This window comes from Dactylosporangium thailandense (assembly GCF_059739745.1).
In genome coordinates this window covers 8,122,803-8,236,265 of the sequence record NZ_AP029195.1, presented here as the reverse complement: position 1 = coordinate 8,236,265, position 113,463 = coordinate 8,122,803, and the positions used below count along the sequence as shown (strand labels likewise).

Annotated in this window: 109 protein-coding genes, 2 tRNA genes and 1 pseudogene (2 of these 112 running past the window's edge); 82 read left to right on the top strand and 30 right to left on the bottom strand. The window is 72.9% G+C overall.

Annotated features, from left to right (window positions below):
- Both AC6JBM_RS36685 and AC6JBM_RS36680 read left to right on the top strand, forming a co-directional pair.
- A protein-coding gene (locus AC6JBM_RS36685) for a 3-isopropylmalate dehydrogenase (RefSeq protein WP_497978503.1) crosses the window boundary here: on the top strand, positions 1-288 show its 3' end. 741 nt of this gene lie to the left of the window's left edge; the window shows 288 of its 1,029 coding nt (coding positions 742-1,029); its start codon lies off the left edge, out of view; its stop codon occupies positions 286-288.
- 285 nt (positions 289-573) lie between these two features.
- Positions 574-1,671: a branched-chain amino acid aminotransferase gene (locus tag AC6JBM_RS36680; protein ID WP_497978502.1), complete on the top strand. Its 1,098-nt coding sequence runs from the start codon at positions 574-576 to the stop codon at positions 1,669-1,671.
- A 222-nt stretch (positions 1,672-1,893) separates the two neighbouring features.
- On the opposite strand, the gene AC6JBM_RS36675 is transcribed toward AC6JBM_RS36680, so the two are convergent.
- Together AC6JBM_RS36675 and ahpD are read right to left on the bottom strand one after the other, a co-directional pair.
- Positions 1,894-2,163 carry a hypothetical protein gene (locus tag AC6JBM_RS36675; RefSeq protein WP_497978501.1) on the bottom strand — a complete coding sequence of 90 codons (270 nt, stop codon included), beginning with the start codon at positions 2,161-2,163 and terminating at the stop codon, positions 1,894-1,896.
- Between the two features lie 187 nt (positions 2,164-2,350).
- Positions 2,351-2,881 carry an alkylhydroperoxidase, AhpD family gene (gene ahpD / locus AC6JBM_RS36670; protein WP_497978500.1) on the bottom strand — a complete coding sequence of 177 codons (531 nt, stop codon included), beginning with the start codon at positions 2,879-2,881 and terminating at the stop codon, positions 2,351-2,353.
- Between the two features lie 332 nt (positions 2,882-3,213).
- Here ahpD and cimA point away from each other — a divergent pair, with 332 nt between their 5' ends.
- Positions 3,214-4,815 carry a citramalate synthase gene (gene cimA / locus AC6JBM_RS36665; RefSeq protein ID WP_497978499.1) on the top strand — a complete coding sequence of 534 codons (1,602 nt, stop codon included), beginning with the start codon at positions 3,214-3,216 and terminating at the stop codon, positions 4,813-4,815.
- A 123-nt stretch (positions 4,816-4,938) separates the two neighbouring features.
- Here cimA and AC6JBM_RS36660 read toward each other — a convergent pair whose 3' ends face one another.
- Both AC6JBM_RS36660 and AC6JBM_RS36655 read right to left on the bottom strand, forming a co-directional pair.
- Positions 4,939-5,427 (bottom strand): hypothetical protein, encoded by a 489-nt coding sequence (locus AC6JBM_RS36660; protein WP_497978498.1) that lies wholly within the window; start codon positions 5,425-5,427, stop codon positions 4,939-4,941.
- A 115-nt stretch (positions 5,428-5,542) separates the two neighbouring features.
- Positions 5,543-6,553 (bottom strand): endonuclease/exonuclease/phosphatase family protein, encoded by a 1,011-nt coding sequence (locus AC6JBM_RS36655; protein WP_497978497.1) that lies wholly within the window; start codon positions 6,551-6,553, stop codon positions 5,543-5,545.
- A gap of 74 nt (positions 6,554-6,627) precedes the next feature.
- On the opposite strand from AC6JBM_RS36655, the gene AC6JBM_RS36650 reads away from it, so the two are divergent.
- Genes AC6JBM_RS36650 through AC6JBM_RS36625 form a run of 6 tightly spaced genes read left to right on the top strand, consistent with a single transcriptional unit; the run spans position 6,628 to position 12,800 of the window.
- Positions 6,628-7,380 carry a prolipoprotein diacylglyceryl transferase gene (locus AC6JBM_RS36650; RefSeq protein ID WP_497978496.1) on the top strand — a complete coding sequence of 251 codons (753 nt, stop codon included), beginning with the start codon at positions 6,628-6,630 and terminating at the stop codon, positions 7,378-7,380.
- Positions 7,377-7,745, top strand: a complete 369-nt coding sequence (locus AC6JBM_RS36645; protein ID WP_497978495.1) for a hypothetical protein — start codon at positions 7,377-7,379, stop codon at positions 7,743-7,745. The genes AC6JBM_RS36650 and AC6JBM_RS36645 overlap by 4 nt, the downstream gene beginning before the upstream one ends.
- The gene (locus tag AC6JBM_RS36640) at positions 7,742-9,304 is read left to right on the top strand and encodes a radical SAM protein (RefSeq protein ID WP_350624225.1); all 1,563 of its coding nucleotides are present in this window, start codon (positions 7,742-7,744) and stop codon (positions 9,302-9,304) included. The genes AC6JBM_RS36645 and AC6JBM_RS36640 overlap by 4 nt, the downstream gene beginning before the upstream one ends.
- A complete protein-coding gene (locus tag AC6JBM_RS36635; RefSeq protein WP_350624223.1) occupies positions 9,301-9,558 on the top strand; it encodes a hypothetical protein in 258 nt (85 codons plus the stop codon). The genes AC6JBM_RS36640 and AC6JBM_RS36635 overlap by 4 nt, the downstream gene beginning before the upstream one ends.
- A gap of 29 nt (positions 9,559-9,587) precedes the next feature.
- Positions 9,588-10,274 carry a hypothetical protein gene (locus AC6JBM_RS36630; RefSeq protein ID WP_497978494.1) on the top strand — a complete coding sequence of 229 codons (687 nt, stop codon included), beginning with the start codon at positions 9,588-9,590 and terminating at the stop codon, positions 10,272-10,274.
- A gap of 3 nt (positions 10,275-10,277) precedes the next feature.
- Complete coding sequence (locus AC6JBM_RS36625) at positions 10,278-12,800, top strand: glycogen debranching N-terminal domain-containing protein (RefSeq protein ID WP_497978493.1); 2,523 nt, start codon at positions 10,278-10,280, stop codon at positions 12,798-12,800.
- Between the two features lie 1,036 nt (positions 12,801-13,836).
- Here the strand turns inward: AC6JBM_RS36625 and AC6JBM_RS36620 are convergent.
- Entirely contained in the window at positions 13,837-15,174 is a 1,338-nt protein-coding gene (locus AC6JBM_RS36620) for a PQQ-dependent sugar dehydrogenase (RefSeq protein ID WP_497978492.1), read from the bottom strand.
- Positions 15,175-15,207: 33 nt separating this feature from the next.
- On the opposite strand from AC6JBM_RS36620, the gene AC6JBM_RS36615 reads away from it, so the two are divergent.
- From AC6JBM_RS36615 to AC6JBM_RS36600, 4 genes are all read left to right on the top strand, one after another.
- Complete coding sequence (locus AC6JBM_RS36615; protein WP_497978491.1) at positions 15,208-16,035, top strand: 3-methyladenine DNA glycosylase; 828 nt, start codon at positions 15,208-15,210, stop codon at positions 16,033-16,035.
- A gap of 83 nt (positions 16,036-16,118) precedes the next feature.
- On the top strand, positions 16,119-16,574 hold the full coding sequence (locus tag AC6JBM_RS36610; protein ID WP_497978490.1) for a hypothetical protein: 456 nt from the start codon (positions 16,119-16,121) through the stop codon (positions 16,572-16,574).
- 173 nt (positions 16,575-16,747) lie between these two features.
- A complete protein-coding gene (locus tag AC6JBM_RS36605; protein WP_497978489.1) occupies positions 16,748-17,668 on the top strand; it encodes an ABC transporter ATP-binding protein in 921 nt (306 codons plus the stop codon).
- Positions 17,665-18,471 (top strand): ABC transporter permease, encoded by an 807-nt coding sequence (locus tag AC6JBM_RS36600; protein ID WP_497978488.1) that lies wholly within the window; start codon positions 17,665-17,667, stop codon positions 18,469-18,471. The genes AC6JBM_RS36605 and AC6JBM_RS36600 overlap by 4 nt, the downstream gene beginning before the upstream one ends.
- Before the next feature lie 170 nt (positions 18,472-18,641).
- Here AC6JBM_RS36600 and AC6JBM_RS36595 read toward each other — a convergent pair whose 3' ends face one another.
- The gene (locus AC6JBM_RS36595) at positions 18,642-19,571 is read right to left on the bottom strand and encodes an FAD-dependent oxidoreductase (RefSeq protein WP_497978487.1); all 930 of its coding nucleotides are present in this window, start codon (positions 19,569-19,571) and stop codon (positions 18,642-18,644) included.
- 108 nt (positions 19,572-19,679) lie between these two features.
- Here AC6JBM_RS36595 and AC6JBM_RS36590 point away from each other — a divergent pair, with 108 nt between their 5' ends.
- Entirely contained in the window at positions 19,680-20,585 is a 906-nt protein-coding gene (locus AC6JBM_RS36590; protein ID WP_497978486.1) for a LysR family transcriptional regulator, read from the top strand.
- On the opposite strand, the gene AC6JBM_RS36585 is transcribed toward AC6JBM_RS36590, so the two are convergent.
- On the bottom strand, positions 20,586-21,407 hold the full coding sequence (locus tag AC6JBM_RS36585) for an alpha/beta fold hydrolase (RefSeq protein WP_497978485.1): 822 nt from the start codon (positions 21,405-21,407) through the stop codon (positions 20,586-20,588).
- A gap of 518 nt (positions 21,408-21,925) precedes the next feature.
- Between AC6JBM_RS36585 and AC6JBM_RS36580 the strand changes: the two genes are divergently transcribed.
- The 6 genes from AC6JBM_RS36580 (at position 21,926) to AC6JBM_RS36555 (ending at position 26,206) form a co-directional block, all read left to right on the top strand.
- On the top strand, positions 21,926-22,696 hold the full coding sequence (locus AC6JBM_RS36580) for a lytic polysaccharide monooxygenase (protein ID WP_497978484.1): 771 nt from the start codon (positions 21,926-21,928) through the stop codon (positions 22,694-22,696).
- Positions 22,697-22,766: 70 nt separating this feature from the next.
- Positions 22,767-23,324, top strand: coding sequence for a DUF305 domain-containing protein (locus AC6JBM_RS36575; protein WP_497978483.1), 558 nt, complete (start codon positions 22,767-22,769; stop codon positions 23,322-23,324).
- Between the two features lie 566 nt (positions 23,325-23,890).
- Positions 23,891-25,129, top strand: coding sequence for an FAD-binding protein (locus AC6JBM_RS36570; protein WP_497978482.1), 1,239 nt, complete (start codon positions 23,891-23,893; stop codon positions 25,127-25,129).
- A gap of 10 nt (positions 25,130-25,139) precedes the next feature.
- A complete protein-coding gene (locus AC6JBM_RS36565; RefSeq protein ID WP_497978481.1) occupies positions 25,140-25,928 on the top strand; it encodes a fumarylacetoacetate hydrolase family protein in 789 nt (262 codons plus the stop codon).
- Positions 25,929-26,002: 74 nt separating this feature from the next.
- Positions 26,003-26,074 (top strand) — tRNA-Gln (locus AC6JBM_RS36560).
- Positions 26,075-26,133: 59 nt separating this feature from the next.
- Positions 26,134-26,206, top strand: a tRNA-Glu gene (locus AC6JBM_RS36555).
- 111 nt (positions 26,207-26,317) lie between these two features.
- Here AC6JBM_RS36555 and AC6JBM_RS36550 read toward each other — a convergent pair.
- The 3 genes from AC6JBM_RS36550 to AC6JBM_RS36540 all read right to left on the bottom strand — a co-directional run bounded on the left by AC6JBM_RS36550 (position 26,318) and on the right by AC6JBM_RS36540 (position 29,658).
- A complete protein-coding gene (locus tag AC6JBM_RS36550) occupies positions 26,318-28,192 on the bottom strand; it encodes a hypothetical protein (protein WP_497978480.1) in 1,875 nt (624 codons plus the stop codon).
- A 119-nt stretch (positions 28,193-28,311) separates the two neighbouring features.
- Positions 28,312-28,578, bottom strand: a complete 267-nt coding sequence (locus AC6JBM_RS36545) for a hypothetical protein (protein ID WP_497978479.1) — start codon at positions 28,576-28,578, stop codon at positions 28,312-28,314.
- Positions 28,579-28,971: 393 nt separating this feature from the next.
- A complete protein-coding gene (locus AC6JBM_RS36540; protein WP_223101757.1) occupies positions 28,972-29,658 on the bottom strand; it encodes an IclR family transcriptional regulator in 687 nt (228 codons plus the stop codon).
- A 49-nt stretch (positions 29,659-29,707) separates the two neighbouring features.
- Here AC6JBM_RS36540 and leuC point away from each other — a divergent pair, with 49 nt between their 5' ends.
- The 3 genes from leuC to AC6JBM_RS36525 all read left to right on the top strand — a co-directional run bounded on the left by leuC (position 29,708) and on the right by AC6JBM_RS36525 (position 32,464).
- Positions 29,708-31,126: a 3-isopropylmalate dehydratase large subunit gene (gene leuC / locus AC6JBM_RS36535; RefSeq protein WP_497978478.1), complete on the top strand. Its 1,419-nt coding sequence runs from the start codon at positions 29,708-29,710 to the stop codon at positions 31,124-31,126.
- 17 nt (positions 31,127-31,143) lie between these two features.
- A complete protein-coding gene (gene leuD / locus AC6JBM_RS36530) occupies positions 31,144-31,731 on the top strand; it encodes a 3-isopropylmalate dehydratase small subunit (RefSeq protein WP_350621129.1) in 588 nt (195 codons plus the stop codon).
- Between the two features lie 136 nt (positions 31,732-31,867).
- Positions 31,868-32,464 (top strand): HU family DNA-binding protein, encoded by a 597-nt coding sequence (locus tag AC6JBM_RS36525; protein ID WP_497986599.1) that lies wholly within the window; start codon positions 31,868-31,870, stop codon positions 32,462-32,464.
- A 147-nt stretch (positions 32,465-32,611) separates the two neighbouring features.
- Here the strand turns inward: AC6JBM_RS36525 and AC6JBM_RS36520 are convergent, their stop codons facing one another.
- The 5 genes and pseudogenes from AC6JBM_RS36520 to AC6JBM_RS36500 form a co-directional block, all read right to left on the bottom strand.
- Complete coding sequence (locus tag AC6JBM_RS36520) at positions 32,612-33,487, bottom strand: NUDIX hydrolase (protein ID WP_497978477.1); 876 nt, start codon at positions 33,485-33,487, stop codon at positions 32,612-32,614.
- The gene (locus AC6JBM_RS36515) at positions 33,475-35,001 is read right to left on the bottom strand and encodes a CYTH and CHAD domain-containing protein (RefSeq protein ID WP_497978476.1); all 1,527 of its coding nucleotides are present in this window, start codon (positions 34,999-35,001) and stop codon (positions 33,475-33,477) included. The genes AC6JBM_RS36520 and AC6JBM_RS36515 overlap by 13 nt, the downstream gene beginning before the upstream one ends.
- 28 nt (positions 35,002-35,029) lie before the next feature.
- Positions 35,030-37,396 carry an RNA degradosome polyphosphate kinase gene (locus AC6JBM_RS36510; protein ID WP_497986598.1) on the bottom strand — a complete coding sequence of 789 codons (2,367 nt, stop codon included), beginning with the start codon at positions 37,394-37,396 and terminating at the stop codon, positions 35,030-35,032.
- A 674-nt stretch (positions 37,397-38,070) separates the two neighbouring features.
- On the bottom strand, positions 38,071-38,268 hold the full coding sequence (locus AC6JBM_RS36505) for a cold-shock protein (protein WP_497986597.1): 198 nt from the start codon (positions 38,266-38,268) through the stop codon (positions 38,071-38,073).
- Between the two features lie 8 nt (positions 38,269-38,276).
- A pseudogene (locus AC6JBM_RS36500) lies at positions 38,277-38,600 on the bottom strand (2-phospho-L-lactate guanylyltransferase); the annotation flags it as partial.
- Between the two features lie 640 nt (positions 38,601-39,240).
- Here AC6JBM_RS36500 and AC6JBM_RS36495 point away from each other — a divergent pair.
- From AC6JBM_RS36495 to AC6JBM_RS36485, 3 genes are all read left to right on the top strand, one after another.
- Positions 39,241-40,023, top strand: a complete 783-nt coding sequence (locus tag AC6JBM_RS36495) for a lysophospholipid acyltransferase family protein (RefSeq protein ID WP_497978475.1) — start codon at positions 39,241-39,243, stop codon at positions 40,021-40,023.
- Positions 40,020-41,051 carry an NAD(P)H-dependent glycerol-3-phosphate dehydrogenase gene (locus tag AC6JBM_RS36490; RefSeq protein WP_497978474.1) on the top strand — a complete coding sequence of 344 codons (1,032 nt, stop codon included), beginning with the start codon at positions 40,020-40,022 and terminating at the stop codon, positions 41,049-41,051. Before AC6JBM_RS36495 ends, AC6JBM_RS36490 begins: the two co-directional genes overlap by 4 nt.
- A 270-nt stretch (positions 41,052-41,321) precedes the next feature.
- Positions 41,322-42,476 (top strand): cystathionine gamma-lyase, encoded by a 1,155-nt coding sequence (locus AC6JBM_RS36485; protein WP_497986596.1) that lies wholly within the window; start codon positions 41,322-41,324, stop codon positions 42,474-42,476.
- A gap of 158 nt (positions 42,477-42,634) precedes the next feature.
- On the opposite strand, the gene AC6JBM_RS36480 is transcribed toward AC6JBM_RS36485, so the two are convergent.
- From AC6JBM_RS36480 to AC6JBM_RS36470, 3 genes are all read right to left on the bottom strand, one after another.
- Positions 42,635-43,099: a CHRD domain-containing protein gene (locus AC6JBM_RS36480; protein WP_497978473.1), complete on the bottom strand. Its 465-nt coding sequence runs from the start codon at positions 43,097-43,099 to the stop codon at positions 42,635-42,637.
- Between the two features lie 88 nt (positions 43,100-43,187).
- Positions 43,188-43,730: a DUF3515 family protein gene (locus tag AC6JBM_RS36475; RefSeq protein WP_497978472.1), complete on the bottom strand. Its 543-nt coding sequence runs from the start codon at positions 43,728-43,730 to the stop codon at positions 43,188-43,190.
- A complete protein-coding gene (locus tag AC6JBM_RS36470; protein ID WP_433057384.1) occupies positions 43,730-43,963 on the bottom strand; it encodes an Lrp/AsnC family transcriptional regulator in 234 nt (77 codons plus the stop codon). Before AC6JBM_RS36470 ends, AC6JBM_RS36475 begins: the two co-directional genes overlap by 1 nt.
- A gap of 142 nt (positions 43,964-44,105) precedes the next feature.
- Here AC6JBM_RS36470 and AC6JBM_RS36465 point away from each other — a divergent pair, with 142 nt between their 5' ends.
- Complete coding sequence (locus AC6JBM_RS36465) at positions 44,106-45,068, top strand: thiamine-phosphate kinase (RefSeq protein WP_497978471.1); 963 nt, start codon at positions 44,106-44,108, stop codon at positions 45,066-45,068.
- A gap of 42 nt (positions 45,069-45,110) precedes the next feature.
- Entirely contained in the window at positions 45,111-45,557 is a 447-nt protein-coding gene (locus AC6JBM_RS36460) for a GNAT family N-acetyltransferase (protein ID WP_497986595.1), read from the top strand.
- A 63-nt stretch (positions 45,558-45,620) separates the two neighbouring features.
- On the opposite strand, the gene rpmB is transcribed toward AC6JBM_RS36460, so the two are convergent.
- Positions 45,621-45,812 carry a 50S ribosomal protein L28 gene (gene rpmB, locus AC6JBM_RS36455; RefSeq protein ID WP_190249618.1) on the bottom strand — a complete coding sequence of 64 codons (192 nt, stop codon included), beginning with the start codon at positions 45,810-45,812 and terminating at the stop codon, positions 45,621-45,623.
- 194 nt (positions 45,813-46,006) lie between these two features.
- Between rpmB and AC6JBM_RS36450 the strand changes: the two genes are divergently transcribed.
- From AC6JBM_RS36450 to mutM, 11 genes are all read left to right on the top strand, one after another.
- A complete protein-coding gene (locus tag AC6JBM_RS36450) occupies positions 46,007-47,620 on the top strand; it encodes a DAK2 domain-containing protein (RefSeq protein WP_497978470.1) in 1,614 nt (537 codons plus the stop codon).
- A 7-nt stretch (positions 47,621-47,627) separates the two neighbouring features.
- Positions 47,628-49,835 (top strand): ATP-dependent DNA helicase RecG, encoded by a 2,208-nt coding sequence (recG, locus tag AC6JBM_RS36445; protein ID WP_497986594.1) that lies wholly within the window; start codon positions 47,628-47,630, stop codon positions 49,833-49,835.
- A gap of 76 nt (positions 49,836-49,911) precedes the next feature.
- Positions 49,912-50,490, top strand: a complete 579-nt coding sequence (gene rsmD, locus AC6JBM_RS36440) for a 16S rRNA (guanine(966)-N(2))-methyltransferase RsmD (protein WP_497978469.1) — start codon at positions 49,912-49,914, stop codon at positions 50,488-50,490.
- A 46-nt stretch (positions 50,491-50,536) separates the two neighbouring features.
- A complete protein-coding gene (gene coaD, locus AC6JBM_RS36435) occupies positions 50,537-51,022 on the top strand; it encodes a pantetheine-phosphate adenylyltransferase (protein ID WP_350621100.1) in 486 nt (161 codons plus the stop codon).
- A 90-nt stretch (positions 51,023-51,112) separates the two neighbouring features.
- On the top strand, positions 51,113-51,613 hold the full coding sequence (locus AC6JBM_RS36430) for an ATP synthase subunit B family protein (protein WP_350621098.1): 501 nt from the start codon (positions 51,113-51,115) through the stop codon (positions 51,611-51,613).
- Between the two features lie 88 nt (positions 51,614-51,701).
- Positions 51,702-52,268: a YceD family protein gene (locus AC6JBM_RS36425; protein ID WP_497978468.1), complete on the top strand. Its 567-nt coding sequence runs from the start codon at positions 51,702-51,704 to the stop codon at positions 52,266-52,268.
- Positions 52,269-52,274: 6 nt separating this feature from the next.
- Positions 52,275-52,448: a 50S ribosomal protein L32 gene (rpmF, locus tag AC6JBM_RS36420; protein WP_259861936.1), complete on the top strand. Its 174-nt coding sequence runs from the start codon at positions 52,275-52,277 to the stop codon at positions 52,446-52,448.
- A 13-nt stretch (positions 52,449-52,461) separates the two neighbouring features.
- Complete coding sequence (locus AC6JBM_RS36415; protein WP_497978467.1) at positions 52,462-53,562, top strand: phosphate acyltransferase PlsX; 1,101 nt, start codon at positions 52,462-52,464, stop codon at positions 53,560-53,562.
- Between the two features lie 50 nt (positions 53,563-53,612).
- On the top strand, positions 53,613-54,401 hold the full coding sequence (gene rnc / locus AC6JBM_RS36410) for a ribonuclease III (RefSeq protein WP_497986593.1): 789 nt from the start codon (positions 53,613-53,615) through the stop codon (positions 54,399-54,401).
- Positions 54,385-55,533, top strand: coding sequence for a mannosyltransferase family protein (locus AC6JBM_RS36405; protein ID WP_497978466.1), 1,149 nt, complete (start codon positions 54,385-54,387; stop codon positions 55,531-55,533). Before rnc ends, AC6JBM_RS36405 begins: the two co-directional genes overlap by 17 nt.
- A gap of 10 nt (positions 55,534-55,543) precedes the next feature.
- Positions 55,544-56,398 carry a bifunctional DNA-formamidopyrimidine glycosylase/DNA-(apurinic or apyrimidinic site) lyase gene (gene mutM, locus AC6JBM_RS36400; RefSeq protein WP_350621088.1) on the top strand — a complete coding sequence of 285 codons (855 nt, stop codon included), beginning with the start codon at positions 55,544-55,546 and terminating at the stop codon, positions 56,396-56,398.
- Here mutM and AC6JBM_RS36395 read toward each other — a convergent pair.
- On the bottom strand, positions 56,334-57,113 hold the full coding sequence (locus AC6JBM_RS36395; protein ID WP_497978465.1) for a spherulation-specific family 4 protein: 780 nt from the start codon (positions 57,111-57,113) through the stop codon (positions 56,334-56,336). The two genes, mutM and AC6JBM_RS36395, sit on opposite strands and share 65 nt — an antisense overlap.
- A 26-nt stretch (positions 57,114-57,139) precedes the next feature.
- Complete coding sequence (locus AC6JBM_RS36390) at positions 57,140-57,781, bottom strand: CAP domain-containing protein (protein WP_497978464.1); 642 nt, start codon at positions 57,779-57,781, stop codon at positions 57,140-57,142.
- A gap of 297 nt (positions 57,782-58,078) precedes the next feature.
- On the opposite strand from AC6JBM_RS36390, the gene AC6JBM_RS36385 reads away from it, so the two are divergent.
- From AC6JBM_RS36385 to AC6JBM_RS36375, 3 genes are all read left to right on the top strand, one after another.
- A complete protein-coding gene (locus AC6JBM_RS36385) occupies positions 58,079-58,273 on the top strand; it encodes a hypothetical protein (protein WP_360369483.1) in 195 nt (64 codons plus the stop codon).
- 240 nt (positions 58,274-58,513) lie between these two features.
- Positions 58,514-62,086 (top strand): chromosome segregation protein SMC, encoded by a 3,573-nt coding sequence (smc, locus tag AC6JBM_RS36380; RefSeq protein WP_497978463.1) that lies wholly within the window; start codon positions 58,514-58,516, stop codon positions 62,084-62,086.
- Entirely contained in the window at positions 62,083-62,700 is a 618-nt protein-coding gene (locus AC6JBM_RS36375) for an HAD family hydrolase (RefSeq protein ID WP_350621078.1), read from the top strand. Before smc ends, AC6JBM_RS36375 begins: the two co-directional genes overlap by 4 nt.
- A 25-nt stretch (positions 62,701-62,725) precedes the next feature.
- Here AC6JBM_RS36375 and AC6JBM_RS36370 read toward each other — a convergent pair whose 3' ends face one another.
- Positions 62,726-63,208: a glutathione peroxidase gene (locus tag AC6JBM_RS36370; protein ID WP_497978462.1), complete on the bottom strand. Its 483-nt coding sequence runs from the start codon at positions 63,206-63,208 to the stop codon at positions 62,726-62,728.
- Positions 63,209-63,251: 43 nt separating this feature from the next.
- Here AC6JBM_RS36370 and AC6JBM_RS36365 point away from each other — a divergent pair, with 43 nt between their 5' ends.
- Positions 63,252-63,686, top strand: a complete 435-nt coding sequence (locus tag AC6JBM_RS36365; protein WP_497978461.1) for an NUDIX hydrolase — start codon at positions 63,252-63,254, stop codon at positions 63,684-63,686.
- Here AC6JBM_RS36365 and AC6JBM_RS36360 read toward each other — a convergent pair.
- Complete coding sequence (locus AC6JBM_RS36360; RefSeq protein WP_497978460.1) at positions 63,673-65,331, bottom strand: alkaline phosphatase D family protein; 1,659 nt, start codon at positions 65,329-65,331, stop codon at positions 63,673-63,675. The two genes, AC6JBM_RS36365 and AC6JBM_RS36360, sit on opposite strands and share 14 nt — an antisense overlap.
- A gap of 118 nt (positions 65,332-65,449) precedes the next feature.
- Here AC6JBM_RS36360 and ftsY point away from each other — a divergent pair, with 118 nt between their 5' ends.
- The 20 genes from ftsY (at position 65,450) to AC6JBM_RS36260 (ending at position 84,820) form a co-directional block, all read left to right on the top strand.
- A complete protein-coding gene (gene ftsY / locus AC6JBM_RS36355; protein ID WP_497978459.1) occupies positions 65,450-66,628 on the top strand; it encodes a signal recognition particle-docking protein FtsY in 1,179 nt (392 codons plus the stop codon).
- Between the two features lie 105 nt (positions 66,629-66,733).
- A complete protein-coding gene (locus AC6JBM_RS36350) occupies positions 66,734-67,522 on the top strand; it encodes a phosphotransferase (RefSeq protein ID WP_350621068.1) in 789 nt (262 codons plus the stop codon).
- A gap of 174 nt (positions 67,523-67,696) precedes the next feature.
- On the top strand, positions 67,697-69,088 hold the full coding sequence (locus tag AC6JBM_RS36345) for an ammonium transporter (protein ID WP_497978458.1): 1,392 nt from the start codon (positions 67,697-67,699) through the stop codon (positions 69,086-69,088).
- A gap of 27 nt (positions 69,089-69,115) precedes the next feature.
- The gene (locus AC6JBM_RS36340) at positions 69,116-69,454 is read left to right on the top strand and encodes a P-II family nitrogen regulator (RefSeq protein WP_190249674.1); all 339 of its coding nucleotides are present in this window, start codon (positions 69,116-69,118) and stop codon (positions 69,452-69,454) included.
- A 27-nt stretch (positions 69,455-69,481) separates the two neighbouring features.
- Positions 69,482-71,737: a [protein-PII] uridylyltransferase gene (locus AC6JBM_RS36335; RefSeq protein ID WP_497978457.1), complete on the top strand. Its 2,256-nt coding sequence runs from the start codon at positions 69,482-69,484 to the stop codon at positions 71,735-71,737.
- A gap of 315 nt (positions 71,738-72,052) precedes the next feature.
- Positions 72,053-73,591 (top strand): signal recognition particle protein, encoded by a 1,539-nt coding sequence (ffh, locus tag AC6JBM_RS36330; protein ID WP_497978456.1) that lies wholly within the window; start codon positions 72,053-72,055, stop codon positions 73,589-73,591.
- Positions 73,592-73,952: 361 nt separating this feature from the next.
- Positions 73,953-75,020, top strand: coding sequence for an amidohydrolase family protein (locus AC6JBM_RS36325; protein ID WP_497986592.1), 1,068 nt, complete (start codon positions 73,953-73,955; stop codon positions 75,018-75,020).
- Between the two features lie 472 nt (positions 75,021-75,492).
- Positions 75,493-76,140, top strand: coding sequence for a ribonuclease FAU-1 family protein (locus AC6JBM_RS36320; protein WP_497978455.1), 648 nt, complete (start codon positions 75,493-75,495; stop codon positions 76,138-76,140).
- A gap of 230 nt (positions 76,141-76,370) precedes the next feature.
- Positions 76,371-76,994 (top strand): ribonuclease FAU-1 family protein, encoded by a 624-nt coding sequence (locus AC6JBM_RS36315; protein ID WP_497986591.1) that lies wholly within the window; start codon positions 76,371-76,373, stop codon positions 76,992-76,994.
- Between the two features lie 769 nt (positions 76,995-77,763).
- Positions 77,764-78,225 (top strand): 30S ribosomal protein S16, encoded by a 462-nt coding sequence (gene rpsP, locus AC6JBM_RS36310; protein WP_433084290.1) that lies wholly within the window; start codon positions 77,764-77,766, stop codon positions 78,223-78,225.
- Complete coding sequence (locus tag AC6JBM_RS36305; RefSeq protein WP_033357826.1) at positions 78,200-78,457, top strand: RNA-binding protein; 258 nt, start codon at positions 78,200-78,202, stop codon at positions 78,455-78,457. Before rpsP ends, AC6JBM_RS36305 begins: the two co-directional genes overlap by 26 nt.
- Before the next feature lie 6 nt (positions 78,458-78,463).
- Positions 78,464-79,012: a ribosome maturation factor RimM gene (rimM, locus tag AC6JBM_RS36300; protein ID WP_497986590.1), complete on the top strand. Its 549-nt coding sequence runs from the start codon at positions 78,464-78,466 to the stop codon at positions 79,010-79,012.
- Positions 79,009-79,725, top strand: a complete 717-nt coding sequence (gene trmD / locus AC6JBM_RS36295) for a tRNA (guanosine(37)-N1)-methyltransferase TrmD (protein WP_497978454.1) — start codon at positions 79,009-79,011, stop codon at positions 79,723-79,725. The genes rimM and trmD overlap by 4 nt, the downstream gene beginning before the upstream one ends.
- 129 nt (positions 79,726-79,854) lie before the next feature.
- A complete protein-coding gene (gene rplS / locus AC6JBM_RS36290) occupies positions 79,855-80,214 on the top strand; it encodes a 50S ribosomal protein L19 (protein ID WP_350621052.1) in 360 nt (119 codons plus the stop codon).
- 826 nt (positions 80,215-81,040) lie between these two features.
- Complete coding sequence (gene lepB / locus AC6JBM_RS36285; protein ID WP_497986589.1) at positions 81,041-81,898, top strand: signal peptidase I; 858 nt, start codon at positions 81,041-81,043, stop codon at positions 81,896-81,898.
- 21 nt (positions 81,899-81,919) lie between these two features.
- Positions 81,920-82,561 (top strand): signal peptidase I, encoded by a 642-nt coding sequence (gene lepB / locus AC6JBM_RS36280; RefSeq protein ID WP_350621050.1) that lies wholly within the window; start codon positions 81,920-81,922, stop codon positions 82,559-82,561.
- A gap of 21 nt (positions 82,562-82,582) precedes the next feature.
- Positions 82,583-83,041 (top strand): NUDIX hydrolase, encoded by a 459-nt coding sequence (locus AC6JBM_RS36275; RefSeq protein WP_497978453.1) that lies wholly within the window; start codon positions 82,583-82,585, stop codon positions 83,039-83,041.
- Position 83,042: 1 nt separating this feature from the next.
- Positions 83,043-83,789, top strand: a complete 747-nt coding sequence (locus AC6JBM_RS36270; RefSeq protein ID WP_350621046.1) for a ribonuclease HII — start codon at positions 83,043-83,045, stop codon at positions 83,787-83,789.
- Positions 83,786-84,106 carry a DUF2469 domain-containing protein gene (locus tag AC6JBM_RS36265; protein ID WP_033357832.1) on the top strand — a complete coding sequence of 107 codons (321 nt, stop codon included), beginning with the start codon at positions 83,786-83,788 and terminating at the stop codon, positions 84,104-84,106. Before AC6JBM_RS36270 ends, AC6JBM_RS36265 begins: the two co-directional genes overlap by 4 nt.
- Positions 84,107-84,235: 129 nt before the next feature.
- A complete protein-coding gene (locus tag AC6JBM_RS36260) occupies positions 84,236-84,820 on the top strand; it encodes a M23 family metallopeptidase (protein WP_497978452.1) in 585 nt (194 codons plus the stop codon).
- Between the two features lie 29 nt (positions 84,821-84,849).
- Here the strand turns inward: AC6JBM_RS36260 and AC6JBM_RS36255 are convergent, their stop codons facing one another.
- The 4 genes from AC6JBM_RS36255 to AC6JBM_RS36240 form a co-directional block, all read right to left on the bottom strand.
- Positions 84,850-86,007, bottom strand: a complete 1,158-nt coding sequence (locus AC6JBM_RS36255; RefSeq protein WP_497978451.1) for an aminotransferase class V-fold PLP-dependent enzyme — start codon at positions 86,005-86,007, stop codon at positions 84,850-84,852.
- Between the two features lie 201 nt (positions 86,008-86,208).
- The gene (locus AC6JBM_RS36250; RefSeq protein WP_497978450.1) at positions 86,209-87,096 is read right to left on the bottom strand and encodes a tyrosine recombinase XerC; all 888 of its coding nucleotides are present in this window, start codon (positions 87,094-87,096) and stop codon (positions 86,209-86,211) included.
- Between the two features lie 479 nt (positions 87,097-87,575).
- Positions 87,576-87,938: a ribbon-helix-helix domain-containing protein gene (locus AC6JBM_RS36245; RefSeq protein WP_497978449.1), complete on the bottom strand. Its 363-nt coding sequence runs from the start codon at positions 87,936-87,938 to the stop codon at positions 87,576-87,578.
- Positions 87,935-88,321 carry an ACT domain-containing protein gene (locus AC6JBM_RS36240; protein ID WP_497978448.1) on the bottom strand — a complete coding sequence of 129 codons (387 nt, stop codon included), beginning with the start codon at positions 88,319-88,321 and terminating at the stop codon, positions 87,935-87,937. Before AC6JBM_RS36240 ends, AC6JBM_RS36245 begins: the two co-directional genes overlap by 4 nt.
- Here AC6JBM_RS36240 and AC6JBM_RS36235 point away from each other — a divergent pair.
- The 4 genes from AC6JBM_RS36235 to dprA all read left to right on the top strand — a co-directional run bounded on the left by AC6JBM_RS36235 (position 88,320) and on the right by dprA (position 92,529).
- A complete protein-coding gene (locus AC6JBM_RS36235; protein WP_497978447.1) occupies positions 88,320-89,243 on the top strand; it encodes a bifunctional helix-turn-helix transcriptional regulator/GNAT family N-acetyltransferase in 924 nt (307 codons plus the stop codon). The two genes, AC6JBM_RS36240 and AC6JBM_RS36235, sit on opposite strands and share 2 nt — an antisense overlap.
- Before the next feature lie 162 nt (positions 89,244-89,405).
- Positions 89,406-89,759: a YraN family protein gene (locus tag AC6JBM_RS36230; protein WP_497978446.1), complete on the top strand. Its 354-nt coding sequence runs from the start codon at positions 89,406-89,408 to the stop codon at positions 89,757-89,759.
- Complete coding sequence (locus AC6JBM_RS36225; protein WP_497978445.1) at positions 89,759-91,273, top strand: YifB family Mg chelatase-like AAA ATPase; 1,515 nt, start codon at positions 89,759-89,761, stop codon at positions 91,271-91,273. The genes AC6JBM_RS36230 and AC6JBM_RS36225 overlap by 1 nt, the downstream gene beginning before the upstream one ends.
- Complete coding sequence (gene dprA, locus AC6JBM_RS36220) at positions 91,270-92,529, top strand: DNA-processing protein DprA (RefSeq protein ID WP_497978444.1); 1,260 nt, start codon at positions 91,270-91,272, stop codon at positions 92,527-92,529. Before AC6JBM_RS36225 ends, dprA begins: the two co-directional genes overlap by 4 nt.
- A 5-nt stretch (positions 92,530-92,534) precedes the next feature.
- Here the strand turns inward: dprA and AC6JBM_RS36215 are convergent, their stop codons facing one another.
- Positions 92,535-93,713 (bottom strand): pyridoxal phosphate-dependent aminotransferase, encoded by a 1,179-nt coding sequence (locus AC6JBM_RS36215; RefSeq protein WP_497978443.1) that lies wholly within the window; start codon positions 93,711-93,713, stop codon positions 92,535-92,537.
- Positions 93,714-94,041: 328 nt separating this feature from the next.
- Between AC6JBM_RS36215 and AC6JBM_RS36210 the strand changes: the two genes are divergently transcribed.
- The 8 genes from AC6JBM_RS36210 (at position 94,042) to AC6JBM_RS36175 (ending at position 102,903) form a co-directional block, all read left to right on the top strand.
- A complete protein-coding gene (locus AC6JBM_RS36210) occupies positions 94,042-95,253 on the top strand; it encodes a hypothetical protein (RefSeq protein ID WP_497978442.1) in 1,212 nt (403 codons plus the stop codon).
- Between the two features lie 729 nt (positions 95,254-95,982).
- On the top strand, positions 95,983-96,864 hold the full coding sequence (rpsB, locus tag AC6JBM_RS36205; protein ID WP_497978441.1) for a 30S ribosomal protein S2: 882 nt from the start codon (positions 95,983-95,985) through the stop codon (positions 96,862-96,864).
- Positions 96,865-96,885: 21 nt separating this feature from the next.
- Positions 96,886-97,713 (top strand): translation elongation factor Ts, encoded by an 828-nt coding sequence (gene tsf / locus AC6JBM_RS36200; RefSeq protein WP_497978440.1) that lies wholly within the window; start codon positions 96,886-96,888, stop codon positions 97,711-97,713.
- Positions 97,714-97,800: 87 nt separating this feature from the next.
- A complete protein-coding gene (gene pyrH, locus AC6JBM_RS36195) occupies positions 97,801-98,592 on the top strand; it encodes a UMP kinase (protein WP_497978439.1) in 792 nt (263 codons plus the stop codon).
- Positions 98,589-99,146 carry a ribosome recycling factor gene (gene frr, locus AC6JBM_RS36190; RefSeq protein WP_497978438.1) on the top strand — a complete coding sequence of 186 codons (558 nt, stop codon included), beginning with the start codon at positions 98,589-98,591 and terminating at the stop codon, positions 99,144-99,146. Before pyrH ends, frr begins: the two co-directional genes overlap by 4 nt.
- A gap of 173 nt (positions 99,147-99,319) precedes the next feature.
- Positions 99,320-100,342 carry a phosphatidate cytidylyltransferase gene (locus AC6JBM_RS36185; protein ID WP_497978437.1) on the top strand — a complete coding sequence of 341 codons (1,023 nt, stop codon included), beginning with the start codon at positions 99,320-99,322 and terminating at the stop codon, positions 100,340-100,342.
- A gap of 111 nt (positions 100,343-100,453) precedes the next feature.
- Positions 100,454-101,644 (top strand): dual-specificity RNA methyltransferase RlmN, encoded by a 1,191-nt coding sequence (gene rlmN / locus AC6JBM_RS36180; protein ID WP_497978436.1) that lies wholly within the window; start codon positions 100,454-100,456, stop codon positions 101,642-101,644.
- Positions 101,641-102,903, top strand: a complete 1,263-nt coding sequence (locus tag AC6JBM_RS36175) for a DivIVA domain-containing protein (protein ID WP_497978435.1) — start codon at positions 101,641-101,643, stop codon at positions 102,901-102,903. The genes rlmN and AC6JBM_RS36175 overlap by 4 nt, the downstream gene beginning before the upstream one ends.
- Positions 102,904-103,217: 314 nt before the next feature.
- Here the strand turns inward: AC6JBM_RS36175 and AC6JBM_RS36170 are convergent, their stop codons facing one another.
- Positions 103,218-103,436, bottom strand: a complete 219-nt coding sequence (locus AC6JBM_RS36170; RefSeq protein WP_497978434.1) for a DUF2631 domain-containing protein — start codon at positions 103,434-103,436, stop codon at positions 103,218-103,220.
- 154 nt (positions 103,437-103,590) lie between these two features.
- On the opposite strand from AC6JBM_RS36170, the gene AC6JBM_RS36165 reads away from it, so the two are divergent.
- Both AC6JBM_RS36165 and AC6JBM_RS36160 read left to right on the top strand, forming a co-directional pair.
- Positions 103,591-105,141: a Rieske 2Fe-2S domain-containing protein gene (locus AC6JBM_RS36165; RefSeq protein ID WP_350621152.1), complete on the top strand. Its 1,551-nt coding sequence runs from the start codon at positions 103,591-103,593 to the stop codon at positions 105,139-105,141.
- Positions 105,142-105,144: 3 nt separating this feature from the next.
- Complete coding sequence (locus AC6JBM_RS36160) at positions 105,145-105,849, top strand: DUF2786 domain-containing protein (RefSeq protein WP_497978433.1); 705 nt, start codon at positions 105,145-105,147, stop codon at positions 105,847-105,849.
- 75 nt (positions 105,850-105,924) lie between these two features.
- Here AC6JBM_RS36160 and AC6JBM_RS36155 read toward each other — a convergent pair whose 3' ends face one another.
- Positions 105,925-106,899 carry a YihY/virulence factor BrkB family protein gene (locus AC6JBM_RS36155; RefSeq protein ID WP_497978432.1) on the bottom strand — a complete coding sequence of 325 codons (975 nt, stop codon included), beginning with the start codon at positions 106,897-106,899 and terminating at the stop codon, positions 105,925-105,927.
- Positions 106,900-107,352: 453 nt separating this feature from the next.
- On the opposite strand from AC6JBM_RS36155, the gene aspS reads away from it, so the two are divergent.
- From aspS to AC6JBM_RS36130, 5 genes are all read left to right on the top strand, one after another.
- Positions 107,353-108,582, top strand: coding sequence for an aspartate--tRNA(Asn) ligase (gene aspS / locus AC6JBM_RS36150; protein WP_497978431.1), 1,230 nt, complete (start codon positions 107,353-107,355; stop codon positions 108,580-108,582).
- A gap of 324 nt (positions 108,583-108,906) precedes the next feature.
- Entirely contained in the window at positions 108,907-110,103 is a 1,197-nt protein-coding gene (gene dxr, locus AC6JBM_RS36145; protein WP_497986588.1) for a 1-deoxy-D-xylulose-5-phosphate reductoisomerase, read from the top strand.
- Positions 110,100-111,401 carry a M50 family metallopeptidase gene (locus tag AC6JBM_RS36140; protein ID WP_497978430.1) on the top strand — a complete coding sequence of 434 codons (1,302 nt, stop codon included), beginning with the start codon at positions 110,100-110,102 and terminating at the stop codon, positions 111,399-111,401. Before dxr ends, AC6JBM_RS36140 begins: the two co-directional genes overlap by 4 nt.
- A 30-nt stretch (positions 111,402-111,431) precedes the next feature.
- Entirely contained in the window at positions 111,432-112,598 is a 1,167-nt protein-coding gene (gene ispG / locus AC6JBM_RS36135; RefSeq protein WP_350621002.1) for a flavodoxin-dependent (E)-4-hydroxy-3-methylbut-2-enyl-diphosphate synthase, read from the top strand.
- Between the two features lie 67 nt (positions 112,599-112,665).
- Positions 112,666-113,463 carry the 5' portion of a GNAT family N-acetyltransferase gene (locus tag AC6JBM_RS36130; protein ID WP_350621000.1) on the top strand. Its footprint extends 42 nt past the window's final position, so only the first 798 of its 840 coding nucleotides appear in the window; it begins with the start codon at positions 112,666-112,668; its stop codon lies off the right edge, out of view.

Below are 113,463 nucleotides of genomic sequence, written 5' to 3'. Positions count from 1 at the left end.
GTCACGGGCGGCATCGGCCTGGCCGCGAGCGGCTCGATCAACCCGGAGCGGGCGTTCCCGTCGATGTTCGAGCCCGTGCACGGGTCGGCTCCCGACATCGCCGGCAAGGGCGTCGCCGACCCGTCGGCCGCGGTGCTCTCGACCGCGCTGCTGCTGGACCACCTCGGCCACCCCGAGGCGGCCGCGCGCGTGACCGAGGCCGTCGGCAACGAGGTCGCGGGCCGCACCCCCGGCTCGGCCCTGTCCACCGACGCGATCGGCGACCGGCTCGCGGCCGCGGTGGCTTGATCCACCGCAAGTGAGCAAGGCCGTCGGCTACGAGGCCGGTGCCGCGATCGGCGACCGGCCAGGCCGTCGGCGACGAGGCGGGCCGGCCTGATGCACCACGGGCCACACCCGTCTTCAGAGCGTCGACCGAGGGAAAGCCCGGGCCGATCGGCCCGGGCTCAACGCCGGAATCCTCCACACCATTGGAACCTCCGCGCGCTGGCTGCGATTGAACGTCCGTTCGGGTAAGTTGGCGGCACGGCACGCGGCGTGAGCGTGCCACCGCGACCTTTTGTGGAGGCATGCATGAACGGCGGTGAAACGCTCGATTTCGAGATCCGTCCGAATCCGCAGCCCGTAGCCGCCGCGGAGCGATCCGCGCTCATGGCCAACCCGGGCTTCGGCCGGATCTTCACCGATCACATGGTCACCGTGCGCTACGCCGAGGGCAAGGGCTGGTACGACGCCCGGGTCGAGCCGCGCGGCCCGATCCCGATGGACCCGGCGAGCGCGGTGCTGCACTACGCGCAGGAGATCTTCGAGGGGCTCAAGGCGTACCGGACGGCCGACGGCGGCGTGACGATGTTCCGCCCCGACGCCAACGCGGCGCGGTTCCGTGACTCGGCCCGGCGCCTGGCGATGGCACCGGTGCCGGAGCAGCTCTTCCTGGACTCCCTCGAGGCGCTGATCCGCGCCGACCGGGACTGGGTGCCGACGGACCCGGAGGGCAGCCTCTACCTGCGGCCCTTCCAGTACGCCAGCGAGGTCTTCCTGGGCGTCAAGCCGTCCTCGGAGTACCTCTTCCTGGTCATCGCCTCGCCGGTCGGCAGCTACTTCAAGGGTGGCGTGCAGCCCGTGAGCGTGTGGGTGTCGCGGGAATACACGCGCGCGGCCCCCGGCGGCACGGGCGCGGCGAAGTGCGGCGGCAACTACGCCGCGAGCCTCGTGGCCCAGGCCGAGGCCATGGAGCACGGCTGTGACCAGGTGGTCTTCCTCGACGCTGTGGAGCAGAAATACGTCGAGGAGCTCGGCGGCATGAACGTGTTCTACGTGTTCGACGACGGCTCGATCAGCACGCCGCCGCTTACCGGCTCGATCCTGCCCGGCATCACCCGCGAGTCGGTCCTGCGCCTGGCCGCGGACCGGGGGCATGCGGTGCGCGAGGAGCTGTACTCGTATGAGCAGTGGCGCGCCGACGCCAACTCGGGCCGGCTGCGCGAGGCGTTCGCGTGCGGGACGGCGGCGGTCATCACGCCGATCGGCACGGTCCGCGACGCCGACGGGGAGTTCACGGTCGGCGAGGGCAAGGCCGGCGACGTGACGATGGGGCTGCGGGAGCAGCTCGTGTCCATCCAGCGCGGGACCGCCCCGGACCCGCACGGCTGGGTCCATCGCGTCTTGTAACGAATCGTTCACACAGCGGCGCCGGGATTCGTTCCCGGCGCCGCTTGTGCTGTTCCGGACTTTTCCGACTCGGGGGGAATCGCACCCGTTTCCGAGGCGCCCGTGGAGTGCGATCAATGCGCCATTGGTGAGCTGCGCATATGTCGCCGGTCGGGGTAAATGTCGGATATGTTGGCCGGTTCGGCCGCGAAGCGGCCGACATATCCGGGGCGAAGAAAGGCCCTACGCCGACCAGCGGCCCAGATTCGAACCGCGGCTCGTCCCCGGCCGAAAGCCCCGCGGCGACGGCCGATCGTAGGCCAGCTGCAGCGCCTCCTCGGACAACTGCGCGTCCGGGCACGGCCAGAACGCCTTGCACTCGCAGAAGTTGTCGGTCCGCGGGCGGTGGGCGTCTCGCAGGGCGCGCGCCACGCGCCACAACATCGGGTCGGCACAGCCGAGGGGCGGCTCGACCGGCGGCTCCACCGGTTCCCGCGGTACGTCGTCGATCATGTTGCGCCCCCAAAGACCCGAGACCGATTGCGCACCCGATGTGCCGATAGCAACGGTAACGGTGAATCCGCGGATGACGCAGACACGCTGTGCGCAACTTGCACGAGCGGGGGACGGGCGAACAAGCCCGGAAAATGCGTACGGGTGCCGGAGCCGCCACTCCGACACCCGTACAAGAGGAAAGCTCCTAGTAGGAAGCCGCCTCTGCATCGAGGGTTACGGCCAGCGCGTGAACAACCGCGGCGACGCGCAACACCTCGTCGACCGCTTCGCGGGACACCCCTGCACCACGAAGCGATCTTTCGTGCGATTCCAGGCACACCCCGCACCCGGTGATCGCGGATACTGCCACTGACCACGCCTCGACGTCGGCGGCGCCGACCCCGGGCGTGGAGGAGACCTGGCGGCGCAGACGCGCGGGCAGGCTCTGGTACGCCTCGTCACCGATGAGGTGCTTGGCGCGGAAGTAGACGTTGTGGATGGCCATCCGCGACGCGACCGCCTTCGCGGCCTCGACCGCCTCCGGCTTGAGCCGGCCGGCCGCCTCGCCGGTGACCTCGCGGATCACCGTCGCGCTGCGGGTCGTCATCGCGCTCGCGAGCACGGCGCCCCACAGCTGCCGCTCGGTCAGCAGCTCCGTGGCGAGGATGGAGTCGAGGTTGAGCCGCAGATCGTGCGCGTAGGGCGGAACCGCCGCCTTCAGCGTCTCGATGGACATGTCACCTCACCCCCTCACCAACGGTGATCGGCGCCCCCGGACGGGGCGTCGTTCCGGACTGGCTCCAACCTTGACCGACGCTCGTTACGAGGACGTGACGAACAGGGTGAATCGTGAAGCAGATCACCCCGGATCTCAAAATTCGGAATCACGTGTCACGGAAGGCCCGTTGGTGGCAAGCTACCGAACGTGACTCGGCTCATTATTGGCCCCTAGCGCGCCCGGCAACCACCCGCCGGACGCGCAGACCTCTCGCATTTGCGGGGGGTCTTTTTGTTGGCCCCGATCCGCCGAGCCCGAAGGCCCCCTCTTCCCGCCAAAGGAGCACAACCATGCAGGTGTACGACACGACGCTGCGCGACGGGGCCCAGCGTGAGGCGATCAGCTACTCGGTCGTGGACAAGCTCGCGGTCGCGCGGCTGCTCGACGAGTTCGGCGTCGGGTTCATCGAGGGCGGGTGGCCGGGGGCGATGCCGAAGGACACCGAGTTCTTCCGCAGGGCGCGCACGGAGCTCGACCTCAAGCACGCGGTGTTCGTCGCGTTCGGCGCCACCCGCAAGGCCGGCGTGCGCGTCCAGGACGACCCGCAGGTCCGGGCGCTGCTGGAGGCCGAGACCCCCGCCGTGACGCTCGTGGCCAAGTCGGACATCCGCCACGTGGAGCGCGCGCTGCGCACGACGCGCGAGGAGAACCTCGCGATGGTCCGCGACACCGTGGAGTACTTCGTCTCCGAGGGCCGCCGGGTCTTCCTCGACTGCGAGCACTTCTTCGACGGGTACCGCTTCGACCCCGACTACACCGCGTCCGTCGCCGCGGCCGCGCTCGCCGCCGGCGCCGAGGCCGCCGTCATGTGCGACACCAACGGCGGCATGCTGCCCTCCCTGATCACCCGCACGATCGCCGAGGTCAAGGACCGGCTCGCGGTCGCGCTCGGGGTCAGCGCGGAGGAGGCCGTGGCCCGGCTCGGCATCCACTGCCAGAACGACACGTCGTGCGCGGTCGCGAACACCGTCGCCGCGGTCGAGGCCGGCGTACCGCACTTCCAGTGCACCGCCAACGGCTACGGCGAGCGCCCCGGCAACGCCGACCTGTTCGCCGTCGTCGGCAACCTGCAGCTCAAGCTCGGCATGCCCGTCCTACCGGAGGGGTGCATCGAGCAGATGGTGCGCGTCTCGCACTCCATCGCAGAGATCGCCAACATCGCACCCGACACCCACCAGGCCTACGTCGGGTCGTCAGCGTTCGCTCACAAGGCGGGCCTGCACGCGAGCGCGATCAAAGTGGATCCCGTGCTCTACAACCACATCGACCCGGTCGTCGTGGGCAATGACATGCGGATCCTGGTCACCGAGATGGCCGGCCGGGCCAGCATCGAGCTCAAGGCGCGCGAGCTCGGCGTTGACCTGGCCGGCAACCCCGAGGCCCTGTCGCGGGTCACGAACCGGGTCAAGGAGCTCGAGGCCCGCGGCTGGTCCTTCGAGGCCGCCGACGCCTCGTTCGAGCTGCTCGCCCGGGCCGAGCTGGCCGAGGGGGCGCTGCCGAAGCCGTTCGCGCTGGAGTCGTACCGGGTGCTGGTCGAGCACCGCGAGGACGGCGCCGTCGTGTCGGAGGCGACCGTGAAGGTCCGCGTCCGCGGCGAGCGGGTCATCGCCACCGCCGAGGGCAACGGCCCCGTCAACGCGCTCGACGAGGCGCTGCGGGTCGCGCTCACGCGGCACTACCCGGAGCTGGGCCGCTTCCAGCTCGCCGACTACAAGGTGCGCATCCTCGAGGGCAGCCACGGCACCGGCGCCGTGACCCGGGTGCTCGTGGAGACCCACGCGACCGGGGACGACTGGACCACCGTCGGCGTGCACGAGAACGTCGTCGAGGCCAGCTGGCAGGCGCTGGTCGACGCGCTGACCTACGGCCTTTCGCACGCGGTCCGCGTCTGACGGCTCTTCGCCCTTGACACCGCGGACACGGCTAGGGCGGTCCCTCCGGCCGAAGGCCCTCGGGACCGCCCTTTTGTCTGGCGGGAGCGACGGTCAGCTACTGACGCGGACCCGAGCCATGATCTATGGGCACTTGCTCTGTTTGTAGGCGGCGAGCGCGGCGGCGTCGGGCTCGAAGCGCCAGAGCCCGTTCTGGTACTTCACCGTGCTCTGCCCCGTCAGCTGGCCGGTCCCGGCGGCGGGGGTGTGCGTCCACTTGATCGTCGCCGTCGAGTCGTCCACCGGCGTCACGCCCGTGACCTGGTACTCGCCCTGCTGCCCGGTGCAGGTGGCGACCAGATCGATGTACGCGTCCTTGCCGATCGCCGACTTGGCGCTGTCGGTCCACAGGTCATAGGCGCCGGCCCAGTCGCCGTCCGACAGGTTGTCGAACACCTGCTCGGCCGTCACCTGCGCCGACTGCGCGTCCTGCGGCTGCGCGGTCACCTCCACCGTCGGCCGGTCCGACGCGGGGTCCGCCTTGTCGTCCTGCTTGTCCGAGCACGCGGCCGCCGCGCCCAGGATCAGCGGGACGGCGATGGCGAGCGCGAGGCCGCGAAACGTACGTGTCACCCATCCGCTCCAACGTGGTCTTCACTCGGGCGGGGGCCCGATCCGTACGTGAAGGTACTCCCGGCCAACGAACCGCGTATAGCCGGAGGTACGCCTTCGGTACGTTCGGCCGGTATCAGCCCTTCGGCAGGACGAGTTCGGCGAAGACCGCTTTGTGATCGCTGTCGGGAATGCGGTGAACCGACACCTTCCGAACCCCCACGCGCTTGTCCGCCACCACGTGGTCCAGCACCACGCCGGGGATGAACCAGCGCTCGTCGAAGGGCCACGACGCCGCGAACCCGGCCCCCGCGACGTCCGCGGCGTCCCGGTAGCCCTTGTCGAGCACCGCCCGGAACTTCTCGTGGTCCAGCGTCGCGTTGAAGTCGCCGATGAGCAGGTTCACCGGGCCCTCCGGCGTCGCGGCCGGCTCCTGCACGATGTCGTGCTCCCAGCACGACGCCCCGTGCGCGTCCGAGGGCGCGCACGGGTGCACCGACTCGACCCGCACGTCCTTCGCGCCCGGCACCGCCACGCCCGCCTGGGCCTGGCCGAAGTCGCTCGGGAAGTGCCGGTAGCCGAGGTCGGTCACCGGGAAGCGGCTGTAGACCGCGGAGCCGGTCACGCCCGGGCGCGGGTACGACACCGCGTTGGGCAGCATCTCGTCCAGCCCCGCGGCGTTCAGCGCGGCCTTGGCCTCCGGCGTGTACTCCTGCAGCGCCACCAGGTCCACGTGCAGGTCGCGCACCAGTGCGACGATCGTGCCCGCGTCCGCGCCGCCCATGAGCATGTTGACGCTCAGCACCCGCAGCCCCGGCCCGTCCTGCGGTCCCGGGTCGCTGTCGGCGATCCAGCGCGGCAGCACGCAGGCCGCGAGCGCGACGGTCGCGACGGCGGTGATGACGGCCGGCCAGACCCGCTTCGTCAGCAGCGCGACGACGAGCGGCACGAGCGACGCGGCCGCGACGTAGGGCGTGAAGGCGATGAGCTGGACGGCCGGGAAGCCGCTGTCGAGCCCGAGGAGGCGCAGCGCCGCCCACGCCAGGAACGGCACCGCCAGCAGCCACACCACGACGCTCCACGACCGGCTGCGCCGCTTGACCGGCTTCTCGGGCAGCAACGGCAGGGTGTCCTGCGTGGTGGCCATTCCACCAGGGTAGGGCAGCGACGCAAGCGCCAGACACGCCCGGATGCGGCCGGATGGCACTAGGCTCGGCAACCGTGCACCCGGTGATCATGCGGATCGGCCCGGTGGCGATCCTGTCCCACGACGTGTTCGTGGGGCTCGGCGTCGGGATCGCCGCCCTCGTGCTGCTCTGGGAGATCCGCCGGCGCCGGGCCGAGGACGAGCGCCTCTGGTACGTGCTGGCCGGCGCCCTCGTCGGCGGGGCGATCCTCGCGCGGCTGGGCACCTGGGCGCAGCACCTCGACCCGCGCGACAACGCCTCGTTGCTGGAGCAGTGGGCGTACGGCAACCGCAGCATCCTCTCCGGGCTCCTCGGCGCCTATCTGGGCGCCCTGCTCGGCAAGCGGATCGGCGGGTACCCGCACAAGACGGGCAACCTGTTCGCCCCCGCCGTCGCCGCGGGCATGGCGGTCGGCCGGATCGGCTGCCTGCTGGCCGAGCCGCCGGGCACCCCGACGCGCCTGCCCTGGGGCATCCGGCTCGACGAGGCGCACGCCGCGGCCATGCACGTGCCCGCCGGCGTGCCGCTGCACCCCTCGTTCGTCTACGAGATCCTGTTCCACCTGGCCGCGTTCGCCGCCATCGTCGCCCTGCGCGAGCGGGTCACCGCGCCCGGGCGGATGTTCACGTACTACCTCGCCGCGTACGCCGCGTTCCGCTTCGGCGTCGAGTTCGTGCGCGGCAACGAGGTCGTGTGGGCGGGCCTGACCCGCTCGCAGCTGTTCCTGCTGGCCCTGCTGCCCCTGGGGCGTTTCGTCTGGTCCCACAAGCGCGTGGAGGCAACATGAGCTTCACCGTCCCGCCTCCGCCGCCCATGCCGGGGCCCGACCGCCCGATCCGGCCCGGGCGCGTGTTCGCCGGCATCGGCATCGTCTTCGGCGCGCAGCTCGTCGCCGTGCTGCTCGGCATCGGCGCGGTCGCGCTGGGCAGCAACAGCTCCGACCCGAACAACGGCCTGCTCGGCGTGTGGTTCGAGATCGCGCTGCAGGTCGCGCTGTTCGCCGCCTGCCTCACGTTCGGCATCATCTGGATCGTGCGCAAGGACCGCGGCATCGGCCTCGGCCTGCTCATCGGATGGGGCGCCAGCGTCCTGCTCTGCCCCGTCGTCGGTATCGGCGTCTGCCTCGCCGTCCTCAACCAAGGACAACTATGACCTCCTCCGGAATGCCACTGCGCGGCGACCGCATCCACCGCTACGTCAACGCGTTCTGCCCCTCCTGCGCGGCCGAGCAGCCGGATCGTCCACTGGAGACCGTCCAGCGCCTCTCGGGCTGGCTCGCGGAGCGCGACGGGCGGATCTGGCTCGAGCGCGGCTGCCCCTCGCACGGGCTGGTGCGCACCCTCTACGACGAGGAGCCGGAGATCCTGCGGTACCTCGAGCGCTGGACCGCCCCCACGAAGACCCACGTGCCCGACCTGGCCGGCAACTTCGCCCCGGTCCCGTCGGCCTACCTCGCCGGGCTGCCGGAGATGCAGACCCAGCACACCTGCATCCTGCTCGCCGACCTCACCGACAGCTGCAACCTGCGCTGCCCGACCTGCTTCACCGACTCCTCGCCGGCCATCGAGGGCGCCGTGCCGCTCGCCGACGTGCTCGCCAGCGTCGACACGAAGCTGTCGCGGGAGAACGGCCGCATCGACGTGCTCATGCTCTCCGGCGGCGAGCCGACCCTCTACCCGTGGCTCGCGGAGCTGCTCGACGAGGTCGGCCGGCGCAACGTCGTGCGGGTCCTCGTCAACTCCAACGGCGTGCGCATCGCCCGCGACGACGCGCTGCTGGACCTGCTCACCAAGCACCGCGAGCGGGTCGAGGTCTACCTGCAGTACGACGGCGTGTCCGAGCGCGCCGCCCGCCACCACCGCGGCGCCGACCTGCGCCGGCTCAAGGACCAGGCCGTGGAGCGCCTCTCCGCGCGCGGCATCTTCACCACGCTCACCATGACCTGCGCGCTCGGCGTGAACGACGACGAGATCGGCGCGGTCGTGAAGCGGGCGCTGGACACCCCGTACGTCGGCGGCGTCTCCCTGCAGCCGCAGTTCGGCTCCGGCCGCTCGGGCCCGATCGACCCGATGGACCGGCTCACCCACACCGGCGTCCTCGCGCGCCTCGGCCCGCAGACCGGCGACCTGGTCACCTGGCGCGACCTCACGGCGCTGCCCTGCTCGCACCCGCACTGCTGCTCGGTCGGGTACATGCTGCGCGACGACGCGGGCCAGTGGCAGTCGATGACCAAGCTCATCGGCCACGACCGGCTGCTGGAGTTCCTGGACCTCGCGCCCGACCTCGTCGCCAACCGCATCGCCGACGTCCAGCTCCCCGCGGCCCTGCGCGGCGCGGTCAAGGACTCGCTGCTCGGGCTGCTCTCGGAGCAGTCGTCGCTGTCCCACCCGGACGTGGGCGACCTGTGGCGCGACATCTGCGAGAACTGCGACCTGGGCATCTCGACGCTCACGACGCTCGTCTCGGCGTCGCTGCCGGGCGGGCGGCAGCGGCTGCGCAAGATGCTGGGGGAGCGGGTCAAGCGCATCACCGTGAAGCCCTTCATGGACATGCACACGATGATCGAGGAGCGGCTGCTGCAGTGCTGCGTGCACGTCGCGACCCGCCGCCCCGGCGAGTCGGGGCCGCAGGACCAGTGCGCGCCGTTCTGCGCCGTGCAGGCCTGGCCCGCGCTGTCCGCCCAGCGCCTGCCGCGCGCGGCCGCGCGATGACGGAGAAGCCCTACGATCCGCTGCGGCTGTGTGTGTACGCCACGATCGCGGCCCTGGCCTGGCTGCTCGGGCCGATCGCGGTGGTGGGGTTCGCGCTGCTCGGGTTCGCCGGGTACGTGCGCGCCCGCCGCCGCGGCCTCACACGGTCCAAGTGCGTGCTGCGCGACACCCGCCTCGTCCTGGCCTACCTCGGCGTCCTGGCGCTGGCCGGCTTCGCGGCGATCGGCTGGCGGGTGTACCACCTCCTCGCCTGACCGTCGACGCAGGTCTACGGTTGGCGTCTGTGAGTGATCTCCCGCCCGCCCAGGTGCCCGGCTGGTTGCGCCGCACGGAGGCGGAACAGCGCTGGCCCGCCGCGCTTGTCATCGCGATCGCCATCGTCATCCATCTCGTGCTGCCCGCCGACCTCGCGCCGCGCCCGCGCTGGCTGCTGCCCGGCCTCGAGGGCGCCGCGCTGCTCGCGATCGTCGTCGTCAACCCGCTGCGCATCAACCGCGAGACCCGCATCCTGCGCCCCCTCGCGCTCGGCCTCGTCGCGCTGCTGACCGTCGTCACCGCCTGGTCGGTGTGGCTGCTCGTCAGGGCGCTGTTCGAGAAGAACCAGAGCGAGCTGCCGCCCGCCCACCTGCTGCTGTGGGGCGCCGCGATCTGGCTCACCAACGTGATCGTGTTCGCCCTGTGGTTCTGGGAGATCGACCGCGGCGGCCCGGCCGCCCGCGCGGACGCGGACACGCCGCACCCCGACCTGCTGTTCACCCCGATGCAGGTGCCGGAGCTGGCGCCCCACGACTGGGAGCCCGGCTTCTTCGACTACCTGTACCTCGCCTTCACCAACGCGACCGCGTTCAGCCCGACGGACACGCTGCCGATGACCGTCCGGGCCAAGCTGCTGATGCTGGCCGAGTCCGTGGTCTCCCTGGTCACGGTCCTGCTGGTGGTGGCCCGGGCCGTGAACGTCATCGGCGGCTGAGGGATGCCGCCGCCGCACGTCCACGAGCACCTCACCTGCGTGGCCGCCCCCGCCACGTGGCTGTCGCCGCCCTCGGGCACCCTGTCCACCGGCGCCGACGGCCTCTACGTGGAGGACCGCCGCGTCCTGTCGCACTGGCGCGTGACGGTCGACGGCGCCGAGCCGGCGACGGCGGACGCGCACCGCACGGGTGCCGCGTCGGCGCGATTCTCCGCGGTACTGCCCGACGCCGCCCTGTCCCTGCGGCGCGACCGCCTGGCGGAGCCGACGGGCGGAACGGAGACCATCACGCTGGCCAACACCGCTTCGGAGCCGCGCACGGTCACGGTCACGGTGCATGCCGCGACCGATTTCGCACCGCTGGGCCTGGTCCGCGCGGGCCGCGCCGCCGCCGATTTCGCACCGCCGGGCCGCGTCCGCGCGGGCCGCGCCGCTGCCGCGGCCGATCTCGCACCGCCTGGCCCGGTCCGCGCCGTTGCCGCGACCGATCTCGTACCGCCGGGCCCGGTCCGCGTCGCTGCCGCGGCCGATCTCGCATCGCCGGGCCGCGTCCGCGCGGGCCGCGCCGCCGAGGCGACCGGGACCGTCTCGCCCGAGCTCGAGTGGCGTTCGGCCGACGGCATGTCGGTCCGGATCGAGGCGACCCCGCCGGCGGCCGTGACGACCGCGGGCGCGGAGGCGACGCTGCAGTGGCGGGCGGTCGTGCCCCCGAGCGCCACCTGGACCGCCGAACTGCGCGTGACCCGCACCGACATCCCGCCGATCGCCCGCCCCAAGCGGTTCAGCACCCTGCGCGTGGCCGCCGAGGACCACCGCCTGGACGCCCTCGTCCGCACCGGCGTGCAGGACCTGGACGCCCTGCGCCGCACCGAGGGCCCGGACGCGTACTACGCCGCCGGCAGCCCCTGGTTCCTGACCCTCTTCGGCCGGGACGCCCTGTGGTCCGCCCGGCTCGCCCTCCCGCTCGGCCACGACGTCGCCGCCGGCACCCTGCGCGCCCTGGCGGACCGCCAGGGCACCGGACACGACCCGGCGACGGAGGAGGAGCCGGGCCGCATCCTGCACGAGCTGCGCCGCGCCGACAGCGCCCCGAGCTTCCCCCCGGCCTACTACGGGACGGCCGACGCGACGCCGCTGTTCGTGAGCACCCTCGCGGAGGCCTACCGCTGGGGCATGCCCGCCGCGGCGGTCCGCGCCCTGCTGCCGAACGTCCGCCGCGCCCTGGCCTGGCTGCGGAGCCACGACGGCTTCATCACCCACACGACCGGCGGCCCCGGCCTGTCCAACCAGGGCTGGAAGGACTCGTCGGAGGCCATCCAGCACGCGGACGGCCGCGAGGCGCGGGGGCCGATCGCCTTGAGCGAGGTCCAGGCCTACGCGTACCGGGCTGCCCTCGACGGGGCCTGGCTCCTGGAGCAGCTCTCGGACGGCGCGCCTTCTCGCCCGGCGCTCTCCGGGCTCTCTGGGCTTTCTGCGCTTTCCGGGCTTTCTGGGCTCTCCGGGTCCGCCGGACGCCCTGGGTTTTCTGGCTTTTCTGGCTTTTCTGGGCTCTCTGGCGCGGGCCCGGCGGAGGCTCGTTCGGGGCTGGCGAGCCTGAACGCGTGGCTCGCGGAGGCGGCCGATGGGGGCTCGGACCCGGCGCGCCCGGCCGCATCGGACGCGGGCGCGGGCCGCTCGGGCGCGGGCCGCTCGGGCGCGGGCCGCTCGGACGCGGGCCGCTCGGACGCGGGTGGCTCGGACGCGGGTGGCTCGGAGTCTGGTGGCTCGGACGGGGACGACTCCGGGGCCGAGTCTGCGGCGGACGAGGCGAAGCGGTGGCGAGCCTGGGCGGACGACCTCGGCACCCGCTTCCGGGCGGCGTTCTGGTGCCCCGGCGGATACCCGGCGATCGCCCTCGACGGCGACGGCCACCCGATCGACCTGGTGGCGTCGAACATGGGCCATCTGCTGGGTACCGGGCTGCTGACGCCGGGGGAGAGCGCCACCGTGGCCGGGCACCTGGCCGGGCTGCGCTCGTCGTTCGGGATTCGCACGGCGTCGCCGGCCTCGGCCGGGTACGACTCCCTCGCCTATCACCTCGGCTCCGTCTGGCCCCACGACAACGCGATCACCCTGCTCGGCCTCGTGCGCGACGGCCATCACGCGGAGGCGTCGGCGGTGATCACGGCCCTGCTGGCGGCGGCGGAGCGGTTCGAGTACCGGCTGCCGGAGCTGTACGGCGGCGACGACCCGCCCACGCCCTACCCGTTCGCCTGCCGCCCCCAGGCCTGGGCCGCCGCCGTCGCACCCGCGATCCTGACCGCCCTGCTGGGCCTGGACGTCGACGTACCCGCGGGCCGCATCACGTTCGCCCCGCTCGCCCCGTCCCCGGTCGGCGCGTACCGCGTCCGAGGCCTGAAAATCGCCGACGGCGAACTGGACGTGAGCGTCACGGCCGCGGGCGAGCTGACGGTCCACAATGGACCACTCGGCGTGACGTTCCACAACGCCGACGGCAGCCCGGCCCGGATCGCCCGCCCGACCTAGCGCCTCCGCGCCTCCGCGCCTCCGCGCCTCCGCGCCTCCGCGCCTCCGCGCCTCCGCGCCTCCGCGCCTCCGCGCCTCCGCGCCTCCGCGCCTCCGCGCCTCCGCGCCTCCGCGCCTCCGCGCCTCCGCGCCTCCGCGCCTCCGCGCCTCCGCGCCTCCGCGCCTCCGCGCCTCCGCGCCTCCGCGCCTCCGCGCCTCCGCGCCTCCGCGCCTCCGCGCCTCCGCGCCTCCGCGCCTCCGCGCCTCCGCGCCTCCGCGCCTCCGCGCCTCCGCGCCTCCGCGCCTCCGCGCCTCCGCGCCTCCGCGCCTCCGCGCCTCCGCGCCTCCGCGCCTCCGCGCCTCCGCGCCTCCGCGCCTCCGCGCCTCCGCGCCTCCGCGCCTCCGCGCCTCCGCGCCTCCGCGCCTCCGCGCCTCCGCGCCTCCGCGCCTCCGCGCCTCCGCGCCTCCGCGCCTCCGCGCCTCCGCGCCTCCGCGCCTCCGCGCCTCCGCGCCTCCGCGCCTCCGCGCCTCCGCGCCTCCGCGCCTCCGCGCCTCCGCGCCTCCGCGCCTCCGCGCCTCCGCGCCTCCGCGCCTCCGCGCCTCCGCGCCTCCGCGCCTCCGCGCCTCCGCGCCTCCGCGCCTCCGCGCCTCCGCGCCTCCGCGCCTCCGCGCCTCCGCGCCTCCGCGCCTCCGCGCCTCCGCGCCTCCGCGCCTCCGCGCCTCCGCGCCTCCGCGCCTCCGCGCCTCCGCGCCTCCGCGCCTCCGCGCCTCCGCGCCTCCGCGCCTCCGCGCCTCCGCGCCTCCGCGCCTCCGCGCCTCCGCGCCTCCGCGCCTCCGCGCCTCCGCGCCTCCGCGCCTCCGCGCCTCCGCGCCTCCGCGCCTCCGCGCCTGGCGTCATCGACGACTCGTGCGGGCGTGCCGGCTTCAGGCGGGTGACTGCGGCCCGCGCGAGCCGCAGCGGACACGAACCCGTCGCGCCGCACGGACGCCGGGCCGCGTCCGCAGCGCCGCACGGACGCGGCCCGGCGGGCGGGCGGCGGCGGCCGCGACCCGAGCGTCAGCCGGCGCGCGGAGGCGTCAGGCGCAGGATGGTACCGCTGCCGTCGTCGCTGATCAGGAGCGTTCCATCGGTGTCGACCGCGGCGTCCACGGGCCGCCCCCACCACTTCCCGTCCGCGCCCACGAACCCGGTCGCCAGGTCGACGGGGTCGCCCGGGCCGTTCGCCGTCCACGGAATGAACAGCACCTTGTAGCCGGCCGGCTTCGTGCGGTTCCACGACCCGTGCAGCGGCACGATCGCCGCGCCGTTGTAGAACGTCAGGCCCAGCGGCGCGCTGTGCGGGGGCAGCCCCAGGTCGATCGGGTCGGCCTTGGCGCAGTCGGCCTTCGAGCCGTCGCGGTTGAGCTCGTAGTCGCGCAGGAAGCCCATGTTGCGCAGGCCGTTGTCGCTGTTCGGGTTGCAGAACGGCCACCCGTAGAAGCCGCCGTCGCGGACCTTGATCATCTCCTCGGGCGGGTAGTCGTCGATGAACTCGGGCATGCGCTTGCCCTTGTCCGACTTGCCGTCGCCGTCGACGTCGCGGTCGTCCGGCACCAGCGTGTTGTCGCGGTTGTTCACGACGATCCAGAGCTCGTCGGAGCCGGGGCGGAAGGCGAGGCCCTCGGCGTTGCGGATGCCGTGGGCGAGCAGGTGCCGCGACGCGTTCGTGCCGCCCGCGGCGTACGTGTAGATCGCGGCCCGCTCCGGGTCGCTCTCGGTGTCGGAAACGCAGGCGTTGCACGTGGAGGCGATCGAGACGTACAGCGTCTGGCCGTGCACGGCGATGTTCTTGAGCATGTGCGCGTAGGTGCCGCGCAGCTCCGGCGTGCTGGTGTCGGGCAGCCCGTCGACGACGACCTCGCCGTGCTCCGCCTTCGTGTCGCCGGTGGTGTACGGGTACCGCACGACGCGGTTCGATTCGGCGATGAACAGGAACATCTGCCCGTTGACCGGCGCGAACACCATGTCGTGGGGCTGGCGCAGGCCCGTCGCGAACTCCGACACCGCGCCCGCGCGCACGAGCTGCACCTTCCCGGCGCCCGGCTGGGAGACCAGCAGGTCCCCGCCCGGCGTCAGGGCCATGAAGCGGGCCTTGTCGACCCGCGCGTAGACGGATGCCTTCCAGCCGGTGGGCAGCTGCAGATACCGGTCCCGGTCGAACGGCGCGGCCCCGAGCCCGGGCGGCACGTCGATCTTGACCCGGGCCGGCGCCCCGAGCGTCGGCGGCGCGGCGGTGCCGTACGCGCCCGCGGTCCCCGGCCGCGCGGGCGCGGGCTCGGCCGATCCGCCGGGCGCGTCCGTGCACGCGGCGAGGGGTAGTGAGCAGGCGAGCAGCAGAGCGGCGAGCTTGCGCATGGCTCCGACGCTACCGCTTCGTAAACTTGTACGGTGCAGCTCACCGTTCTGGACCGGCCGACCTGGGAGGCCCGCCGCGCCGCCCACGAGGCGCGCGTGGACGCGTGGATCGAGCCGCACCTCGCCCGCCGCCGGCTCGGGCGCAAGCACCCGGTAGAGGACTTCCTGTTCACGTACTACTCCTACCGGCCCGCCCAGCTGCGCCGCTGGCATCCGGGCGCGGGCGTGGAGCTCGCCGGCTCGGGCGCGGAGGCGGAGACGGTGCCGGCCCGCCGCGCGGAGGCGATCGCGTGGATCCGCGACCTGCTCGTCGCCACCGCCGCCCGGACGCCGCACCTGGGGTGCTTCGGGCTGCACGAGTGGGCGATGGTGTACCGCCAGACCCAGGACGAGCTGCGGCACAACGCGTGGCCGTTGCGCCTGGGCCCAGCCGGCACCGACGCGGTCGTCGAGGGCAGCCGGATCCGGTGCAGCCACTTCGACGCGTACCGCTTCTACACCGCCCCCGCGCGCCCGCTGAACCTGCTCCAGCCGACCCGCGAGACCCAGACGGCCAACGAGCAGCCGGGCTGCCTGCACGCGAACATGGACCTCTACAAGCACGCGTACAAGATGTCCCCGCTCGTCCCCGCCGAGCTCATCGCCGACTGCTTCGAGCTCGCCCGCGACGTGCGCACGCTCGACATGCGCGCCTCGCCCTACGACCTGGCCGACCTCGGCTACGAGCCGGTGCGCATCGAGACCCCCGACGGCCGCACCCGCTACGTCGAGGCGCAGCGCTCCTTCGCCGAGCGCGCCGCGCCGCTGCGGGGGCGCCTGATCGCCGAGTGCGAGAGGCTCCTGGAGGCCGTCGCCGACTGACCGCCGGGAGGAGTCCGGGCGCGAGCGCCTGGTGTATAAGTCGGGTTCATGTTCTGGCGGGAACTCGGATCCGGGGAGTGGCGATGAGCGAGGTACGGCGGCGTTTGGGGCCCTTGCTGGGCATGTGGGACACCGTCGCCACCGTGAACGGCAAGGTCACCATGCGCGGCTGGGCGAGCTTCGCGTGGGCGGACGACGGGGAGTTCCTCGTGCAGCGCGCGGACGCGGACCCGCCGGGCGACGAGGTGCCCCGCGAGTGGATCGAGAACTCGCCCTTCCCGACGACGTCGCTGATCGGCTACGACGACGGCAGCAAGACCTTCACGATGCTCTACTCCGACGCGCGCGGCGTGCTGCGGGCCTACGGCATGGACGTCGACGGCGGCACGTGGCGCATCTGGCGCGCGGCCGAGGGCTTCAACCAGCGCTTCACCGGCACCATCGCCGCGGACGGCAAGCGCATCGACGCGTCGTGGGAGATGTCCCAGGACGGCCTCACCTGGTCCAAGGACTTCGACCTGACCTACACGCGCGGCTGAGCGGCGTCACAGCCTCTCAAAGCCTCGCCACAGCAGGACCCTTCTACCTTCGCTTCGACGGCGCGCCCGCGCGGGACAGGCCACGTTCGGCCGCCGATCCCGCGCGCGGCGGCGAGCCGAGACGGTGCGTCCGCGCGGGGGCGCACCGGCCACCGCAGCGGAGGGATACCACCATGATCGAGGCTGTCGGCCTCACGAAGCGCTACGGCGACCGTGTCGCCGTCGACCGGCTGTCGTTCACCGTGCGCCCCGGACAGGTCACCGGATTCCTCGGGCCCAACGGGGCGGGCAAGTCGACCACGATGCGCATGATCGTGGGCCTGGACGCGCCGACCGCGGGCACCGTCACCGTCAACGGCCGGCCGTTCGCGGCCCTCGGCAGCCCGCTGCGCGAGGTCGGGGCGCTGCTGGACGCGAAGGCCATCCACGGCGGGCGCAGCGCGTACCACCACCTGCTGTGCCTCGCCCAGAGCAACAACCTGCCGCGCCGTCGCGTCGGCGAGGTGCTCGAGATCGTCGGGCTCACCGGTGTCGCGCGGAAGCGCTCGAAGGGCTTCTCGCTCGGCATGGGCCAACGGCTCGGCATCGCCGCGGCGCTGCTCGGCGATCCGAGGGTGCTCATGTTCGACGAGCCGGTCAACGGCCTGGACCCGGAGGGCATCCTGTGGATCCGCAACCTGATGCGCTCCCTGGCCGCCGAGGGCCGCACCGTGCTCGTCTCCAGCCACCTCATGTCCGAGATGGAGCACACCGCCGACCACCTGCTCGTGATCGGCCGCGGCCGGCTCATCGCGGACTGCACGGTGCGTGAGTTCATCGACCGGAACTCGGCGCTGGCGGTACGCGCGCGGACGCCCGATCCCGCCCGCCTGACCGAGCTCGTCACCGCCGCGGGCGGCGCGGTCGCGCCCGAGCCCGACGGCGCCCTGCTCATCACCGAGCTGCCGCTCCCGCGCGTAGGCGACCTGGCCTACGACGGCGGCGTCCGGCTGCACGAGCTCTCGCCGCTGCAGGCCTCGCTGGAGCAGGCGTTCATGGAACTGACCAAGGACAGCGTGGAGTACCACGCGGCCGTCCCGGGGGAGAAGCGATGACGGATTCGGTACTGCCACGAGCCGCCCTGCCCGGCATGCTCCGCTCGGAGTGGACGAAGCTGCGCACGGTGCGCTCCACCGTGTGGTCGCTGGTGGCCATGGCCGCCATCGCGCTCGGCCTCATGTCGCTCATCGCGTGGGCGGTGATCCGCCAGTGGGACACGGCCGGCCCCTCCGGGCAGGAGTACCTGCGCACGCACCCGCTCGAGCTGATCCTGTCGCGCCCCGTGTTCATCGCGCAGCTCGTCGTCGCCGTGCTCGGGGTGATGGTGATCTCCGCGGAGTACACCACCGGCATGATCCGCTCCACCCTCCAGGCGCAACCGCGCCGCCTGACCGTCCTGTCGGCGAAGGTCCTCGTCTTCGCCGGCCTCATGCTCGCCGTCGGCGAGCTGCTCTCCTTCGGCGCGTACTTCCTGGGCAAGGCCATCATCTCCGCCCACGTCCCGGTCTCCCTGAGCGACCCGGGCGTGGCCCGCGCCGTGATCGGAGCCGGCCTCTTCACGGCGATGCTGGGCCTGTTCTCGCTCGCCCTGGGCGCGATCATCCGGCACACCGCCGGGGCGATCACCACGGTCCTGGGCCTCATCCTCATCGTGTCGCAGCTGACGTCCCTGCTGCCGGGCACGTGGGGCGCGCGGGTGCACGCGTGGATGCCGACCAACGCCGGAGCGCTCATCTTCGAGCCGACGGTGCGGCAAGGCTCCGTGCTGACCCCATGGGAGGGGTTCGCGGTCTTCTCGGGCTGGACGGCGGTCCTGCTGATCATCGCCGCGTACCTCTTCAAATCCCGCGACGCCTGACCTCCAGGGCCTCACGAGGGCACCACGCCGCTCCCGCGCGCCGGCGTGGTGCCCGTTCCCGCGTGCCGGCGTGGTGCCCGCTCCCGCGCGTCATCTCCGCGGCGTGGCGCCGCTCCCGCGCGTCATCTCCGCGGCGTGGCCCTGGTTTGCGCTGCCTCGCGGATCCGGCCTCAGGTCTGCGACACGAGGCCCGCGACCTCGTCCGCGCACCCCCAGGACAGCGTCACGCCCGCGCCCCCGTGGCCGTAGCTGTGCACGACGCGCGTGCCACCCGGCAGCCGCCGCGGGTCCACCTCGAGCCGCGGCCCACCCTCCCGCGCGGGCCGCAGACCAGCCGCCGCCCACAGCGTCCGCACACCGGCGAGCTCGGGCACGAGCTCGGTACACCGCCGCAGAATCGCCGCCGACGTGGCGGGCTCGGGCTCCTCGTTCCAGTCGCCGGGCTGGAACGTCCCGCCGAGCACGACATCCCGCGAGCGCGGATGGATGTACGTCATGCCGTCCGGATGCTCCTCATCGCGCACCGACGTCTCGATCCCCGGATTGGCCACGACCACGATCTGCCCCCGGCCCGGAAACATCGCCGCGTCATCCGCGAGCACCCGCGCGCCCAGCCCGGTCGCGTTGACCACCGTGCCCGCCTGCCCGCCCAGGTCAGCGAGGCGGGCCACGCGCCCGCGCGCAATCGTGCCGCCCAGCGCCCGGACGCGCTCGGCAAGCCACGGCAGGTACGCCTCCATCTCCACCGACGGCACCGTGAACCGCCACTCGCCCGGATGCGCCGCGAAGTCGGGCACCGCCGCAGCCCACCACGGCGTGTCGGCGGGCCGGCGAAGCAGCATCCGCGTCGGCCGCGGCGCAACGCCGGCAATGCCGTCACTCGCCTGCGCCATCAACAAGTCGTACGTCCTGTGCGCCCACACCAGCACCCGCGGATCAGCCGCGGTGTGGGAGGGGTACCACACGGCCGCCGCGAGGCGCGACACCGTTTGCAGCGGCTCGTCGGCCGTGACGACCCGCACCCGCGCCCCGGCTTCGAGCAGCCGCACCGCACACGTCAGGCCAATGACCCCGGCACCGACAACAGTCACGTCATCCATGCATTGCAGGCAACCAGCGTCCGGCCGGCTTTGTCCAGGTCGCGCGTGTTATCGCGCGATAAGCCACGCTTATGGCCCGCGCTTCGCGCCCGCGCCTATGCTCGGCCGATGGAACCGTTGGATCTGCGGCGGCTGCGCTACTTCGTGGTGCTGGCCCAGGAGCTGCACTTCACCCGCGCGGCCAAGGAGCTGTGCATCGCCCAACCGGCGCTGAGTCAGCAGATCCGCACGCTCGAGCGCGAGGTCGGTGCCCGGCTCGTCGAACGCCGCCCGGGCGGGTGCTCGCTCACCGCCGTCGGCAAGGTGGTGGCGGCCGAGGCCACGCTGCTGCTCGCTCAGGCCCGGGCCGCGCGGGAGAACATCGACGCGGCCGCGCGCGGGCAGGACGGGCGGATTCGGCTGGCCTACACGCGATCGGCCCGCGGCGGGCGGGTCGACGCGCTGATCGAACGCTTCCGGGCGCAGAACCCGCACGTCGAGGTGGTGCCGGAGACCGGCTGGCATGCGCCGAACGTCGCGGGACTGCTGGCCGGGCGGTACGACGCGGCATTCGTCCGGCCGCCACTCGACGAGCCCGGCATCCGCTGGCGGCTGGTCGACACCGAGGAACTGCGGCTCGCCCTGCCGTCCGGGCACCGCCTGGCCCGCCTGCGCCGGGTGTCGCGCGAGGAGGTCGCGGGTGAGCCGGCGGTGATGTGGCCGCGCGAGAACGGCCCCGGCATGTTCGACCGCATCGTCGCGCAGGTGTGGCCGTCCGGGATCAACCTGGTCCGCTACGAGCCGGACGACGAGCAACTCCTGCGCGCGGTCGCGGCCGGAGGCGTGGTCGCCGCGGTGCCGGAGGGCCGCGCGAAGGCCCTGCGGGTGCGCGGCGTGGTGCTGCGCCGCCTCACCCCGCCGACGCCCACCGTCGACATCGGCCTCGCCTGGAACGACCGCACGTCGACCCCCGTGGTCCAGCGCCTCCTCGCGACGCTGGACGATCTCGGCGAGCCGCCGTCAGGAGGCTCGTGATCATTCCTGGACGAACGCGAGCAGGTCGGCGTTGAACGCGGCCTCGTAGGTGCCGCTGATGCCGTGGGGCGCGCCCGGGTACACCTTCAGGCTCGCGTTCTTGAGCAACCGCACGGACTTGAGGGCCGCGGCCTGGATCGGCACGATCTGGTCGGCGTCGCCGTGCGCGACGAACACGGGGATGTCGATGCGCTTGAGGTCCTCGGTGAAGTCGGTCTCGGAGAACTCGCGCACGCAGTCGTACGCGGCCTTCAGCCCCGCCTGCATGCTCAGCCGCCAGAACTGCTCGCGCAGGCCGTCGGAGACCTTGCTGCCGGGCCGGTTGGCGCCGTAGAACGGACCGCTCAGGTTCCGGAAGTACTGCGCGCGATCGGCGAGCAGCCCGGCGCGGATCTCGTCGAACATGCCGCGCGGAGTGCCCTCCGGGTTGGCGTCGGTCTTGAGCATCAGCGGCGGTACGGCCCCCGCCAGCACCGCCTTCGACACGCGCGACGTGCCGTGGCGCCCGAGGTACCGGGTGACCTCGCCGCCGCCGGTCGAGTGCCCGACCAGGACGGCGTCGGTGAGTCCGAGCTGGTCTATCAGCTCCGCGAGGTCGTCGGCGTAGGTGTCCATGTCGTTGCCGGACCACGTCTGCGTGGATCGTCCATGGCCGCGCCGATCGTGCGCGACCGCGCGGAAGCCCTGCGACGCGAGCAGCATCATCTGGCCGTCCCAGGCGTCGGCGTTGAGCGGCCAGCCGTGACTGAACACGACGGGGCGGCCGGAACCCCAGTCCTTGTAGAAGATCTGCGCGCCGTCGGACGTGGCGATGTAGGGCATGGCGTCTCCTCGCGAACCGGGTCGGACGGGTCCGTGCTGACCTGTCCGCGTTCCGGCGGGCGAACCTCGCCCGCCGGGATGGGTCGCGCGGCCGCGCGGCCGGCGCTGCGAAGGGAGCCCGGGACGGACAGCCGGCCGCGACGCACTGAGGCGCCCGCGCGGAAGCGCCCGCGACCGGACTCCGAGGCGCACGGCGGCGCCTCACGCACGGCGGCGCCTCACGCACGGCGGCGCCTCACGCACGGCGGCGCCTCACGCACGGCGGCGCCTCACGCACGGCGGCGCCTCACGCACGGCGGCGCCTCACGCACGGCGGCGCCTCACGCACGGCGGCGCCTCACGCACGGCGGCGCCTCACGCACGGCGGCGCCTCACGCACGGCGGCGCCTTAAAGGCTGGTCAACCCTACCTGAAGTGAGAGCGCTCCATCGACCAATATTCATAAAGGTTATTTACTGTTAACAATCCTTCCCTTACATTGGGCGGCATCACCCCCCACCGCTGGAAGGAGCGATTGAATGCGTAAAGCGATCGCTGCGGTACCCCTCACGCTGGCCGCCGTGGCCGCCGCACTCCTCGTGACGGCGTCCCCCGCGTCCGCGCACGGGTACATCTCCTCACCACCCAGCCGCCAGGCGATGTGCGCCCAGGGCCGCGTGGCCAACTGCGGCGAGATCGTCTACGAACCGCAGAGCGTCGAAGGTCCGAAGGGCCTGACGAGCTGCAGTGGCGGCAACAGCCGGTTCGCGGAGCTGGACGACCCGAACAAGGGCTGGCCCGCGACGTCGGTCGGCAACACCGTCACGTTCACGTGGGTGTTCACCGCCCGCCACTCCACGACGAACTTCGAGTACTTCGTGGGCGGCACCCGCATCGCCAACATCGACGGCGGCAACCGTCAGCCCGACGCGACCGTCTCCCACACGGTGAACCTCGGCGGCCGTACCGGCCGCATCCTGGTGCTGGCCCGCTGGAACATCGCCGACACCGGCAACGCGTTCTACTCGTGCGTCGACCTGCAGGTCGGCACCGGCGGCGGGAACCCGACGCCGACGCCCACCCAGCCGTCGCCGTCGCCGACGCGTCCGAGCCCCTCGCCGTCCACCTCACCGTCCACCTCACCGACCTCGCAGCCGCCGACGGGCACGACCACCTGGGCCGCCGGCACCGCGTACAAGGTCGGCGACCGCGTCACGTACAACGGCGTGACGTACCAGTGCCGCCAGGCGCACACCGCCATCCCCGGCTGGGAACCACCCAACGTCCCGGCCCTGTGGCAGCGCGTCTGATCGTCCGGTACCGCTGAAAGAAGGGCGGCGTCCCGGCTCCCCCGGGACGCCCCCGCGCGCAGGGAGACCCATGAAACGCATTGCGCTCCTGCTTGCGACGTTCCTGCTGGCGGGCTGTGCCGCCGCCCCGGCCCAGCCCGCCCCGGCAGGAACCGAGCAACGCGTCTTCAACGACACCGACGTCATGTTCAGCCAGATGATGGCGGCGCACCACAGCCAGGCCCTCGAGATGGTGCGCCTGGCCCGCACGAAGGCCGCACGCGAGGATGTGCGCACCCTCGCGGCCGCGATCGACGCCACCGAGACCGACGAGCTCAAGACGATGCGGGTCTGGCTCGAGTCGTGGGGCCAGCCGCCCAACGCCGACGCGTCCGCGCACGCCGGCCACGGCGGCGCGCACGGCGCAAACCCCGACGACATCAAGGCGCTGCAGGCCGCGACCGGAACGGACTTCGAGACGAAGTTCCTGAACCTGCTCATCGCGCACCAGCACAACGCGATCGAGATCGCGCGCATGGAGACCGGCTCGGGCGTCAACCCCGGGGCGCTGGACCTGGCCAAGCGCATCGACGAGTCGCGCACCGCCGAGATCCAGCAGATGCTCCGGTACCTCAACCAGCCCGCCTGATCCCGCATCCGCACACCGGCGCCGCCCGAAGCCGCCGCGCGTTGCCTGGCGCCCACCGGGCAACGCGCGGCCACGGCAGCCGATCCGTCCGCCGGCCGACCGCCCGCGGACATCGAGGCGCCGCACCGCCCGCACCGCGCCCGCGCGCACTACGGCCCTACCGCGATCGCCGGCACGCACGATCCGCCGGCGAGCGCGAACGCGCGGAAGCGAGCGCTTGGAGGCGAGGCTCCCGAGCGCGTGAACCCGGCCCGAGGCGGGCGCGCGGAGGCGGGGCTTCCGGGCCGGGAGGGCGGACTGGACCGAGGCGGGCGCGGGGGCGGGGGCGGGGCTCCCGGGCCGAGAGCGTGAACGGCACCCGCGGCGGACGCACCGAAGCGGGGCGCCCGAGCGCATGGACCGGCCCGAGGCGAGCGCGTGGACCGGCCCGAATCGAGAGCGTGCAGGCGAGCGGCCTATCGGGGCGTGGAAGCCGGGGCCGAGGACGCGCGCGGAGGCGGAAGGCGTCCGAGGTCGCTACCGTGGCGGGCGGTACCGGGCTTCACATGGGCTGGGAGGCGGCAAAAATGAGCGAGCGGCTGCGGAACTGGGCCGGCAACATCGAGTTCAGCGCCGCGCGGGTGCACCGCCCCGCGAGCGTCGAGCAGGTGCAGGAGATCGTCGCCCGGGCGGAGCGGGTGCGGGTGCTCGGCACCGGCCACTCGTTCAACACGATCGCCGACACCGACGCTGACCTGCTCAGCGTGGCCGGACTGCCCGCCGACATCCGGATCGACGCGGGCGCGGGAACGGTCAGCGTCGCGGGCGGGGTGCGCTACGGCGAGCTGGCGCGCCGCCTGGACGCGGAAGGCTACGCGCTGCACAACCTCGGCTCGCTGCCGCACATCTCGATCGCGGGCGCGGTCGCGACCGGCACGCACGGGTCCGGGGCCGGGCTCGGCAACCTGGCCACCGCGGTCGCCGGCGTCGACATCGTGACCGGCGGCGGCGAGCTGGTGTCGCTGCGGCGCGGGGACGCGGACTTCGACGGCGCCGTGGTCGCGCTCGGCGTGCTCGGGGCCGTCGTGCGGGTCACCCTCGACATCCAGCCGCGGTACGGCGTCAGCCAGCACGTCTACGAGCAGCTCCCGCGCGCCCAGCTCGACGCGCACTGGGACGAGATCGCGTCGGCGGCGTACAGCGTCAGTCTCTTCACCGGCTGGCACGGCGACACCGTCGACCAGGTCTGGCTCAAGCGGCGCGACGAGGACGCGCCCGCGCCCGCGGAGCTGTTCGGCGCCGTCCCGGCCGCGGGCAAGCGGCACCCGATCGCCGTCATGTCGCCCGAGCACTGCACCGAGCAGGGCGGCGCGCCCGGGCCGTGGCACGAGCGGCTCCCGCACTTCAAGCTCGAGTTCACCCCGAGCAGCGGCGAGGAGCTGCAGACCGAGTACTTCGTCGCGCGCGCGGACGCGGTCGCGGCCTTCGCGGCCGTCGAGCGGGTCCGTGACCAGGTCGTGCCGGCGCTGCAGATCTCCGAGATCCGCACGGTCGCGGCGGACTCGATGTGGCTCAGCCCGCACTTCGAGCGCGACAGCGTGGCGCTGCACTTCACGTGGGTACCGAATAATGATCTTGTTCTTGGGGCGGTTGACGCGCTCGAAGAGGCCCTCGCGCCGTTCGCCCCGCGTCCGCACTGGGGCAAGGTGTTCCGGCACGCGCCGGGGTATGCGCGCGGGCGCGACTTCGCCGCCCTCGCCGCGCGGCTGGACCCGGCGGGCACCTTCCGCAACGCGTTCGTGGAGCGTCACGTGCTCGGGGAGTAGATTTCCACCCGTGCGTATCGCTCGTTTCGCCCACAGCAGTGGCATGTCGTTCGGGGTCGTGGAAGGCGAGTCGTCGGCCGGCGCGTCCGGGCTGACCGTCGCCGAGATCGAGGGCCACCCCTTCGGGGAGCTCCGGTTCACCGGCCAGCGCTGGGCCGTCGCCGACGTGCGGCTGCTCTCGCCCATCCTGCCCAGCAAGGTGGTGTGCGTCGGGCGGAACTACGCCGACCACGCGGCCGAGCTCGGCAACGACGTCCCGAAGGAGCCCCTGCTCTTCCTCAAGCCCTCCACGTCCATCATCGGGCCCAACGACGCCATCCGGATTCCCCCGCAGTCGCAGCAGGTCGAGCACGAGGCGGAGCTCGCCGTCGTCATCGGCGTGACCGGCGCGCGGCGGGTCGACCGCGCGGGCGCGGCCGCGGCGATCTTCGGCTACACCTGCGCCAACGACGTGACCGCGCGCGACCTGCAGCGCAAGGACGTCCAGTTCACCCGCGCGAAGGGCTTCGACTCGTTCTGCCCGATCGGGCCGTGGATCGTCACCGGCGTGGACGTCAGCGACGTCGAGGTGCGCTGCGAGGTCAACGAGGAGGTCCGCCAGCTCGGCCGGACCAAGGACATGGTGTTCGACGTGCCCACCCTCGTGTCATATGTGTCACACGTGATGACGCTGCTGCCCGGCGACGTGATCCTGACCGGCACCCCCGCCGGCGTCTCCCCGATGGTCAGCGGCGACGAGGTCGTGGTCTCGATCGAGGGGGTCGGCGCGCTCAGCAACAAGGTCCTGACCTTGGATTAGGCGTGTTGGCGACAACCGATTTGGCGTGGAAGGGGCTCTCCGGTAAAGTTCTCTTCCGGCGCGGTAAGCGCCAATGGGGTATGGGGTAATTGGCAGCCCGACTGATTCTGGCTCAGTTAGTCTAGGTTCGAGTCCTGGTACCCCAGCGCCGCAGCAAGATCGCGGTGCTGTAGTGTTCCACCGCAGCACGTAAGGAAAGTACTGGGGCCCCGTCGTCTAGCGGCCCAGGACGCCGCCCTCTCAAGGCGGTAGCGCCGGTTCGAATCCGGTCGGGGCTACAGCTACGCACGATTCAGCCGCTTCGAGGAGTCAGACCTCGAGGCGGCTGTTGTGTTTTCAGGACCGGCCCCGGGGGCCTGGAGACGTGATCTCCAGGCCCCCGGGCTCGTTCAGGCCACGACCAGCCGGGCCTGCAGCACCGTGTCCGCGCCCGCGCGCCCCGCCGTCACCCCGACCGCCCGGACCGGATCGCCGACCGCCGACCCCGCGAGGTACACCGCCGCCACCGGGCTCGCGACCGCGCCCGCCATCGCGCGCCGGAACAGCGGATCGTCCGCCAGCCGCGACGTCCCGCCCGCATACGCGCCCGAGCGCAGCACCACGTGGTCCTCGTGCTGCTCACACTTCGTCTGGCTGATCTTCGCGAGGTCCGCGAGCTCCTGCTGCGTCCGCGCGGCCGCCGCGGCGTCCGTCATGCGCAGATCGAGCAGCAGCGGAGCCTCCGGCGACTCCTCGCCGGCCTTGCCGGCCACCGTGAACGACACCGTCTGCGCCGCGCCCAGCCCGGACGCGAGCGCCGCCGCGAGCTTGTCCGGCTGCGTCCCGATCCGCAGCCGCTCCACCACCCCGTCGCCGGTGATGATCTTCAGGTCGCCCACCGGCACGTCCGTGAACATCTCCGGGTGCTCCCGCATGTACCGCTTGATCTCCTCGTCGTCGGCCATGATGAACCCCGGCGGCAGTTCGCCCAGGTCGCTCTCGCCGAGCGGGCCCGGGGGCAGCATCGCCATGCCGAACAGGCCCATCGGGAGATACCCGGCGCCCGGCCCCAGCACCTTCGTCAGGTCGCCGAGCGGCCCCGCGAGGACGCCCGCGGCCGAGGCATCGCCGGAGAGGCCGCCCAGAGCGTCCACGACGTCCGTTTTCCCGGCATCGGTACCGAGCGGCAGCCCGTCGACCCCGATGAGCCGCACGGTCGCCTCCAGGGCGTCGTCGGCCGCGCGGAGGCCGAAGACGGCGACCCCGTGCGGGTCGAGGGCCGGCACGTCGGCCGGCCCGGGCGAGGAGCTCGGACCCGCGACCGGGTTCTCGACGAAGCCCACCCCGCCGATCAGGCTCGACACGTACTCCTCGTCCAGCTCCGGGCTGAGGCGGTTCGCCTTCGCCAGATCGGCCCAGCCGATCGCCGGCTGGTCGCCCGGGAGCGTGGCGATCGCGGCGCGGAAGCCGGGGTCCTTCGCCAGCGGTGCCCGCTTCGCCTCCGCGGCCGCGGCCGTCGCGGAGCCCTGGGCGTCCAGGTCGCCGACGGCCAGCAGGACGTAGCCGTCCTCGACCACGAAGCCCACATGGTCCGTCCCGCGCCGGCGCTGCAGCGCCTCCAGCGACCCGCGGGCCTGCTTCTCGTCCCGCGCCGACGCCGCCACGAGGGTCACCGCCCGGTACGGGTGCGCGGGCGCGCCCCACATCGCGACCCCGACGCGATCGTTGAACCAGGGCGCCACGTCCGCGTACGTGACCGGCGCCCGAAGGTCCTCGAACAGCTCGCGCTCCAGCCCGTCGAGATCCGGGGGAGCGCCCTTGCTCTTGCGCAGCAGCTCCTCGAACTTGACCCGCTGGCCCAGCCCCGGCGTCAGGTTGACCCGCGCGAACGCCGCGACCGAGGCCGGGAGCCGCTCCTCCGGCAGCGCGCCGGTCGGCTTGTCCCAGCGCTGCATCACCGCGTACGCCGCGCCCGCCGCCAGCACCGCGACGACCACGGCCGAGGCGCCGAGCGCGAGGGCGAGGCGCCGCCGCGGCCGCCCGGGCGCGTCCGCGCCGCCGGCGCCGGACAGCATGCCGTCGGCGGACATCGCGCCGGTGAGCACGGCGTCGACGGGCGTGAAGGTCCCGGAGGCCGGGCGCTCGGCCTCGACGGGCTGGGTGTCGGAGTGCTCGGCCGCCTCGCCGACGGCCGGCGGCTCTTCGGCGGTGCTCGGCGGCTCTTCGGTGGCGTCGGGCGGATCTTCGGTGGTGCCCGGCTGTGACGGATCGTCCGTCGATGACATGGGTGTGCCTCCCCCGCTGAATGTGACCGAGATGCTAGCGGGGGAGTGCACGGTCATGAATCCGCCGAGTCGGCGGCGCGGGCGCGCGGCCGCGGTCCGGACCGGCGCGCGGACGCGATCTAGAGCTGCGTGGCGATGCCGAGGATCGCCGCGATGAACACGACGAGCGCGATGATCATCGACATGCAGCCGCCGCGGCTGCTGCCGCCGCCGCCGCCCGGCGCGGGCGGGAGCTGCGGATCCGTCGGCGTCGCGGGGGAGTCGGGCGCGTCCGGGCCGCTCGGGCCGTTGCCGGGCGGGTTGGACGGTGTCCCGGACGAGGGTGAGGCGTGCAGGCCGGCCGAGCCGTCCGGCTCCGGGCTGGCGGGGGTCGTCGATTCGGGCACTGGCGTTCCTTCCAGCTGATGCGCTCCGGGACCGCGCCCCGGATCCGCCGATGCAGTACGCGCCCGCGCGCCGGTACACCCGGAACTCCGCACGGCACGTACCGCGCCGATCGTAGGCGCGTCCGCGCGCCGCGCAACCCGCTCGCGCGCCGGGAACGCGAATCCGGCCCGGACGGGGAGGTCCGGGCCGCTCGGCGCTGATCGTCGGCGCGTCCGCGCGCCGCGCAACCCGCTCGCGCGCCGGGAACGCGAATCCGGCCCGGACGGGGAGGTCCGGGCCGCTCGGCGCTGATCGTCGGCGCGTCCGCGCGCCGCGCAACCCGCTCACGCGCCGGGAACGCGAAACCGGCCCGGACGCGGAGGTCCGGGCCGGTCGGCGTCGAAGGGGAGGGCCTACAGGCCGGACAGGCGCTGCCCGGCGCGCACCACGGCCATCGCGTGCCGGTCGCCCGGCCGCCGGCCCAGGCGCTCGATCGGCCCGGACACGCTGATCGCCGCGATGACCCGCCCGGTGCGGTCCCGGATCGGCGCGGACACGCTCGCCACGCCCGGCTCGCGCTCGGCGACGCTCTGCGCCCAGCCCCGCCGCCGCACCTCCGCGAGGGTGCGCCCGGTGAACTTGCACCGGGGCAGCAGCGGCATCACGGCCTCCGGCGGCTCCCACGCGAGGAGGACCTGCGCGGCCGAGCCGGCGGTCATGGGCAGCACGGCGCCGATCGGCACGGTGTCGCGCAGACCGCTGGCCCGCTCGGCCGCGGCCACGCACAGCCGCTCGTCGGCGCGGCGCAGGTACAACTGCGCGCTCTCTCCGGTCGCGTCGCGCAGGGCGGTCAGCATCGGCTCGGCGGCGGTCAGCAGGACGTCGGGCGCGGCGTTGGCGAGCTCACCCAGCCGCGGGCCCGGCCGCCAGCGCCCCTGCGCGTCACGAACCAGTAAGCGGTGGATTTCCAGCGCCTGCGCCAGGCGGTGCGCGGTGGCGCGCGGAAGCTTGGTCCGCTCCACCAATTCCGCCAGGCTGGCGCCGTCGACGCAGGCGGCAAGGATGACCACCGCCTTGTCGAGCACGCCGACACCGCTCATACTGTGTCCCACAGACCGAAACATACCTCCCAAATTTTAGGATGTCCAGATGGTGGGAGAAGCACGACAGCAGCCGCGAACGCTGGCGGAGAAGGTGTGGGACGCGCACGTCGTGCGGTCCGCCGCCGGTGAGCCCGACCTGCTCTACATCGACCTGCACCTGGTGCACGAGGTCACCAGCCCGCAGGCCTTCGACGGCCTGCGCATGACCGGCCGGCCGGTGCGCCGGCCCGACCTGACGATCGCGACCGAAGATCACAACACGCCGACCGACAACCTGCTGACCATCAGCGACCCGGTCTCGCGCACGCAGATCGAGACGCTGCGGCGCAACACCGAGGAGTTCGGCATCCGCGTGCACTCGCTGGGCGACGCCCAGCAGGGCGTGGTCCACGTCATGGGACCGCAGCTGGGCCTCTCCCAGCCGGGCATGACCATCGTGTGCGGCGACTCGCACACCTCCACCCACGGCGCGTTCGGCGCCCTCGCGTTCGGCATCGGCACCTCCGAGGTCGAGCACGTCCTGGCGACCCAGACGCTGTCCCAGGCGCGCCCGCGCACCATGGCGGTCAACGTCGTCGGCGAGCTCGGCCCCGGCGTCACCGCGAAGGACCTGGTGCTGGCGCTTATCAGCCAGGTCGGCACGGGCGGCGGGCGCGGGCACGTGGTGGAGTACCGCGGCCCCGCGATCGAGAAGCTGTCCATGGAGGGTCGGATGACCATCTCCAACATGTCGATCGAGTGGGGCGCCAAGGCCGGCATGATCGCGCCGGACGAGACGACCTTCGCCTACATCGAGGGCCGCGAGTACGCGCCGAAGGGCGAGGCCTGGGACCGCGCGAAGGAGTACTGGGCGAGCCTGAGCACCGACGACGGCGCCAAGTTCGACACCGAGGTGACGCTGGACGTCTCCCAGCTGACCCCGTTCGTCACCTGGGGCACCAACCCCGGCCAGGGCGCGCCGCTGGGCGGCTTCGTGCCCAGCCCGGAGGACTTCACCGAGAACGCGGAGCGGGTCGCGGCGGAGAAGGCGCTGGAGTACATGGCGCTGACCCCCGGCACGGCGCTGCGCGACATCGCGATCGACGTCGTCTTCCTGGGCTCCTGCACCAACGGCCGGCTCGAGGACCTGCGCGCCGCGGCCGACGTGCTGCGCGGGCGCCGCGTCGCCGAGAGCGTCCGCATGCTCGTCGTGCCCGGCTCCGCGTCCGTGCGCGCGGCCGCGGAGGAGGAGGGCCTCGACAAGGTCTTCACCGAGGCCGGTGCCGAGTGGCGCTTCGCGGGCTGCTCCATGTGCCTGGGTATGAATCCCGACACACTGAAGCCCGGCGAGCGCTCCGCCTCGACGTCCAACCGCAACTTCGAGGGCCGCCAGGGCCGCGGTGGCCGCACCCACCTGGTTTCGCCCCCGGTCGCCGCCGCGACCGCTGTCGCCGGTCATCTCGCCGCCCCTGCCGACCTGAACTAAAAGGGACACGGACACTCATGGAGAAGTTCACCGTCCACACCGGCACGGCAGTTCCGCTGCGCCGGTCCAACGTGGACACCGACCAGATCATCCCCGCCGTCTACCTCAAGCGCGTCACCCGCACCGGGTTCGCCGACGGACTGTTCAACGCCTGGCGTTCCGACCCCGAATTCGTGCTCAACAATCCCGCGTACGAGGGCGCCTCGATCCTCGTCACCGGGCCCGAGTTCGGCACCGGATCGTCGCGTGAGCACGCCGTATGGGCTTTGCAGGACTACGGTTTCCGGGCCGTCGTGGCGCCGCGTTTCGGCGACATCTTCCGGGGCAACGCGCTCAAGGGCGGCTTGCTGCCGGTCGAGATCGGCAGCGAAAACATCGAGACCCTGTGGGCTGCGATCGAGGCCGACCCGAAGCTTGAGGTAACGGTCGACCTCGAGAGCCGCCAGTTGCGCGCGGGCGCCCACGAATGGGACTTCCCGCTGGACGATTTCAGTCGTTGGCGGCTGCTGGAGGGCCTCGACGACATCGGCCTCACCCTTCGCCACGAAGGCGCTATCACCGAGTTCGAACAAGGCCGTCCGGAGTGGACACCCGTCGTTCACTAGCCCTCGCAGGGCGTCTCGATGAGCCTTCGGCCGAATCCGTTACTCCACAACGATTTCTTTTCCGTCATATGTTTGTATCCTGTGTGCGTTGGGATACCTTGCCCACAGGGACTTCAATTCTGGTACGGGAGGAAACGTGAACAAGGCCGAGCTCATCGAGGCGCTCAGCGCTCGCCTGGGCGACAAGAAGTCGGCGAACGCGGCGCTGGACGCGGTGCTGGCCGAGATCCAGGCCGCCGTGACCAAGGGCGACAAGGTCGCCATCACCGGTTTCGGTGTCTTCGAGAAGCGCATTCGCGGTGCGAGAACCGCCCGCAACCCGCGCACCGGTGAAGCGGTGAAGGTGAAGAAGACGTCGGTTCCCGCCTTCCGCGCGGGCGCCAGCTTCCGCGAGATGGTCGCCAGCGGTAAGGTGCCGAAGGTCGCCGCCGCCGCGAAGAAGGCCGTCGCGACGAAGACGACCGCCGCGAAGGCGACGACCGCCAAGGCCACCACCGCGAAGGCGACCACCGCCAAGGCGACGACGGCGAAGGCCGCTCCGGCCAAGGCCGCCGCGACCAAGACCGCGCCGGCGAAGGCCGCCACGAAGGCCGCTCCGGCGAAGAAGGCCGCCGCCAAGACGACCCGCGCCGCCGCTTCCACGACGGCTCGCAAGACGACGACGGCCACCGCCGCCGCCAAGACCACGACCGCCGCCAAGAAGGCGCCGGCCAAGAAGGCCGCCGCCAAGTAGGTCAGGCAACAGCAAGGGCGGCCCCGCGATCGCGGGGCCGCCCTTTCGCCATTCGTGGCGCTATCGCAGCGTCAGCGGCGCGAGGCGATCCCGCCCGACCACGCGGCCGCCCGCGAAACACAACACCCAGCCGGCGTCCTCGTGGCGCTATCGCAGCGTCAGCGGCGCGAGGCGATCCCGCCCGACCACGCGGCCGCCCGCGAAACACAACACCCAGCCGGCGCCCTTACGGGTGTGGAAGTTGACGTCGGCCCGGTTCGTGAGCGCGGTGAGCAGTGGCGGCATGAGTTTTCCCTGACTGCAGATCACCGTCGTACCGCCCTGCAGCGCCAGCGCCGAAAGCGCCTCCGCGGCCGGTTCCACCGGGGCCAGCTCGTCGAAGGCCGGGTCGACCGCGACCGGCAGCCCCAGCGGCTCCATCGTCTGCCGGCAGCGCAGGGGGGTGGCCGAGACCACCCGGTCGGGCCGAAGCAGCGTCAGCAGGCCGCTCAGGCCCCTCGCGTCGCGTTCCCCGGCGGCCTCCAGGGGCCGCTCGGCGTCCGGGCCCGTCCACTCCTTGCGTTTGCCGGCCTTGGCGTGGCGTACCAGCGCGACGACCCCGGTCACCGGCGGCACGTCGAGGAAGGCGCGCACGACACCGCGGTCGTGCGCGTAGCTCAGCAGCGTGTGCGCGCCGGTCGCGGGCACCCACCGGGCCTCCTCGATCTCGTGGTCGGCCGCCCGCGGCGCCCACGCGGTCGCGCGCATCGACCAGAAGTCCACGCTCTTCTCGACGCCCGGCTCGCCCGTCAGGTACCGCACCGACGGCAGCCGCACCTGCGGCACCGCCTCGACCGACGTCTCCTCGAAGACCTCGCGCACCGCGGCGGTCAGCTCGTGCTCGCCCGGGTCGAGCTTGCCCTTCGGCAGGGACCAGTCGTTGTACCGCGGCCGGTGCACCAGCACGATCTCCGCGACCCCATCGGCGGACCGCCGCCACACCACGCCGCCCGCCGCGCGGACCACCGAGTTCACTTCAGCCATGCGATGTTTCTATCCTCCACGACCGTCGCCCACACCGCCGGGAAGTCCGCGCGGGCCCGTGTCACCGCGGCGCGCTCGCGCTCGAAGAGCCGCCCGGCCGTCACCGCGAGGTCGTGGTCGCCCGGCTCGGCAGCGGCCGCGGCCAGCCACGCGTCCGCGGCGATCGCCGCGTCCTGGTGCTCGCCGAGCACCCCCTGCGCCCGCGCCACGGACTTGGCCAGCAGCTGCGCCTCCGGGCCGACGACCGCGGCGACCGCGTCCGCGGCGTAGCGGGCGCGCTTGGCCCGCTTGCGCACCTCGTGCCAGTCGTCGTCGGGCAGGTCCGGGGTCAGCTCGCCCGCGCCGACCACGCCGCCACCGCCCTCGACCAGGCGCCGCCACGGCTTGCGCACGATGCCCGGCAGGACATCCTCGGCCCGCTCCCAGGCCGGCGGGGCGAGGCGGGGCTCCTCCACCGCGCCGACGAGGGCGTTGAGCAGCTTCACGTACCGCCGCGAGTGCAGCGCCTCGTCCAGCTCCCGCAGCGCCGCGTCCTGCTGGGCGGCCAGCGCCGCGTCGATGCGCGCCACCGCGCGCGGGTCGGCCGGCACGAGCGGGTCGGCCGCGGCCGTGCGGTGCAGCCGCTCCCGCAGCACCTCCACGTCGCGGGCGCCCCCGAGCGCGCCGGCCAGCCACGCCAGCTCGCCGCGCAGCTTGGCCGTCCAGTGCGGGTCGAGCAGCGCCTGGAACGTCTGCAGGTCGCTGCGCAAGCGCCGGGTGCCGACCCGCATCTGGTGCACCGGGGTGTCGCCGTTGGGCATCGTCTCGCGCAGCCGCGCGAACGGGTCGTGCTTGAAGATCCGCGCGACGTCGCGGCGGATCGCCTCGGTGACCACGTCACCCGCGTACGCGGTGCGCCGCCGCGCGGGCGCGACCAGCACCGGCGCGTCCAGCGGCGCGGCCGCCTCCATCGCGCGCACGTGCTTGGCGACGAACGCGCCGGCCCGCGCGCCCGCGCCCAGCAGCAGCTCCTCGATCTCGTCGAGCAGCCGCCGGTCGCCGCCGGCGCGCTCCACCTCGATCTCGCGGAAGCGCAGCACCACCTCGCGGCCGTCGAGCACGCTCACCGTGTCGTCGGCGACCTCGGCCAGCAGCTGCCCGTCGGCGTCGGTGACCTCGTAGACGGTGCGCACCGTGCGCAGGACCGCCGCCGGGTCGAGCGGGCGCCCGCGCCGGTACGCGGTGACGAGGTCGAGCAGCTGCGGGGGTACCACACCCGAGCCCTGCGACGGGCGCGAGTACTCATGGCGAATTCCCGCCCGCGAGGACGGCAGCTTCACCGTCCACACCTTCGAGGACGCGTCGCCCTTGCGGTACCGCAGCGAAACCCCGTGGCGCGCGAGCAGCCGCTCGGGGGTGTCGTAGTAGGTCGCCCGCAGCGTCACCGGCTCCCGCGCGCTCACCCGGCCGGCGGCGCCCAGGTCCGGCATCGTGAACCCGTCGTCGGCGAGGTACTTGCGCTCTTCCTCCAGCATCCAGTCACCCTAAAGAGGTCAGAGGGGCTCACTCCACCCGGTCGACGATGCGGCGCAGCAGCGCCTCCTGCGGATTTTTGCCCGGCCGGCGGTGCCACTCGCCGTTGCCCGAGAGCTCGAAGGCGCCGGTGTCGTCGCTCATCATCAGGCTCAGCACCCGGTGCAGCTCGTCCGTCGAGGCCGGGTCGGTCACCTGGACCAGCGCCTCCACGCGGCGGTCCAGGTTGCGGTGCATCAGGTCGGCCGAGCCGATCCAGTACTCCGCGCGGGCGCCGTGGCCGAACCGGAACACCCGGGAGTGCTCCAGGAACCGGCCCAGGACCGAGCGGACCCGGATGTTCTCCGAGAGGTCCGGCACGCCCGGGCGCAGCGCGCAGATGCCCCGCACGATCAGGTCCACGCGCGTCCCCGCGCGGCTCGCCCGGTACAGCGAGTCGATGACCTCCTCGTCGACCAGCGAGTTCACCTTGAGCTGGACGAGCCCGTCCGCGCCGTACGCGACCTCGCGCTCGATCCGCTCGATGATGCCCCGGCGCACCCCGTGCGGGGCGACCAGCAGCCGGCGGTACGACGTCTGACGGCTGTAGCCGGTGAGCACGTTGAACAGGTCGGTCAGGTCGGCGCCCACCTCGGGGTCGGCCGTCAGCAGCCCGTAGTCCTCGTAGAGCCGCGCCGTCTTCGGGTGGTAGTTGCCGGTGCCGATGTGGCAGTAGCGGCGGATGTGGTTGCCCTCCTGGCGCACCACGAGGGCCGTCTTCGTGTGCGTCTTGAGGCCCACGAGGCCGTACACCACGTGGCAGCCCGCCCGCTCCAGCGTCCGCGCCCAGCCGATGTTCGCCTTCTCGTCGAAGCGCGCCTTGACCTCGACCAGCACCACGACCTGCTTGCCGGCCTCGGCCGCGTCGACGAGCGCGTCGACGATGGGGGAGTCGCCGCTGGTGCGGTACAGCGTCAGCTTGATCGCCAGCACGTTCGGGTCGGCCGCGGCCTGCTCGATGAAGCGCTGCACGCTCGTGGAGAACGAGTGGTAGGGGTGATGCACCAGGATGTCGTGGTCGCGCAGCCGCGCGAAGACGCTGCGCGGCGTCTCGCCCTCGGCGAAGTGCGGGTGCGTCGCCGGTACGAACGGCGGGTCCTTCAGATCCGGACGATCGACGCCGTTGTAGACCTCCCACAGCGCGGTCAGGTCCAGCCACCCGGGCACGCGCAGCACGTCGTGGGAGTCCATGTCGAGCTCGCGTACGAGCAGCTCGAGCACGTGGTCGGAGATGGACGCCGCGACCTCCAGCCGCACCGGCGGCCCGAAGCGCCTCCGCGCGAGCTCGCGCTCCAGCGCCTGCAGCAGATCCTCGTCACGGTCCTCGTCGAGCTCGACCTCGGCGTTGCGCGTGACACGGAACAGGTGGTGCTCGACCACCTGCATGCCCGAGAACAGCTGGCCGAGGTGCGCCGCGATGAGCTCCTCGACCGGCAGGAAGCGCATCACCCGCGCCCCGTCGCGCGCGGCGTGCAGGGCGAAGAACCGCGGCACGTTGTTGGGCACCTTGATCCGCGCGAACAGCTCGGGGCCGCCGTCCTTCTCGCGCACCACGACGGCGAGGTTCAGCGACAGGCCGGAGATGTACGGGAACGGGTGCGCGGGGTCGACCGCCAGCGGCGTGAGCACCGGGAAGATCTGCTCGCGGAACGAGGCGCGCATCCGCTCGCGCTCGGCCGGGTCCAGCTCCGTCCAGCGCACGATGTGGATGTTCTCCGCCGCCATCGCGGGCGCGATCTCCTCGGCGAAGACCCGCGACTGGCGCGCCATCAGGCCCGTCGTGCGCTCGGCGATCTGCTCGAGCTGCTCCGTCGGCGGCAGGAAGCCCGGGGGACGGCGCACCGGCAGGCCGGTCTGCAGGCGCCGCTTCAGCCCGGCCACGCGCACCATGTAGAACTCGTCGAGGTTGCTGGCGAAGATGGCCAGGAACTTGGCCCGCTCCAGCAGCGGCGTCGCGGGGTCCTCGGCGAGGGTCAGCACCCGGGCGTTGAAGTCCAGCCACGACAGCTCACGGTTGAGATACCGGTCCTCCGGCAGCGGCTTTTCTTCCTCCGGTACCTGCACAGCGCTCCCTTCGGAACCGAACCACTCCGTGACGGCGTCCCCCTCGGTCGCGTCCGCGCCCGTCTCGTTCGTGTCCTGACCGGGCTGAGCCGCTGCGATGTCACCCGTTCCTGCGTCGGGGCGACCCGTGCCCTGTACGGCGCTCTCGACCGGCTTCGCGGGGGCCGCGGGCGGTCCGTCGCTCGCGCCGCTCGTCTTGTCCGCGGCGCTCGTCTGGCCCGCGGTGGTCTTGGCGCCGACGGCGGTCCCGTTCGCGGCGGTGGTCGCGGGCTTGGCGGAAGCGGCTCCGTTCATGGCGGCGGTCGTCGGCTTGGTCGCGGCTGCGCCGGTCGCCGGCTTGGCAGGAGCAGCTCCGTTGGCCGCGCCCGTGGCCTTGGCGGTGGTCGCGGCCCGGGCCGGAGCCGTCGCCTTCGCGGCCGTCGCGGGCCGGGCGGCCGGACGCGCGGTGGCGGCCGGCTTCGTCGCGGCGGACTCAGCCGGGCCCGTCTCGGTCGCGGCGGGTTCGGTCGGAGCGGCCGGGGTGGGAGCGGCGGCCGAGGCGGGTGCCGGCTCGGCCGGCTCGGCGGCCGGCGCCTTGGTCGGGGACTTCTGAGTCGGCACCCGCTCGGACGCCTTCGCCGACTCTGTCGTGGCCTCGTTCACCGTGACCTCGCTCACCGTGGCTTCGTCGGCCGGCGCCGGGAGCGCGGCCTTGGTGGCCCGACGAGCCCGGGCCGGGGCCCCGTCCCCACCGGACCTGGTCGTCTTGGGCGGTGCACTCTCCGGTTCGGGCCGCCGGGCGGCGCTGCGCGGGCGGCTTCGACCGGTTGTGCTCTCGTCCACCGGATCATCATGGCCCGTTTGTGCCGGTCTGAACATGAACTTCCCGCTGCTTGGCCGCGACGGAACGTTGTGCGCGAGATGTTCGTGATCGTGCCCACATCGTCGCGCCCGCCGGCCCGAGCGAGCGTTAGCCGCTACCTGACTCCCTACGGGAGCGTGGGCAGTGTGACCTTCGTGATCGTGCCCACATCGTCGTGGTCGAGCCGTACCCGCTGGCCCAGCCGCAGGTGACGCAGCCCGGAGGCATCGAACGCCGCGGCCGGGAAGGCCACCTCGACCCCGTCGTCGAGCAGCACCGTCCCGGTGCGGCTCGCGTCATCGAACGTCGCGACCGTGCCCTGCATACCGATCACGCTACCGTGCAGAGGACTTGTCCGGTATGTGTGCCGAGTCCCAGCCGCGACGCGGCATCGAGATCGGCCGCGGTGTCGACGTCGCGGCGCAGGCTCGGCCAGGCTCCATCGAGCCGTATCGCGCCCGAGCGCAGATGCGCCACCGCGGACCCGGGCCCGAACTGCGGCGCGAGCGCCTCCCCGGCGGGCGCCGCGAGCAGCACCGTCCCGGTGCCCTCGAGGTCCGGCACGAACGCCCGCCGCCCGGCACGCGCGGCCGCGACCAGCGCCGCCTCAAGATCGTCGGGCCGCATCGCGGGCAGGTCGGCGGTCAGCGCGACGACGCCGAGCCCCCGCCCGCTGACGTCCTCGGCGTCGTCCGAGCCGCCGCCCGAGCGGCCGTCTGAGCCGCCGCCCGAGCGGCCGTCTGAGCCGCCGCCCGAGCGGCCGTCTGAGCCGCCGCCCGAGCGCCCTGCCGCATCGATGCCGGGCTGCCGCGCCTCGGGGAGCCGGTCCCCGCGAGCGCCCGGCTCCGGCCGGCCGGTCTGCGCGTCCGCGCGGACGCGTGCCGGGCCGGGCTGCCCGGCGGCCTGGGCGCCGTAGGCGAGGGCCGCGTTCAGGCCCGCCGCGGGCGCGTCGGGCAGGCAGAACGCGCCGAGCTCGGTCAGCTCCGCGCACACCGCCGGGTCGTCGCAGATGACCACGACGCGGGCGACCGCGCGGCAGGCGAGCGCGGCGGCTACCGTGTCGCGTGCCATGGCCAGGACGAGATCGGGGTGGACGGCCTCGGGCACGGCGCCGCGCAGGCGCGTCTTGGCCGCTCGCAGCGGCTTGACCGGGACCACCGCCACCCAGGCGGCCGCCCGCTCGGGCGCCGTCAGCTGGGTCGTCGACTGGCCGTGGCAATGCATGAGCCATCCTGACACGGCCACCGGGCGCCTGGCAGTGGCATGATTCGCAGCAGAACCGTGAGGGGAGGGTGAGATGGTGCGCCGGAGGCTCGGCTTCTGGCGGCGTTTCGCCGTCATGACCGTCAAGCCCGCGATCCAGGTGATGACACGTCGCACCTGGCGAGGGATGGAGCACATCCCGGGCGACGGTGGGGTGATCATCGTCGTGAACCACATCTCCCACGCCGACCCGCTGGCCGTCGCGCACTACATCTACGACGCCGGGCGGTGGCCGTCGTTCCTTGCCAAGTCGAGCCTGTTCGAGGTGCCGGTGCTGGGCTACCTGCTCAAGGCCGTCCACCAGATCCCGGTGCGCCGCGGCACCACCGACGCCGTCAAGGCGCTCGAGGCCGCCCGGGCGGGCGTCCGCGCGGGCGAGGCCGTGGTCATCTACCCCGAGGGCACCACGACGCGGGAGCCGGACCTGTGGCCCATGCGCGGCAAGACCGGCGCGGCGCGGCTCTGGCTGGACACCGGCGCGCCGATGATCCCGATCGTCATGTGGGGCCCCGAACAGATCTACGACCCGCGGACGAAGAAGCTCAAGCTGCTCCCGCGCGCGAAGGTCACCGTCGTCACCGGCGCGCCGATCGACCTGTCGGCCTGGTCGGGCGCGCAGCCGACGGCCCAGACGCTGAACGAGATCACCGACCACATCATGCTGCACCTGCGCGACATGCTGGTGGAGATCCGCGGCGGCACCCCGCCACCGCTGTGGACGCCGAAGCGCTCCGCCCCGGGTTCTGACGAGCGCCGGTCCGCCCAGCGCCCGGAAGAGCCGCGGCCCGCCCAGCGCCCCGAAGAGCAGACGGCATGAACATCCAGCGCGCGGCCGTCCTCGGGGCGGGCTCCTGGGGCACGGCGTTCGCCAAGGTGCTCGCCGATGCCGGCACGCCCTCCGTCACCGTCTGGGCGCGCCGGCCCGAGCTCGCCGCCGCCATCCGCGACGAGCACCACAACCCCGACTACCTGCCCGGGACGTGGCTCCCGGGCTCGGTCACCGCCACCTCCGACGCGTTCGAGGCGATCGACGGGGCGGATCTGGTCGTGCTGGCGGTACCGTCGCAGACCCTCCGCGCCAATCTCTCCGCGTGGCGCGGCACCATCGGCGCGGACGCGACGCTCGTGAGCCTCATGAAGGGCATCGAGCTCGACACCCTCAAGCGCATGAGCGAGGTGATCGTCGAGGTCGCCGGCGTGGAGCCGGAGCGGGTCGCCGTCGTCACCGGGCCGAACCTGGCCCCGGAGATCGCCGCCGAGCAGATCGCGGGCACCGTGGTGGCCTGCCGGGACATCCGCCGCGCCGAGCTCGTCCAGCGGGCGATCAGCACGCGCTACCTGCGGCCGTACACCAATGACGACGTCGTCGGCTGCGAGCTCGGCGGCGCCGTGAAGAACGCGATCGCCCTCGCCTACGGGATGGCCTCCGCGCTCGGGTTCGGCGACAACACCAAGGCGACCCTGATCACGCGCGGCCTGGCCGAGACCGCCCGCCTCGGCGCGGCGCTCGGCGCCAACCCGATGACGTTCGCGGGCCTGGCCGGCCTGGGCGACCTCATCGCGACGTGCTCGTCGCCGCTGTCGCGCAACCGTACCTTCGGCGAGCGCCTCGGCCGCGGCGAGACCCTGGAGCAGGCGCAGGCCGCGACCCGCCAGACCGCCGAGGGCGTGAAGAGCTGCAAGTCGATCCGCGACCTCGCGCACAGCGTCGGCGTGGAGATGCCCATCACCGAGCAGGTCGAGCAGGTCTGCCACGAGGGCGTCGACCCGCTCAAGGCCCTGGCGGCGCTGATGGCCCGCGAGACGAAGCCGGAGCGCCCGGGCGTCCCGTCGACCGGTCAGTGACGCGCGGCGCGCCCGCACCCAGGCACCGGCGCCGCCCGCACCCGGGCACCGGCGCCGCCCGCACCCGGGCACCGGCGCCGTCCGCGCCCGGGCACCGGCGCCGTCCGCGCCCGGGCACCGGCGCCGTCCGCGCCCGAGCAGCGGCGCCGTCCGCATCCGAGCAGCGGCGCCGCCGCACCGGAGCACCTGCCCGCGCCGGTTGAGGACGCCTCCGCGCGGCGAGGGGCGACGGCGCGCGTGCGCAACGAGCGTGGGGGAGTGAGACGCCTGATGAAGGGGGACAGCAGCGTGGATGCGAGCGAGAACGGTACGCCCGGACGCGGGGACGGGACGCGGGTCGTGCACGCCGGGGTGCCGGCGGCCGTGGCAGGAGAGCCGTTCCTGCCGTCGCCGGTGTTCGTGGCGCCGTATCACCTCGATCCGGTCGCGGGCCCGAAGCCGGGCGTGGACGGATACGGGCGGTCGGACAACCGGACGTACCGAAACCTGGAAAAGGCGATCGGGGACCTCGAGGGCGGCGAGTGCGTCGTCTTCGCCTCCGGCATGGCGGCCATCACCGCGGTCCTGCTCGCCACGCTGCGCGCGGGTGAGACCGTCGTGCTGCCCTCCGACGGGTACTTCCTGACCCGCGCCTTCGCCGGCGAGCACCTGCCCGGGCGCGGGATCGAGGTGCGGACGATGCCGACGGCGGGACCGTACCCGTCGCTGGACGACGTGCGGCTGCTGCTGCTCGAGACGCCCTCGAACCCGGGGCTCGACGTGTGCGACATCGCCGGGCTCGCCGCGCGGGCGCACGCGGGCGGCGGCCTCGTCGCGGTCGACAACACCACGCCGACGCCGCTCGGGCAGCGGCCGCTCGACCTCGGTGCGGACTTCTCGGTCGCCTCGGCCACCAAGGCGCTGACCGGGCACTCCGACATGCTGCTCGGCTACGTCTGCGCCCGCGACCCGCAGCTGGTCGAGTCGATCCGCACGTGGCGCGCGCGGACGGGCGGCATCCCCGGCGCGTTCGAGGCGTGGCTCGCGCACCGCTCGCTCGGGACGCTCGACCTGCGCCTGAGCCGCCAGACGGCGAACGCGGCGGCGGTGACGGAGCTGCTGGCCGGGCACCCGGCGGTCGCATCCGTGCGGTGGCCCGGGCGCCCCGGCGACCCCGCGTTCGAGGCGGCGGCCCGGCAGATGCGCCGCATCCCGGGCGTCGTGACGTTCGTGCTGGCCGACAAGGCGGCCGTCGACCATTTCCTGGAGGCGTCCGAGCTGGTGTTCGCCGCGACGTCGTTCGGCGGCCTGCACTCCTCGGCCGACCGGCGGGCGCAGTGGGGCGACGACGCGCCCGACGGGCTCGTGCGCTTCTCGTGCGGGGTCGAGGACACCGCGGACCTGGTCGCGGACGTGCGCCGGGCGCTGGACGCCACGCTGCGCTGAACGCCACCGCGCGGCGCTGAAGGCGCTGAACGCCACCGCGCGGCGCTGAAGGCGCTGAACGCCACCGCGCGGCGCTGAAGGCGCTGAACGCCACCGCGCGGCGCTCCGACTCGAGTCCGGGACGCCCCGCGGGAGCGTGCTTCGCGGCGGCGGTGCGGTCAGGTGACGCGGAGCTGGCCGCGCAGGGCGCCGTCCGGGTACTTCGACGAGTGGACGTTCACGTAGTACCGCTGCGGGGCGTTCCACAGCCGCTCCGTCTGCCGGCGGCCGAGGTTCGTGCAGGCCGCGGCCGAGCCGTGCCACATCGGCTCGCTGAGGGCGGTCGCCACCGGGCCGTCGTGGCCGGAGAGTCCCCGGTGGATGTGGGCCTGGGTGATGTCGCCGTCGACGTCGCGCACGTGGAGCACGTAGCAGAGGCGGCCGTTGCGGTGCAGGGTCAGCAGGGCCACACCGGTCGCGTCGGGGTCGCCGCTGTTCCTGGGCACCTCCTGCTTGCCGCTGAGCGTCGCGACCAGGTTCACCTGCTGCTGCCGCGGCGGGGCGGGCGCGGCCGCGGCCGGTGCGGCGGGGGTCAGCAGGGCGGCGGACGCGAGCACCGTGAACAGCACGGACTTGGCGGGCATGAGGCAGCCTCCTCGAGATCGGTGCGCCCGGAGGCGCGGAGATCCGAACCGGGGAGGGCTCAGTGGCACAAGGGCGATGCGGCGGAGCTCAGCAGTGCAGGTCACCGGCCGGCGCGGACGGGACGGTGGCCACGATCGCCGGTGAAAGATTCACCAGCCACGAGCCCTCGGCGCCCTTCGGAACCACGACCTGGAGCGGGACCTGGCGGTCGACGGTGTGCCAGACCGTCTGCCCGGACTGCTCGTCCGCCCACCAACATACGTCCGACAGCCCCAGCAGCTGCGGGTTTTGCGGAACCGCCGGGGCGGCGCGGCCGCACGACAGGACGATCGCCGGGTCGCCGAACGCGGCGTTCTGCTCGCCCCCGGCGGTCACCTGGCGACGGTGCAGGCCGCCGAGGTCCTCGGGCAGCCGGGACACCAGCGCGCGGCACACCGCGGCCGGGGTCGGGTCGAGCCGGGGCGCCTCAGCCGATACCGGTGCGGTGCTCGGCGCCGAAGGGAACCCGCCCAGGACCCAGAACGCGACGATGCCCGCGACCAGCGCCAGGGGCAGCGCGGCGAAGGTCGCGAGCTTCGCCGGGCTCGGCGAGGGGCGCGCGGGCGCGTCCGGGCTCGTTACGGTCGGCACTACAAGTGCACCACCGAGCAGGTGACCGTGCGCGTGATGCCCGGCACCAGCTGGACCTTCGAGACGATGAGCTGACCCAGTTCGTCGATGTTGCGGGCCTCGGTGAGGACCACGACGTCGTAAGGCCCGGTGACCGCGTCGACGCGGACCACCCCGTTGAGCCCCTGAATGGCCGTGGCCACATCGCGGGCCTTGCCGACCTCTGTTTGGATCAGGATGTATGCCTGTACCACGACACGACTCCCTCCCTGCCGTCCGCACGCTGATCAGGCGTCAACCTACCGCAAGAATGGAATCGGCAAATCAACCGCCGTGCGTGATCATGCCACGACACGCGGCGGCGGCGACACTATCGAGCATCAGCTTGGAGGACGGGTGACCGTTTCAACCGCCGGAGAGTTCGGGCTCATCTCACGGGTGACGGCCCGGCTCGGGGCGGCGTCGCCCTTCGTACTGCTCGGACCGGGGGACGACGGGGCGATCGTCGCGACCCCGGACGCGCGCGTCGTGGCGAGCACCGACGTGCTCGTGGACGGGCGCCATTTCCGCCGCGACTGGTCCAGCGCGCGTGACGTCGGCCACCGCGCGGCCGCGGCCAACCTCGCCGACATCGCGGCCATGGGCGCCCGGCCCACGGCCCTCCTGGTGGCCCTGTGCGCCCCGGCGAACCTGCAGATCTCGTGGGCCGAGGAGCTCGCCGACGGCCTGGCCGCGGAGGCGGCGAAGACCGGCGCGACGGTCGTGGGCGGGGACACGTCGTCGAGCCCGACGCTGACCATCGCGGTGACCGCGCTCGGGGACCTGGACGGGCAGGCGCCGGTCCTGCGCTCGGGCGCGCACCCGGGCGACGTGGTGGCCGTCGCGGGGCGGATCGGGCACGCCGCGGCGGGGTACACGATCCTCTCCCGCGGCTTCCGCTCCCCGAAGCTGCTCGTCGACGCGCACCGGCGCCCCGACGTGCCGTACCATCTCGGCCCCGTCGCCGCGCGGATGGGCGCGACGTCCATGATCGACATCTCCGACGGGCTGCTGGCCGACCTCGGTCACATCGCCACGGCCAGCGGCGTCGGCATCGACGTGCGCCGCGACGCGTTCACGGTGCCCGAGGCCATGCACGCCGCCGCGACCGCACTGGGCGTCGACCCGTACGGCTGGCTGCTCGCCGGCGGCGACGACCACGCGCTGGCCGCCACCTTCCCGCCCGACGTCGAGCTGGGCGACGAGTGGCTCGTCGTCGGCTCCGTGGTGACCGCCAGCGTGTTCACCGCGGGTGAGGGCGTGACCGTGGACGGTCGCCGCTACACGGGCGGCGCCCCGGGCTGGGATCACTTCAAGTAAGGGCCGGTACGCTCGACGCTCGTGACCGAGATCGACATCCGGATGACCCGCTACGGCGCGCGGGTCGCCTCCGAGCTGACCACCGCCGCGCTCGCCGACCTGAGCGAGCGGTACGGCGGCGAGGGTGACTCCACCCCCGTTGAGCCCGTTGAGTTCGACCCGCCCGAGGGGGCCTTCCTCGTCGCCTACGTGGACCACGTGCCGGCCGGCTGCGTCGGCTTCCGCACGTTCGCCGAGGACGAGACGACGGCCGAGCTCAAACGCATGTACGTCGCGCCGCAGTTCCGCGGCCTCGGGATCGCCAAGGCGCTCCTGCGGGCCGTCGAGGACGCCGCGCGGGAGGCGGGCCGCAAGCGGATGTGGCTGGAGACGGGCACCGCGCAGCCGGAGGCGATCGGGCTGTACGAGCGCAGCGGATACGCGCGGATCGAGGACTTCGGCCACTACAAGGGCTACCCCGAGGTCCGCTCGTTCGGACGGGACCTCTGACGCCTGCCCGGGCACGACGAAAGGCCCCGTGACCGCGTCACGGGGCCTTTGCGGTGCCTGGGGTCAGCCCCGGACGACCTTGCCGGCCTTGAGGCAGGAGGTGCAGACCTGCACCTTCCGCGTGGTGCCGCCACCGGCCGGGGTGCGCACCGTCTGAATGTTGGGGTTCCAACGGCGGTTGGTCCGCCGGTGCGAGTGGGACACGTTGTGGCCGAAGCCCGGTCCCTTGCCGCAGACGTCGCACACGCTAGCCACGGGGATCTCCTGGGTTGATTGCAGTCTTGGGGCGGGAACGGACCCGCGCCGCGGCTCTCGTTCCAGGCGTCACCGGCCGGGTGAACGGCGGGCAACCCGGTAAGGCTACCTGATGCGGCCCCTCGACACCCAATCGGCCCTGTCGGCGCCCGCATCGGTGGGGAATGACCGCCTTCACCGTTAGGCTCTGCCGCGTGCCAGACAGTGTGGACGCCGCCGCCGTCCGCCGGTGGTGTGCCGGTGGCCTGGCCGCGCTGCGGCGCCATCAGGCCGAGATCGACGCGCTCAATGTGTACCCCGTGCCGGACGGCGACACCGGCACCAACCTGGTGCTCACGATGTCCTCGGCCGTCGAGGCGGCGGTGGGCGCGACGGCCGCCGAGACCATGCGCGGCGCCGCCCGGGGCGCGCTGCTCGGCGCGCGCGGGAACTCGGGGATCATCCTGGCCCAGCTCTTCAAGGGGCTCGCGGCCGGCCTGGAGCGCGCGGGCGCGGCCCCGGTGACCGGCGCCGTGCTGGCAGGGGCGCTCGACGACGCGGCCCGCGGGGCCTACGACGCGGTCGCCGCGCCGGTCGAGGGCACCGTGCTGACCGTCGGGGTCGCCGCCGCGAAGGCCGCCATCGCCGCCGGGGCGCACGGGGGCGTGGTCGCCGTGGCCCGGGCGGCCTCGCAGGGCGCGCGGGAGGCGCTCGCGCGGACGCCCGAGCAGCTGCCGGCGCTGGCCCGGGCCGGGGTCGTCGACGCGGGCGGGCGCGGCCTCGTGGTGCTGCTCGACGCGCTGGTGGAGACCCTGACCGGCGACGAGCCGCCCGACGCCCCGGTCACCGCGGCCGTGCCGGCCGGTGGCCGCCCGGGCGCGGCGGTCGAACGGGAGACCGGGTCGGCCGACTTCGCCTATGAGGTGCAGTACCTGCTCGAGGCGCCCGCGGACGCGGTGGAGACGCTGCGCGGCGCCCTCGCCGCGCTCGGCGACTCCCTGGTGATCGTCGGCGACGAGCCGACCTGGCACGTCCACGTGCACGTCAACGACGTCGGAGCGGCGATCGAGGCCGGCATCGCCGCGGGGCACCCGAGCCGGATCACCGTGACCCGCTTCGAGGACCAGATCGCGGCGCGCGCGGACGCCCCCGGCCCGGCGGGCGAGAGCGGCGGGCACCCCGATCGCGCCGTCGTGGTCGTGTGCAACGGGCGCGGGCTCGCGCGGCTGCTCGAGTCCGAGGGGGCGACGGTGCTGACCGGCAACCCGTCCACGCGCCAGCTCCTCGACGCGATCGTGGGCGCGGGGGCGGAGCGCGTCGTCGTGCTGCCCAACGACGCGAACGTGCTGGCCGTCGCCGCGGCCGCCGCGGGCGAGGCGCGCGCCGCCGGCGTCCGCGCGGGCGTGGTGCCCACCCGCTCCCCGGTGCAGGCGCTCGCCGCCATGGCCGTGCGCGACCCGGCGCGGCGCTTCGAGGACGACGTGATCGCCATGGCCGAGGCGGCCGCGCGGTGCCGGTCCGCCGAGGTCACCATCGCCGGGCGGGAGGCGCTGACGGTCGCCGGGCGCTGCCAGCCGGGCGACGTGCTCGCGATCGTCGACGGCGAGGTCAACCTCATCGGCCAGGACCTGCCGCAGACCGCCTGCCGGCTGCTGGACCGGATGCTTGCCGGTGGCGGCGAGCTCGTCACGCTCATCGCCGGCCGCGACGCGCCCGAGGGGCTCGGCGCGGCCCTGCGTGCCCACGTCGAGGGCTCGTGGCCGTTCGTGGAGGTCCAGTGCTACGAAGGGGGCCAGCCGCACTACCCACTCCTGGTGGGCGTCGAGTAGAGGAAACCTGGAGTTGGCCGACATCGACCTGAGCACACCGCTGTCGAAGGTCCTCGGGGGCAACGGCGCGAAGCTGCTCGCCGAGCACCTCGACCTGCACACGGTGGGCGACCTCGTGTACCACTTCCCGCGCCGGTACGAGGAGCGCGGCGAGCACACCGACATCCGCGCGCTGGAGATCGACACCGACGTCACCGTGTTCGGGCAGGTCAAACGCGTCAACTCCCGGTCGTTCGTGCAGCAGCGCGGCAACACCCGGGGCAAGCGGGGCTCGCTGGTCGAGGCGGTCATCGGCGACGACAGCGGCGGCGAGATCAGCGTCACGTTCTTCAACCAGCCGTGGCGGGAGAACCAGCTGCGCCCGGGCCGGTGGGGCCTCTTCTCCGGCAAGGTCGGCCGGTTCAACCAGAAGCTGCAGCTCAACCAGCCCGACTACGTCCTGCTCGACGCGGGCGAGGGCGAGGAGGCGGTCGAGGAGTTCGCCGGGGCGATCATTCCCGTGTACCCGGCGACCGCGCGCGTGCCCACATGGCGCATCGCCGCGGCCGTGCGCACCGTGCTCGACGTGCTGCCGCCGACGCCCGACCCGGTGCCGGCCCCGACGCGCGCGGCGCGGCGGCTGAGCTCGCTGGACAAGGCGCTGCGCGAGATCCACCGGCCCGAGTCCCAGCAGTCGCTCGCGGTCGCGCGGAGGCGACTGAAGTGGGACGAGGCGTTCGCGCTGCAGCTGACCCTGGTCCAGCGCAAGAAGCGCGCCGAGGACTGGCCGGCGGTGCCGCGCCCGCGCCGCGCCGACGGGCTGCTCGCGGCGTTCGACGCCGGGCTGCCCTACGAGCTGACCCGGGGCCAGCGCGACGTCGGCGACGAGATCGCGGCCGACATGGAGCGCGCCCACCCGATGCACCGCCTGCTGCAGGGCGAGGTCGGCTCGGGCAAGACCCTGTGCGCCCTGCGCGCCATGCTCCAGGTCGTCGACGCCGGCGGCCAGGCGGCGATGCTGGCCCCGACCGAGGTGCTGGCCGTCCAGCACCATCGCAACGTCACGGACCTGCTCGGCGCGATGGCCCGGGCCGGCGAGCTGGACGCCGCGCCGGAGGCGACCCGGGTCACCCTGCTGACGGGGTCCCTGGGCGCGGCCGCACGGCGGCAGGTGCTCGAAGACCTGCGCAGCGGCACCGCGGGCATCGTCGTCGGCACCCACGCCCTGCTCTACGAGGGCGTCGACTTCGCCGACCTGGGCCTCGTCGTCGTCGACGAGCAGCACCGCTTCGGCGTCGAGCAGCGCGACGCCCTGCGCACCAAGGCCGACCAGCCGCCGCACGTGCTCGTCATGACGGCGACGCCGATCCCGCGCACGGTCGCGATGACCGTCTTCGGCGACCTGGAGACCTCGGTGCTCAGCCAGCTGCCGCGCGGGCGCTCGCCGATCGCGTCGCACGTCGTGCCCGTCACCGAGAAGCCCGCGTTCCTGGACCGGGGCTGGCGGCGGCTGCGCGAGGAGGTGGCGAAGGGGCACCAGGCCTACATCGTGTGCCCCCGCATCGGCGACGCCGCCAAGTCCGACGGTGAGGACGTGCCGCCCACCAACGACGACGGGCGCCGGCCGCCGGTCGCGGTGCTGGACGTCGCGCCGCAGCTGGAGGAGGGCCCGCTGCACGGCCTGCGCATCGGGGTCCTGCACGGGCGCCTGCCGGCCGAGGAGAAGGACGCGATCATGCGTACCTTCTCCGAGGGCCGCCTCGACGTGCTCGTCGCCACCACGGTCATCGAGGTCGGCGTGGACGTGCCGAACTCGACGATGATGATGATCCTCGACGCCGACCGCTTCGGCGTCTCCCAGCTGCACCAGCTGCGCGGACGCGTCGGCCGGGGCAGCGCGCCGGGCCTGTGCCTGCTCGTCACCGAGTCCGGCGAGGGCACGCCCGCGCGGGCGCGCCTGGACGCGGTCGCCTCGACCACCGACGGGTTCAAGCTGGCCGAGCTCGACCTGGAGCAGCGCCGCGAAGGCGACGTGCTGGGGGCCTCGCAGTCCGGGCACCGTTCGCACCTGCGGCTGCTGTCGCTCCTGCGCGACTCGGAGCTGATCGGGGAGGCGCGCGCGGAGGCGGCGGAGCTGATCGCGGAGGACCGGGAGCTGGAGCGGCACCCGGCGCTGGCCGCGACGATCGCACGGCTGGTGGACGAGGAGCGGGCCGAGTACCTCGAGAAGGGGTGACGCGGATCACATCGATCGCGGCGGGCACCGAGGACGCGGCGCGGAGTGGCGTACGTCACCGCCTACTGTGGATCGTGTGACGCGGATCGTGGCCGGAGCGCTCGGTGGCCGCCGGCTGACCGTGCCGGCCGGGCAGGGCACGCGCCCCACGTCGGACCGGGTGCGCGAGGCGCTGTTCAGCAGCCTCGACAACCTGCTCGACCTCGACGGGGCGCGGTTCGCCGACCTGTACGCGGGCTCGGGCGCGGTCGGGCTCGAGGCGTGCTCGCGCGGGGCCGTGCACGTGCTGCTCGCCGAGGCCGACGCCAAGGCGGCCCGCGTCATCCGGAGCAACATCGCGGCGCTCGGGGTGGCCGGACGCGTACGACTGGTGACGGACAAGGTCGAGCGCCTCCTCGCGGGCGAACCGGACGAGGCCTACGACGCCGTGTTCATCGACCCGCCCTACGCCGTGACCGACGAGCGCGTCCGCGCGGTGCTCGAGGCGCTGGCCGCGCGCTGGCTCGCCCCGGACGCCGTCGTGGTGGTCGAGCGCTCCAGCCGCGGCGCGCCGATGGCCTGGCCGGACGGGCTGGACGCGGTCGCGGAGCGGCGCTACGGGGAGACGGCCCTGTGGTACGCCCGACTTGATCAGGACGGCTCGCGCACGAGTTAAGCGAACCTTTGGTACGGTCCCCGCTCATGAGGCTTGGGCTGGTGCAATGAGGCGCGCGGTCTGTCCGGGTTCGTTCGATCCGGTCACGAACGGGCACCTGGACATCGTGGGTCGGGCATCGCAGATGTTCGATGAGGTCGTCGTTGCGGTGCTGATCAATCAGAGCAAGGCGGGGCTGTTCACGGTCGACGAGCGGCTGGAGATGCTCGCGACGGTGACCGCGCCGTACGCCAATGTCCGGGTCGATGCCTTCCAGGGGCTGCTGGTCGACTTCTGCCACGCCAACGACATCGGCGCCATCGTCAAGGGCGTGCGCGTGGCCGGTGACTTCGACTACGAGCTGCAGATGGCCCAGATGAACTACGGCCTGGGCGGCATCGAGACGCTGTTCATGCCGACCAATCCGAAGTACTCCTTCGTGTCGTCGAGCCTCATCAAAGAGGTCGCCAAGTGGGGCGGCGACGTTTCGCCGCATGTACCCGATCTCGTGGCGAATCGCCTGCGTGAACGATTCGCATCGGTCCGAAACTAACTGCGAAACCCGAGTGGCGATGGAAGCGGCCTGGGGTTCCGGGCCGCATGATGGTTACGTCGTTCGACATTGGAACAGGAGTGACCGCAGGTGGACCCGCTCGAGAGCATCGACCAGATCATCGCGATGGTCGAGAGTGCACGGTCGGCGCCGATGTCGCGGAGCAACTTCGTGTTCGATCGCGCCGACATGATCAACCTGCTCGACCAGCTGCGTGCCGACCTGCCGGGTGAGCTGCGGCGCGCGAGTGCGCTGCTCGACGAGCGGGACAAGATCGTCGACGCCGGGCGGCGCGAGGCGGAGCGCATCATCGCCGAGGCCGAGGCCGAGCACACGCGCCTGGTGTCGATCAACGAGATCGTGGTCTCGGCCGAGCACGAGGCGTCGCGGATGATCAACGAGGCCCGCGCGGAGACGCAGCGGCTGCGCGACGAGGTCGACGACTACGTCGACACGGCGCTGGCCAACTTCGAGCAGTTCCTCACCCGGTCGCTGGCCTCGATCGAGCGCGGGCGCGACAAGATGCACGCGCTGCGGGAGATCGGCTCGTTCACCCCCCACGGTGAGGACGACCGGCCGTTGCCGTTCTGACGGGCGCGGTACCGTTGGGGGCGATTCGACGCGAGATCTGCCGCTCGGGTACCCTAGTCCGTCGGCCCTACCTGGCCGGAGTCTGAAGATGCCACATCAACCACAGCACCCGCACCTGGATCCCCGGTCGCCGCTGGTCCTCGAGACGAGAGACCTCCCACGCCGACCGGGAGCTCTGCATGCGGTGCGGCGGAGCGTGCCGGCGCCCAAGGACCTCGGCCTGGAGCTGATCGGCGTGCCCCATGGCGCCGAACTCGACCTCCAGCTGCGGATGGAGTCGGTGTCCGAAGGCGTGCTCGTCTCCGGCACCGTCACCGGCCCGCTGGCCGGCGAGTGCGGGCGCTGCCTACGCCCGATCAGCGACACGCTGGACGTCCCGATCCAAGAGTTCTATGCCTACGAGCACAGCACGACGGACGAGACGACCGATGAGGACGAGGTCGGACGGCTACAGGGCGACCTGATCGACCTGGAGCCGGCACTGCGGGACACGGTGGTGCTCTCCCTGGCCGCCAATCCCGTGTGCCGCGAAGACTGCCCAGGTCTGTGCCCCGAATGCGGGACACCGATCGACGAACTGCCCGAGGGCCACACCCACGAGCAGATCGACCCGCGCTGGGCCGCCCTGTCCCAGATCAAGACGTCAGAGGAGTAAGGTCCCGTGGCCGTTCCCAAGCGGAAGATGTCGCGCAGCAACACCCGGTCGCGCCGGAGCCAGTGGAAAGCCGTCGCGGTCTCCACTCAGCCGTGCCCGCAGTGCCGCTCGCCCAAGCTGCCTCACGCGGCGTGCTCGGTCTGCGGCACGTACAACGGCCGCCAGGTCATCGAGGTCTGATTACCGGATCCGGGTGACGCGATCCGACCGATCGCCGCACGGCGGGGAAATCCCGTCCGGCGTCGCGCGGATCGCCGTCGACCTCCTCGGCGGGGACGGGGCTCCCGCCGTCGTGGTTGACGGCGCTCTGCGCGCATGCAGCGCCGATCCAGACCTCCATCTCCTCCTCGCCGGCCCACGGGACGTGGCCGACGAGGTCATCGGCGCGCTCCCGGTCGCTGACCGCGAGCGCGTCAGTGTCAGCGTCATCGACGCCGCCATCGGCATGGCCGACTCGCCGCTGCGCAACATCCGCCGCTCCACGTCGGTGCGCGCGGCCGCCGAGGCGGTCTACACCGGCCGCGCGGACGCGATGGTCTCCGCGGGCTCCAGCGGCGCCGCCGTCGCCGCGTCCGCGCACGTGCTCGGGCGCATGCGCGGCGTGCGCCGCCCCGGGCTCGCCGCGCAGCTGCCCACCGCCCATGGGCCCGTGCTCCTGATCGACGTCGGGGTGACCCTCGACGCGACCATGCTCGAGCTCGTCCAGCACGCCGTTCTCGGCACCGCCTACGCGTCCGTGGGCCTGGGCATCGCGCGCCCGCGCGTCGGGCTGCTGTCCATCGGCAGCGAGCCGGGCAAGGGCGACCGGCTGCGCCGCGCGGTGTCGATCGCGCTGTCGGACATTCCGTTGCCCGCGGGCGGACGCTACGTCGGTCTCGTCGAGGGTTTCGACGTACCGCGCGGAGGCCCCGCCGATGTCGTCGTGACCGACGGATTCACCGGAAACGTCCTGCTCAAGGGGCTCGAGGGTGCGATGGCCGTGACTCGCCCGGCGTTCGCGCCGGCGCAGCGCTCGGCCGCGGCCGACGGGTCCCCCGACGGTGCGGCGCACGGCACCCCCGACGCGCCCGCGCGGCACGAGGCCGCGGCCGTACTGCTCGGAGTGGCGGGCGACGTCGTCGTCTGCCACGGCTCGGCCGCCGGCGCGGAGATCGCCGACGGTATCGCCCTCGCCGCACGCCTACACCGCGACCGCATCACCCCCGCGGTCGCGGGACTCGCCGACGATCTGCTGACCGAACTCTCCTCGGCCGGCGGCCTCACCATCCGTGACGCACTGGGAGAGCGCTCGTGAAGAACCAGAACAGCCTCGAGGCCGCCTTCGGCGTCGACTTCGATCCGGACATGCTCAAGCGGGCGCTGACGCACCGCTCGTACGCGTACGAGAACGGGGGTCTGCCCACCAACGAGCGGCTGGAGTTCCTCGGCGACGCGGTGCTCGGGGTGGTCATCACGACCGCCCTGTTCCAGAACCACCCGAAGCTCGCCGAGGGCCAGCTCGCGAAGCTGCGCGCCAGCGTCGTGAACATGCGCGCCCTCGCGGACGTCGCGCGGCGGCTCGGACCCGGTGGCATCGGGCCGTTCCTGCTGCTCGGCCGCGGCGAGGAGGCGACGGGCGGCCGCGACAAGGCCAGCATCCTCGCGGATACGCTGGAGGCGCTGATCGGCGCCATCTACCTGCAGTACGGCCTGGACACCACCGCCCAGGTGATCCACAAGCTCTTCGACGGGCTGATGGCCGAGGCGGCGATGCGCGGGGCCGGTCTCGACTGGAAGACCAGCCTGCAGGAGCTGACCGCCGGGCGCGGGCTCGGGGTGCCCGAGTACCGCATCGACGAGGAGGGCCCCGACCACGCCAAGCGGTTCACCGCCTGGGTGATCGTCGCGGGGAAGCGCTACGGCGGGTCGCAGGGCGGCAGCAAGAAGGAGGCCGAGCAGCGCGCGGCCGAGGCGGCCTGGCGGGAGCTGTCCGGCGTCCAGCCGGAGTCCGCCGCCTACGCCATCGCCGAGGCGCCCGGTGACACGCACAAGGTCAGCAAGGGCAGCAAGACCAAGCACACGAACGCGGACATCACCGAGACCGACACCGCCGAGGAACCGCGCCCCGATGACGACGATGACGCCGGTCAATGAGATCACCCAGCGCGTCCGCACCACGCTCATCGCATTCCCGCTGGGCATCTATGCGCTGAGCCGCCTGGTGCAGCTGGCGCTGCTGTGGTGGATGTCGCCCGACGACAAGATCCGCGACCGCCTCCTCGCCTGGGACGGCGGGCACTTCGTCCGCGTCGCCGAGGAGGGCTACCCGACCGGGTACAGCTACGACGGCGAGGGCCACCTGACCGGCAACGGCCTGGCGTTCTTCCCCGGATACCCGATGACGGTCCGCCTCGTGCACCTCATCACCCGCCTGGACTACGGCACCGCCGCGATCACCGTGTCCTGGATCGCGGGCGGGGTCGCGGCCGTGCTGCTGTGCGCGCTCGGCACGCGGCTCTACGACGAGCGGACCGGCCTGGCCCTCACCGCGCTGTTCTGCGTGCAGCCGATGTCGATGGCGCTGTCGATGGGGTACTCCGAGGCGCTGTTCACCGCGTTCGTCGTGGGCATGCTGCTGTTCGCGCACCGGGGCGCCTGGCTCCTCGCCGGCGTCCTCGGGCTCGCGGCGGGGCTGACCCGGCCCACGGGCGCGGCCGCGGCGATCGCGCTCGCCGTGGCTGCGGTGATCGCGATCGTCAACAAGCGCCGCGCGGGCGCGGGGGAGGGGGTCTGGAAACCGATTCTGGGCGCCGTCGTCGCGCTCGCGGGCGTGCCGGCCTACCTGCTGTGGGTCGGGCTGCGGGTGGGGGACCTGCACGCGTGGTTCGACATCCAGACCGCGGGCTGGGGCACGACGTTCGACTACGGCGACTCGACGCTGACGTTCCTGCGCGACGCGTTCAAGGCCGGCGACGGCTGGATCCAGGTCAGCATCGCGTGGATGCTCATCGGTGTCGTGATCCTGGCCGTCGTCGCGCTGGTCCGGCGGGTGTGGCCGCCGCTGGCCGTCTATGGCCTGATCGTGCTCGTCCTGGTGCTCGGCCAGGCCGGGTACTACCACTCCAAGCCGCGCCTGCTCGTGCCCGCGCTGCTGATCCTGGTGCCGCCCGCGGTGGCGCTCGGACGCGCGCGGCCGCGCACCGCGGCGCTAGTGTTGGCCGCCTGCGGTGCGTTCGGGCTGTGGTACGGCTCGTACCTGATCACCGTCTGGCACTACGCGATCTAGAGGGGCCTCCATGCCTGAGCTGCCCGAGGTCGAGACCGTCCGCCGCGGCCTCGACAAGTGGGTGTCCGGCCGGCGCATCGCCACGGTCGAGGTGCTGCACCCGCGCGCGATCCGCCGCCACGTCCCCGGGCCCGAGCACTTCGCGGGCATCCTCGCGGGCCGGCGCGTGGGCTCGGTGATGCGCCGGGGCAAGTACCTCTGGCTGCCCCTCGATGACGAGGACGCCCTCGTCGGCCACCTCGGCATGTCCGGCCAGCTGCTCATGCAGCCCGTCGAGGCCGCGGCCGAGATCCACCTGCGGGTGCGGCTCACCTTCGACGACGACGGGCCCGAGTTGCGCTTCGTCGACCAGCGCACGTTCGGCGGCCTGAGCGTCTCGCTCGGGGGCGCCGTGCTGCCGGGCGAGCTCGCGCACATCGCGCTCGACCCGGTCGACCCGCTGTTCGCCGACGACGCGTTCGTGGAGCGGCTGCGCAAGCGGCGCACCGAGGTCAAGCGGGCGCTGCTCGACCAGACGCTGATCTCGGGCGTGGGCAACATCTACGCGGACGAGGCGCTGTGGCGGGCCCGGCTGCACGGCGCGCGCGACACGTCGCAGCTTTCCCGGCCCGTCGTACGCCGCCTGCTCGCCCACGTCCGCGACGTGCTCAACGAGGCCATCGGACAGGGCGGGACGAGCTTCGACGCGCTGTACGTGAACGTCAACGGCGAGAGCGGCTACTTCGAGCGCTCCCTGAACGCCTACGGCCGCGAGGGCCTGCCCTGCAACCGGTGCGGCAGCCCGATCCGGCGGGAGGCGTTCATGAACCGGTCCTCGTACTCCTGCCCGCGCTGCCAGCCGCGGCCCCGTCTCGCACCACGCTGAGCGCGCGGTAGGGGCGCGGGCGCCGGGGCGCCGGGGTGGGCCGGTCGCGCTCGGCGCCGAGCTCCGCCAGGCCGGGCACGAGGCCGCACCAGGCGGGCAGGTCCGCGTAGGGGTCGGGTGCGCCGAGGTCGGTGACGAGCCCGAAGCCGGCCCCGCGGCTCACCTGCATCCGCGCGGCCTCGTCGAGCTCCCACGGCGGCACGGCGTGCACCAGGTGCCCGTCGCCCGGGCGCGAGCCCTCGCCGGACCAGCGCCGGTACTCCCGCCAGCTGCCGTCGAACACGCACACCGGCAGGCCGAGGTCGCGGTACGCCTCGTCCGGCGGCTCACCCGGGTTCAGCACCACGTCGGGCAGGTCGGCGCGGGCGGCGGACTGCGCGACGACCGCGACCGGGCCGATCGCGTACGGGCTGACCGGCGTGCGGTCGAGGAAGACGCCGCGCACCGGGTACCCGCTCCAGCGGTACACGTCCGCGCGGATCTGCGCGACCGGGCGCGTGCCGTAGTCGACGTCCACGTAGCCGAGCAGCCGGACGCCCGCCGCGGCCAGGCGGCTCATGGCCGCGGTCCAGACCGGGTCCCGGCCGCTGCCGGGCCCGCTCGCGACGTCGACGACGACGGTGAACGCCGGACCGTGTCCCGCGACGATCTCCCATGCGTGTGGCCGGGCCAGCGGATGCGCCCGCAGTGGCAGGAGCGTCGGAACCCGGTCCACGACCGGACTAACGATGCTGGGCCCCCTCAAGCACGGCCGGTGTCCACGGTCCAGTAGGCCGTGCGGCCGCGCATGGCGGCCCCGACGCCGATCGATGTGATGTCGCAGTCGAGCAGCATGTCCTTCGTGTCGTCGTCGTGCATCCAGCGCTTGACGACGTCGCCGGCGTCGCCGCCCTTGGCGGTCAGCTCGTCGGCGAACCCGCCGCTGAAGCCGGCCGCGCTGATCCGGTCCTGCGGGCTGCTGCCGTCGCTGCCCCTGGTGCCGGTGAAGTCCCGGGCCGCCATGTCCGCCGCGTGCCCCCGCGCGGCGGTGCGCAGCTTGCCGTCGACCTGCAACGCCTCGCACCGGTGCTTGCGCCGCTCGCCGTTGATCTGCTGCACGACGCGGTCCTCGTAGCCGGCATTGAAGTTCGCGGCCACGAGCGTGGTCTGGGCCGTGGTCGGCGTGGGGGTCCCGGTGGTCGGCTCGGGCGCGGGCGCGCTGCTCGTGTCGGCGGCGCTCGGGGGCGCGACGTCGGGCGGGGGACCGGCCGCCTGCGGGGCCGACGCGTCGCCGCCGCCGCCGAGCGACGGGATGATCACGGCGCCGAGGCCGAAGACGATGAGGACGGCGGTGACGATCGCGGCGATTCCGGTCGGGCCGAGTCTCGCCGTGAGACCCGTCATCGCACTCTCCCGGCCCGTTGTCCCCAGAATTCCCGGACATGACGCTACTTTGCAGTGGCGCCGCGGGGCAACCGGTGGCACACTGCCACGATCGGCGCGGCGTGATGATCACGCACCCGGGTGAGTGAGAACACCCTGGCCAGCACGTTTGGCGTGCCTCTGCGCTTGACTAAGTCGCGCCCCGGAAGGAACATAGAGGGGTCGCCAGTCGCGCCCATTCATGCCCTTGTGCTTCGGTCGCGGGTGCTGGGCGCGCGTTTGCCGGAGTCGACCGGCTGCGCTTAACAAGGAGACGATATGGCTAAGGCCCTCTACGGCCACGTAGGCAGCGCGCCCGACCGGCGCCTCGTCGACGAGGTCACCCAACTGCGTGCCAAGGTTCGGGCGCTCGAGTTCGAGGTCGTTCGGCTCCGCGCCGAAAACGACCGGCTCGCCGCGGCGGCATCGGAAGCGGACCACTTGGTCCGTCTCGCCGAGCCGGCGATGGCCTGATTTTTCAGGTCACCGCAGCCTGCGCAGAACTGCACAGTAAACCCGCGCGCCGACATCCTCTGGGTCTCGGCGCGCAGTCATGTAACGATCCGATCGTCCGATTGGTTGCGCACGTGGTTTGAGTGGCCCGAGTGAGCGGTGTGAGCACGACACGCGCATTATGGTGTGCGGTGCTGCAGGGGAGGGTAGTGTCCCGGCGGTAGCCTGCCCGGTAACACACCTCGACCACCGTGGAGATCCGTGCACCTCAAGACCCTGACGGCCAAGGGCTTCAAGTCCTTCGCGTCGACCACCACGCTGAAGCTCGAGCCGGGCATCACCTGTGTCGTCGGGCCGAACGGCTCCGGCAAGTCCAACGTGGTCGACGCCATCGCCTGGGTGCTCGGCGAGCAGGGCGCGAAGGCGCTGCGCGGCGGCAAGATGGAAGACGTCATCTTCGCCGGGACCGCGAGCCGCGCCCCCCTGGGACGCGCCGAGGTCACCCTCACGATCGACAACAACGACGGTGCGCTGCCGATCGACTACACCGAGGTGTCGATCACCCGCCGCATGTTCCGATCGGGTGAGAGCGAGTACGAGATCAACGGCAACTCCTGCCGCCTGCTCGACATCCAGGAGCTGCTCTCCGACTCCGGCATCGGCCGCGAGATGCACGTGATCGTCGGCCAGAACCGCCTCGACGGCGTCCTGCACGCCCGGCCCGAGGACCGCCGCGCCTTCATCGAGGAAGCGGCCGGCGTCCTCAAGCACCGCAAGCGCAAAGAGAAGGCCATCCGCAAGCTCGAGGCGATGGCGGCCAACCTCAACCGCCTCGGTGACCTCACCACCGAGCTGCGCCGCCAGCTCAAGCCGCTCGGGCGCCAGGCCGAGGTCGCCCGGCGTGCCGCGGGCATCCAGGCCGACCTGCGCGACGCCCGGCTGCGACTGCTCGCCGACGACCTGCACACGCTGCGCGAGACCCTCGACCGCGAGATCGCCGACGAGACGGCCCTGCGCGCGCGGCGCGAGGAGGTCGAGGCCGAGGTCGAGGCGATCAGCGAGCGCCTGAGCACCCTCGAGGCCGAGCACGCCGCCGACGCCCCGGCCCTGGCCGCGGCCCAGGACACGTGGTACCAGCTGTCGACGCTGCAGGAGCGGTACCGCTCCCTGCACCAGCTCGCCGCCGAGCGCCACCGCAACCTCGCCGCCGCCCCCGTCGACGAGCGCCCCGGGCGCGACCCCGACCAGCTCACCGCCGAGGCCGACAAGGTCCGCGAGCAGGAGGAGGAGCTGCGCGCCGCGCTGGAGGCGAGCCAGGAGCGCCTCGCCGAGGCCGTCGAGCGCCGCCAGGACCTCGAGCGCCGCCTCGCCTTCGCCGAGAAGGCCATCGTCGCGGCGCACAAGGCCATCGCCGACCGCCGCGAGGGCCTGGCCAAGCTCACCGGCCAGGTCGAGTCCGCCCGCTCCCGCGCGAACGCCGCCGGCGACGAGATCGAGCGGCTCTCCATCCAGCTCGCCGAGGCCGAGGCGCGCTCGGAGGCGGCCCAGGGCCTCTACGACGAGGCGAGCGCGGGCGCGTCGGTCGCCGACAACGCGGGCGCCGACCTGGAGATGCGCCACCAGGAGGCGACCCGCGAGCTCGACGCGATCAACAACGAGGTGCGCCAGCACAACGACGCCGAGCGCGCCGCGGAGAAGGACGCCGCGCAGTGGAAGGCCCGCGAGGAGGCGCTCGCCATGGGCCTGCGCCGCAAGGACGGCGCCGGCACCCTGCTGGCCCGCTCCGACCGCGTGCCCGGCCTGCTCGGCAGCGTCGCCGCCCTGCTGTCGGTCGAGGCGGGCCACGAGGCGGCCCTCGCCGCCGCGCTGGGCGTCCTGGCCGATGCCGTCGCCGTCTCCGGCGTCGAGGGCGCGGTCGCCGCGGTCGAGATGCTCAAGCAGGACGACGCCGGCCGTGCCGCGCTGCTCATCGCCTCCGCGCCCATGCTCGACACGCCGCCGGTCGAGCGGGTGCCGCTGCCCCCGGGCGCGGCGTGGGCGATGGACCTGGTGCGCGCCCCCGAGGAGCTGCGCCCGGCCCTGGAGCGCGCCCTCGGCGACGTGGTGTTCGCCCCCGACCTCGCGACCGCGCGCCGCATCGTGTCCTACGCACCCGCGCTGCGCGCCGTCACGCCCGAGGGCGACGTCATCGGCGCCTATGCCGCGGCCGGCGGCTCCGGCAAGCAGCACAGCTTCATCGAGGTCCAGGCGGCCGTCGAGGAGGCCCGCCAGCAGAAGGTCGACGCCGAGCGCCGCGTCGCCGAGGCGCGGGAGCTGCTCGGCCTGGCCCGCGGCGCGGCCGCCGCGGCCAAGCAGGTCGTCGCCGAGACCGCCGCGGCCAAGAAGGAGGCCGACACCGTCCGCAACGCGGCCGCGCGCCGCCTCGCCGAGCTGGGCGCGGCCGCGAAGTCGGCCCGGGCCGAGGTCGAGCGGCACGCCGCGGCGAAGGCCAAGGCGGAGGCGGCCCGGGAGTCCGGCCGCGCCAGCCTCGCCGACCTCGAGGAGCGCCTGGCGCTGGCCGAGGAGACCCCGATCGACGACGACCCCTCCACGCAGGAGCGCGACGACCTCGCCGGCGAGGTGCCGGTCGCGCGGCAGCAGGAGATGGAGGTCCGCCTCGCGGTGCGCACCGCCGAGGAGCGCGTCGGCGCCCTCGCCGGCCGCGCGGACGCGCTGCTGCGCCAGGCCGCCGCCGAGCGGGCCGCCCGGGAGCGCGCCGCCGCCCGCAAGGCCACCCGCGCCCGGGGCGCCCGCATCGCCGAGGCCGTGGCCGACGGCGCCGCGTTCGCCCTGGAGCGGCTCGTCGACTCGATCGCCGAGGCGCAGGAGACCCGCGACACCCTCGCCGCCACGCGCGCCGAGCGCGAGTCGGCCCTCACCGACGTGCGCGGGCGCGCCAAGCACCTCAACGCCGAGCTCGACCGGCTCACCAACGCCGTGCACCGCGACGAGGTGGCCCGGGCCGAGCAGCGCATGCGCATCGAGCAGCTCGAGAGCCGCTCGGCCGAGGAGTTCGGCCTCGACGCCGACACCCTCGTCGCCGAGTACGGCCCCCACCTGCCCGTCCCGCCGACCGCGCCCGAGGTCGCCGCGGCCGAGGCGGACAAGCGGCCCGTGCCCGAGCCGGTCCCCTTCGACCGCGCCACCCAGGAGAAGCGCGCCGCCAAGGCCGAGCGCGAGCTGAACCTGCTCGGCAAGGTCAACCCGCTGGCGCTGGAGGAGTTCGCGGCGATGGAGGAGCGCTACAAGTTCCTCTCCGACCAGCTCGAGGACCTCAAGGCCACCCGCCGCGACCTGCTCACCGTGGTCAAGGACGTCGACGACCGCATCCTCGAGGTGTTCACCAGCGCCTACCACGACACCGCGCGCGAGTTCGAGCAGGTCTTCTCGGTGCTGTTCCCGGGCGGCGAGGGCCGCCTCGTGCTCACCGACCCGGAGGACATGCTCACGACCGGCATCGAGGTCGAGGCGCGGCCGCCCGGCAAGAAGATCAAGCGCCTCTCGCTGCTGTCCGGCGGCGAGCGCTCGCTGACCGCCGTCGCCCTGCTGTGCGCGATCTTCCGCGCCCGCCCCAGCCCGTTCTACATCATGGACGAGGTCGAGGCCGCCCTGGACGACGTCAACCTGGGCCGCCTCATCACCCTCTTCGAGCAGCTGCGGGAGCGCAGCCAGCTGATCATCATCACCCACCAGAAGCGCACGATGGAGGTCGCCGACGCCCTCTACGGCGTCACCATGCGATCCGGCGTCACGGAGGTCATCTCCCAGCGCCTGCGGACGGAAGAGGCAGCGTGATCCAACGGCCCACGGCCCTGCTCATCGACTTCGACGGGGTCCTGCGCACGTTCGACCCCTCGACAAATGCCAAGATCGAGCAACGGTACGGTCTGGAGCCCGGGACGGTCCTCGACACCGCCCTCGAGTGGGATCGCCTGCTGCCGGCCATCACGGGCCGCATGACGCGCGCCGAGTGGCTCGCGACCGTGGCCGCGGACCTCGCGCCGCGGGTCGGCGGGCCGGAGCGCGCCACCGAGCTGATGGCGGAGTGGCAGGTCTACCCGGGCGACGTCGCGGCGGACGTCCTGGCCTTCGTCCGCGACGTGCGCGCCGCCGGCCTGCCCGTGTGCCTCGCGACCAACTCGACGATCGAGTTCCCCGACGTGCTCGCCTCGTTCGGCCTCACCGACGAGTTCGACGCGGTCGCGCTCTCGGCCGAGCTCGGGGTGCACAAGCCCGCCAAGGAGTACTTCCAGGCCGCCTGTGCCCTCATCGGCACCCCGCCGCCGCGCTGCCTGCTGGTCGACGACACCGACCGCATGATCCGCGGCGCGCGGGCGGCGGGCCTCTCGGCGTACCGCTACACGCCCGGCGACGATCTCACCTATCCGCGCCGGGCGCTGGGCCTGTAGCTCGACCGTCGGGCCGGTCAGCCCGTCAGAGGCTGGCCTCGACGGCCTGGACGACCTCGGCCGACTTCGGCTCCGTGCGCGGGCCGAAGCGGCCGGCGACGGTGCCGTCGGACGCGACCAGGAACTTCTCGAAGTTCCACCGGATGTCGCCGGTGTGCCCCTCGGCGTCCGGCACCGGGGTGAGCAGGTCGTAGAGCGGGTGCCGCCCCTCGCCGTTGACCTCGATCTTCTCGGTCATGGGGAACGTCACACCGTAGGTGGTGCTGCAGAACTCGGCGATCTCCTCGGAGGTGCCCGGCTCCTGCCCGGCGAACTGGTTGCAGGGCACGCCCAGCACCGAGAAGCCGCGGCCCTCGTACTCCTTGTGCAGCGCCTCGAGGTCGGCGTACTGGGGCGTCAGCCCGCACCGGGACGCGACGTTGACCACGAGGACCGGCCGCCCGCGGAACTGGCCGAGATCGAGGGGCTTGCCCTGCAGATCGGCGATTTCGACGTCATAAAAGCTCATGCGTGTGATCGTATGCCGCACGGCGCGCGGCCTAGGGTGAAGCGTGACCGGTCACCAACTCGCGGTCGGCGCCGTGCTGCGCCGTGGCAAGGACGTCCTGCTGATCAGCGACCCGCCGGACTGGGCGCTCCCGGGCGGCGCCGTGGAGGCGGGGGAGCCGCTGCTGGCCCGGGTCGGTCAGGAGGCGGGCTACGCATCCGTGCTCGCCGAGCGGCTGTTGTGGGTCGCGCGCTACCCCGCGGGCGGGGTGGAGTACGAGATGCTGGGCTTCGAGGTGACCGGCGTCGGGCCGCACGACGGCTCGGGCGCGTGGGTGCCCCTGGCCGAGGCCGTGGACCGCCTGAGCCGCATGTGGTTCGCCCCGATCCGGGAGCCGGCTGTGGCGTATCTCACCGGCCGGGCCCGGGTGGCGACGCTGTGGACGTGGACCGACCTCAACGAGCCGGCGGTGACGCACCCGCACGTCAGCTCAGCTTGAGCGACGCCACCTCGCCGAGGGTCTTGTCCGGCCGGGTGCCCTCGATCGACACGTGCGCCGACCGGCCCTCGATCAGCAGCAGGCCGACGGCGTTGCCGAAGTACGGGCCCGCGGTCTTCTTCCACCGCACGACCGGCTTGCGCAGCCCCACCGTGCGCGCCAGGGAGCGCATCATCCGGGCCGCCGGCGGGTTCCAGCCGAACTTCATCGCCGGCCGGACGAGCTTCGGCATGTCGTTGTGCACCGGCGAGCAGGTGAGCTGGTGGACCGCGCTCTCGACCTCGGGCCCGAGGTCGGCCCGCGCGGCGTAGGAGTGGTGAACGTCACCCGACAGGACGCTGATCGTGGCGGGCGCGGGTGACACGCCGCCGTGCCCGGCGCCGATCTGGGTCAGCAGGGCGCTCAGCGCGTCGAAGGAGCGCCCGAACGCGGCCCAGTGCTCCAGGTCCACGGCCTGGCGCAGCTTCTCGCCGAACCGGCCCACCCAGCCCCGCGGGGACTCGGCCAGGCGCTCGGTCGCGGCCTCCAGGTGGTGGATGGCCGGCGGCAGCAGCCACGGCAGCGAGGAGCCGATGAGCAGGTGGTCGTAGTCGCCCGGGAGCTGCTTGGCGAGCCAGGCCCACTCGCTGTCCGGCAGCATCGCGCGCCGGCCCTGCTCGAGCTCCCGCGCGGCCCGGTTGTCGACCACGACGAGGCGCGTGCGGCCGATGTCGAGGGCATAGCTCCATCGGTACGCCACCGCGCGGTCGCGATCCGCCCGCGCGCCGAAGTCGTCGAGGATCTCGGTCGCGTCCCCGGCCGAGCTCACGGCCGCGTAGACGGGGCACTCGGCCAGGGCGCTCGGGGCCAGGTTGCCCATGTGCTGATACACCCAGTACGACGCCAGCCCCGCCTGGATGCGCTGCGGCCACCAGCTCAGGCCCGACATCTGCTCGCGCCACCGCTGCGACGTGTTCCAGTCGTCGATGATCTCGTGGTCGTCGAAGATCATCACGCTCGGGACGGTCGACAGCAGCCAGCGGATCTCGGGGTCGCCCCACGAGTCGAGGTACAGCTTCGTGTACTCGTGGAAGTCCACCACCTGCGTCGTGGGCGCGTCCGCGCGGCGCTGCTTGCGGCGCCGCTTGAGCCAGCGCTGGATCTTCTCCGGGGTCTCGTCGGCGTAAACTTGGTCACCGAGCAGGACCATGAGATCGGGCCACTCGGTGGGTGCGTCCGAGCGGATGGACTCGATCAGCCGTCCCGCGTAGGCGTCGAGAGCGTCCGGGGGGTAGCGGGTCACGCTGAGCGGACTCGCCTCGCGGCACGAACCGAACACCAGCCGCACGGGCGCCCCCGCGCGGCGGGTGCGGATCACCGGGGGCGGGCACGGGTCGTCCGGCAGCGGCCACACCTCGGCGCCGTCGATCTTGACGCGGTAGGGCGTGACCGCGCCCTCCGGCAGCCCGGCGACCACGACCAGGGCGTAGTGGTGCCCGTGCACGCTGAACGTCCGGGCCGCCCCGCCCGCGGGCCCGGCGTCGATCTCGACGGTCGCCGCGTGCGCCGTCTCCACCCAGACCGTCGCCCGGTCGCCCTCGACGCGCCGCAGCACGGGGCCGAGTACGAGCGGACCGCGGTCGTTGTCGAGCTCGGTTTCGGACATGCTGTTGCGACCTCCGGGGCGTTGCGGGGTGAGCCGGACTGCATCCCGAATGATCCTGCCCGGCCCGTCTCGGCGCCACCGCAGGCCACCGCGGGCCGCGTCTGGGAGGATTCGTGCCATGGAGTCGTACATCGTCTTCGGCCTGGTGCTGCTCGTCGTCATTATCGGGGCCACACTGGCGCTGATCGCGCCCCGTTTCCGCAAGCCCCCGACGCTGCCGCCGTCGGCCCCGCCCAAGGAGCCTTCCGCCCCGGTGGTGGTCAAGGAGCCTCCGGTCGCCGAGGCTCCTCCGGTCATCGAGGTTCCTCCGGTCGAAGAGGCTCCTCCGGTCGTCGAGGCCCCGCCGGTCGTCGAGATCGAGCGGCCCGAGCCCACCGCCGGCCGCCTCGTCCGCCTCCGCGCGCGCCTGAGCCGCTCGCAGAACGTCTTCGGCAAGGGCCTGCTCGCCCTGCTGTCGCGCGACAAGCTCGACGACGACACCTGGGACGAGATCGAGGAGACGCTGATCGGCGCCGACGTCGGCGTCCAGGCGACCACGGACATCGTCGCCAAGCTGCGCGAGCGGGCCCGCGTCCACGGCACCGCCACCGCGGCCGACCTGCGCACGATGCTCACCGACGAGCTCGTCGCGGCCCTGCAGCCGGACCTGGACCGCTCCCTGGCCGCCACCCCGCGCGCCGGCCGCCCCGCGGTGCTGCTCGTCGTGGGCGTCAACGGCGCCGGCAAGACCACCACCTGCGGCAAGATCGCCCGGGTGCTCGTCGCCGACGGCCACAGCGTGGTCCTCGGCGCCGCCGACACCTTCCGCGCGGCCGCGGCCGAGCAGCTGGCCACCTGGGCCGGGCGGGTCGGCGCCGACGTCGTGCGGGGCCCCGAAGGGGCGGATCCCGCCTCGGTCGCGTTCGACGCGGTCAAACGGGGTATTGACGCGGGTGTGGACACGGTGCTCATCGACACGGCGGGCCGGCTGCAGAACAAGGTCGGCCTGATGGACGAGCTCGGCAAGGTCAAGCGGGTCGTGGAGAAGCACGGGCCCGTGGACGAGACGCTGCTCATCCTCGACGCCACGACCGGGCAGAACGGCCTGGAGCAGGCGCGGGTGTTCACCGAGGTGGTCGATGTGACCGGCGTCGTGCTGACCAAGCTCGACGGGACCGCGAAGGGTGGCATCGTCATCGCGGTTCAGCGCAAACTGGGTATTCCGGTGAAGCTGGTCGGCCTGGGCGAGGGCCCCGACGACCTGGCTCCGTTCGATGCCCGACAGTTCGTGGACGCCCTCGTTGGCGCGGACGCGTAACCTCGGACGGTACCTTGGGACGGTAAGGCCCGGCCGCGCACTTCCGGCGGCCGGAGCAAGGCAGGACAGCTCGGTTCCCCGGTCAGGTCAGCGAAGGACGAAGACGTGACGCAGCAGGAGATCCCGCTCCACGGCGGGAACACCTCCGTCGTGGTGCGCTCGGGCGACACCGTGCGCCGCAACGCGGGGCCGTGGACGCCCGCGGTGCACGCGCTGCTGCGCCACCTGGAATACGTCGGGTTCACCGGCGCCCCGCGCGCCTTCGGCATCGACGAGCGCGGGCGCGAGGTGCTGCAGTACCTCGAGGGGGAGTGCGGCGAATACCCGCTGGCCCCGCACTGGGTGACCGACGAGGCGATGGTCACCGTCGCGACCATGCTGCGGATGTTCCACGACGCCCAGGCGGGCTTCCGGCCGCCCCCGACCGCCGTCTGGCGCTCGTTCGGCCCCCCGCCGCCGGACACCGAGGTCATCTGCCACCACGACGCGGCCCCGCACAACGTCATCTGGCGCCCGGACGGGACCCTGTCGCTGATCGACTTCGACCTCGCCTCGCCCGGCGCGCGGATCTACGACGTCGCGTATGCCGCCTGGACCTGGGTGCCGCTGTTCTCCGACCGCGACTCCTACACCCTGGGCTGGAAGCGCCCGAACCGCCCGCGCCGGCTGCGCATGTTCGCCGACGCCTATGGCCTGACCCCGCGCGACCGGCACCGCCTCGTGCGCGTCATCCGGAAACGCATCGTCGATCACATCGAGGGCATTCGACGGATGGCGGCCGCGGGCGACCCGGCTTTCGTGCGCATCGTGCACAAGGGGCATCTCCGGCGTCCCGTGCGTGACCTGCGGCTCATCGACTATGAGCGGCACACGCTGGAGTACGCGCTTCGATAGGACGTTTTCAGAGTGTGAGCCCTTCTTCACACGCTGGAAACATGACGTGACGCGGTAGAAACCGCGCAGCGCCGGTGCGCGAAACCTGAGCCCGCGAAGCTCTCGCGCAACCGGCTGAAGGGCAATGCTGCCTCGAAGGTCGGGAGGGAGGATCTCGACTACTAGGAGGCCAGCGTGCCTGAAGCGACCATCGATACCGGCCATACCGCATGGCTGCTCGTGTCGACCGCTCTCGTGCTGCTCATGACGCCGGGTCTGGCACTGTTCTACGGTGGCCTGAACCGCTCCAAGGGCGTCCTCAACATGATGATGATGAGCTTCTCGACGATCGGGCTCGTCAGCGTCCTCTGGCTGTTCTACGGCTTCAGCGCCTCGTTCGGCTCCGACACGGCCGGTGGGCTGTTCGGTGACCTCGGGCAGTACTTCGGCAGCAAGACCTATATCGACCAGATGTGGGGCGCGACCGCCGACAACGCGAGCGGGATCGGCATCCCGACGTACGTCTTCATGGTCTTCCAGATGACGTTCGCCGTGATCACCGTCGCGCTCATCAGCGGCGCGATCTCCGACCGCGCCAAGTTCGGCGGCTGGCTGCTGTTCGCGTTCGGCTGGGCCACCCTGGTCTACTTCCCCGTCGCCCACAACGTGTGGGGCGGCGGCTGGATCGCCCAGCACCTGCACCCGCTCGACTTCGCCGGTGGTACCGCCGTGCACATCAACGCCGGCGCGGCCGCGCTCGGTGTCGCCCTGGTCCTCGGCAAGCGCGTCGGCTGGCCGCGGGAGAGCATGAAGCCGCACAACGTGCCCTTCGTCGCCCTCGGCGCCGGTCTGCTGTGGTTCGGCTGGTTCGGCTTCAACGCCGGCTCCGAGCTGACCGTCGACGGCGTCACCGGCCTCGCCTTCGTCAACACCCAGGTCGCCACCGCCGCCGCCGTCCTCGGCTGGGTCATCGTCGAGTGGATTCGCGACCGCAAGCCCACCCTCGTCGGCGCCTCGTCCGGCGCGGTCGCGGGCCTCGTCGCGATCACCCCCGCCTGTGGCTTCATCGACTCGTGGGCGGCCGTGCTCCTCGGCCTCGTCGCGGGCCTCGCCTGCGCCCTGGCGGTCAGCCTCAAGTACCGCTTCGGCTTCGACGACTCGCTCGACGTGGTCGGCGTGCACTTCGTCGGCGGGTGGATCGGCTCCCTGTGGCTGGGCTTCTTCGCCAACGACAAGCTCAACTCGGCCATCAGCGGCGCCCTCGGGGCCAAGAACGGCCTGTTCATGGGCGGCGGCGCGGGTCAGCTCGGCGCCCAGGCGGGCGCGAGCGCTATCGTCACGATCTACTCGTTCGTCATTGCCTTCGTGCTCGCCTTCATCATCCAGAAGACGGTCGGCTTCCGGGTCAGCACCGAGGCCGAGGTCGAGGGCATCGACATCGCGGAGCACGCGGAGAGCGCCTACGACCTGACCCCGGGCACCGGCAGCGGTGGCGGCACGGGTGCGTTCGCGATGGCGGGCGTTGGCACGAGCAAGGCCCCCGCGCCGGCGGCGGAAGCCCCGGCGTCGGAAAAGGTTGCCGGATAGCGTCGAGGGATGTCGGAGGGAATGGGCATGAAGCTGGTGACCGCGGTCATCAAGCCGTATCAGCTCGACGCGGTGAAGGAGGCGCTCCACGCGCTCGGCGTGGCGGGCCTCACCGTGAGCGAGGTTCAGGGCTACGGCCGTCAGAAGGGCCACACCGAGGTCTACCGCGGTGCGGAGTACACGGTGGAGTTCGTCCCCAAGATCCGGGTCGAGATCGTCACCGACGAGCTCGACTTCGAGAAGGTCGTGGACGCCATCGTGACCGCCGCCCGCACCGGCAAGATCGGTGACGGCAAGGTATGGGTCACCTCGGTCGACGAGGTGGTCCGGGTCCGCACCGGCGAGCGCGGGCTCGACGCGCTCTAAGCCGCTGCTGATCTCTATCCTCATCACATGACACAACCGTCGGCGCCCGCACCGGTCCTTTCCGCCGGGGCGGGCGCCGACGCGCGAGCCGAGCGCTCGGACGCGATCGACGAGTGGCTCGTCGAGATCTTTCAAAAAGCCGGCGGTTGTACGTCCAATGCCTCGCTCGTCGCCGTAGGTGGCCTGGGCCGTCGCGAATGCGCTCCGCGCAGCGACCTCGACCTGGTGCTGCTGCACCCGGGCGGCCCCGGCGACGAGGCGGCGGCCGACGAGCTCGGCAGCCTCATCTGGTACCAGATCTGGGACGCCAAGTTCGCCCTCGACCACTCCACCCGCAGCCCCAGCCAGGCCCTCGACCTGGCCCGCCAGGACCTCAAGGTGGCACTCGGCCTGCTCGACGCCCGCCTCGTCGCCGGTGACCCGCAGATGCTCGCCGCGCTGCACGCCGGCGCCGTCGCCCAGTGGCGCCGCGAGGCCCGCCACCTGCTGCCGTCCTTGCGCACCCTCACCCAGAACCGCTGGAAGGCCCACGGCGAGCTGGCGTTCCTCCTGGAGGGCGACGTCAAGGAGTCGCGCGGAGGCCTGCGCGACTTCGGCGTCCTGCGCGGCATCGGCTTCGCCGGGGTCGCCGACGGCCCCCGCCCCGCCGTCCGCGGCGCCCATCGGACCCTCCTCGACGTGCGCGACGCCCTCCACACGGTGCGCGGACGCCGCGTCGATCGCCTCCTCGCCCAGGACCGCGACGAGGTCGCCGAGATGCTGGGCTACGGCGACCGCGACGACGTCCTGCGCCGCATCGCCGAGTCCGCGCGCACCATCGCCTACGCCAGCGACGACGCCTGGCGCGCCGTGGAGCGCTGGGCCGCCCCGAGCGCCCGCGGCCACGCCGAGCGCCGCCCCCTCGCCCGCGACGTGGTCGAGCAGCGCGGCGAGGTCGTGCTCGCCCGCGCCGCCGTCACCCCGCGCCCGGACCCGGCCCTGCCCCTGCGCGTCGCCGCGGCCGCCGCCCGCGCGGACCTGCCGATCGCCCACGCCACCCTCGAGTGGCTCGGCGGCTTCGCCGGCCCCATGCCGAACCCGTGGCCCGCGCCCGCGCGCGACGCCCTGCTCACCCTGCTGGGCAGCGGCCCCGCGATGATCTCGGTCTGGGAGGCCTGCGACCGGTACGGCCTCGTCGTCAACTGGCTCCCCGAGTGGGCGCGGGTGCGCAGCCTGCCCCAGCACAACCCGGTCCACCTGTTCACCGTCGACCGCCACCTGGTCGAGACCGCCCGCGAGGCCGCCCGCCTCACCCGCGACGTCGACCGCCCCGACCTGCTGGTCCTCGCCGCCCTCCTGCACGACATCGGCAAGGGCCTGCCCGGCGACCACAGCATCGTCGGGGCCCCGATCGCCGCCGCCGCGGCCGAGCGCCTGGGCCTGAGCCCCGCCGACGTGGCCCAGATCGAGAAGGTGGTGCGCCTCCACCTGCTCATCCCCGACACCGCCACCCGCCGCGACCTGTCCGACCCGCAGACCATCGCCACCGTCGCCGGGGCTGTGGGCGAGGCCTCCACCCTCTCCCTGCTGCACGCCCTCGCCCGCGCGGACGCGGCCGCGACCGGCCCGGCCGCCTGGTCGGACTGGAAGGGCCGGCTCATCGCCGAGCTCGTGCGCCACGTCGAGCGCGCCCTGGACACCGGCGTCGTGGCCCCGCCGCCCTCGCCCGCCGCCCAGCTCGCGGTCCCGGCCCGGCTCCCCGCGGTCCTGCTCGACACCGACTCCGTCTCCGTGACCGCCCCCGACCGCCGCGGCCTGCTGGCGGCCGTCGCCGGCTGCCTCTCGCTGCACCGCCTCGACGTGGTGACCGCCGACACCGTGACGGTCGACGGCCTCGCCCGCATGGTCTGCGCCGTGCAGCCCCGCTACGGCGAGATCGACCGCGACGCCGTCGTGTCCGACCTGCGCCGCGCCGTGACCGGCGACCTGCCGGTGGGCGAGCGCCTGGCCGCCCGCGAACGCTCGGCCCGCCGGAGCGCCGCGTCCGCGCCCCCGCGCGTGGTGTGGCAGCCCCCGACGGCGGCCACGGACGCGACGGTGCTGGAGCTGCGCGCCACGGACACGCCGGGGCTGCTGTTCCGGGTGGCGAGCGCGCTGGAGGATGTCGGCGCCGACGTACGCTCGGCGCGCATCTCCACCCTCGGCGGCGAGGTGGTGGACGCCTTCTACCTGGAGGGCGAGTGGGACGCGCCCGCGCGCCTGCGCGTGGAGTCGGCCGTCCTCGCCGCTGCCACGCCTTCCTAGCCGGCTCTTCCCCGGCCCCGGCGGTACCTTCCGCGCCTCCTGCTCCCGGACCCGCCTCCCGCGCCTCCGCCTCCCGCTCCCGGACCCGCCTTCTGCGCCTCCGCCTCCCGCTCCCGGACCCGCCTCCCGCGCCTCCGCCTCCTGCTCCCGGGCCCTGGATTTGCACCTCCTGCTCCCGTGTTTTGGCTGGCGCCCTTTTCGCTTTGTGGCTTTCCGTCCCTTTACGCTCCGCCACCGCGCTGCGCCGCGGGCCGCGACGCACTGTCCGCGGTCGCGTACCCTTCAAGGGACTCCTACACCGAGGACGGATCCGTCGTGTTTGACACCTTGAGTGACCGCCTATCCGGCATCTTCTCGAAGCTGCGGAGCAAGGGGCGGCTCACTGACGCCGACGTCGACGCGACCGCGCGGGAGATCCGCCTGGCGCTGCTCGAGGCCGACGTCGCGCTGCCCGTGGTCAAGGCGTTCATCGCCCGGCTCAAGGAGCGCGCGCGGGGCGCCGAGGTGTCGCAGGCGCTCAACCCGGCCCAGCAGGTCATCAAGATCGTTCACGAGGAGCTCGTGGCGACGCTCGGTGGCGAGGCCCGCCGGCTGCAGTTCGCCAAGAACCCGCCGACCGTGATCATGCTCGCCGGTCTGCAGGGTTCCGGAAAGACCACGCTCGCCGGCAAGCTCGCCCGCTGGCTCAAGGGCCAGGGCCACCAGCCGCTGCTGGTCGCCGCCGACCTCCAGCGCCCCAACGCCGTCAACCAGCTCCAGGTCCTCGGCGGCCGCGCGGGCGTCGAGGTCTACGCGCCCGAGCCCGGCAACGGCACCGGCAACCCCGTCCAGGTCGCCCGCGACTCCATCGAGCACGCGAAGCGCCAGATGCGCGACATCGTCATCGTCGACACCGCCGGCCGCCTCGGCATCGACGCCGAGATGATGCAGCAGGCCGCCGACATCCGCGACGCCGTCGACCCCGACGAGGTCCTGTTCGTCATCGACGCCATGGTCGGCCAGGACGCGGTCACCACCGCCGAGGCCTTCCGCGACGGCGTCGGCATCACCGGCGTCGTGCTCTCCAAGCTCGACGGCGACGCCCGCGGTGGTGCCGCGCTCTCCGTGCGCCACGTCACCGGCCAGCCGATCATGTTCGCGTCCACCGGCGAGAAGCTCGAGGACTTCGACGTCTTCCACCCCGACCGGATGGCCTCGCGCATCCTCGGCATGGGCGACGTGCTCACCCTCATCGAGCAGGCCGAGCAGGCCTTCGCCGACGACGAGAAGGAGCGGATGGCCGCCAAGCTCATGGGCGGCCAGGACTTCACCCTCGAGGACTTCCTCGAGCAGCTCCAGGCGGTCCGCCGCATGGGCCCCATCGCCAACGTGCTGGCCATGATGCCGGGCATGAACCAGATGAAGGACCAGCTGGCCGAGATCGACGACAAGCACTTCGACCGGGTCACCGCGATCATCCGCTCGATGACCCCGAAGGAGCGCACCAACCCGAAGATCCTCAACGCCTCCCGCCGCGTGCGCATCGCCAACGGCTCCGGCGTCTCGGTCACCGACGTCAACCAGCTGCTCACCCGCTTCGCCGACGCGCAGAAGATGATGAAGCAGATGGGCGGCATGATGGGCCTGCCCGGCGGCCGCCGGAAGGCGACCAAGAGCCCGAAGAACAAGCGCAAGGGCACCAAGGGCGGCAACTCCGGCATGCGCCAGCCCCGCCTCGGCGCCGGCGGCATGCCGCAGCTCCCGCCGGGCTTCGACCCGGCCGCCATGGACCCCAACGCCGCGGGCATGCCTCCGGGCTTCCGCCTCCCGAAGATCGACTTCTCGAAGCTGCAGAAGCGTGACAAGGACTCCTGACCCGCTGCCCGCATCCGGCTCCAGCCCCCGCCCCACCGGTAGCCCCGACGCGCCACCCGCGCGCGGCGGTGACTCCTCGGGCGTGCCCGCCCGCGATGCGGGCGCCGGGCCGGCGACCAGCGGAGACAACGCGTCCGCGTTCTCTTCCCGCGACGCGTCCGAGCGGGGCGTCGGCAGCGCATCCGCGACCGACACTGCTAGCGCGTCCGTGGCCGCCGCCCGCGGTGTGTCCGTGCCCGCCGCCGGCAGCGCGTCCGCGACTGGCATTGCCAACGCGTCCGTGCCCGCTGCCCGCAGCGCGTCCGCGCGCGCATCCCGCGACGCGTCCGCGCGCGGGAACGACGGCGGCCCGGCGCTCCACGTGCGGGGGACGCTGCTGCCCTCCGGCGAGCGGCGCGATCTCTGGCTGGTCGGCGACCGCGTGACCTTCACGCCGGTCGCGGGTGCGCTCACGGTCGCGGACGAGGGCTACATCCTGCCCGGACTCGTGGACGCCCACTGCCACCTGGGCATCCAGCCCGGCGGCCGGCCGTCCGAGGGAATCGACCAGGCGCGGTCGCTCGCGGTCGTGGATCGCGACGCGGGCGTCCTCGCGATCCGTGACGCCGGGTCTCCGATCCCGTACGCCTCCCTCGACGACGACCGCGACGTCCCGCGCCTCGTGCGCGCCGGGCGGCACGTCGCGCCCCCGAAGCGGTACCTGCGGGACATCGGCGTCGAGGTCGGCGAGGCGGACCTGCCCGGCGAGATCACCCGCCAGGCCGGCCTCGGCAGCGGCTGGGTCAAGCTCGTCGGCGACTGGATCGACCGCGGCGTTGGCGACCTCGCGCCCGCGTGGGACGTCGCCGCGATGGCCGGCGCGATCGAGGCCGCGCACGCCGCCGGCGCACGGGTCGCGGTCCACACCTTCGCCGAGGAGTCGGTCGCCGCGCTGGTCCGCGCGGGCGCGGACTCCGTCGAGCACGGCACCGGCCTGAACGAGTCCGACATCGACGAGATGGCCCGCCGCAACACGGCCCTCGTGCCCACGATGATCAACATCGCGACGTTCGGGGGCATCGCGGCCCAGGCCGAGGACAAGTTCCCGACGTACGCCCAGCACATGCTCGCCCTCCGCGACCGCTTCCCGTCGATCGTGCGCGCCGCCCACGAGGCCGGCGTCCCGATCTACGTCGGCAGCGATGCGGGCGGCGGCATCGACCACGGCCTGGCCGCCGAGGAGATGCTCCTGCTGCACCGCGAGGCGGGCCTGCCGGCCGAGGCCGTCCTGCGCGCGGGCTCGTGGGGCGCCCGCGAGTGGCTGGGCTTCCCCGGCCTGGTCGAGGGCGGCCTGGCCGACCTCGTCGTGTACGCCGAGGACCCCCGCACCGACCTGACCACCCTGCTCCGGCCCCGCCGCATCGTGCTGCGCGGCCGGGTGGTCCGCTGAGCCCTCCGCGCGCCTGACCGGGCGACGCGCCAGCACCGGCCTGACCACCCTGCACTCGACTCCGCCGCGTGCTGCGCGGTCGAGTTGGCCGCTGAGCCCTCCGTGCGCCGACCGGGCGACGCGTCCGCGCGTCCGCGTTCCCCGGTCGTCCCTCATTGAGGTGATCCTCAGCCAGGTCGGCGAGACGATCTGGGTGCCGCGGACCCCGGTGCGGCGACCGGCTCCGTCGGGCTGCAGGAGCGCGTCCGCGCGGCGACCGGCTCCGTCGGGCTGCAGGAGCGCGTCCGCGCGGCGACCGGCTCCGTCGGGCTGCAGGAGCGCGTCCGCGCGGCGACCGGCTCCGTCGGGCTGCAGGAGCGCGTCCGCGCGGCGGAGCGCCACCTGCCGGCCGCCGCCCGGTGTGACCTGCTGGGCGGCCGTCCGGAGCGGGCTCGGGAGCGCGAAGCCGATACCTGCCCGATACACTGACCGCGTGCCGTTGCGTCCCGGAAGACCGGTCCTGCACCGGCATTTCACCCATGACACGCTGGTCTGGGCGCCGCTGACGCGCGTGGTCTCCGACGACGAGCAGGGCACCAGCCTCTGGCTCGCGACCGGCAGCCCCGTCATCCGGCAGGTCAACGAGGACGGCGACGGGCCGCGCGGGATGCCGTTCGAGCGGTGGATCGCCGAGCCGAAGAAGATCATCCATGACGTGTACCGCGGGCCGAGCACGCTGAAGTTCCACCCGCGCGGGGCCGCGTACTCGGTGTGGTGGCTGTTCGACCCCGAGCTGCGCTTCCGCGCGTGGTACGTGAACCTCGAGGAGCCCGGGGTCACCTGGGACGACGGCCAGGTCGCGGGGGTCGACCTCACCGACCAGGACCTCGACATGTGGGTCTGGCCCGACCGGCGCTGGGGCTGGAAGGACGAGGACGAGTTCGAGGAGCGACTGGCGCACCCGGACGCGTACTGGGTGAGTGACCCCGAGGCCGTCTGGGCCCAAGGCCACGCGATCGTCCCGATGATCGAGGCGGGGGAGTGGCCCTTCGACGGCACGTGGACCGACTTCCGGCCGCCGGACGAGTGGACGATCCCGGAGCCCGTTGTCGAGGGCTGGGACCGGCCCCGGCAGCGGTGACCGAGGGCTGGACCGGCCCTGGCAGCGGTGACCGACGGCTGGGACCGGCCTGGCAGCGGTGACTGAGGGCTGGGACCGGCCTGGCAGCGGTGACGGGCGGCTGGGACCGGCCCCGCCAGCGCGTGACCGCTCCCGAGCGCGAGTGAATGCAGGTGTCACCGGAACCCCGCGGGGCGGGGCCTACCCAGGGAGCGCGGTTGAGCGTCGTCTTCACCCCCGGCCAGGTGATCATGCACCGCAATGTGCGGCGGGGACGGATCGGGTGGGTGCGGCCCGCTCGCGTCGTGTCCGACGACGAGCGCGGGTTGCTGCTGTGGATCGCGCGGCACACGCCCGTGGTCAACGAGGTGTCCGGCGACGGGTACGGGATGCGGACGATGCCGTTCGCCGACTACGTCACGCGTGGGACCTCGCTCAAGCAGGGGACCTGGAGCGGGCCGGGGGTGCTGAAGCTGCACCGGCCCGGTGATCCCGCGCACTCGGTGTGGTGGTTCCGCAACGATGCGGACGAGTTCACCGGGTGGTACGTCAACCTGGAGCGCCCGGCGATCCGCTGGAGCGATCCGGGTGCCGCGTCCGGGGTCGACGTGACCGACGAGGATCTCGACATCCTCGTGGCGCCGGACCGTACGTGGGAGTGGAAGGACGAGGAGGAGTTCCTCGAACGGCTCGCGCTGCCGGAGCACTACTGGGTCGCGGACGAGGCGGCGGTGCGCGAGGAGGGCCTGCGGGTCGTCAAGGAGATCGAGGCCGGGGGATTTCCGTTCGACGGCACCTGGACGGACTTCATGCCGCCGCCCGGGTGGGAGCTACCCGGCCTCGAAGCCGGCTGGGATCGGCCCCCGCTGCGCTGACGCCCGGCCGGCGCGTCCGCGCGCCCGAGCCACTGGGCCTCCGAGCGAATCGCCCATCCGAGTGACCCGGGCGTCCGAGGCGCCCGAGCCCGAGCAACTGGGCGTCGGAGCGAGCAAGGCGTCCGAGTGACCCGGGCGTCCGAGCGGCGCGCGTCGGAGCGAGCGGGGCGTCCGGCCCGCGTCCGAGCGGCCCGAGCCCGAGCAACTGGGCGTCGGAGCGAGCAAGGCGTCCAAGCGACCCGCCCGTCCGAGCAACCGGGCCTCCGGGTGATCCGCGCGCCCGGGCCACTGGGCGTCCGAGCGGGCAGGGCGTCGGAGCGAGCGGGGTGTCCGAGCGAGCGGGGTGTCCGAGCGAGCGGGGTGTCCGAGCGAGCGGGGTGTCCGAGCGACCCGAGGCGAGCCGGCGGCTCGCACGCAGCCGCGACCGAGCGGTAGCCGAGCGCGTCCGCGCGTGAGATCGGCCGTGAAACGTTCATGGCCGCGGCCGTCGGGTGGCCGAATTCGGGTGAGGGGCGGCGGGCTGCACCGGTGGTACCGGCGAAAAGGGCCGAAAATGGAAAAACTGGCCGCGTCGCGGGAGAGGATGGGCTCACGCGGGGTCGTTTTTGCGCACGGTAGCGGGTCTGGCACAATGGTCTGCTGGTATCCGGTGTGCGTCCGAGCCCTCTAACCCGGCGTCGCGCCAGTCCAACAGAGCAGCCGACGGCGCCATCCCCACGGTGTCCGGGCGGTCGCTCGGCTTCCAACAGATCCAGGAGCGAGCAACCAAGTGGCCGTCAAGATCCGGCTCCTGCGGATGGGCAAGATCCGCAACCCGCAGTACCGCATCGTCGTCGCCGACTCGCGCACCAAGCGTGATGGTCGGGCGATCGAGTTCGTCGGGCTGTACCACCCGAAGGAGGAGCCCTCGCGCATCGAGGTCAACTCCGACCGCGTCCAGCACTGGCTCTCCGTCGGCGCGCAGCCGAGCGAGGCCGTGCAGGCCATCCTGTCCAAGACCGGCGACTGGCAGAAGTTCAAGGGTCTGCCGGCCCCGGCCGAGCCGCTGAAGGTCCGTGCCGCGGCTCCCGACCGCAAGGCCGCCTACGAGGCCGAGGCGCAGGCCGCCGCCGGTCTCGCCGACGCGCCGAAGGCGAAGAAGGCCGCCGAACCGAAGAAGAAGGCCGAGGCCGAGGCTCCGGCCGCGCAGGCGGAGGAGCAGTCCGGTGCCGGCGCCGGCGCGGAGGCCTGACGTGCTGCGCCCGGCGCTCGAGCACCTGGTCAAGGGCATCGTCGACAATCCCGACGACGTCCGGGTGCGGATGGTCGACTCCCGCCGCGGTCAGCGGCTGGAGGTCCGGGTCAACCCGGAGGACCTCGGCACCGTGATCGGGCGCGGCGGCCGCACGGCCAAGGCGCTGCGGCAGGTCATCACGTCGATCGGCGGCCGCGGCGTGCGCGTCGAGATCGTCGACGCGTACTGACGCATGCTGCTCGTCGTCGGTCAGGTCATCCGCGCGCACGGCGTCCGCGGCGAAGTCGTCGTGGACGTGCGCACGGACGCGCCGGCTGAGCGTTTCGCCGTCGGGTCGGTCCTCGAGACCGACTCGACGGCGGTGCGGCATCTGCAGACCGTCCCCGCGGGCGCGTGGCGGCCGCCGCCGACGCTCACCATCGAAACGGTCCGCCCGCACCAGGGCCGCCTCCTGGTGGTCTTCGAGGGCATCTACGACCGCAACCTCGCCGAGGACATGCGCGGCGTCCTGCTGTGCGTGGACAGCGCCACGATCCCGCCGAGCGACGACCCGGACGAGTTCAACGACCACGAGCTGATCGGGCTCGACGTCGTCGACGCCGCGGGGGAGCACGTGGGCGAGCTGCTGCGCATCGACCACGCGCCCGCGCACGACCTGCTCGTCGTGCGGCTCGCCGACGGGCGCACCGGCCTGGTGCCGTTCGTGCGCGAGATCGTTCCCGAGGTCGATGTGCCCGGGCGGCGCATCGTGATCACCCCGCCGGAAGGCCTTTTCGACCTATGAGGGTCGACGTCGTCACGATCTTTCCGGAGTACCTCGCGCCGCTCGACCTGTCCCTGATCGGCAAGGCGCGCGCGAACGGGACGCTCCGGCTGGCGGTACACGATCTGCGGAAATGGACGCATGACGTGCATCGCACCGTGGACGACACGCCGTACGGCGGCGGCCCCGGCATGGTGATGCGGCCCGAGCCGTGGGGTCAGGCCCTCGACGCGCTGGCCGGCCCCGAGACCCATCTGATCGTGCCGAGCCCGGCCGGCGCTCCGTTCACCCAGGCGACCGCGCGCGCCCTGGCGGGCGAGGAGCACCTGATGTTCGCCTGCGGCCGCTACGAGGGCATCGACCAGCGCGTCTTCGACCACGCCGCCGCGCGGATGCGCGTGAGCGAGGTCTCCCTCGGCGACTATGTGCTCTTCGGGGGCGAGGTCGCGGTGCTCGTGGTGCTCGAGGCGGTCACCCGGCTGCTTCCGGGCGTGCTGGGCAACGCCGACTCGCTGGTGGAGGAGTCGCACGCCGACGGGATCCTCGAGGCGCCGATGTACACCAAGCCGCCCAGCTGGCGCGGGCTGGACGTGCCCGACATCCTCCGCTCGGGCGACCACGGCCGCATCGCGCGGTGGCGCCGTGAGCAGGCCCTGCAGCGCACCGCCGAGCGCCGTCCGGACCTCATCGCCGCCCTCGAACGGCGGGCCGCCGACGGTGATCAAGGGGCCTGATTTCAGGTTCCGCGCGTCGATGTGGCAAAGTAGTGAGGTTGCCGCGGCCTGACGTGTCCGGCACCATGATCACAAACCCTCGCGCGCCGCGGAGATCGGGCGTGCCTTGAGTGACGAGGAACAGCCGCGATGAACACGCTGGACGCGCTGGACGCACAGTCGCAGCGGACCGATATCCCGAGCTTCCGCGCCGGTGACACCGTCAAGGTGCACGCCCGGGTCGTCGAGGGCAACCGGTCCCGGGTCCAGGTCTTCCAGGGCGTCGTGATCCGTCGCCAGGGCGCCGGCCTGCGGGAGACCTTCTCGGTCCGGAAGGTGAGCTTCGGCGTTGGCGTCGAGCGCACCTACCCGGTGAACAGCCCGGCCGTCGACCGGATCGAGGTCGTGACCCGCGGCGACGTGCGCCGCGCGAAGCTCTACTACCTGCGTGACCTGCGGGGCAAGAAGGCCAAGATCAAGGAGAAGCGCGAGACCAAGGTCAGCAGCTGACCTCGCGCTTCGCTGGATCGCCGACGGGGAGGGGCGCGGTGCGCACCCTCCCTGCGTCGCGTCCGGGATCGGATCTTTCGGTCATCTGGAGCCGGTCTCCCCAAAGTGGTCTTGTGCATCTAGGCTGACGCCGATGGCAAGTGACCCCTACGGCCGCGATGGTTACGACGATCGCGCCGACGACCAACACCCGCGCGATCGCCCCCTGGATCAGGCGGGCGGACGGCGCGGGCAGCAGCAGCAACCCTTCGGCGGCGTCAGCTACCCGGGCCACGACTACTGGTCGACCTCGGGACGCTCGGACGCCGAAGAGGGGCAGCGCGCCTACGACGGCGGCTGGCCGCGCGACGACCGCGACGCCTACGGGCGTGGCGAGGCGCCGCCCGGCCGCGACGTCGTGCCCGGTCGTCGTGACGTGGAGCCCGGGCGCGACCTCGCGCCGGGCCGGGGTGGTCACCAGCGCGACGACGACTGGAACCCGGGCGGCGGCGGGCGGGGCGACTGGGGTCGCGAACCGGAGCGCGGCTGGAGCCGTGGCGACGATCGCGGCGGCCGGGGCGATCAGGGCGACTGGAACCGCGGGCGCTCCTGGGACGACGACCCGTACGGCTCCCGGCGCGGCCAATGGGACCGCGACGAGCCGCCGATGGTGCGCGACCGCGCGTTCGAGCGCGATCGCGGCTACGACGAGCCCGGGTACGACGATCCGCGGGAACGTCGCGAGCGGGAGCGCGCGGAGCGGTACGAACGCAGCTATGACCGTGGCGAGCGCTCGACGGGCTCGGGTGCCCGGCCCCGCCGGGGTGTCCCGCTCGAGGACGACTCGGTGTCCACCTGGCGCAGCAAGGTCCGCCGCAAGCGCAAGAACATGCCGCTGTGGCAGGAGCTGCCGCTGCTGCTGATCGTCGCGTTCTGCCTGGCCGTGCTCATCCGCACGTTCCTGGTGCAGGCGTTCTTCATCCCGTCGGGCTCGATGGAGGAGACCCTCCTCGTCGGCGACCGGGTGCTGGTCAACAAGGTGCTGTACGACGTGCGGGAGCCCGAGCGCGGCGAGGTCGTCGTGTTCACCGGCCCGGACACGTGGGTTCCCGAGAACCATGTCGACAATGACGCCGGCTTCTTCGCCGAGCTCGGCAAGACCGTCGGCGACCTCGTCGGGTTCGGCCAGCCCGGCGAGAAGGACTTCATCAAACGGGTGATCGGGCTCCCGGGCGACACCGTCGCCTGCTGCGACGTCGACGGGCGCGTCACGGTCAACGGTTATCCGCTCGACGAGTCGGCGTACCTCTACGACAACTCCCCGCTGGACGCCGCCCCGAACCCGAAGCAGTGCACGGCGCGCCGGTTCGGGCCGATCAAGGTCCAGGCCGGGCAGATGTTCGTGATGGGCGACCACCGCGGCGTCTCCCAGGACTCGCGCTGCCAGGGCCAGGTGCCGATCGACAACGTCATCGGCCGCGCGTTCGTGATCCTCTGGCCGAGCAGCCGCTGGGGCTGGCTACCCGTGCCCGACACATTCAAGAACGTCCCGAAGCCAGCGGCTTTGGCGCCACCTGGGCCGCACGTCACGCGTGCGCACAACAACCCGTTGGTCCCGGATATGGTACTTGTGCCGATCGCTGTCTCGTTCTCGCTTTCGACCCGTTCGGCGCGTCAGGAGCGGTTGAGGCGTCGCCGATGGTGACGAGCACGTACCCTTCAGGGCGTGATTGACGAGCAGACCAAGAAACCCAGTAGCTTCTGGCGCGAACTGCCGGTGTTGCTGGGCGTGGCGATCATCGTCGCCGTCGTCGTACGCGCCTTCGTCCTGCAGACGTTCTTCATCCCGTCCGAGTCGATGGAGAACACGCTGCTCATCAAGGATCGCGTGCTCGTCAACAAGCTGGTGTACGACTTCCGCTCCCCGCATCGCGGCGAGGTCATCGTCTTCACGGCGCCGGATTCGTGGCGCAACGACCCGTCCGAAGAGGACTTCATCAAGCGCGTCATCGCCGTCGGGGGCGACCACGTCGTGTGCTGCGACGACAAGCAGCGCATCACGATCAACGGCACGCCGCTGGACGAGTCCTACATCTACGCCAACGCCGACGGGCTGCAGGACCTCCCGAGCGAGGAGCAGTTCGACGTCACGGTGCCCAAGGACCGCCTGTGGGTGATGGGCGACCATCGATCCCGCTCGGGCGACTCGCGGTACAACTTCATCCGCACCAAGGATCCCAACCAGGCCACGATTCCCGAGGACGCCGTGATCGGCCGCGCCTTCGTGGTCTTCTGGCCCTTCAACCGGGCCAAGTGGCTCAGCGTCCCCGACACCTTCGACAAGGTGCCGGATCCGACCTCCAAGTGATTGCGTCGTAGTCTCGTCGGTATGACGGAGGCCGCGGCAGACATCGACCGCCGGGCGGCGCGGGTGCTGCTGCTCGACCCGTCCGGGCGCGTTCTGCTCATGCGCGGATGCGACCCGGCGCGGCCCGAGCACCGCTACTGGTTCACCGTGGGCGGCGGCCTGGAGGCGGGGGAGTCGCTCGCCGACGCGGCCGTGCGCGAGGTCTACGAGGAGACCGGGCTGCGCATCACCGGGGCCGACCTGGTCGGGCCCGTCCGCACCGATCGGGTCGAGTTCCCCTTCGATGGCCGTTGGTACTCGCAGGAGCAGACGTTCTTCGTCGTGCGCTCGGAGGCGTTCACCGCGGACCTCTCCCACCTCGCCGACTACGAGGCCACCACCGTCGACAGCACCAGGTGGTGGTCGGCGGACGAGCTCGCCGCGACGTCGGAGCGCTTCTACCCCGCCGACCTCCCCGGCCTCCTGCGGGAGGTGGCCTGAGATGCTCGCGCCTCCGCGCACCGTCGTGCATCGCGCCGCGGGCCTGTGGGCCCTCGAACGGGCCCTGCAGCGGCGCGGGTTCAACCGGGTCGCCGGCGCCGACGAGGCGGGCCGTGGGGCCTGCGCGGGGCCCCTCGTCGTGGGCGCCGTCATCCTGCCGCAGGGCCGCCGCGGCGAGATCGAGGAACTCAACGACTCCAAGCTGCTGACGGCGGCCGCGCGGGAGCGCGTCTACGAACAGGTGATCCGGCGCGCTGAGGCGTGGACCGCGATCGTGATCCCGCCGGGCGACATCGACCGCCGCGGGCTGCACGTGTGCAACCTGGCCGGCATGCGGCGCGCCCTCGCGAGCCTGTCGGTGCGGCCGGAGTACGCGCTCACCGACGGCTTCAAGGTCGACGGCCTGGGCATCCCCGGCCTCGCGGTCTGGAAGGGTGACCAGGTCGCCGCGTGCGTCGCGGCCGCGAGCGTCGTGGCGAAGGTCACGCGGGACCGGATCATGGAGCAACTGCACGAGACGTACCCGCAATACGGCTTCGACGAGCACAAAGGCTACGCGACTCCGGTGCACGGCGCGGCGCTGCTGGCCCACGGGCCATGCCCCGAGCACCGTTTCTCCTACGCGAACGTGGCGGCGGTGGGGCGGCCGGGCTCACGGCGCGGTAACGTCGGCGTGGCGCCCGGCGAGGCCGCACGGGTTCCGGCGCAAGTGGGCGACAATGTGGCTATGGAAGGCGGACCGCGATGAGCGCCGAAGATCTCGAGAAGTACGAAACCGAGATGGAGCTCCAGCTCTACCGGGAGTACCGCGACATCGTCCGCCAGTTCTCCTACGTGGTGGAGACCGAGCGCCGGTTCTACCTGGCCAACCAGGTCGACCTGCACGTGCGCAACTCGGACGGCGAGGTCTACTTCGAGGTCGAGATGCACGACGCCTGGGTCTGGGACATGTACCGGCCGGCTCGCTTCGTGAAGAACGTCCGCGTGATGACCTTCAAGGACGTCAACGTCGAGGAGCTCGAGAAGCCCGACATCTCGCTGCCCGACAACGGCTTCGGCGGCTGATGCGTCAGCGGCGGGTGCGTTAGCACACCGCGACCCGGCCTGTCAGTCCCTGTGCAGGCCGGGTCCAGTTATCCACAGGCAGCAAGATCGCGTTTGCCCCGGCGGCCAGAATCCGCAACGCTCGCGGCCATGTTGAAGAACTTGACCCGCATCGGGCTCCTCGTCCTCGCCGCCACCGCCGTTGCCGCGGCCTCCACGGCCATTGCCGCCGCCGCCTCGGTCTTGTCCACGCCCAAGCGGGCCGCGGCCTCCTCCTTCTCGGCCGGCGTTGCCGAGGCGCCGGCCGAGACTCCGGCGGACGGCGTGTTCCAGGCGCCGCTCGACGGCCCGGTGACCGTGACGAGAGGCTTCGAGCCGCCCTCGGACCGCTATGCCGCGGGCCACCGGGGCGTGGACCTCGCGGGCGCCCCCGGCCAGACCGTGCGCAGCGCCGGCGAGGGCACGGTCGTCTTCGCCGGGATGGTGGGCGGCCGGCCGGTGGTGAGCGTGGAGCATCCCGGCGGCGTGCGCACCACCTACGAGCCGGTCTCCGCGACCGTGGTCCGGGGCCAGGCGGTCTCGCGCGGAACGCCCCTCGGCACGCTGAGACCGGGCCACCCCAACTGCCCGGTGACGGCGTGCCTGCATTGGGGCCTGAGAACCGACGGCAGCGTGTACCTCGACCCGATGACACTGCTCCGCGCCGCGCGCGTGCGCCTCCTACCGTTGCACTGACCCGCGCTCCTCCGATTCGTTCGAGCGCCTCATGCGAGCAGCTTCGGCAGCCCCGCCGCCAGCCGCTGATAGTCCTCGGCCCGGTTGTAGATCTGGCCGGACAGTCGCAGATACCCCCGCCCGCGCCACGCCGCCAGCCCGACCTCGGCCGAGAGCTCGTCCGAGATCCGCCGGCGCAGCGCGGCCGCCGCCTCCGGGTCGCTCGCCACGCCCGGGCGCAGCGGGATCAACGTCATCGGGAGCCCGGTCGCCGCCGGCACCTCGGCCTCGAGTGCCTCCGCGACCACGCGCTGCCCGTACTCCGCCAGCGCCGCGTTGTGCCGCCGCACCGCCTCGATTCCCAGCGTGCGCAGCACGAACAGTCCCGTGGGCGCGGCCAGCCAGGGCGTGTAGTCGTGCGACCCGAGCCACTCCAGGTTCGCGGGAAAGCCGGCCTCGGTGGACCACGACAGGACCAGCGGCCGGATGCGTGCCCGCCGCGCGGGCGCGACGGCGAGCAGCGCCGTGCCGCGCGGCGCGTACGCCCACTTGTGCAGGTTCCCAGCCCAGTAGTCGGCCCCGAGGTCGCTCACCCGCGGGTCGATGATGCCCGGCACGTGCGCGGCGTCGACGTGCACCGCCACCCGCTCACCCCAGCGCTCGCGCACCGCCTCGACGATGCGCCGCACCGGGAACACGCGCGCGGTCGCAGCGGTGATGTGGTCGACGATCACCAGCCGGGTCCGGGGCGTGGTCGCCTCCAGCACCGCCGCCGTGACCGCCGCGTCGCCGGCCTCCAGCGGCACCCGCGCGACTCGATGCACCGCGCCGGTGCGCCGGCACGTCGCGGCGATCGCCAGGTCCACGGCACCATAGCCGTGATCGGTCGTCACGATTTCATCCTCGGTACCGAGATCAAGGCTTCCGAGCACGATCGACGTTGCCGTGGAGGCGTTCTCGACCAGCGCCGTGCCCTCGGGGTCGGCCCCGACGAACGCGGCGAGGTGGCGCCGCACGTGGGCGATGCGCTCCTCGAGCCCGACGGCGAAGAACCGGTGCGGGTTGGCTTCCATCTCCTCGCGTACCCGCTGCTGAGCCCGTTGCACCGCCACCGGCACCATCCCGAAGGCGCCGTGGTTCAGGTGCGCGACGGCTGCGTCGTGCGAGAACAGCAGCCGAGCACCGGGAATCGGCTCGGGAGCGGACACATCCACGATCTTAGGGCTCCCACCCTGGCTCCCGCGCCCACTTGCCGCGGACCGATCCTGCTCACCCACCTGGCGTCCTGCGCGCCCGCGTCCTACGCTCCCGCGTCTTTCGCGCTCGCGTCTTTCGCGCTTGGCTACGTCGCGTCTTTGGCGCTCGCGTCCCACGCGCTCGCGTCTTTTCGCGTTCGCGTGGGTTGCGTCTTACGCCCGGGGGTGTGCCTGTTCGTACGCGGCACGCAGGCGCTCGATCGACACGTGGGTGTAGATCTGGGTGCTCGACAGCGACGCGTGCCCGAGCAACTCCTGGACCGAGCGCAGGTCGGCCCCGCCCTCCAGCAGGTGCGTGGCCGCGGAGTGCCGCAGGTCGTGCGGCGAGGTGTGGGGCAGCCCGGCCGCTCGTGCGTACGCGTCCACGATCCGCCGCGCCGCGCCCGCCTGCAGCCGGCCACCGCGCGCGCCGAGCAGGAGCGCCGCGCCGCTCCCGGTGCCCTCGAGGGCCGGGCGGCCGTGCCGGAGCCAGGCGGTCAGCGCGTCGTCGGCGGGCAGCCCGTAGGGCACCGAGCGCTCCTTGTCACCCTTGCCCACCACCCGCACGACGCGGCGCATCCGGTCGACGTCGCCGAGGTCGAGGCCGCACAGCTCACTGACCCGGATCCCGGTGCCGTAGAGCAGCTCCAGCACCAGCCGGTCCCGCAACCCCAACGCGTCCGCGCGGCCCGACGGCGACGTCACCAGCGTCTCCGCCTGGTCCGCGCGCAGCACGCTCGGCAGGTCCCGGTGCGCCTTCGGGCTGGCCAGACGCTGGCCCGGGTCCGTCTCGAGGAGTCCCTCGCGCTTGGCCCAGGCGGTGAACGTCCGCGCGGCCGCGGCGTGCCGGGCGAGACTCGTGCGGGCGTCCCCGGCCGCGCGCCTCCGCGCGAGCCACCCGCGCAGCACCGCGAGGCTCAGCCCCGCGGGCGCGTCCGCGCCTCCGGCCGCCGCGTGGTCGAGCAGGGACACGACATCGCCGACGTACGCCCGCACGGTGTGCACCGACCGGTTCCGCTCGGCCGCGAGGTACCGCGCGAAGTCGTCGACCGCGTCCCGCATGCCCGCGGGCAGCCGCTCGTGCAGCTCGGCGGTTCCAGGCGCGGGCGCGGCGGCCTGCCCGCGTCCGCCGCTGCGACCTGCGGCGCCGCCACGTGACGCGGCGGAACTGCGCCCCGCGCGGCCGCGCGCGTTCGCGCGTTGTCGATCGGCGGCGGGTGCTGTGCCGGCCTTCGCCGTCGCGCTTGCCCGCGCGGTCGCCGCGACGTCGCGCAGCCGCTCGGACGCGTGTGCGCCGGCGCCTGTATCAGCGCCACCGGCTGTGTCATCGCCCGCGCCGGCGTCCGCGCCCGCGCCGGCGTCCGCGCCGGCGTCCGCGCCCGCGCCGGCGTCCGCGCCGGCGTCCGCGTCCGCGCCGGCGTCCGCGTCCGCGCCGGCGTCCGCGCCCGCGCCGGCGTCCGCGCCCGCGCCGGCGTCCGCGCCTACGCCTGTGTCAGCGCCCGCGTCTACGCCGGCGCCGTCCGGCGATGCCTCGCGCGGAGTCAACGGCGCTGCTGCTCTTCGAGGAACCGCTCGATCAGCCCGCGCACCACGGCCGCCATCGTGAAGCCGTGCTCGGTGCACCACTCGCGCAGCTCGGCGTGCCGCTCGGCCGGCAGCCGGAACGTGACCAGCTGGCTCTCCTCACCGGGCGGCAGCGACCCACCCAGCACGCCGTGCGAGGCCGACTCCTGGCCGAGGTCGGGCGGGCCGATGAGGTTCCGGCCGCGCAGCGCCGCGGTGGCGAAGAGCGAGCTGCGGTCCATGGGCACGGTGCGTCCGAGGAGCCAGGCGGTGATCTCCTGGCGGGTCGCGGTCGGGAGCGTCTCGAGCAGCTCCACGAGTTTCTCGACCGGAGCAGTCATACCGACACGATAGCGCCCGATATCCCGCTATCACTATGCGTCGGCTCGATCGAGCGGACGCGTACGCCTTGGATTTCTTCGATCAGTTCCGGCAGCATCCGGTCGATCACCGGGCCGGGGACGCTGACCACGAACTCGTCCGTCGCCACGGAGCCGTCGCGGCCGAGCACGCGCATCTGGCGGATGTCGACGCCGAGGCGGCCGAGCAGCGTGGTCACCTGGCCGAGCGAGCCGGGCCGGTCGGGAAGTTCGACGATTACGTGACGTAGCGACATGGGGCAAGCCTGACGACGCTGCGTTTCCCGGCCGTTACAACGCCACGTCGCCCGGCTTTCCGAGAATTCGTTGACAACGTCAAGGGATATGATGACGATGTCAAGCATGACTATCGAGTCGGTCGCGGCGTTCCGGCGGTTCAACCGCTTCTACACGAACCTGATCGGCGTACTGCGGGCCGGACTGCTCGACTCGCCGTATTCGCTCGCCGAGGCCCGGGTGCTCTACGAGCTCGCCGCCGCGCCCGCGCGCGTGCTGGACGTCGCGGATCTGCGGCAGGGCCTCGACATGGACGCCGGCTACCTGAGCCGCATCCTGGGCCGGTTCGAGGGCGACGGCCTGGTCGTGCGGGAGCGCTCGGACGCGGACGCGCGCAAGCAGCGCATCCGGCTCACCGACGCCGGGCGGACGGCCCAGGCCGAGCTCGACCAGCGCTCGGACGCGCAGGCGGCGGCCCTGCTGGGCGCGGTGACGGAGGTGGACCGGCGGCGCCTCATCGGCGCCATGGACGCCATCGAGACGATTCTCGGCGGCCGCACGGCATCCGCGCCCACGGTCGTGCTGCGCCCGCCGGGACCGGGTGACCTCGGCTGGGTCGTCCAGCGCCACGGGGCGCTCTACACCGCGGAGTACGGCTGGAACGACGAGTTCGAGGCGATGGTCGCGCGCATCGTCGCGGACTACGCCGAGTCGCACGACCCGCGCTGGGATCGCGGCTGGATCGCCGAGGTCGACGGCGAGCCCGTCGGCTCGATCTTCTGCGTCCGCGCGGGCGAGGGGACCGCGAAGCTTCGGCTGCTGCTCGTCGAGCCCAAGGCTCGCGGACTCGGCGTCGGCGGCCGCCTCGTCGATGAGTGCGTCCGCTTCGCCCGCAGCGCCGGCTACCGCGACATGGTCCTGTTCACGCACGACATCCTCGGCGCCGCCCGCCGCCTGTATCAGCGAGCCGGGTTCGAGCTCGATCACGAGGAGCGCCGGCCGGCCTACGGCCAGGACCTCGTACACCAGCACTGGCGGAAAATTTTCTGACGACGGCCCGGTTGCGGCCCCAAGCCGCCCGGCCTGCGCCGCGACCCGGCCGCATACCAACATCACCGAACCCCCTCGAACTTATCCACAAGCACCTCGTTGTCCACAGGTTTGGGCTTCGGCGCGACGCAGTGATCACCCCGATCCGCGAAAGTCGCCCGCATGACGAACCACAACCAGCTCGTCGGCGGCTTCGGTGAACGCGTCGCCTGCCGATACCTCGTCTCACAGGGCCTCGTCCTGCTCGACCGCAACTGGCGCAGCTCGGCGGGTGAGCTCGACGTGGTCGCCCGCGACGGCGCCGACGTGGTGTTCGTCGAGGTCAAGACCCGCAGCAGCACCCGATACGGCCACCCCGCCGAGGCGCTCGTGCCGGCCAAGGTCCGCCGCCTGCGCACGCTCGCCCAGATGTGGCTGGCCACGAACGACGTGCACTGGGAACGCGTCCGGTTCGACGTGATCGGCGTGCTCGTCGGCCGGGGCGTGGCCATCCAGCACCTGCGCGGGGCGTTCTGATGGGGTACGCCCGCGTGCACTCCGTCGCCCTGCACGGCGTGGCCGGCGAGGTCATCGTCGTCGAGGCCGACGTGGCCCCCGGCCTGCCCAGTCTCGTCGTCTCCGGCCTGCCGGACGCGGCGCTGAGCGAGGCCCGCGACCGTGTCCGGGCGGCCGTGCAGAACTCCGGCGCGTACTGGCCTCAGGCGCGCATCACCGTCAACCTCCTCCCGGCGCACGTGCGCAAGCACGGCTCCGGCTTCGACACGGCCGTGGCGATCGCGGTGCTCGCGGCCGGAGCCGCGCTGCCCATCGGACGGCTCAAGGGCGCCGTGATCCTCGGCGAGCTGGGGCTCGACGGCACCGTCCGCCCGGTTCGCGGGGTGCTGCCCGCCGTCCTGGCCGCGAGCCGCGCCGGGAAGGAGCTGGCTCTGGTGCCGCTGGCAAACGTCACCGAGGCCCGCCTCGTCCCCGACATCGAGGTCCGCGCCACCGACAGCCTCGGCCGGATCATCGGCTACCTGCACGGCTCCGAGAACCTGCTGAACCCGATCTCCGAGCCGGCCACGGAAACGTCCACCACGCTCGACCTCGCCGACGTGCTTGGTCAGGAGCGAGGACGCCGCGTGATCGAACTCGCCGCGGCCGGTCGCCATCACATCGCCATGTTCGGTCCGCCAGGTGCCGGCAAGACGATGCTGGCCGCTCGGCTACCCGGTGTGCTGCCGCCCCTCGACGACGAGGAGGCGATCGAGGTGACGGCCCTGCACTCGATCGCCGGGACGCTTGCGCCGAGCGGAACGCTGGTTCGCCGGGCACCGCTGCAGGCCCCGCACCACACCGCCTCCGTCGCCGCCCTGGTCGGTGGCGGACCCGGCCTCGCCAAGCCCGGGGCGATCAGCCTTGCCCATCACGGCGTGCTGTTCCTGGATGAGTGTGCCGAGTTCGCCTCCGGAGTCCTCGACTCCCTGCGACAACCCCTGGAACAGGGGCAGGTCAGGCTTCGGCGTGCCTACGGCGAAACCGTCTATCCGGCTCGGACCCAGCTCGTGATGGCCGCCAATCCGTGTCCCTGCGCTCGACCGGGCGGCCGCCAGACGTGCCAGTGCCCGTCGATCGTCCGCCGGCGGTATCAGGCCCGGCTCTCCGGACCGCTGATGGATCGCGTGGACCTGCAGGTCGATCTCGATCCGGTCCGTTCCGCGGCACTGCTGGGCACCGAACATGTGGAGCCGTCCTCGATCATCGCGAAGCGGGTGCTGGAGGCCCGCGGCACTGCGGCGGCGCGCTGGGGACGCAGCGCGAAGACGAACGGCGACGTCCCGGCCTCGATGCTGCGCGACGGTCGGTTCCGGCTCTCGAAGTCGGTGCTGCATCCGCTGACGATCGAGATGGACCGTGGCCGGCTCTCGGCTCGAGGCTTCGAGCGGTCGGTGCGGGTGGCGTGGACGATCGCGGACCTCGATGGGCGGGAGCGGCCCGAGGCGGCGGACGTGCGGGAAGCGCTCGAGCTGCGTTCGAGGAGCGTGCGATGAGGCCGGGGGAGGAGCGGGCGGCGCGCATGGCGCTCGGAATGCTCGTCGAGCCCGGCTGCCGCGAGCTCGGTGTGCTCGTGCGCGCGGTCGGCGCGCAGGAGGCGTTGGCTCGGGCGGTCGGCGGATACGGCATCTCGCGGGCGCTGTCGGGGGCGGTGCAGGCGAGGATGCGCGGCTCCGGCGTGGAGGGCTCGCCGGACGTGGGCGCGCAGCTCGCCGAGCGGATGGAGGAGCTGGCGGGGCGGCTCGGGGCGCGGATCGTCACCGCGGCCGACGAGGAGTGGCCGTTGGCGCTCGACGACCTGGTCAAGGCCAGCCGCGAGGGCAACATGCTGCGCCGGGACACCGATCCGCCCATGTGTGTCTGGCTGCGCGGGCCGCTGCGGTTCGCCGAGACGCTGGAGCGGTCCGTGTCGGTGGTGGGCGCGAGGGCGATCACCGGGTACGGCGCGTATGTCGCATCGGAGTTCGCGTACGGGCTCGCGGAGTGTGGGTGGACGGTCGTGTCCGGCGGGGCGCTCGGCGTCGACGTGACCGCGCACCGGGGTGCGCTGGCCGGGGCGGGCGCGACGGTCGCGGTGCTGGCGTGCGGGATCGACAAGGCGTACCCGGCGGCGAACGCGGCGGTGCTCGAGCAGATCGGCGACGAGGGGCTGCTGGTCACAGAGTGGCCGCCCGGGACCCACCCGCACAAGACGCGGTTCCTGACCCGCAACCGGGTGATCGCCGCGGCGACGAGGGGCACGGTGATGATCGAGGCCGGGTCACGCAGCGGGGCGCGCAGCACACTCGGGTACGCCCGGCTGCTCCAACGCACCGCGATGGTCGTGCCCGGGCCGATCAACTCGCCGATGTCGGTCGGCTGCCACGTCGAGCTGCGGCAGCCGGGCACGGTGCTGGTGACCCGGGTCGAGGAGATCATCGAGGAGATCGGCAGCGTCGGGGAGCTGGCCACGCCGATCCAGGGCGCCGGGCGGCCCGAGGACGTCCTCGATCCGCTGCAGGCCCGCATCCTCGACGCGGTCCGGCCGCGGCGGGCCACGACGGCGGAGCAGATCGCCGCCGCGGCCGGGGTCAGCGGGCGCGATGCCCGGCGGAATCTGCCGCTGCTGGAGGAGCTCGGGTTCGTGGTGTCGGGGGCGGACGGCTATCGGCTCAGCAGCGAGCCACGCGGTCCGGTCGAGGGCGAGGCCCCGCCGGCGGGGCGCCGGGGGAGCGCGGAGCCCCGACCGGCCGGCGGAGAGGAGGCGTGGTGAGCGGGTCAGAGCCGTTGCAGCCGCGCGACCGCCTCGTCGAGGACCTCGTCGCGCTTGCAGAACGCGAAGCGGACGAGCCGCCGGCCGGCCTCGGCGTCGTCGTAGAAGACCTGCGTCGGCACCGCGACGACGCCGCAGCGCTCCGGCAGCGCCAGGCAGAACTCGACGCCGTCGGTGCCGCCCAGCGGGGTGATGTCGGCGGTGACGAAGTACGTGCCCTCGGGCTGCAACACCGCGAACCCGGCCTCCGTCAGGCCCTTGCACAGGCGGTCGCGCTTGCGCTGCAGCTCGTCGCGGAACTCCTGGTAGTAGGAGGCCGGCGACTCCAGGGCCACCGCGATCGCGGGCTGCAGCGGGCCGGCGTTGACGTACGTCAGGAACTGCTTCACCCGCGTCACGGCCGACACCATCGGACGGGTGCCGCACACCCAGCCGATCTTCCAGCCGGTGCACGAGAACGTCTTGCCGGCCGAGGAGATCTGCAGCGTGCGCTCCCGCATGCCGGGCAGCCCGGCGAGCGGCACGTGCGGGGCGGCCGCGTCGCTGAAGATCAGGTGCTCGTAGACCTCGTCGGTGACGGCCAGGACGTCGTACTCGACGCACAGCTCGGCGATCTGGGTGAGCTCGGCCTCGGTGAAGACCTTGCCGGTCGGGTTGTGCGGGGAGTTGAGCAGCACCAGGCGGGTCCGCGGGCCGAACGCGGCGCGCAGCTCGGCCGGGTCGAAGGAGTAGCGGCCCTCGGCGGCCCGCAGGGTGACCGGGCGGCGGACGGCTCCGGCGAGCGCGATGGATGCGGCGTAGGAGTCGTAGTACGGCTCGAAGCAGACGACCTCGTCGCCGGGCTCGCACAGGGCGAGGATGCTCGCCGCGATCGCCTCGGTCGCGCCGGCGGTCACCAGGATCTCGCCGTCCGGATCGTACTCGAGGCCCCAGAAGGACCGCTGGTGGGCCGAGATCGCGGCGCGCAGCTCGGGGATGCCGGGGCCCGGCGGGTACTGGTTGCGGCCGCCCCGGATCGCCGCGGCCGCCGCGTCGAGCATCGCGGCCGGGCCGTCGGTGTCCGGGAAGCCCTGGCCGAGGTTGACGGAGCCGGTGCGTACGGCGAGCGCCGACATCTCCGCGAAGATGGTGGTGCCGAACGGGCGCATGCGGGCGATGAGCGGATCACGCGAGGCGTCAGTCACCCCCCGAGTATGCGGCCGGGAGCGGCGCTCGGGCCGATGCGGTCCGGGCACCGTGGACGCCGCTTCAGGTGCGGGCCGGTGCGATCGGCGAGCATCCCCGGGCCGTGGGCTGGGCTGGTCGGGCGGGGGAGTTACGCGCGTACGAGGACTCCGGGCGCGGACCGGCGAGCGGTGAGAGCGGAAGGGCCGCGGGGCGTGCATGAGGAACGCCGGCGATCCCGAGAGTCCTGGTCAGGGGCTACGGGGCGTGGTTGGCCGGCAGCGACGCAGATTACAAGGACCTTTGCCGGGTGGCGAGGATCATGCCGAGGGCCTACCGTGACGGACCGTGGATGGACGCCGGAACTTCTCCTCGGACCCGGACGCGGATTCCCGCTGGTACCCCGAGGACCGTGGATACGACGACCGCGGGTACGACGACCGCCGTGACGACCGGGGGCACGACGACCGTGGCCGCGGTGAGCGGGCCCGGGACGAGCGCTCGCGCGGTCGCGACGACGCGGACCGCGGGTACGGCGAGGATCGCGGGTACGGCGAGGACCGTGGGTACACCCCGACGCGGTACGCGGACGAGCGGGAGTACGACGAGGGCGGGTACCGGGTTCCGGAACCGCGGGGAGGAGGCCGTGGATACGGTGCCGACCCGCTGAGCTACGGCGACAGCCCCAACGCGCAGTTCGGTGCCTCGGCCCACGGGCGGGGTGGCGACTCGGGTGAGTACTCGGGGGAATTCGTCAGCCGGTCGCGGCGATCCGAGGCGATCGACCGCAGCGCGCTGCAGCGGCCGGTGTCGGGCGGCGGTGCCTCCGGCGGGCTCGCGGGGGCCTCGATTCCGGGGCTCACCACCTCGGGGTCGCCGATTCAGGGGCTGCCGACGATCACGCCGTCCAGCACCGGGCCGCTCGGCCCAGGTGCGGCGCTCGGCCCAGCTGGGGCGGGAGCGGCCGAGGCGACCGGCGGGCCCGCAATGACCGGCGGGCCGGGAATGACCGGCGGGCCCGGAGGGGTTGGTGCGACCAGCCCGTTCAGTACGGGAACGGCCGGGCCGGTGTCCGGTGGGCCTGTTTCGGGAGTACCGGGGTCGGGTGCGCCGGCCGGGGCCGGGTTTGCCGGGGGCGAGGCCGGAGCGGTCGGGGGCGGGAACACCGGATCGATGCCGAACGCCTTTGCTGGCCCTACGGCGTTGACCGCGGCCGTGCCGGCGCCGCGGCAGCAGCAGTATGGGGCGGAGGCCGGCGGTGCGGTGTACCAGAGCAAGCGGCCGGGGCTGGCTGTCGTGCTGGTGCTGCTGACGGTGCTGTTCGAGGTGCCTGTGCTGCGGCTGTTTATCCACGCCGTGACCGCGAGTGATGTGCCCGCGGGGGCGACGCTCGCCGGGATGTTCATGATTCCGGCGCTGCCGATGTTCTCGCTCGGGCTGTATGGGCTGATCGGTGGGGCGGCTGCCGCGGCGCCCGGGGTGCGGGCGTGGTTGCGGACGCCGTTGGCGTATCTGCCGGTGGCGTTGCTGCTGTTCGTCGCGGCCGGGCTCGCCGCATAGGGCAACCAGCGTCCGCGGAAGTCGCGAGTCGGTAGGGGCGTGGTAGCCGCGGCCCTACCGGATTCGGCGAAGGCGAACAGGCGCGGCCCCCACCAGGACGCGGCGCAAAGGCCTCTGGCCGGAGTTGCGCAGTGAAGACTCCGGTCAAGGCGTCCGCCGGGCGTCACCAGCGCGCCGCAAAGCGCACTGAAACGGCCGTGGGCGACGCCCAACGCCCCGAAACGGCCGCGAGCGCCGCCAGCGCCCTGAAAACGGCGGCGGGCGACGCCAGCGCCCTGAAGCGGCCGCGGGCGACGCCGCAACAAGCGCAAACACCGCGGCAACGGCACCGGGTTCAATGCGGGTGACGCCGCAGCCGAGCGCACTTCAGGTGACGTCGTAACCAGTTCGCCAGCACCGGGCCAATGCGACAAACACCGCAACCCCCACGAAACGGCTACAGCCGGGCGAACTACACGTCAGTGGGGGCATTCGTTGAAGCCGGGGCCCGGCGCGTACACTTTCCACCGGCGACCGCACAGCGTGCGGTCGACCTCGCGCGCCCTCCCTAGCCCGCCGCATTTCTTCCAGCGCCGGGCGAGCATTCCAGGGCGGCGGCCGCCCTGGTCCCGAGAGAACGCGTGGTGCACCACCGCGCGTGCGAAGGGTGAGACGGCCGACGACCGGGCGCCAGGACGGCGGGCCGACCGGTTCGCCGTGAAGAACCAGGATCGAAGGGATCCCGCCGACATGGCCGTGACCATGCGCCAGCTGCTCGAGAGTGGTGTGCACTTCGGGCACCAGACCCGCCGCTGGAACCCGAAGATGAAGCGCTTCATCTTCACCGAGCGCAACGGTATCTACATCATCGACCTGCGCCAGACGCTCGACTACATCGAGAAGGCGTACGACTACATCCGCAACACGGTGGCCGAGGGTGGCTCGGTGCTGTTCGTCGGCACCAAGAAGCAGGCCCAGGAGGCGATCGCCGAGCAGGCGACGCGCGTGGGGCAGCCCTACGTCAACCACCGCTGGCTCGGCGGCATGCTGACCAACTTCCAGACGGTCTACAAGCGCCTCCAGCGGATGAAGGAGCTCGAGAGCCTCGACCTGACCGGCACCGCGCAGGGGTACACCAAGAAGGAGACCCTGCAGCTGTCCCGCGAGCAGACGAAGCTCAGCCGGACCCTCGGTGGTCTGCGCGACATGCAGAAGCTCCCGTCGGCGATCTGGGTCATCGACACCAAGAAGGAGCACATCGCGGTCGACGAGGCCCGCAAGCTGGGCATCCCGGTCATCGCCGTGCTCGACACGAACTGCGACCCGGACGAGGTCGACTTCCCGATCCCCGGCAACGACGACGCCATCCGCTCCGCGGCGCTGCTGACCCGCGTGGTCGCCGACGCGGTGGCCGACGGCCTGATCGCTCGTTCCGGGCGGGCCACCCGCGCCGACCAGAAGCCCGAGCCGGGCGTCGTGGCCGGCGACGAGCCGCTCGCCGAGTGGGAGCGCGAGCTGCTCGAGGGCGGCGCCAAGGCCGCCCCCGCTGCCGAGGCCCCCGCTGCCGAGGCTCCCGCTGCCGAGGCTCCCGCCGCAGCGGCTCCGGCCGCCGAAGAGAACAACCAGGCGTAACCCACAGAGCGAGAGAGAGTCATGTCCAACTTCACCGCCGCGGACGTCAAGCGGCTCCGCGAACTGACCGGTTCCGGCATGATGGACTGCAAGAAGGCGCTCGAGGAGGCCGAGGGCGACTTCGACAAGGCCGTCGAGCTGCTGCGTATCAAGGGTGCCAAGGACGTCGGCAAGCGTGCCGGGCGCACCACCGCCAACGGCCTCGTCGCGCACTCGGGCTCGGGTCTGGTCGAGATCAACTGCGAGACCGACTTCGTGGCCAAGAACGACGCGTTCGTCGAGCTGGGCCAGAAGCTCGCGGCCCAGGTCGACGCGACCAAGCCGGCCGACGTCGACGCGCTGCTGGCCTCCAAGCTCGGCGACGCCACCGTGGCCGACCTGGTGCAGGCCGAGTCGGCCCGCATCGGCGAGAAGCTCGTCATCAACCGCATCGCGGTGCTCGGCGAGCCGGTCGCGATCTACATGCACCGCAAGAGCCCCGACCTCCCGCCGCAGGTCGGCGTCGCGGTCGAGTTCTCCGGCAAGAACGACGAGGCGGCCGTCGCCGACGCCCGCGCCGTGGCGATGCAGATCGCCGCGATGCGGCCGAAGTACCTCACGCGCGACGAGGTCCCCGCCGACGTGGTCGAGTCCGAGCGGCGCATCGCCGAGGAGACCGCCCGCGAGGAGGGCAAGCCCGAGCAGGCCCTGCCGAAGATCATCGAGGGCCGCGTCAACGCCTTCTTCAAGGACTTCGTCCTGATCGAGCAGCCCTCGGTCAGCGACAACAAGAAGACGGTCAAGCAGGTGCTGGCGGAGGCCGGCATCGAAGTGACGCGGTTCGTGCGCTTCGAGGTCGGCCAGGCCTGACCGGCGGTACAACAGCAGTGAGGGGGTCACGGTCCACCGGATGGAGACCGTGACCCCCTTTCCACAAGCAGACAGAAGGGTGCCCACATGACGAACACCGCCGTCGAAGCGGCCAGGCAGCCCCTGACCCCCGCCCCGATCGGGGTGCGGCGCGTCGTGCTGAAGCTCTCCGGTGAGGTGTTCGGAGGCGGCGCCGTCGGCGTCGACCCCAACGTGGTGCGCGGCATGGCGCGCCAGATCGCCACGGTCGTGCGCCGGGGCGTGCAGGTCGCCGTCGTCGTGGGCGGCGGCAACTTCTTCCGCGGCGCCGAGCTCTCCCGGGCCGGGATGGACCGCTCGCGCGCGGACTACATGGGCATGCTGGGCACGGTGATGAACAGTCTGGCCCTGCAGGACTTCGTGGAGAAGGAGGGCATCGAGACGCGCGTGCAGAGCGCGATCACGATGGCCCAGGTCGCCGAGCCCTACATCCCCCGGCGGGCGATCCGCCACCTGGAGAAGGGCCGCGTCGTCATCTTCGGCGCGGGCGCCGGCCTGCCGTACTTCTCCACCGACACGGTCGCGGCCCAGCGCGCGCTGGAGATCCACGCGCACACCGTGCTCATGAGCAAGAACGGCGTCGACGGCGTCTACACCGCCGACCCGCGCACCGATCCGACCGCCCGCAAGCTCGACAGCCTCACCTTCGCCGAGGCGCTGCTGCAGGGGCTGCGGGTGGTGGACCAGACGGCGTTCAGCCTCTGCCAGGAGAACGCGCTGCCGATGCTGGTCTTCGGCGCGGAGGGGGAGGACAACGTCGCCCGCGCGTTGATTGGTGAGAGGATCGGCACGCTCATCACCGCCGAGCCCGTCCCGGATCGAGGAGGACAGACCCCGTGATCGAAGAGACACTCTTCGAGGCCGAAGAGAAGATGGAGCGTGCGATCGAGCACGCCAAGGAGGAGTTCGCGGTCATCCGTACCGGCCGCGCCACCCCGGCGATGTTCGGCAAGGTGATGGTCGACTACTACGGCACCCCGACCCCGCTGCCGCAGATGTCCTCGATCGCGATCCCCGAGCCCCGCATGGCGATCATCAAGCCCTACGACGCGTCGCAGATCGGCGCGATGGAGAAGGCGATCCGCGACTCCGACCTGGGTGTGAACCCGAACAACGAGGGCACCCAGATCCGCATCCTGCTGCCGCAGATGACGGAGGAGCGGCGTCGCGACATGATCAAGGTGGCCCGCAACAAGGCCGAGGACTCCCGCGTGGCGATCCGCAACGTGCGCCGCAAGGCCAAGGAGGAGCTCGACCGCATCGTCAAGGACGGCGAGGCCGGCGAGGACGAGGGCCGTCGCGCGGAGAAGGAGCTCGACGACCTGACGCACCGCTACGTCGCGCAGGTCGACGAGCTGCTCAAGCACAAGGAAGCCGAGCTACTCGAGGTCTGATGGCCCATCTCGACCGGGCTCAGAAGGCCCCCGGCCCGTCGTCGACGCGGGCGCGGCAGCACAATGCCGCGCCCGAGCCGTCTGCGGAAGAACCACAAGCGGAAGAGCCGGATTCCGTACCGGCTCCCGACGCCCCCGCGGCGCACGACGCGCCCGCGACGTCTCCCGGCACCGTGCCCGCCGCGGGAACCACGAACCAGAACGGCGGCGCGCCGGCCGGACCCCCCGCCACCCTCGGCGCCGCGCCCACCCGCCCCGCGACTCCGGCGGACGCCGCCGCCAACGGCAACGCCGCCGTGTCTGAGAGCAACGCCACGCCTGAGAGCAACGCCACGACCGAGGGCAGAGCCACGACCGAGAGCGATGCCCCGCGCAAGAGCCGGGCCGGCCGGAACCTCCCCGCCGCGATCGGCGTCGGGGTCGGCCTCGGCGGCGTCGTCGTCGTCTCCCTGTTCGTGTGGAAGTGGCTCTTCCTCGGCCTCGTGATCGCGGCCGTGTGCGTCGGCGTCTGGGAGATGGTCCGCGCCGTCAGCGTCCAGAAGGCGCGCCCCCCGCTGGTCCCGCTGCTGCTCGGCGCGCCGCTCATGGTCTGCCTGGCCTGGTTCGGCGGAGCCGAGCGGCTGCCGCTGGGCCTCCTGGCCACGCTGCTGCTCGTCTTCGTGTGGCGCTTCGCCGACGGTGTCGCGCACTATCAGCGGGACGTGACCGCCGCCGCGCTCATCGCCGTGTACGTGCCCTTCCTCGGCTCCTTCGCGGCGCTGCTCGCCTATCCGGCCCACGACGGCAGCGTGCGGGTCCTCGTGACCGTGCTCGCCGTGGTGCTGTCGGACACCGGCGGGTACGCCACCGGTGTCTTCCTCGGCAAGCACCCCATGGCCCCGTCGGTCAGCCCGGCCAAGTCGTGGGAGGGGTTCGCGGGCTCGGTGGTGTGGACCGGTGCCGGCAGCGCGATCGCCCTGCCGCTGCTGGTCGACGGCGCCCTGTGGTGGCACGGCGCGATCTTCGGCGTCGCGGTCTCGATCGCGTCGGTGCTCGGCGATCTCGGCGAGTCGCTGATCAAGCGCGACCTCGGCGTGAAGGACATGAGCAACCTGCTGCCCGGCCACGGCGGCCTGATGGATCGCCTCGACTCGGTCCTGCTGGCGCTGCCGACCGCCTACGCCGTCCTGGCCTTCCTCGTGCCGTGGACGCGATGACCAGCCAAAACGAGGGTGAACGCGCGGTAATCGGGCCGTGATGAGTCGCCCGGCCGTGCTGGTCGGCGGTCTTGGAGATCATGCGGCGCGGCATGGGACACTGGAAACGCCATGACGCAGCTTCCCGTACTGAACCTGTCCCCCAGCGCGGCCGGCACCACCCCCGACGGCCGTCGCGCCGCGCTGCCCCCGCGCCACCTCGCCGACCTCGACCTCGCCGGCCGCCGCGCCGCCGTCGCCGAGCTCGGGGAGCCGGCCTTCCGCGCGCAGCAGGTCTCCGCGCACTACTTCGGCCGCCTGGTGCGCGACCCGCAGGAGATGACCGACCTGCCGGCCCGCACCCGGGAGGCGATCACCGGGACGCTGCTGCCGCGGCTGCTGGAGCCCGTGCGCGAGCTCGCCACCGACAACGGCACCACCCGCAAGACCCTCTGGCGCCTGCACGACGGCTCGCTCGTGGAGAGCGTGCTGATGGGCTACCCGGACCGGGTCACCGTCTGCGTGTCGAGCCAGGCCGGCTGCGGCATGGCGTGCCCGTTCTGCGCGACCGGCCAGGCCGGCCTGACCCGCAACCTGTCCACGGCGGAGATCGTCGACCAGGTCGTGTGGTTCGCGGGGCTGGCCGCGCGCGGCGCGCTGCCCGGCTGCCCGGACCGGCTCTCCCGGGTCGTGTTCATGGGCATGGGGGAGCCGCTGGCGAACTACAACCGCGTGATCGCGGCCGTACGAAGGCTGACCGAACCGGCTCCGGAGGGCCTTGGGCTGTCGCAGCGCCACATCACGGTGTCGACCGTCGGGCTGGTCCCCGCCATGCGCCGGTTGACGCAGGAGGGGCTGTCGGTGACGCTTGCGCTGTCGCTGCACGCGCCCGATGATGATCTGCGCGACACGCTCGTGCCGGTCAACCAACGTTGGAAGGTCGCCGAAGTGCTTGATGCCGCGTTCGAGTATGCGGCTCGCACCGGTCGGCGCGTGTCCATTGAATACGCAATGATCCGGGATGTGAACGACCATCCGTGGCGAGCGGATCTGCTCGGTCGGCTCTTGTCCGGCCGTCTCGCACATGTCAATCTCATCCCGCTCAATCCGACACCGGGTAGCAAGTGGGACGCGAGTCCCAAGCCGGTGGAGCGGGAGTTCGTCCGGCGTCTCCGGGCCGCGGGTGTTCCCACTACGGTGCGTGACACCAGGGGTCGGGAGATTGACGGCGCCTGCGGGCAGCTTGCGGCCTCCGGAGGTGGCAAGGTGGGAGAGCGTAAGAACGGCTTGCTAGCACGGCGAGCGAACGAGGAGACACAGTGAGTCAGGGTCAGCGGTTCCGGCGCCGTGCGATGCGTCGGGGATACAAGGTCGACGAGGTCGACTCGTTCCTCGACCGGGTGGAGGCAACCCTCTCCGGAGACTCCATGGGCGCGCCGGTGAGCGCGCAGGAAGTCCACGACGTGGTCTTCCGTGTCCGCTTCGGCGGCTACGACGAATGGCAGGTCGACCTGCACCTCGACCGCGTCGAGCGCCAGCTGGCCGAGCACGAGGAGCGCGGCAGCGGCGGCGGCTTCGGCCGGGCCCTCGACTCCCGCAGCGGCGAGCTGCGGATGGCTCCGGAGCGCATGGAGCCGCAGCGCATGCCCGAGCGCATGGAACCGCAGCGCATGCCGGATCGGATGGAGCCGCAGCGCATGCCCGACCGGGTCGGCATGACGCCCCCGCCGGACCGCATGGGCCCGCCGCCCGGCCAGGACCGGATGGGTCCCCCCGGACCCGACCGCATGGGCCCCGGCCCGGACCGCATGGGCCCGCCCGGACCCGATCGCATGGGCCCGCCGCCCGGCATGGACCGCATGGGCCCGCCGATGGGCGGCCCCATGGACCGTCCCGCCGACCGCACGATGGGCATGGACCGCCCGGTGGACCGCACCATGGGCATGGATCGCCCCGCCGACCGGACGATGGGGATGGACCGGCCGGTCGACCGCACCATGGAGCGCCCCGCGCCCCCGCCGCCCGGCGCGCCCCTGCCGTCCCGCCCCACGCCGCCGCCCCCGGCCGGCCCGCCCGGTGGCCCCGGCGGCCCCGGCTACGGCCGCTACGACGAGCCCACCTACGGCGGCGCCTTCGACGACGACCGCGGCTACGACCAGGGCCCGCGCGCCCCGCGCGCCGACATGACCGCCGAGATCCGCATGGAGCGGCCCGAGCCGCCGGCCTACGGTGGCCCCGGCCCGGACCGCGATCCGTACGGCGCCCCGCCCGAGCGGGACCCGTACGGCGCGCCCCAGGGCGACCCGTACGGCGGCCCGCCCCAGCACCAGTCGGGCGAGGTGGCCCGCATCGACCAGCTGCGCCGCACGTTCCAGCTGCGCCGCTTCGGCAGCGGCTACGACCGCGCGCAGGTCGACCGCCTGTTCGAGGGCGTGATGGCCTCGCTGACCGGCCGCGGCGGCCCGCTGACCGACGGCGACCTCGACCCGTCGCACTTCAATCTGGTGCCCGGCGGCTACTTCGAGGCCGAGGTCGACGCGGCGCTGAAGGAGGTCCGCGACATCGTCACGCGACGTCGCTGACCGACCGCAGAACGTAGACGAGGGCGCGTCCGGCCGAGCCGGGCGCGCCCTCAGTCATTCGCACAGTTCGAAACATGACACTTGCTCGGAACCGGCGGCCAGCACGCAGCGTGACCGATCGGGGCCGCAACGTGTCCGAATTGTCGGACCCTGCGGAAGACCATGACTCGGGTCCGCTGGGGTGCGGACCGTCGCTCCCGCCAGACACCGCTCGGCGCTGGCGCGCCGTCGCTGCCAGGTCCGCGGTTGGTCACCCCGAGCCGTCCGCCGGTCCCCGGCGCCGAGACGCCGGGCGACGAGCGGCCCGGAAAAGCTCAGCGCAGGCCGTTGCGGCGCAGGACCCAGTCGCCGACGAGGGCGAGCACGAGCAGGCCCGCGCACACGATGAGGAAGATGTCCTCGACCCGCCCGTGGTGGTTGCCCACGAGCATGGTGAGCAGGACCAGCGCCGAGACGGCCGCGCCGATGCGGGCCGCGCGCGGGTGACCCGGCTTGTGCTGGTCGGGAGAGGTCACTGGCTCGTGCTCGGACACGGTTCGGTCCTTTCGGCGAACGAAAAAGCGGCCGAGGCCGCAAAGGCTTCCGTAGAAGAGTCTGGCATGCGGCACCGGCCCGGACGGTTGCGGGTCGGTCGGGTAGCGTCGTTCGCGCAATCTGCGGTACCGATCGAGGAGGACAGCGGTGCGGATCACCGGGACCGGCCATGCCAGCCTGCGCATCGACACGCCGGCCGGGAGCATTCTGTGCGACCCGTGGGTGAACCCCGCCTACTTCGCCTCGTGGTTCCCGTTCCCGGACAACTCGCTGCTGGACTGGGAGGCGCTGGGCGACTGCGACTACCTCTACGTGTCGCACCTGCACCGCGACCACTTCGACGCCGAGCACCTCAAGCGGTTCGTGTCGAAGAAGGCGACCGTGCTGCTGCCGGAGTTCCCGACCAGCGAGATGCGCGACGAGCTGGAGGCGCTGGGCTTCACGCGGTTCCTGGAGACGAAGTCGGAGCAGGTGCACGAGCTCGACGGCGGACTCAAGATCATGATCCAGGCGCTGACCTCGCCGACCGACGGGCCGATCGGGGACTCGTCGCTGTGGGTGGAGTACGACGGCGTGCGCGTGCTGAACCAGAACGACGCGCGCCCGACGGACCTGACCACGTTCAACGCGCTCGGGCACGTCCACGCGCACCTGCTGCAGTTCTCGGGCGCGATCTGGTATCCGATGGTCTACGAGCTGCCCGAGGCGGCCAAGCGCGCGTTCGGCAAGCAGAAGCGCGACCGGCAGTTCGACCGGACCTTCCGCTACATCGACGACCTCAAGGCCTCCAACGTCGTGCCGATCGCCGGCCCGCCCTGCTTTCTCGACGACGAGCTGTGGCAGTTCAACGACATCTTCGGCGACGAGGGCAACATCTTCCCCGACCAGTGGGTGTTCCAGCAGGAATACGCCAAGGTCGGCGGGACGAACTCGACCGTGCTGCTGCCCGGCTCGGTGATGGAGCTCACCGCGGACTCGGCGGTCACCACCCACCCCACCGACGTCGAGGAGTTCTTCGCGCACAAGCGCGAGCACCTCGAGGAGATGCGCGCGCGCAAGAAGCCGGTGATCGAGGCGGCCAAGGCGACCTGGCGCCACCCCGAGGTCGACGTGCTCAAGGAGATGAAGGCGCGCATCGAGCCGCTGCTGGACGAGTCGGTCTATCTGGCCAAGGGCGTCGGCGGGCCGGTGCGCTTCGACCTCGTCGGCTACGACGGCGAGTCGGTCGAGTCGATCGTGGTGGACTTCCCCGAGAAGCAGGTGCGGGCCTACGCCGACGAGAAGGTGCGGTACCGCTTCCGCACCGACCGCGCGCTGGTCGAGCACCTGCTGTTCATCGAGGAGGTCGACTGGGTCAACTCGCTCTTCCTGTCCTGCCGGTTCTCGGCCGCGCGGATCGGGCAGTACAACGAGTTCGTCTACGCGTTCTTCAAGTGCCTGTCCGAGGAGCGGCTGCAGTACGCCGAGGGCTGGTACGCCGAGCAGAAGCCCGACGCCGAGGACATCAAGCTCGGCGACTGGATCGTCCAGCGCCGCTGCCCGCACCTCAAGGCCGACCTGACGCGCTTCGGCATCATCGACGGCAAGACCCTGACCTGCCAGCTGCACGGCTGGAAGTTCGACCTGGAGAGCGGCCGCTGCCTCACGAGCGTCGGCCACGAGCTGCGGTCGCGCCCGGCCGGCACCCCGGCGCCGGGCGAGTAAAGGTTGCTCGACAAGGTTCGCAAGCTCCTGGCCAAGGCCGAGGACCCGGCCTGCACGCCGGAGGAGGCCGACGCGCTCACGGCCAAGGCGGCGGCGCTCATCGCGAAGTACGGCATCGACCAGGCCCTGCTCGACGCCCGCGAGGCGCGGCGGCAGACGGTCGGCAACCGGCTCGTCGAGCTGTCCGCGCCCTACCTGCGCGAGAAGGCCTACCTGCTGCACGTCGTGGCGGCCGCGCTGCGCTGCCGGTCGATCCGGCTCGAGCGCCGCACCGCCGACGGGCTGCGGGTGTCGGTGCACCTGTTCGGCTTCGCCTCCGACGTCGCCGGGGTCGAGCTGCTGTTCGCCTCGCTGCTCGTGCAGGCGGCCCGAGGGCTGCTGCGGGAGCCGGTGCCGGACGGGCAGCAGGCGGCGGCCTGGCGGCGCTCGTGGCTGATCGGGTTCGGCTCGGCGGTGCAGCAGCGCTTCGCGGCCGCGTCCGCGCAGGCGGAGGAGCCCCCGGCGCCGGGGACCGCGCTGGTCCTCGCCGACCGCGAGCGCGCCGTGGACCTGGCGGTGGAGGCGGAGTACCCCAACGTGCGGGCGGGCCGCCGGCGCCGGCTCAGCGGCGGGGGATTCGAGGCCGGCAGCGCGGCCGGGCGGCGGGCGGACCTGGGCGCCGTACGCGTGGAGACCAACGCCCGCCCCGAGGTCACGACGCGGACGTGACGCCGGGTGGCGCCTACGTGTGGGGCATCTGCGGGCCTGGGCGCCTACGCGTGGAGACCAACGCCCGCCCCGGGGTCACGACGCGGACGTGACGCCGGGTGGCGCCCACTTGTCGGGCATCACCGGCCCCGGCACGCCGACGCGCATCGCCTCGAGCTGCGCGCTGAAGGCAATGCCGAGGAAGAGCACGATGCCGGTCGCGTTCGCCCACAGCAGCAGGGCCATGATCCCGGTCAGCGCGCCGTACGTCGCCCCGAACGCCCCGCTGCCCTGCACGTAGAGGGCCAGCAGCGCGCTGATGCCCCACCACAGCGCCGTGGAGAGCGCGGCGCCGAACAGCAGCCAGGAGAAGGCCGGCTGGCGGCGCCGGGGCGCGAACCGGAAGATCGCGGCGACGGCGGTCACGACCAGCAGGACGCTCCCGGGCCAGCGGACCACCTGCCACACCTGCGCGACCGGGGCGCCCCAGCCGGGGTACCGCGTCCGCAGCGAGGCCCCGAGGGCGTCCCCGGCGACGAGCATCAGGAACCCGGTGAGCGCGGGCAGCCCGGCGACCGCGGCCAGGATCGCGGCGCGGGCATACTTGAGGTGCGCCGGCCGGTCCCGCTCCACCCCGTAGATCCGGTTGGCGCCGCGCTCGATCTGCGCCATCGCGGTGGCGAGCGCGACCAGCCCGGTGAGCAGGCCGAGCAGCAGCGCGACCTCGCCCGCCCGCTCGGACGTGCCGGGCGCGAGCAGGTCGTGGACGATCTGCTCGCTGGCGCCGGGGGTGAGGGCGAGCACGGTGTCGGCCACCACGTCGCCGCCCTCCGCGACGCCGAGCTTGCCGGCCAGGCCGGACAGCGCGATGAGGAAGGGCACGATGGCCAGGCACAGCTGCAGGCCGAGCGCCCGCGCGTGGCTGAACCCGTCGCCGTAGCGGAAGCGCAGGAACGCCTCGTGCATCAGGGCCCAGCCCCCGTGGTGACGCAGCGCCTGCCACGCGTCGTCGGCCGAGAGCTCGTCCCGCGACATCGACCGGGTCTCCGGCACCTGCCTCGTGCTGCTCACGACGTCGGCGTTCCCAGCGCGCCCGCGCGGGAAACGCACTCGTGACGCCGCACGCACCCGGGCGACGCGCGGGGGCGCCTCCGCGCGGGTGACGCCTGGGCGTCTCGCGTTCGCCTCCCGCAGGTGACCGCGCGGGGCGTTTCGCGTTCGCCTCCGCGCGGGTGTTCGCGTTCGCCTCCGCGCAGGTGACCGCGCGGGCGTCTCGCGGGCACCTTCGCGCGGGTGACCGCGCGGGCGGGAGCCGGGGTGGAAATCCGTCGCGCCCGCGCGGGCGACCCGCCATGCTGGGAGGGCGGGGCGGGCGCCTGACGACCGCCGTGGACGCCCCGCCGCGTGGCCCGGCGCACACGGGCGAGAGGCCGCGGCAAGCCCGCCGCGGTGAAGGTGTGGTGGCACCGCGACCGGCCCCATCGCCCACACCTCCGGGGAGCGTCCCTTCCCAGGAGGTGTTGCATGTCCAGCCGCATGATGTCCGCCGACCTCGCCGAGCACGCGGGGGAGTCGATCCGGCTCGCCGGATGGGTCCATCGGCGCCGGGTCCTCGCCCGCGTCACGTTCCTGATCGTGCGCGACCGCGCGGGCCTGGCCCAGGTCGTGGTCCCCGCCGGCGTCCCCGTGCCCCCGGAGGAGTCCGTGGTCGAGATCTCCGGCACCGTCGTGGCCAACGCGGCCGCGCCCGGCGGCTTCGAGGTCGCCTACGAGGCCATCGAGGTGCTGTCCGAAGCGGAGCCGCCGCCGGTCGAGCTGTTCCGCCCCGAGCTCGAGGCGAGCCTGCCGGCGCTGCTCGACCACGCCGCCGTCAGCCTGCGCCATCCCGCCCGGCGGGCCGTGTTCGCCGCGGGCGCGGCCGCGGTCGGGGCGTTCCGGGCCACGCTCGACGGGCTCGGGTTCACGGAGGTCTTCACCCCGAAGATCGTCGGCGGCGCCACCGAGAGCGGCGCGAACGTGTTCGCCCTCGACTACTTCGGGCGCCGGGCGTACCTCGCCCAGTCCCCGCAGCTCTACAAGCAGACGATGGTCGGGGTGTTCGAGCGCGTCTACGAGGTCGGGCCGGTGTTCCGGGCCGAGCCGCACGACACCTCGCGCCACCTCGCCACGTACACGTCGCTCGACGCCGAGCTCGGGTTCGTCCGCGACCACCGCGACGTGATGGCGGTCCTGACCCGGGTCGTGCGCGCCATGACGGAGGCGGCCGGCCTCAGCTCGGTACAGCTGCCGGAAACGATCCCGGTCGTGCACTTCTCCGAGGCCCTGAAACTCGCCGGGGCCGACCCGGAGGAGCCCGACCTCGCCCCGGAGCACGAGCGGGCGCTCGGGGCGTGGGCGCTGGCCGAGCACGGCTCGGACTTCGTCTACGTCGAGGGCTACCCCATGGCCAAGCGGCCCTTCTACACGCACCCGCAGCCGTCCGAGCCGCGCTGGTCCAACTCCTTCGACCTGCTGTTCCGGGGCCTGGAGCTGGTCACGGGCGGGCAGCGGCTGCACCGGTACGCCGACTACGCCGCCGTGCTCGGGGAGCAGGCCGCGGGGCTGGAGGGCTACCTGGAGGCGTTCCGGCACGGGATGCCGCCGCACGGCGGGTTCGCGATCGGGCTGGAGCGGTTCCTGGCCCGGCTCTCCGGGGCCGCGAACGTGCGCGAGACGACGCTGTTTCCGCGGGATCTGCACCGCCTCGCGCCCTAGGGCCGGCCGTAAATCGATTGCCCGGCATCAAATGATGATCTATAATTGATACATGCGTACGAACGGGGACGGGATCTGGGATTCACCGCGCTGACTCATGGGGGCACGCTCGGCGTGCGTCGTATCGGCCCAGCTCAGACCGCTGTTGAGGGAAATCCGGCGGGAGCAGTAGAGGCCCTGATGGAGAGCGGCCGGCGGGGGGAGCTGCCGGCCGCACTCCGGCTCTGATCCACATAGGACAATCGGCCGGGTGTGGGCTCGCGCCGCGCCCGGCCCCGGCCTGACGCAACCTGACACAATGGGGGAGTGAGCCCTCGCGAGATCGTGCTCCTGGGATCCACCGGATCCATCGGCACGCAGGCCATCGATATCGTCCGGCGCAACCCGGACCGCTTCCGGGTCGTGGCGATCGGCGCCGGCGGCGGCAACGTCGCCCTGCTCGCCGCCCAGGCCCTCGAGCTCGGCGTCGAGGCCGTCGGGGTGGCCCGGGCCAGCGCCGCCCAGGACCTCCAGCTCGCCTTCTACGCCGAGGCGCAGCAGCGCGGCTGGGCCACCGGCGACTTCAAGCTGCCGAAGATCCTGGCCGGCCCGGACGCGATGACCGAACTCGCGCAATGGCCGTGCGACACGGTGCTCAACGGCGTCGTGGGCTCCCTCGGGCTCGCACCCACCCTCGCCGCCCTCCGGGCCGGCCGCACCCTCGCCCTGGCCAACAAGGAGTCGCTGGTCGCCGGCGGCCCCCTGGTGCGCGCGGCCGCGAAGCCCGGCCAGATCGTCCCGGTCGACTCCGAGCACTCCGCGCTCGCCCAGTGCCTGCGCGGCGGCGCCCGCGGCGAGGTGCGCCGGCTGGTGCTCACCGCCTCCGGCGGCGCCTTCCGCGGCCGGACCCGCGACCAGCTGCGCGACGTGACCGTGGCCGACGCGCTCGCCCACCCGACCTGGGACATGGGCCCAGTGGTGACCATCAACACCGCCACCCTGGTGAACAAGGGGCTGGAGGTGATCGAGGCGCACGAGCTGTTCGCGGTGCCGTATGCCGACATCAAGGTCATGGTTCACCCGCAGTCGGTGATCCACTCCATGGTCGAGTTCGACGACGGCTCCACGCTCGCCCAGTGCAGCCCGCCCGACATGCGCATCCCGATCGCCCTCGCGCTCGGCTGGCCCGACCGGGTCGCCGACGCCGCGCCCGCGGTCGACTGGACCAGCGCGCACACGTGGGAGCTGCGGCCGCTGGACGAGGAGGCGTTCCCGGCGGTCTCCCTGGCCAAGGCGGCCGGCGAGGCCGGGCGGTGCCGCCCCGCGATCTACAACGCCGCGAACGAGGAGTGTGTCGCGGCGTTCACAGCGGGTGATCTGCCGTTCCTCGGCATCGTGGAGACGCTCGAGCGGACCCTGGCCGAGGCCCCGGATTTCGCGGAACCAGGTACCGTCGATGACGTGCTCGCCGCCGAGTCCTGGGCGCGGGCCCACGCTCGTGCGCTCATCGCCGCGGGCGCCGACCGGAGAGGGGCCGAATGACCTTCGTGCTGGGGATTGTCCTGTTCGCGCTGGGCATCCTGATCGCCGTCGCGATCCACGAGGCCGGACACTTCTGGTCCGCCCGCTGGTTCGGCATGAAGGCGACCCGCTACTTCATCGGCTTCGGGCCGACGATCTTCGCGTTCAAGCGCAACGGGGTGGAGTACGGGCTCAAGGCCCTGCCCTTCGGCGCGTTCGTGAAGATCGTCGGGATGACGCCGCAGGAGGAGGACGTCGACCCCGAGACCGGCAAGTCCGGCGCCGACGACCCCAAGGCCATGTGGCGCTTCCCGGTGTGGAAGCGCACGATCGTCATGGCGGCGGGCTCCATCACGCACTTCGCGCTCGCCCTGATCACGCTGTGGGTGCTGTTCTCGTTCGTCGGCATCCCGGACGCGAGCAAGGTCAACGAGGTGCCCGTGCGCGTGGGCACGATCAGCCAGTGCGTGAGCCCGACCTACCAGTACGACCCGGCGACGAAGAGCCAGAAGGCCTGCGACCCGGCCAAGGACCCGCGCAGCCCGGCCGCCCAGCTCGGCCTGCAGCCCGGGGACATCATCCTGGCCATCGACGGGCGGTCCATCGTCGGCAACCAGGCGCTGCGCGACGAGCTCAAGGCCGACGTCGGCAAGTCCGTGACGGTGCAGTACAAGCGGGGTGAGCAGACGCTCAGCGGGACCGCCGCGATCCCGGAGGCCCAGCGGATCAAGTCGACCATCGACCCGGGCAAGACCGCCGACCAGATCACCCCGGACGACCTCGAGCGCGGCGGCATGCTGGGCATCACGGTGGACATCCGCAGCAGCGACCTGCCGGTCCTGCGCTACGGCCCCGTCGACGGCATCAGCCAGACCGGGTCGGCCACCGCCACGCTCGTCGAGCGCACGTTCGCCTCGTTCAAGCAGATCCCCGAGCGCATCCCGAACCTGTTCAAGGCCATCTTCGGCGAGAAGCGCGACCCGAACACCCCGGTCAGCGTCGTCGGCGCGAGCCGCATCGGCGGGGAGCTGTTCGAGCTCGGCGACTGGGCGTCGCTGCTGTCGCTGTTCGCCACCCTGAACCTGTTCTTCGGCATCTTCAACCTGTTCCCGTTGCTGCCCATGGACGGCGGGCACATCGCGATCGCCTGGTTCGAGCGCGTCCGCTCGTGGCTCGCCGCCCGACTCGGCAGGCCCGACCCGGGCCGCGTCGACTACTACAAGCTGGCGCCGCTCACCCTCGCGGTGATCGGTGTCCTCGGCGTCTTCGTCCTGCTGACGGTGACGGCCGACTTCGTCAACCCGATCACGCTGAAGTAAGCACTCTTTCGCGAAGGTAAGGGTCCATTCATGACCGCAGTCAGCCTCGGCCTGCCCGCTGTGCCGCCACCCGCGCTGGCACCCCGGCGCAAGTCCCGTCAGATCATGGTCGGCCCGGTCCCCGTCGGCGGCGGAGCCCCGGTGTCGGTGCAGTCCATGTGCACCACGCTCACCGCCGACGTCAACAAGACGCTGCAGCAGATCGCCGAGCTGACCGCGTCCGGCTGCCAGATCGTCCGGGTCGCCGTGCCGAGCCAGGACGACGTCGAGGCGCTGCCCGCGATCGCGAAGAAGTCGCAGATCCCGGTCATCGCCGACATCCACTTCCAGCCGAAGTACGTCTTCGCCGCGATCGACGCCGGCTGCGCCGCGGTCCGGGTGAACCCGGGCAACATCCGGCAGTTCGACGACAAGGTGAAGGAGATCGCGAAGGCGGCCACCGACGCCGGGGTGCCGATCCGCATCGGCGTGAACGCGGGCTCCCTGGACAAGCGGCTGCTGGAGAAGCACGGCAAGGCGACCGCCGAGGCGCTGGTCGAGTCCGCGCTCTGGGAGTGCTCGCTGTTCGAGGAGCACGGCTTCCGCGACATCAAGATCTCCGTGAAGCACAACGACCCGGTCGTGATGATCCGGGCGTACCGGCAGCTGGCCGAGCGGTGTGAGTACCCGCTGCACCTCGGCGTGACCGAGGCCGGCCCGGCGTTCCAGGGCACGATCAAGTCGTCGGTCGCCTTCGGGGCCCTGCTCGCCGAGGGCATCGGCGACACCATCCGGGTCTCCCTCTCGGCCCCGCCGGTCGAGGAGATCAAGGTCGGCCAGGCGATCCTCGAGTCCCTCGGGCTGCGCGAGCGCGGCCTGGAGATCGTCTCGTGCCCCTCCTGCGGCCGCGCCCAGGTCGACGTCTACTCGCTCGCCGACCAGGTCACCGCGGCGCTGGACGGGTTCCCGGCGCCGCTGCGGGTCGCGGTCATGGGCTGCGTCGTCAACGGCCCCGGCGAGGCCCGCGAGGCCGACCTCGGCGTCGCCTCCGGCAACGGCAAGGGCCAGATCTTCGTCAAGGGCCAGGTCATCAAGACCGTGCCCGAGTCGCAGATCGTGGAGACCCTGGTCGAGGAGGCGCTGCGACTGGCCGAGGAGCAGGGCGTGGAGCTCCCCGAGGAGCTGCGCGGCCTCGGCCCCACGGTCACCGTCCACTGACGGTCGTCTTCACCGGGGCGAGGGGTATGTGCAGCCATCTTCGGCATGATCTGGCAGGCTGGTAGGCATGCTGACGGTGGCTGCGCGGCTGCTCGGTGACGCCGAGCGGGGATCGGTCGAACGCCTGCTCGATCGGGACCCGTTCGGGGGCGCCCAGGTGGCCGAGCGGGTCTCGATGGCCGGCCTGGCCTGGTGGCGGCAGGACGCGCGGATCTTCGGGTACGGCTCCCGCCGCAACCTCGAGTCGCTGTGCTGGGTCGGGGCCAACCTGATCCCCGTGCACGCCTCGGCCGCCGCCGTCGCCGCCTTCGCCGAGATGGTCGCCGGGGAGCCGCGCGGCTGCTCGTCGATCGTCGGCTCGGCGGACGCGGTCCTCGGGCTGTGGTCGCATCTCGCGCCGACCTGGGGACCCTCCCGCGACGTTCGGCCGAACCAGCCGCTCATGGCGATCAGCAACCCGTCGCCGATCGCGCCCGACCCGGGCGTCCGGCTCGTGCGCCCCGACGAGATCGACCTGCTCTTCCCCGCGGCCGTGGCCATGTACACGGAGGAGGTCGGGGTCTCGCCCACCGCCGACGGCGGCGAGCGCTCCTACCGTGAGCGGATCGGGGAGCTGGTGCGGGCGCGGCGGGCGTACGCGCGCTTCCACAACGGCAAGGTCGTGTTCAAGGCCGAGCTCGCCGTGGTCACCCGGCACACCGCCCAGATCCAGGGCGTCTGGACCGACCCGGAGCTGCGCGGGCACGGCCTGGCGACCGCCGGCATCGCCGCCGTCGTGCGCGATGCGTTGCGCCGCGTGGCGCCATCGGTCAGCCTGTATGTGAACGACTACAACCTGCCGGCCCGGCGCGTGTACGAGCGCTGC

Coding starts and splice junctions, on each gene's coding strand:
- AC6JBM_RS36540 (WP_223101757.1), bottom strand. CDS start 29,658: ATGAGCGGTGTCGGCGTGCTCGACAAGGCGGTGGTCATCCTTGCCGCC.
- AC6JBM_RS36490 (WP_497978474.1), top strand. CDS start 40,020: ATGAACATCCAGCGCGCGGCCGTCCTCGGGGCGGGCTCCTGGGGCACG.
- AC6JBM_RS36425 (WP_497978468.1), top strand. CDS start 51,702: ATGCCACATCAACCACAGCACCCGCACCTGGATCCCCGGTCGCCGCTG.
- cimA (WP_497978499.1), top strand. CDS start 3,214: ATGCAGGTGTACGACACGACGCTGCGCGACGGGGCCCAGCGTGAGGCG.
- AC6JBM_RS36635 (WP_350624223.1), top strand. CDS start 9,301: ATGACGGAGAAGCCCTACGATCCGCTGCGGCTGTGTGTGTACGCCACG.
- AC6JBM_RS36250 (WP_497978450.1), bottom strand. CDS start 87,096: ATGCGGGACGCGGTCGACGACTTCGCGCGGTACCTCGCGGCCGAGCGG.
- AC6JBM_RS36230 (WP_497978446.1), top strand. CDS start 89,406: ATGACGAACCACAACCAGCTCGTCGGCGGCTTCGGTGAACGCGTCGCC.
- AC6JBM_RS36675 (WP_497978501.1), bottom strand. CDS start 2,163: ATGATCGACGACGTACCGCGGGAACCGGTGGAGCCGCCGGTCGAGCCG.
- AC6JBM_RS36405 (WP_497978466.1), top strand. CDS start 54,385: ATGACGCCGGTCAATGAGATCACCCAGCGCGTCCGCACCACGCTCATC.
- AC6JBM_RS36605 (WP_497978489.1), top strand. CDS start 16,748: ATGATCGAGGCTGTCGGCCTCACGAAGCGCTACGGCGACCGTGTCGCC.
- AC6JBM_RS36260 (WP_497978452.1), top strand. CDS start 84,236: ATGTTGAAGAACTTGACCCGCATCGGGCTCCTCGTCCTCGCCGCCACC.
- leuD (WP_350621129.1), top strand. CDS start 31,144: ATGGAGAAGTTCACCGTCCACACCGGCACGGCAGTTCCGCTGCGCCGG.
- AC6JBM_RS36515 (WP_497978476.1), bottom strand. CDS start 35,001: ATGCTGGAGGAAGAGCGCAAGTACCTCGCCGACGACGGGTTCACGATG.
- AC6JBM_RS36655 (WP_497978497.1), bottom strand. CDS start 6,553: ATGGCCACCACGCAGGACACCCTGCCGTTGCTGCCCGAGAAGCCGGTC.
- rpsB (WP_497978441.1), top strand. CDS start 95,983: ATGGCCGTGACCATGCGCCAGCTGCTCGAGAGTGGTGTGCACTTCGGG.
- AC6JBM_RS36590 (WP_497978486.1), top strand. CDS start 19,680: ATGGAACCGTTGGATCTGCGGCGGCTGCGCTACTTCGTGGTGCTGGCC.
- AC6JBM_RS36335 (WP_497978457.1), top strand. CDS start 69,482: ATGACACAACCGTCGGCGCCCGCACCGGTCCTTTCCGCCGGGGCGGGC.
- AC6JBM_RS36270 (WP_350621046.1), top strand. CDS start 83,043: ATGCTCGCGCCTCCGCGCACCGTCGTGCATCGCGCCGCGGGCCTGTGG.
- AC6JBM_RS36550 (WP_497978480.1), bottom strand. CDS start 28,192: ATGTCATCGACGGACGATCCGTCACAGCCGGGCACCACCGAAGATCCG.
- rlmN (WP_497978436.1), top strand. CDS start 100,454: ATGACGCAGCTTCCCGTACTGAACCTGTCCCCCAGCGCGGCCGGCACC.
- leuC (WP_497978478.1), top strand. CDS start 29,708: ATGGTGGGAGAAGCACGACAGCAGCCGCGAACGCTGGCGGAGAAGGTG.
- AC6JBM_RS36620 (WP_497978492.1), bottom strand. CDS start 15,174: ATGCGCAAGCTCGCCGCTCTGCTGCTCGCCTGCTCACTACCCCTCGCC.
- ftsY (WP_497978459.1), top strand. CDS start 65,450: ATGGAGTCGTACATCGTCTTCGGCCTGGTGCTGCTCGTCGTCATTATC.
- AC6JBM_RS36580 (WP_497978484.1), top strand. CDS start 21,926: ATGCGTAAAGCGATCGCTGCGGTACCCCTCACGCTGGCCGCCGTGGCC.
- AC6JBM_RS36570 (WP_497978482.1), top strand. CDS start 23,891: ATGAGCGAGCGGCTGCGGAACTGGGCCGGCAACATCGAGTTCAGCGCC.
- coaD (WP_350621100.1), top strand. CDS start 50,537: ATGAGGCGCGCGGTCTGTCCGGGTTCGTTCGATCCGGTCACGAACGGG.
- aspS (WP_497978431.1), top strand. CDS start 107,353: ATGTCCAGCCGCATGATGTCCGCCGACCTCGCCGAGCACGCGGGGGAG.
- AC6JBM_RS36510 (WP_497986598.1), bottom strand. CDS start 37,396: ATGAACGGAGCCGCTTCCGCCAAGCCCGCGACCACCGCCGCGAACGGG.
- AC6JBM_RS36385 (WP_360369483.1), top strand. CDS start 58,079: ATGGCTAAGGCCCTCTACGGCCACGTAGGCAGCGCGCCCGACCGGCGC.
- mutM (WP_350621088.1), top strand. CDS start 55,544: ATGCCTGAGCTGCCCGAGGTCGAGACCGTCCGCCGCGGCCTCGACAAG.
- rnc (WP_497986593.1), top strand. CDS start 53,613: ATGCTCAAGCGGGCGCTGACGCACCGCTCGTACGCGTACGAGAACGGG.
- AC6JBM_RS36360 (WP_497978460.1), bottom strand. CDS start 65,331: ATGTCCGAAACCGAGCTCGACAACGACCGCGGTCCGCTCGTACTCGGC.
- AC6JBM_RS36485 (WP_497986596.1), top strand. CDS start 41,322: ATGAAGGGGGACAGCAGCGTGGATGCGAGCGAGAACGGTACGCCCGGA.
- AC6JBM_RS36235 (WP_497978447.1), top strand. CDS start 88,320: ATGACTATCGAGTCGGTCGCGGCGTTCCGGCGGTTCAACCGCTTCTAC.
- AC6JBM_RS36390 (WP_497978464.1), bottom strand. CDS start 57,781: ATGACGGGTCTCACGGCGAGACTCGGCCCGACCGGAATCGCCGCGATC.
- AC6JBM_RS36370 (WP_497978462.1), bottom strand. CDS start 63,208: ATGAGCTTTTATGACGTCGAAATCGCCGATCTGCAGGGCAAGCCCCTC.
- AC6JBM_RS36460 (WP_497986595.1), top strand. CDS start 45,111: ATGACCCGCTACGGCGCGCGGGTCGCCTCCGAGCTGACCACCGCCGCG.
- AC6JBM_RS36340 (WP_190249674.1), top strand. CDS start 69,116: ATGAAGCTGGTGACCGCGGTCATCAAGCCGTATCAGCTCGACGCGGTG.
- AC6JBM_RS36245 (WP_497978449.1), bottom strand. CDS start 87,938: ATGACTGCTCCGGTCGAGAAACTCGTGGAGCTGCTCGAGACGCTCCCG.
- AC6JBM_RS36595 (WP_497978487.1), bottom strand. CDS start 19,571: ATGGATGACGTGACTGTTGTCGGTGCCGGGGTCATTGGCCTGACGTGT.
- ahpD (WP_497978500.1), bottom strand. CDS start 2,881: ATGTCCATCGAGACGCTGAAGGCGGCGGTTCCGCCCTACGCGCACGAT.
- trmD (WP_497978454.1), top strand. CDS start 79,009: ATGAGGGTCGACGTCGTCACGATCTTTCCGGAGTACCTCGCGCCGCTC.
- AC6JBM_RS36585 (WP_497978485.1), bottom strand. CDS start 21,407: ATGCCCTACATCGCCACGTCCGACGGCGCGCAGATCTTCTACAAGGAC.
- AC6JBM_RS36240 (WP_497978448.1), bottom strand. CDS start 88,321: ATGCTTGACATCGTCATCATATCCCTTGACGTTGTCAACGAATTCTCG.
- AC6JBM_RS36265 (WP_033357832.1), top strand. CDS start 83,786: ATGAGCGCCGAAGATCTCGAGAAGTACGAAACCGAGATGGAGCTCCAG.
- AC6JBM_RS36600 (WP_497978488.1), top strand. CDS start 17,665: ATGACGGATTCGGTACTGCCACGAGCCGCCCTGCCCGGCATGCTCCGC.
- AC6JBM_RS36610 (WP_497978490.1), top strand. CDS start 16,119: ATGAGCGAGGTACGGCGGCGTTTGGGGCCCTTGCTGGGCATGTGGGAC.
- AC6JBM_RS36505 (WP_497986597.1), bottom strand. CDS start 38,268: ATGCAGGGCACGGTCGCGACGTTCGATGACGCGAGCCGCACCGGGACG.
- AC6JBM_RS36480 (WP_497978473.1), bottom strand. CDS start 43,099: ATGCCCGCCAAGTCCGTGCTGTTCACGGTGCTCGCGTCCGCCGCCCTG.
- AC6JBM_RS36680 (WP_497978502.1), top strand. CDS start 574: ATGAACGGCGGTGAAACGCTCGATTTCGAGATCCGTCCGAATCCGCAG.
- tsf (WP_497978440.1), top strand. CDS start 96,886: ATGTCCAACTTCACCGCCGCGGACGTCAAGCGGCTCCGCGAACTGACC.
- AC6JBM_RS36495 (WP_497978475.1), top strand. CDS start 39,241: ATGGTGCGCCGGAGGCTCGGCTTCTGGCGGCGTTTCGCCGTCATGACC.
- AC6JBM_RS36225 (WP_497978445.1), top strand. CDS start 89,759: ATGGGGTACGCCCGCGTGCACTCCGTCGCCCTGCACGGCGTGGCCGGC.
- AC6JBM_RS36625 (WP_497978493.1), top strand. CDS start 10,278: ATGCCGCCGCCGCACGTCCACGAGCACCTCACCTGCGTGGCCGCCCCC.
- ispG (WP_350621002.1), top strand. CDS start 111,432: ATGACCGCAGTCAGCCTCGGCCTGCCCGCTGTGCCGCCACCCGCGCTG.
- AC6JBM_RS36140 (WP_497978430.1), top strand. CDS start 110,100: ATGACCTTCGTGCTGGGGATTGTCCTGTTCGCGCTGGGCATCCTGATC.
- AC6JBM_RS36275 (WP_497978453.1), top strand. CDS start 82,583: ATGACGGAGGCCGCGGCAGACATCGACCGCCGGGCGGCGCGGGTGCTG.
- AC6JBM_RS36645 (WP_497978495.1), top strand. CDS start 7,377: ATGAGCTTCACCGTCCCGCCTCCGCCGCCCATGCCGGGGCCCGACCGC.
- rplS (WP_350621052.1), top strand. CDS start 79,855: ATGAACACGCTGGACGCGCTGGACGCACAGTCGCAGCGGACCGATATC.
- pyrH (WP_497978439.1), top strand. CDS start 97,801: ATGACGAACACCGCCGTCGAAGCGGCCAGGCAGCCCCTGACCCCCGCC.
- AC6JBM_RS36575 (WP_497978483.1), top strand. CDS start 22,767: ATGAAACGCATTGCGCTCCTGCTTGCGACGTTCCTGCTGGCGGGCTGT.
- dprA (WP_497978444.1), top strand. CDS start 91,270: ATGAGGCCGGGGGAGGAGCGGGCGGCGCGCATGGCGCTCGGAATGCTC.
- AC6JBM_RS36640 (WP_350624225.1), top strand. CDS start 7,742: ATGACCTCCTCCGGAATGCCACTGCGCGGCGACCGCATCCACCGCTAC.
- AC6JBM_RS36520 (WP_497978477.1), bottom strand. CDS start 33,487: ATGGCTGAAGTGAACTCGGTGGTCCGCGCGGCGGGCGGCGTGGTGTGG.
- AC6JBM_RS36315 (WP_497986591.1), top strand. CDS start 76,371: ATGCACCGCAATGTGCGGCGGGGACGGATCGGGTGGGTGCGGCCCGCT.